Origin of the sequence: Streptomyces sp. NPDC005794, assembly GCF_042871445.1 — a bacterium.
Lineage (GTDB): Bacteria > Actinomycetota > Actinomycetes > Streptomycetales > Streptomycetaceae > Streptomyces.
The window spans coordinates 110,312-219,687 of the sequence record NZ_JBIAIN010000002.1; the positions used below are offsets into that span (position 1 = coordinate 110,312).

The 109,376-nt window shown below is 70.6% G+C and carries 107 protein-coding genes, 9 pseudogenes and 1 riboswitch (2 of these 117 running past the window's edge); of the genes and pseudogenes, 51 read left to right on the plus strand and 65 right to left on the minus strand.

Going from position 1 to position 109,376, the window contains the following annotated elements:
- Positions 1-130: the 3' end of an exonuclease SbcCD subunit D gene (locus ACFYQ5_RS03100; RefSeq protein ID WP_389192273.1), read on the plus strand. Its footprint begins 1,037 nt before the window's first position; 130 of the gene's 1,167 nt are visible here — the last part of the coding sequence; its start codon lies beyond the left edge, outside the window; its stop codon occupies positions 128-130.
- The gene (locus tag ACFYQ5_RS03105) at positions 127-3,180 is read left to right on the plus strand and encodes an AAA family ATPase (RefSeq protein ID WP_389192276.1); all 3,054 of its coding nucleotides are present in this window, start codon (positions 127-129) and stop codon (positions 3,178-3,180) included. The genes ACFYQ5_RS03100 and ACFYQ5_RS03105 overlap by 4 nt, the downstream gene beginning before the upstream one ends.
- 11 nt (positions 3,181-3,191) lie before the next feature.
- Here ACFYQ5_RS03105 and ACFYQ5_RS03110 read toward each other — a convergent pair.
- The 4 genes and pseudogenes from ACFYQ5_RS03110 to ACFYQ5_RS03125 form a co-directional block, all read right to left on the minus strand.
- Positions 3,192-3,449, minus strand: a pseudogene (locus tag ACFYQ5_RS03110) (Lrp/AsnC family transcriptional regulator); the annotation flags it as partial.
- Positions 3,450-3,473: 24 nt separating this feature from the next.
- A complete protein-coding gene (locus ACFYQ5_RS03115) occupies positions 3,474-4,343 on the minus strand; it encodes an ATP-grasp domain-containing protein (protein ID WP_389192279.1) in 870 nt (289 codons plus the stop codon).
- A gap of 85 nt (positions 4,344-4,428) precedes the next feature.
- On the minus strand, positions 4,429-6,114 hold the full coding sequence (locus ACFYQ5_RS03120; RefSeq protein WP_389192282.1) for a DUF885 domain-containing protein: 1,686 nt from the start codon (positions 6,112-6,114) through the stop codon (positions 4,429-4,431).
- A 69-nt stretch (positions 6,115-6,183) separates the two neighbouring features.
- On the minus strand, positions 6,184-6,714 hold the full coding sequence (locus tag ACFYQ5_RS03125) for an Lrp/AsnC family transcriptional regulator (protein ID WP_389192285.1): 531 nt from the start codon (positions 6,712-6,714) through the stop codon (positions 6,184-6,186).
- Positions 6,715-6,773: 59 nt separating this feature from the next.
- On the opposite strand from ACFYQ5_RS03125, the gene ACFYQ5_RS03130 reads away from it, so the two are divergent.
- Positions 6,774-8,039, plus strand: a complete 1,266-nt coding sequence (locus tag ACFYQ5_RS03130) for a trans-sulfuration enzyme family protein (protein WP_389192288.1) — start codon at positions 6,774-6,776, stop codon at positions 8,037-8,039.
- Here the strand turns inward: ACFYQ5_RS03130 and ACFYQ5_RS03135 are convergent.
- Together ACFYQ5_RS03135 and ACFYQ5_RS03140 are read right to left on the minus strand one after the other, a co-directional pair.
- Positions 7,924-9,357 (minus strand): GNAT family N-acetyltransferase, encoded by a 1,434-nt coding sequence (locus tag ACFYQ5_RS03135; RefSeq protein WP_389193081.1) that lies wholly within the window; start codon positions 9,355-9,357, stop codon positions 7,924-7,926. The two genes, ACFYQ5_RS03130 and ACFYQ5_RS03135, sit on opposite strands and share 116 nt — an antisense overlap.
- A 106-nt stretch (positions 9,358-9,463) precedes the next feature.
- Positions 9,464-11,044: an alkaline phosphatase D family protein gene (locus tag ACFYQ5_RS03140; RefSeq protein ID WP_389192290.1), complete on the minus strand. Its 1,581-nt coding sequence runs from the start codon at positions 11,042-11,044 to the stop codon at positions 9,464-9,466.
- A 91-nt stretch (positions 11,045-11,135) separates the two neighbouring features.
- Here ACFYQ5_RS03140 and ACFYQ5_RS03145 point away from each other — a divergent pair, with 91 nt between their 5' ends.
- Positions 11,136-11,309: a hypothetical protein gene (locus ACFYQ5_RS03145; RefSeq protein WP_389192293.1), complete on the plus strand. Its 174-nt coding sequence runs from the start codon at positions 11,136-11,138 to the stop codon at positions 11,307-11,309.
- A gap of 138 nt (positions 11,310-11,447) precedes the next feature.
- Here ACFYQ5_RS03145 and ACFYQ5_RS03150 read toward each other — a convergent pair whose 3' ends face one another.
- Entirely contained in the window at positions 11,448-12,278 is an 831-nt protein-coding gene (locus ACFYQ5_RS03150; RefSeq protein ID WP_389192295.1) for an alpha/beta fold hydrolase, read from the minus strand.
- 145 nt (positions 12,279-12,423) lie between these two features.
- Between ACFYQ5_RS03150 and sigJ the strand changes: the two genes are divergently transcribed.
- A complete protein-coding gene (gene sigJ, locus ACFYQ5_RS03155) occupies positions 12,424-13,308 on the plus strand; it encodes an RNA polymerase sigma factor SigJ (protein ID WP_389192298.1) in 885 nt (294 codons plus the stop codon).
- Positions 13,309-13,470: 162 nt separating this feature from the next.
- Here sigJ and ACFYQ5_RS03160 read toward each other — a convergent pair whose 3' ends face one another.
- On the minus strand, positions 13,471-14,205 hold the full coding sequence (locus ACFYQ5_RS03160; RefSeq protein WP_389192301.1) for a MerR family transcriptional regulator: 735 nt from the start codon (positions 14,203-14,205) through the stop codon (positions 13,471-13,473).
- A gap of 88 nt (positions 14,206-14,293) precedes the next feature.
- Between ACFYQ5_RS03160 and ACFYQ5_RS03165 the strand changes: the two genes are divergently transcribed.
- The 3 genes from ACFYQ5_RS03165 (at position 14,294) to ACFYQ5_RS03175 (ending at position 16,528) form a co-directional block, all read left to right on the plus strand.
- Positions 14,294-14,908, plus strand: a complete 615-nt coding sequence (locus tag ACFYQ5_RS03165) for a putative immunity protein (protein WP_389192303.1) — start codon at positions 14,294-14,296, stop codon at positions 14,906-14,908.
- Positions 14,905-15,420, plus strand: coding sequence for a putative immunity protein (locus tag ACFYQ5_RS03170; RefSeq protein ID WP_389192306.1), 516 nt, complete (start codon positions 14,905-14,907; stop codon positions 15,418-15,420). The genes ACFYQ5_RS03165 and ACFYQ5_RS03170 overlap by 4 nt, the downstream gene beginning before the upstream one ends.
- 340 nt (positions 15,421-15,760) lie before the next feature.
- Complete coding sequence (locus ACFYQ5_RS03175; protein WP_389192309.1) at positions 15,761-16,528, plus strand: GntR family transcriptional regulator; 768 nt, start codon at positions 15,761-15,763, stop codon at positions 16,526-16,528.
- A gap of 111 nt (positions 16,529-16,639) precedes the next feature.
- Here the strand turns inward: ACFYQ5_RS03175 and ACFYQ5_RS03180 are convergent, their stop codons facing one another.
- Together ACFYQ5_RS03180 and ACFYQ5_RS03185 are read right to left on the minus strand one after the other, a co-directional pair.
- Positions 16,640-17,797 carry an ROK family protein gene (locus ACFYQ5_RS03180; protein WP_389192312.1) on the minus strand — a complete coding sequence of 386 codons (1,158 nt, stop codon included), beginning with the start codon at positions 17,795-17,797 and terminating at the stop codon, positions 16,640-16,642.
- 134 nt (positions 17,798-17,931) lie between these two features.
- A pseudogene (locus ACFYQ5_RS03185) lies at positions 17,932-18,141 on the minus strand (response regulator transcription factor); the annotation flags it as partial.
- Positions 18,142-18,223: 82 nt separating this feature from the next.
- Here ACFYQ5_RS03185 and ACFYQ5_RS03190 point away from each other — a divergent pair.
- Entirely contained in the window at positions 18,224-18,661 is a 438-nt protein-coding gene (locus ACFYQ5_RS03190) for a hypothetical protein (RefSeq protein WP_389192315.1), read from the plus strand.
- 229 nt (positions 18,662-18,890) lie between these two features.
- On the plus strand, positions 18,891-19,130 hold the full coding sequence (locus ACFYQ5_RS03195) for a hypothetical protein (protein ID WP_389192318.1): 240 nt from the start codon (positions 18,891-18,893) through the stop codon (positions 19,128-19,130).
- 335 nt (positions 19,131-19,465) lie between these two features.
- On the opposite strand, the gene mug is transcribed toward ACFYQ5_RS03195, so the two are convergent.
- The 7 genes from mug to ACFYQ5_RS03230 all read right to left on the minus strand — a co-directional run bounded on the left by mug (position 19,466) and on the right by ACFYQ5_RS03230 (position 26,518).
- Positions 19,466-20,017: a G/U mismatch-specific DNA glycosylase gene (gene mug, locus ACFYQ5_RS03200; protein WP_389192322.1), complete on the minus strand. Its 552-nt coding sequence runs from the start codon at positions 20,015-20,017 to the stop codon at positions 19,466-19,468.
- 29 nt (positions 20,018-20,046) lie between these two features.
- The gene (gene purB, locus ACFYQ5_RS03205; protein ID WP_389192325.1) at positions 20,047-21,489 is read right to left on the minus strand and encodes an adenylosuccinate lyase; all 1,443 of its coding nucleotides are present in this window, start codon (positions 21,487-21,489) and stop codon (positions 20,047-20,049) included.
- Between the two features lie 166 nt (positions 21,490-21,655).
- Positions 21,656-22,456, minus strand: coding sequence for an SAM-dependent methyltransferase (locus ACFYQ5_RS03210; RefSeq protein WP_389192328.1), 801 nt, complete (start codon positions 22,454-22,456; stop codon positions 21,656-21,658).
- A 129-nt stretch (positions 22,457-22,585) separates the two neighbouring features.
- Complete coding sequence (locus ACFYQ5_RS03215; RefSeq protein WP_389192331.1) at positions 22,586-23,422, minus strand: SGNH/GDSL hydrolase family protein; 837 nt, start codon at positions 23,420-23,422, stop codon at positions 22,586-22,588.
- Between the two features lie 112 nt (positions 23,423-23,534).
- Positions 23,535-24,554 carry a hemolysin family protein gene (locus ACFYQ5_RS03220; protein WP_389192333.1) on the minus strand — a complete coding sequence of 340 codons (1,020 nt, stop codon included), beginning with the start codon at positions 24,552-24,554 and terminating at the stop codon, positions 23,535-23,537.
- A complete protein-coding gene (locus ACFYQ5_RS03225) occupies positions 24,551-25,888 on the minus strand; it encodes a hemolysin family protein (protein WP_389192336.1) in 1,338 nt (445 codons plus the stop codon). The genes ACFYQ5_RS03220 and ACFYQ5_RS03225 overlap by 4 nt, the downstream gene beginning before the upstream one ends.
- Positions 25,889-26,098: 210 nt before the next feature.
- The gene (locus tag ACFYQ5_RS03230) at positions 26,099-26,518 is read right to left on the minus strand and encodes a GNAT family N-acetyltransferase (RefSeq protein WP_389192339.1); all 420 of its coding nucleotides are present in this window, start codon (positions 26,516-26,518) and stop codon (positions 26,099-26,101) included.
- Positions 26,519-26,604: 86 nt separating this feature from the next.
- On the opposite strand from ACFYQ5_RS03230, the gene ACFYQ5_RS03235 reads away from it, so the two are divergent.
- Both ACFYQ5_RS03235 and ACFYQ5_RS03240 read left to right on the plus strand, forming a co-directional pair.
- Complete coding sequence (locus ACFYQ5_RS03235; RefSeq protein WP_030921856.1) at positions 26,605-26,832, plus strand: hypothetical protein; 228 nt, start codon at positions 26,605-26,607, stop codon at positions 26,830-26,832.
- Complete coding sequence (locus ACFYQ5_RS03240) at positions 26,829-27,200, plus strand: fic family toxin-antitoxin system, toxin component (RefSeq protein WP_389192342.1); 372 nt, start codon at positions 26,829-26,831, stop codon at positions 27,198-27,200. The genes ACFYQ5_RS03235 and ACFYQ5_RS03240 overlap by 4 nt, the downstream gene beginning before the upstream one ends.
- A 10-nt stretch (positions 27,201-27,210) precedes the next feature.
- Here ACFYQ5_RS03240 and ACFYQ5_RS03245 read toward each other — a convergent pair whose 3' ends face one another.
- The 4 genes from ACFYQ5_RS03245 to bioB all read right to left on the minus strand — a co-directional run bounded on the left by ACFYQ5_RS03245 (position 27,211) and on the right by bioB (position 31,131).
- On the minus strand, positions 27,211-27,906 hold the full coding sequence (locus ACFYQ5_RS03245) for a class I SAM-dependent methyltransferase (protein WP_389192345.1): 696 nt from the start codon (positions 27,904-27,906) through the stop codon (positions 27,211-27,213).
- Positions 27,907-27,982: 76 nt separating this feature from the next.
- On the minus strand, positions 27,983-28,669 hold the full coding sequence (gene bioD, locus ACFYQ5_RS03250) for a dethiobiotin synthase (RefSeq protein ID WP_389192348.1): 687 nt from the start codon (positions 28,667-28,669) through the stop codon (positions 27,983-27,985).
- 1 nt (position 28,670) lies between these two features.
- Positions 28,671-29,975: an adenosylmethionine--8-amino-7-oxononanoate transaminase gene (locus ACFYQ5_RS03255; RefSeq protein WP_389192351.1), complete on the minus strand. Its 1,305-nt coding sequence runs from the start codon at positions 29,973-29,975 to the stop codon at positions 28,671-28,673.
- Positions 29,968-31,131 carry a biotin synthase BioB gene (bioB, locus tag ACFYQ5_RS03260; protein WP_389193084.1) on the minus strand — a complete coding sequence of 388 codons (1,164 nt, stop codon included), beginning with the start codon at positions 31,129-31,131 and terminating at the stop codon, positions 29,968-29,970. Before bioB ends, ACFYQ5_RS03255 begins: the two co-directional genes overlap by 8 nt.
- Positions 31,132-31,275: 144 nt before the next feature.
- Between bioB and ACFYQ5_RS03265 the strand changes: the two genes are divergently transcribed.
- Together ACFYQ5_RS03265 and ACFYQ5_RS03270 are read left to right on the plus strand one after the other, a co-directional pair.
- Positions 31,276-32,424 carry an 8-amino-7-oxononanoate synthase gene (locus tag ACFYQ5_RS03265; protein WP_389192354.1) on the plus strand — a complete coding sequence of 383 codons (1,149 nt, stop codon included), beginning with the start codon at positions 31,276-31,278 and terminating at the stop codon, positions 32,422-32,424.
- A 5-nt stretch (positions 32,425-32,429) separates the two neighbouring features.
- Positions 32,430-32,723 (plus strand): annotated as a pseudogene (locus tag ACFYQ5_RS03270) (LysE family translocator); the annotation flags it as partial.
- 19 nt (positions 32,724-32,742) lie between these two features.
- Here ACFYQ5_RS03270 and ACFYQ5_RS03275 read toward each other — a convergent pair.
- From ACFYQ5_RS03275 to ACFYQ5_RS03285, 3 genes are all read right to left on the minus strand, one after another.
- The gene (locus ACFYQ5_RS03275; protein ID WP_389192357.1) at positions 32,743-33,213 is read right to left on the minus strand and encodes a C40 family peptidase; all 471 of its coding nucleotides are present in this window, start codon (positions 33,211-33,213) and stop codon (positions 32,743-32,745) included.
- A gap of 3 nt (positions 33,214-33,216) precedes the next feature.
- Positions 33,217-33,413, minus strand: a riboswitch (cyclic di-AMP (ydaO/yuaA leader).
- 341 nt (positions 33,414-33,754) lie between these two features.
- On the minus strand, positions 33,755-34,063 hold the full coding sequence (locus tag ACFYQ5_RS03280; RefSeq protein WP_389192359.1) for a hypothetical protein: 309 nt from the start codon (positions 34,061-34,063) through the stop codon (positions 33,755-33,757).
- Positions 34,064-34,070: 7 nt separating this feature from the next.
- Positions 34,071-34,706 (minus strand): ATP-dependent Clp protease proteolytic subunit, encoded by a 636-nt coding sequence (locus tag ACFYQ5_RS03285; RefSeq protein ID WP_389192361.1) that lies wholly within the window; start codon positions 34,704-34,706, stop codon positions 34,071-34,073.
- A gap of 79 nt (positions 34,707-34,785) precedes the next feature.
- On the opposite strand from ACFYQ5_RS03285, the gene ACFYQ5_RS03290 reads away from it, so the two are divergent.
- Positions 34,786-35,085, plus strand: a complete 300-nt coding sequence (locus tag ACFYQ5_RS03290) for a type II toxin-antitoxin system Phd/YefM family antitoxin (RefSeq protein WP_389192363.1) — start codon at positions 34,786-34,788, stop codon at positions 35,083-35,085.
- 97 nt (positions 35,086-35,182) lie between these two features.
- On the opposite strand, the gene ACFYQ5_RS03295 is transcribed toward ACFYQ5_RS03290, so the two are convergent.
- Complete coding sequence (locus ACFYQ5_RS03295) at positions 35,183-36,178, minus strand: ABC transporter permease (RefSeq protein ID WP_389192365.1); 996 nt, start codon at positions 36,176-36,178, stop codon at positions 35,183-35,185.
- A gap of 106 nt (positions 36,179-36,284) precedes the next feature.
- Between ACFYQ5_RS03295 and ACFYQ5_RS03300 the strand changes: the two genes are divergently transcribed.
- The 8 genes from ACFYQ5_RS03300 to ACFYQ5_RS03335 all read left to right on the plus strand — a co-directional run bounded on the left by ACFYQ5_RS03300 (position 36,285) and on the right by ACFYQ5_RS03335 (position 43,292).
- On the plus strand, positions 36,285-36,905 hold the full coding sequence (locus tag ACFYQ5_RS03300; protein WP_389192368.1) for a TetR/AcrR family transcriptional regulator: 621 nt from the start codon (positions 36,285-36,287) through the stop codon (positions 36,903-36,905).
- A gap of 139 nt (positions 36,906-37,044) precedes the next feature.
- The gene (locus ACFYQ5_RS03305) at positions 37,045-37,347 is read left to right on the plus strand and encodes an urease subunit gamma (protein WP_389192371.1); all 303 of its coding nucleotides are present in this window, start codon (positions 37,045-37,047) and stop codon (positions 37,345-37,347) included.
- 14 nt (positions 37,348-37,361) lie between these two features.
- Entirely contained in the window at positions 37,362-37,673 is a 312-nt protein-coding gene (locus tag ACFYQ5_RS03310; protein ID WP_389192374.1) for an urease subunit beta, read from the plus strand.
- Positions 37,666-39,387, plus strand: a complete 1,722-nt coding sequence (locus tag ACFYQ5_RS03315) for an urease subunit alpha (RefSeq protein ID WP_389192377.1) — start codon at positions 37,666-37,668, stop codon at positions 39,385-39,387. The genes ACFYQ5_RS03310 and ACFYQ5_RS03315 overlap by 8 nt, the downstream gene beginning before the upstream one ends.
- Positions 39,388-39,404: 17 nt before the next feature.
- Positions 39,405-40,070 carry an urease accessory protein UreF gene (locus ACFYQ5_RS03320; protein WP_389192380.1) on the plus strand — a complete coding sequence of 222 codons (666 nt, stop codon included), beginning with the start codon at positions 39,405-39,407 and terminating at the stop codon, positions 40,068-40,070.
- A 31-nt stretch (positions 40,071-40,101) separates the two neighbouring features.
- Complete coding sequence (gene ureG / locus ACFYQ5_RS03325; protein ID WP_389192382.1) at positions 40,102-40,779, plus strand: urease accessory protein UreG; 678 nt, start codon at positions 40,102-40,104, stop codon at positions 40,777-40,779.
- Positions 40,776-41,561 (plus strand): urease accessory protein UreD, encoded by a 786-nt coding sequence (locus ACFYQ5_RS03330; protein ID WP_389192385.1) that lies wholly within the window; start codon positions 40,776-40,778, stop codon positions 41,559-41,561. The genes ureG and ACFYQ5_RS03330 overlap by 4 nt, the downstream gene beginning before the upstream one ends.
- 168 nt (positions 41,562-41,729) lie before the next feature.
- The gene (locus tag ACFYQ5_RS03335; protein ID WP_389193086.1) at positions 41,730-43,292 is read left to right on the plus strand and encodes an alpha/beta hydrolase; all 1,563 of its coding nucleotides are present in this window, start codon (positions 41,730-41,732) and stop codon (positions 43,290-43,292) included.
- Between the two features lie 101 nt (positions 43,293-43,393).
- Here the strand turns inward: ACFYQ5_RS03335 and ACFYQ5_RS03340 are convergent, their stop codons facing one another.
- Both ACFYQ5_RS03340 and ACFYQ5_RS03345 read right to left on the minus strand, forming a co-directional pair.
- Positions 43,394-44,443, minus strand: a complete 1,050-nt coding sequence (locus tag ACFYQ5_RS03340) for an NAD-dependent epimerase/dehydratase family protein (protein WP_389192388.1) — start codon at positions 44,441-44,443, stop codon at positions 43,394-43,396.
- A gap of 65 nt (positions 44,444-44,508) precedes the next feature.
- Positions 44,509-45,219 (minus strand): lysophospholipid acyltransferase family protein, encoded by a 711-nt coding sequence (locus ACFYQ5_RS03345; RefSeq protein WP_389192390.1) that lies wholly within the window; start codon positions 45,217-45,219, stop codon positions 44,509-44,511.
- Positions 45,220-45,601: 382 nt separating this feature from the next.
- Between ACFYQ5_RS03345 and ACFYQ5_RS03350 the strand changes: the two genes are divergently transcribed.
- Positions 45,602-46,279 (plus strand): hypothetical protein, encoded by a 678-nt coding sequence (locus tag ACFYQ5_RS03350; RefSeq protein ID WP_389192393.1) that lies wholly within the window; start codon positions 45,602-45,604, stop codon positions 46,277-46,279.
- Positions 46,280-46,419: 140 nt separating this feature from the next.
- Here the strand turns inward: ACFYQ5_RS03350 and ACFYQ5_RS03355 are convergent, their stop codons facing one another.
- Positions 46,420-46,890 (minus strand): SRPBCC domain-containing protein, encoded by a 471-nt coding sequence (locus ACFYQ5_RS03355; RefSeq protein ID WP_389192396.1) that lies wholly within the window; start codon positions 46,888-46,890, stop codon positions 46,420-46,422.
- 202 nt (positions 46,891-47,092) lie between these two features.
- Here ACFYQ5_RS03355 and ACFYQ5_RS03360 point away from each other — a divergent pair, with 202 nt between their 5' ends.
- Positions 47,093-47,686 carry a hypothetical protein gene (locus ACFYQ5_RS03360; protein ID WP_389192399.1) on the plus strand — a complete coding sequence of 198 codons (594 nt, stop codon included), beginning with the start codon at positions 47,093-47,095 and terminating at the stop codon, positions 47,684-47,686.
- Between the two features lie 42 nt (positions 47,687-47,728).
- Here the strand turns inward: ACFYQ5_RS03360 and ACFYQ5_RS03365 are convergent, their stop codons facing one another.
- Positions 47,729-48,073, minus strand: coding sequence for a hypothetical protein (locus ACFYQ5_RS03365; RefSeq protein ID WP_389192402.1), 345 nt, complete (start codon positions 48,071-48,073; stop codon positions 47,729-47,731).
- Positions 48,074-48,594: 521 nt separating this feature from the next.
- Here ACFYQ5_RS03365 and ACFYQ5_RS03370 point away from each other — a divergent pair.
- From ACFYQ5_RS03370 to ACFYQ5_RS03380, 3 genes are read left to right on the plus strand one after another with little or no spacing between them, the layout of a single operon-like run.
- Positions 48,595-49,278 carry a response regulator gene (locus tag ACFYQ5_RS03370; RefSeq protein ID WP_389192405.1) on the plus strand — a complete coding sequence of 228 codons (684 nt, stop codon included), beginning with the start codon at positions 48,595-48,597 and terminating at the stop codon, positions 49,276-49,278.
- Positions 49,275-50,801, plus strand: coding sequence for an ATP-binding protein (locus ACFYQ5_RS03375; RefSeq protein WP_389192408.1), 1,527 nt, complete (start codon positions 49,275-49,277; stop codon positions 50,799-50,801). Before ACFYQ5_RS03370 ends, ACFYQ5_RS03375 begins: the two co-directional genes overlap by 4 nt.
- Positions 50,795-51,457 (plus strand): hypothetical protein, encoded by a 663-nt coding sequence (locus tag ACFYQ5_RS03380; protein WP_389192411.1) that lies wholly within the window; start codon positions 50,795-50,797, stop codon positions 51,455-51,457. Before ACFYQ5_RS03375 ends, ACFYQ5_RS03380 begins: the two co-directional genes overlap by 7 nt.
- A gap of 184 nt (positions 51,458-51,641) precedes the next feature.
- Here the strand turns inward: ACFYQ5_RS03380 and ACFYQ5_RS03385 are convergent, their stop codons facing one another.
- From ACFYQ5_RS03385 to ACFYQ5_RS03415, 7 genes are all read right to left on the minus strand, one after another.
- Positions 51,642-54,986, minus strand: a complete 3,345-nt coding sequence (locus ACFYQ5_RS03385) for a S8 family serine peptidase (RefSeq protein ID WP_389192414.1) — start codon at positions 54,984-54,986, stop codon at positions 51,642-51,644.
- 114 nt (positions 54,987-55,100) lie between these two features.
- Positions 55,101-55,319 carry a hypothetical protein gene (locus ACFYQ5_RS03390; protein ID WP_389192417.1) on the minus strand — a complete coding sequence of 73 codons (219 nt, stop codon included), beginning with the start codon at positions 55,317-55,319 and terminating at the stop codon, positions 55,101-55,103.
- Positions 55,320-55,333: 14 nt separating this feature from the next.
- Positions 55,334-55,492 (minus strand): hypothetical protein, encoded by a 159-nt coding sequence (locus tag ACFYQ5_RS03395; RefSeq protein WP_389192420.1) that lies wholly within the window; start codon positions 55,490-55,492, stop codon positions 55,334-55,336.
- A 67-nt stretch (positions 55,493-55,559) separates the two neighbouring features.
- Positions 55,560-56,510, minus strand: a complete 951-nt coding sequence (locus ACFYQ5_RS03400; RefSeq protein WP_389192422.1) for a cytochrome c oxidase assembly protein — start codon at positions 56,508-56,510, stop codon at positions 55,560-55,562.
- 111 nt (positions 56,511-56,621) lie between these two features.
- A complete protein-coding gene (locus ACFYQ5_RS03405) occupies positions 56,622-57,647 on the minus strand; it encodes a 6-phosphofructokinase (protein ID WP_389192425.1) in 1,026 nt (341 codons plus the stop codon).
- A gap of 191 nt (positions 57,648-57,838) precedes the next feature.
- Positions 57,839-58,567, minus strand: coding sequence for a type 1 glutamine amidotransferase (locus ACFYQ5_RS03410; RefSeq protein WP_389192428.1), 729 nt, complete (start codon positions 58,565-58,567; stop codon positions 57,839-57,841).
- A 34-nt stretch (positions 58,568-58,601) separates the two neighbouring features.
- A complete protein-coding gene (locus tag ACFYQ5_RS03415) occupies positions 58,602-59,840 on the minus strand; it encodes a MurT ligase domain-containing protein (protein ID WP_360984396.1) in 1,239 nt (412 codons plus the stop codon).
- A gap of 114 nt (positions 59,841-59,954) precedes the next feature.
- Here ACFYQ5_RS03415 and def point away from each other — a divergent pair, with 114 nt between their 5' ends.
- On the plus strand, positions 59,955-60,506 hold the full coding sequence (gene def, locus ACFYQ5_RS03420) for a peptide deformylase (protein WP_389192431.1): 552 nt from the start codon (positions 59,955-59,957) through the stop codon (positions 60,504-60,506).
- A 14-nt stretch (positions 60,507-60,520) separates the two neighbouring features.
- On the opposite strand, the gene ACFYQ5_RS03425 is transcribed toward def, so the two are convergent.
- On the minus strand, positions 60,521-61,171 hold the full coding sequence (locus ACFYQ5_RS03425) for a TetR family transcriptional regulator (protein ID WP_389192434.1): 651 nt from the start codon (positions 61,169-61,171) through the stop codon (positions 60,521-60,523).
- A 173-nt stretch (positions 61,172-61,344) separates the two neighbouring features.
- Here ACFYQ5_RS03425 and ACFYQ5_RS03430 point away from each other — a divergent pair, with 173 nt between their 5' ends.
- A complete protein-coding gene (locus ACFYQ5_RS03430; RefSeq protein WP_389192437.1) occupies positions 61,345-62,571 on the plus strand; it encodes an acyl-CoA dehydrogenase family protein in 1,227 nt (408 codons plus the stop codon).
- 54 nt (positions 62,572-62,625) lie between these two features.
- Here the strand turns inward: ACFYQ5_RS03430 and ACFYQ5_RS03435 are convergent, their stop codons facing one another.
- The 3 genes from ACFYQ5_RS03435 to ACFYQ5_RS03445 are packed head-to-tail and all read right to left on the minus strand — an operon-like array spanning position 62,626 to position 64,280.
- On the minus strand, positions 62,626-63,114 hold the full coding sequence (locus tag ACFYQ5_RS03435) for a glutathione peroxidase (RefSeq protein ID WP_389192440.1): 489 nt from the start codon (positions 63,112-63,114) through the stop codon (positions 62,626-62,628).
- 31 nt (positions 63,115-63,145) lie between these two features.
- The gene (locus ACFYQ5_RS03440; RefSeq protein ID WP_389192443.1) at positions 63,146-63,697 is read right to left on the minus strand and encodes a GNAT family N-acetyltransferase; all 552 of its coding nucleotides are present in this window, start codon (positions 63,695-63,697) and stop codon (positions 63,146-63,148) included.
- Between the two features lie 19 nt (positions 63,698-63,716).
- Positions 63,717-64,280 carry a helix-turn-helix domain-containing protein gene (locus tag ACFYQ5_RS03445; protein ID WP_389192446.1) on the minus strand — a complete coding sequence of 188 codons (564 nt, stop codon included), beginning with the start codon at positions 64,278-64,280 and terminating at the stop codon, positions 63,717-63,719.
- A gap of 145 nt (positions 64,281-64,425) precedes the next feature.
- Here ACFYQ5_RS03445 and ACFYQ5_RS03450 point away from each other — a divergent pair, with 145 nt between their 5' ends.
- A complete protein-coding gene (locus tag ACFYQ5_RS03450) occupies positions 64,426-64,857 on the plus strand; it encodes a hypothetical protein (RefSeq protein ID WP_389192449.1) in 432 nt (143 codons plus the stop codon).
- Here the strand turns inward: ACFYQ5_RS03450 and ACFYQ5_RS03455 are convergent.
- From ACFYQ5_RS03455 to ACFYQ5_RS03465, 3 genes are all read right to left on the minus strand, one after another.
- Positions 64,814-66,145 (minus strand): chloride channel protein, encoded by a 1,332-nt coding sequence (locus ACFYQ5_RS03455; protein WP_389192452.1) that lies wholly within the window; start codon positions 66,143-66,145, stop codon positions 64,814-64,816. The two genes, ACFYQ5_RS03450 and ACFYQ5_RS03455, sit on opposite strands and share 44 nt — an antisense overlap.
- A gap of 170 nt (positions 66,146-66,315) precedes the next feature.
- Entirely contained in the window at positions 66,316-67,779 is a 1,464-nt protein-coding gene (locus ACFYQ5_RS03460; RefSeq protein ID WP_389192454.1) for a DUF2252 domain-containing protein, read from the minus strand.
- Between the two features lie 254 nt (positions 67,780-68,033).
- Entirely contained in the window at positions 68,034-68,981 is a 948-nt protein-coding gene (locus ACFYQ5_RS03465; RefSeq protein WP_389192457.1) for a DUF389 domain-containing protein, read from the minus strand.
- A gap of 87 nt (positions 68,982-69,068) precedes the next feature.
- Here ACFYQ5_RS03465 and ACFYQ5_RS03470 point away from each other — a divergent pair, with 87 nt between their 5' ends.
- Together ACFYQ5_RS03470 and ACFYQ5_RS03475 are read left to right on the plus strand one after the other, a co-directional pair.
- Positions 69,069-70,883 carry a glycoside hydrolase family 15 protein gene (locus ACFYQ5_RS03470; protein WP_389192460.1) on the plus strand — a complete coding sequence of 605 codons (1,815 nt, stop codon included), beginning with the start codon at positions 69,069-69,071 and terminating at the stop codon, positions 70,881-70,883.
- A gap of 25 nt (positions 70,884-70,908) precedes the next feature.
- Positions 70,909-71,136, plus strand: coding sequence for a DUF6011 domain-containing protein (locus ACFYQ5_RS03475; protein ID WP_389192463.1), 228 nt, complete (start codon positions 70,909-70,911; stop codon positions 71,134-71,136).
- 57 nt (positions 71,137-71,193) lie between these two features.
- Here ACFYQ5_RS03475 and ACFYQ5_RS03480 read toward each other — a convergent pair whose 3' ends face one another.
- The gene (locus ACFYQ5_RS03480) at positions 71,194-72,069 is read right to left on the minus strand and encodes an acyl-CoA thioesterase (RefSeq protein ID WP_389192466.1); all 876 of its coding nucleotides are present in this window, start codon (positions 72,067-72,069) and stop codon (positions 71,194-71,196) included.
- A 34-nt stretch (positions 72,070-72,103) separates the two neighbouring features.
- Positions 72,104-74,617, minus strand: a complete 2,514-nt coding sequence (locus ACFYQ5_RS03485) for a DEAD/DEAH box helicase (RefSeq protein WP_389192469.1) — start codon at positions 74,615-74,617, stop codon at positions 72,104-72,106.
- A gap of 156 nt (positions 74,618-74,773) precedes the next feature.
- Between ACFYQ5_RS03485 and ACFYQ5_RS03490 the strand changes: the two genes are divergently transcribed.
- Both ACFYQ5_RS03490 and ACFYQ5_RS03495 read left to right on the plus strand, forming a co-directional pair.
- Positions 74,774-75,565 carry a metal-dependent hydrolase gene (locus tag ACFYQ5_RS03490; protein ID WP_389192472.1) on the plus strand — a complete coding sequence of 264 codons (792 nt, stop codon included), beginning with the start codon at positions 74,774-74,776 and terminating at the stop codon, positions 75,563-75,565.
- A 55-nt stretch (positions 75,566-75,620) separates the two neighbouring features.
- Positions 75,621-77,156: an ATP-dependent DNA ligase gene (locus ACFYQ5_RS03495; RefSeq protein ID WP_389192475.1), complete on the plus strand. Its 1,536-nt coding sequence runs from the start codon at positions 75,621-75,623 to the stop codon at positions 77,154-77,156.
- Positions 77,157-77,197: 41 nt separating this feature from the next.
- On the opposite strand, the gene ACFYQ5_RS03500 is transcribed toward ACFYQ5_RS03495, so the two are convergent.
- Positions 77,198-78,559: an NAD(P)/FAD-dependent oxidoreductase gene (locus ACFYQ5_RS03500; RefSeq protein WP_389192477.1), complete on the minus strand. Its 1,362-nt coding sequence runs from the start codon at positions 78,557-78,559 to the stop codon at positions 77,198-77,200.
- Positions 78,560-78,905: 346 nt separating this feature from the next.
- Between ACFYQ5_RS03500 and ACFYQ5_RS03505 the strand changes: the two genes are divergently transcribed.
- Both ACFYQ5_RS03505 and ACFYQ5_RS03510 read left to right on the plus strand, forming a co-directional pair.
- Positions 78,906-80,057, plus strand: coding sequence for an MFS transporter (locus ACFYQ5_RS03505; protein WP_389193089.1), 1,152 nt, complete (start codon positions 78,906-78,908; stop codon positions 80,055-80,057).
- A gap of 106 nt (positions 80,058-80,163) precedes the next feature.
- Positions 80,164-81,228 (plus strand): LacI family DNA-binding transcriptional regulator, encoded by a 1,065-nt coding sequence (locus ACFYQ5_RS03510; protein ID WP_389192480.1) that lies wholly within the window; start codon positions 80,164-80,166, stop codon positions 81,226-81,228.
- 6 nt (positions 81,229-81,234) lie between these two features.
- On the opposite strand, the gene ACFYQ5_RS03515 is transcribed toward ACFYQ5_RS03510, so the two are convergent.
- The 4 genes and pseudogenes from ACFYQ5_RS03515 to ACFYQ5_RS03530 all read right to left on the minus strand — a co-directional run bounded on the left by ACFYQ5_RS03515 (position 81,235) and on the right by ACFYQ5_RS03530 (position 86,150).
- A complete protein-coding gene (locus ACFYQ5_RS03515; RefSeq protein ID WP_389192483.1) occupies positions 81,235-83,016 on the minus strand; it encodes an ABC transporter ATP-binding protein in 1,782 nt (593 codons plus the stop codon).
- On the minus strand, positions 83,013-84,830 hold the full coding sequence (locus tag ACFYQ5_RS03520) for an ABC transporter transmembrane domain-containing protein (RefSeq protein ID WP_389192486.1): 1,818 nt from the start codon (positions 84,828-84,830) through the stop codon (positions 83,013-83,015). Before ACFYQ5_RS03520 ends, ACFYQ5_RS03515 begins: the two co-directional genes overlap by 4 nt.
- Before the next feature lie 393 nt (positions 84,831-85,223).
- A pseudogene (locus ACFYQ5_RS03525) lies at positions 85,224-85,657 on the minus strand (FAD-binding oxidoreductase); the annotation flags it as partial.
- A gap of 46 nt (positions 85,658-85,703) precedes the next feature.
- On the minus strand, positions 85,704-86,150 hold the full coding sequence (locus tag ACFYQ5_RS03530) for a MarR family winged helix-turn-helix transcriptional regulator (RefSeq protein ID WP_389193092.1): 447 nt from the start codon (positions 86,148-86,150) through the stop codon (positions 85,704-85,706).
- Between the two features lie 162 nt (positions 86,151-86,312).
- Between ACFYQ5_RS03530 and ACFYQ5_RS03535 the strand changes: the two genes are divergently transcribed.
- Together ACFYQ5_RS03535 and ACFYQ5_RS03540 are read left to right on the plus strand one after the other, a co-directional pair.
- Positions 86,313-88,118: an ABC transporter ATP-binding protein gene (locus ACFYQ5_RS03535; RefSeq protein ID WP_389192489.1), complete on the plus strand. Its 1,806-nt coding sequence runs from the start codon at positions 86,313-86,315 to the stop codon at positions 88,116-88,118.
- A gap of 97 nt (positions 88,119-88,215) precedes the next feature.
- Positions 88,216-88,851, plus strand: coding sequence for a hypothetical protein (locus tag ACFYQ5_RS03540; RefSeq protein ID WP_389192492.1), 636 nt, complete (start codon positions 88,216-88,218; stop codon positions 88,849-88,851).
- A gap of 327 nt (positions 88,852-89,178) precedes the next feature.
- Here the strand turns inward: ACFYQ5_RS03540 and ACFYQ5_RS03545 are convergent, their stop codons facing one another.
- Positions 89,179-90,255, minus strand: coding sequence for an FAD-dependent oxidoreductase (locus ACFYQ5_RS03545; RefSeq protein ID WP_389192495.1), 1,077 nt, complete (start codon positions 90,253-90,255; stop codon positions 89,179-89,181).
- A 74-nt stretch (positions 90,256-90,329) separates the two neighbouring features.
- On the opposite strand from ACFYQ5_RS03545, the gene ACFYQ5_RS03550 reads away from it, so the two are divergent.
- The gene (locus tag ACFYQ5_RS03550) at positions 90,330-90,752 is read left to right on the plus strand and encodes a YjbQ family protein (RefSeq protein WP_389192497.1); all 423 of its coding nucleotides are present in this window, start codon (positions 90,330-90,332) and stop codon (positions 90,750-90,752) included.
- A 435-nt stretch (positions 90,753-91,187) separates the two neighbouring features.
- Here ACFYQ5_RS03550 and ACFYQ5_RS03555 read toward each other — a convergent pair whose 3' ends face one another.
- Complete coding sequence (locus tag ACFYQ5_RS03555; RefSeq protein WP_389192500.1) at positions 91,188-91,706, minus strand: SMI1/KNR4 family protein; 519 nt, start codon at positions 91,704-91,706, stop codon at positions 91,188-91,190.
- A gap of 817 nt (positions 91,707-92,523) precedes the next feature.
- Between ACFYQ5_RS03555 and ACFYQ5_RS03560 the strand changes: the two genes are divergently transcribed.
- The 4 genes from ACFYQ5_RS03560 to ACFYQ5_RS03575 are packed head-to-tail and all read left to right on the plus strand — an operon-like array spanning position 92,524 to position 96,783.
- A complete protein-coding gene (locus ACFYQ5_RS03560) occupies positions 92,524-93,279 on the plus strand; it encodes a (5-formylfuran-3-yl)methyl phosphate synthase (RefSeq protein WP_389193095.1) in 756 nt (251 codons plus the stop codon).
- 8 nt (positions 93,280-93,287) lie between these two features.
- Positions 93,288-94,697 (plus strand): aldehyde dehydrogenase family protein, encoded by a 1,410-nt coding sequence (locus tag ACFYQ5_RS03565; protein ID WP_389192503.1) that lies wholly within the window; start codon positions 93,288-93,290, stop codon positions 94,695-94,697.
- Positions 94,694-95,800 (plus strand): NAD(P)-dependent alcohol dehydrogenase, encoded by a 1,107-nt coding sequence (locus ACFYQ5_RS03570; protein ID WP_389192506.1) that lies wholly within the window; start codon positions 94,694-94,696, stop codon positions 95,798-95,800. The genes ACFYQ5_RS03565 and ACFYQ5_RS03570 overlap by 4 nt, the downstream gene beginning before the upstream one ends.
- A complete protein-coding gene (locus ACFYQ5_RS03575) occupies positions 95,797-96,783 on the plus strand; it encodes a class I SAM-dependent methyltransferase (RefSeq protein WP_389192510.1) in 987 nt (328 codons plus the stop codon). The genes ACFYQ5_RS03570 and ACFYQ5_RS03575 overlap by 4 nt, the downstream gene beginning before the upstream one ends.
- Before the next feature lie 127 nt (positions 96,784-96,910).
- Here ACFYQ5_RS03575 and ACFYQ5_RS03580 read toward each other — a convergent pair whose 3' ends face one another.
- The 3 genes and pseudogenes from ACFYQ5_RS03580 to ACFYQ5_RS03590 all read right to left on the minus strand — a co-directional run bounded on the left by ACFYQ5_RS03580 (position 96,911) and on the right by ACFYQ5_RS03590 (position 99,491).
- Positions 96,911-97,444 carry an EF-hand domain-containing protein gene (locus ACFYQ5_RS03580; RefSeq protein ID WP_389193098.1) on the minus strand — a complete coding sequence of 178 codons (534 nt, stop codon included), beginning with the start codon at positions 97,442-97,444 and terminating at the stop codon, positions 96,911-96,913.
- A gap of 400 nt (positions 97,445-97,844) precedes the next feature.
- Positions 97,845-98,524: pseudogene (locus ACFYQ5_RS03585) on the minus strand (transposase); the annotation flags it as partial.
- Between the two features lie 52 nt (positions 98,525-98,576).
- Positions 98,577-99,491 carry an alpha/beta fold hydrolase gene (locus ACFYQ5_RS03590; protein WP_389192513.1) on the minus strand — a complete coding sequence of 305 codons (915 nt, stop codon included), beginning with the start codon at positions 99,489-99,491 and terminating at the stop codon, positions 98,577-98,579.
- 83 nt (positions 99,492-99,574) lie between these two features.
- On the opposite strand from ACFYQ5_RS03590, the gene ACFYQ5_RS03595 reads away from it, so the two are divergent.
- Both ACFYQ5_RS03595 and ACFYQ5_RS03600 read left to right on the plus strand, forming a co-directional pair.
- Entirely contained in the window at positions 99,575-100,246 is a 672-nt protein-coding gene (locus ACFYQ5_RS03595; protein ID WP_389192516.1) for a TetR/AcrR family transcriptional regulator C-terminal domain-containing protein, read from the plus strand.
- A 311-nt stretch (positions 100,247-100,557) separates the two neighbouring features.
- Positions 100,558-100,683 carry a hypothetical protein gene (locus ACFYQ5_RS03600; protein ID WP_389192519.1) on the plus strand — a complete coding sequence of 42 codons (126 nt, stop codon included), beginning with the start codon at positions 100,558-100,560 and terminating at the stop codon, positions 100,681-100,683.
- Here the strand turns inward: ACFYQ5_RS03600 and ACFYQ5_RS03605 are convergent.
- From ACFYQ5_RS03605 to ACFYQ5_RS03615, 3 genes and pseudogenes are all read right to left on the minus strand, one after another.
- On the minus strand, positions 100,676-100,816 hold the full coding sequence (locus ACFYQ5_RS03605; RefSeq protein WP_389192522.1) for a hypothetical protein: 141 nt from the start codon (positions 100,814-100,816) through the stop codon (positions 100,676-100,678). The two genes, ACFYQ5_RS03600 and ACFYQ5_RS03605, sit on opposite strands and share 8 nt — an antisense overlap.
- A gap of 37 nt (positions 100,817-100,853) precedes the next feature.
- A complete protein-coding gene (locus tag ACFYQ5_RS03610; RefSeq protein WP_389193101.1) occupies positions 100,854-101,600 on the minus strand; it encodes an AAA domain-containing protein in 747 nt (248 codons plus the stop codon).
- 325 nt (positions 101,601-101,925) lie between these two features.
- A pseudogene (locus ACFYQ5_RS03615) lies at positions 101,926-102,216 on the minus strand (hypothetical protein); the annotation flags it as partial.
- Positions 102,217-102,400: 184 nt separating this feature from the next.
- Between ACFYQ5_RS03615 and ACFYQ5_RS03620 the strand changes: the two are divergent.
- Positions 102,401-103,174, plus strand: coding sequence for a hypothetical protein (locus ACFYQ5_RS03620; protein ID WP_389192525.1), 774 nt, complete (start codon positions 102,401-102,403; stop codon positions 103,172-103,174).
- Between the two features lie 243 nt (positions 103,175-103,417).
- Here ACFYQ5_RS03620 and ACFYQ5_RS03625 read toward each other — a convergent pair.
- From ACFYQ5_RS03625 to ACFYQ5_RS03635, 3 genes and pseudogenes are all read right to left on the minus strand, one after another.
- Positions 103,418-103,810: pseudogene (locus ACFYQ5_RS03625) on the minus strand (DDE-type integrase/transposase/recombinase); the annotation flags it as partial.
- A complete protein-coding gene (locus ACFYQ5_RS03630; RefSeq protein ID WP_389193103.1) occupies positions 103,810-103,929 on the minus strand; it encodes a transposase in 120 nt (39 codons plus the stop codon). The gene ACFYQ5_RS03630 and the pseudogene ACFYQ5_RS03625, both read right to left, overlap by 1 nt.
- A gap of 78 nt (positions 103,930-104,007) precedes the next feature.
- Complete coding sequence (locus tag ACFYQ5_RS03635) at positions 104,008-104,379, minus strand: transposase (protein WP_389192528.1); 372 nt, start codon at positions 104,377-104,379, stop codon at positions 104,008-104,010.
- A 632-nt stretch (positions 104,380-105,011) separates the two neighbouring features.
- On the opposite strand from ACFYQ5_RS03635, the gene ACFYQ5_RS03640 reads away from it, so the two are divergent.
- A complete protein-coding gene (locus tag ACFYQ5_RS03640; RefSeq protein ID WP_389192531.1) occupies positions 105,012-105,620 on the plus strand; it encodes a class I SAM-dependent methyltransferase in 609 nt (202 codons plus the stop codon).
- Positions 105,621-105,977: 357 nt separating this feature from the next.
- Here ACFYQ5_RS03640 and ACFYQ5_RS03645 read toward each other — a convergent pair whose 3' ends face one another.
- Genes ACFYQ5_RS03645 through ACFYQ5_RS03655 form a run of 3 tightly spaced genes read right to left on the minus strand, consistent with a single transcriptional unit; the run spans position 105,978 to position 107,323 of the window.
- Positions 105,978-106,250 carry a hypothetical protein gene (locus ACFYQ5_RS03645; RefSeq protein WP_389192534.1) on the minus strand — a complete coding sequence of 91 codons (273 nt, stop codon included), beginning with the start codon at positions 106,248-106,250 and terminating at the stop codon, positions 105,978-105,980.
- 42 nt (positions 106,251-106,292) lie between these two features.
- Positions 106,293-107,135 (minus strand): SDR family NAD(P)-dependent oxidoreductase, encoded by an 843-nt coding sequence (locus tag ACFYQ5_RS03650; protein ID WP_389192538.1) that lies wholly within the window; start codon positions 107,133-107,135, stop codon positions 106,293-106,295.
- A gap of 53 nt (positions 107,136-107,188) precedes the next feature.
- Positions 107,189-107,323 carry a hypothetical protein gene (locus tag ACFYQ5_RS03655; RefSeq protein WP_389192540.1) on the minus strand — a complete coding sequence of 45 codons (135 nt, stop codon included), beginning with the start codon at positions 107,321-107,323 and terminating at the stop codon, positions 107,189-107,191.
- 117 nt (positions 107,324-107,440) lie between these two features.
- Here ACFYQ5_RS03655 and ACFYQ5_RS03660 point away from each other — a divergent pair.
- Positions 107,441-107,593: pseudogene (locus tag ACFYQ5_RS03660) on the plus strand (transcriptional regulator); the annotation flags it as partial.
- Positions 107,594-107,700: 107 nt separating this feature from the next.
- Positions 107,701-108,470 (plus strand): annotated as a pseudogene (locus ACFYQ5_RS03665) (transposase family protein).
- Between the two features lie 9 nt (positions 108,471-108,479).
- Here the strand turns inward: ACFYQ5_RS03665 and ACFYQ5_RS03670 are convergent.
- Positions 108,480-109,136 carry a TetR/AcrR family transcriptional regulator gene (locus ACFYQ5_RS03670; RefSeq protein ID WP_389192543.1) on the minus strand — a complete coding sequence of 219 codons (657 nt, stop codon included), beginning with the start codon at positions 109,134-109,136 and terminating at the stop codon, positions 108,480-108,482.
- Between the two features lie 114 nt (positions 109,137-109,250).
- On the opposite strand from ACFYQ5_RS03670, the gene ACFYQ5_RS03675 reads away from it, so the two are divergent.
- Positions 109,251-109,376, plus strand: partial view of an SDR family oxidoreductase gene (locus tag ACFYQ5_RS03675; RefSeq protein WP_389192546.1) — the beginning only. It continues 609 nt past the right edge of the window; only the first 126 of its 735 coding nucleotides appear in the window; it begins with the start codon at positions 109,251-109,253; its stop codon lies beyond the right edge, outside the window.

Genomic DNA, 109,376 nt, shown 5'->3' on the forward strand with positions numbered 1-109,376 from the left:
GCAGGTGGCGGAGGATTTCGTGGCCCATGTACGCGGCGGAAGCGGTCCCAGCGCACAGGAGCGGGCGGTGCTGAGCGCGGCCTTCGACGCCGTACGCGTCGCCGACGGGGTCGACGAGGTGTCCCGATGAGGCTGCACAAGCTCACCCTGACCGCGTTCGGACCCTTCGGCGCCGCCCAGGAAGTCGACTTCGACGCGCTGTCCTCGGCCGGGATCTTCCTGCTGCACGGTCCCACCGGCGCGGGCAAGACCTCCGTTCTCGACGCTGTCTGCTACGGGCTGTACGGGGCGGTGCCCGGCGCCCGGCAGAGCCCCGGCACCTCCCTGCGCAGTGACCACGCACCGGTCGACCGGCCGACGGAGGTGTGCCTGGAGCTGACCGTCGGGGGGCGCCGTCTGGAAGTGACCAGGCGGCCCGCCCAGCCCCGCCCCAAGAAGCGGGGCGGCGGCTTCACGACCGAGAAGGCACAGAGCTGGCTCCGCGAGTACGACCCCGAGCAGGGCTGGAAGGCGCTCAGCCGCTCCCACCAGGAGATCGGGGAGGAGATCGGCGGGCTCATCGGAATGAGCCGTGACCAGTTCTGCCAGGTCGTGCTGCTGCCGCAGGGCGACTTCGCGCGATTCCTGCGGGCCGACGCCGAAGCGCGCGGGAAGCTGCTCGGCCGGCTCTTCGACACCCGCCGATTCGCAGCCGTGGAGGAGCGCCTGGCCGAGCTGCGACGGGCCGCCGAAGCCAAGGTCAAGGCGGGGGACGAGCAGATCCTCGCGCTGGCCCAGCGCATCGCGCAGGCGGCCGGTCCCGTGGCGGAGGAGACGGCGCTGCCCGAGGAACGGCCCGGTGAGCCCGGTCTCGCCGAAGGGGTCCTGCAGTGGGCCGCCGTCGCGCGCAGCGGAGCGCGTGAACGGCTCGACATCGCCCGGTGCGTCCTGGCCGGGGCGGAGGGCCGGAGCTCCGCCGCACGCCACGCACTCGAGGCCGAGCGCGAACTCGCCCGGCTCCAGCAGCGGTACGAGGAGACTCTCCGCCGTGCGGCGGGCCTGGAGGACCGCCGCGCGGAACGCGACCGCTGTCACGAACAGCTGGCACGCGCGCGCAAGGCGGATCTGGTCGCCCCGGCGCTCGACCTTCGCGACGAGGCCGAGCGGGCCCACCGCGCGGCTCTCGGCGCTCGCGAGCGGTCCCGCGCGGGGCTGCCTGCCGAGCTGGCCGAAGCGGGCCTCGAGCAGCTGGCCGGCAGGGAACGTGAACTGCGGGCGGGGCTGGGCGCACTCGACGCCGCACGCCGCGCCGAACGCCGGAGCCGGGAGATCGACGCCGAACGGTCCGGCCTGGAAAGGCAGTCCCGCTCCGACGAGGAACTGATCCAGGAGGCGGCGGAGTGGCTGGCCGGCTGGGACACCACCCACCGGACCCTCAGGGAAGCCGTCGAGACGGCGCAGGACGCCGCGACCCGCGCGGAACAGCTGGCCGGCCTGCTCGACCCGGCGCGCAGGAGGCTGGAGGCGGCACGCCGGCGCGACGCGCTCGCAGTGCAGGAGGGAACGACGGCTGCGGCCCTGACCACGGCCCGCGAGCGTGCGGTCGACGCGCACGAGAAGTGGCTGGCGCTGCGGGAACAGCGGCTGCGCGGCATCGCGGCGGAACTGGCGGGTCAGCTCGTCGACGGCGTGGCCTGTACGGTGTGCGGCTCGGCCGAGCACCCGGCGCCGGCCCGCGCGGAGGCCGGCCACGTGGACCGGGCCACGGAGGAGGCGGCGCTCGTCGCCCACCGGCGGGCCGACCGCGCCCGTGCGGACGCGGAGAGCGAGCTCGGGGTCCTGCGCGAACGTCTCGCCGCGGCGCGGGCGGAGGCGACGGCCCCGGAGGACGGAACCGGCGCCACCGGGCCGGCGGACCGCGCCCCCGTATCCGTGGCAGAACTGCGGGCGGTCGTCGACCGCCTGACCCGGGACCACACGGACGCGCACCGTCTGGCGGCGGGAACACACGCGGCCAGGGAAGCACTCGCCGCCGCTGAGCGTGAACACCTCGGCCGGCTCGACGACCGGCAGCGGGCCGAGCGGCGTGCGGCTGCCCGCACCTCGCAGCGCGAAGCACTCGACCGTGAACAGGGAGTGCTGCGAGGTGAGTTGGTGAAGGCCCGTGGCGCGTGCGCCTCCGTGGCCGAGCACGCGGAGCTGTTGGCGCGGCGTGCCGGGATGCTGGCCGACGCAGCCGAGGCCCTCCGTGCCGAACAGGGCGCGGCCGAGCGGCTCAAGGAGGCCGACGGCAGGCTTGCCGACGCCGCTTTCCGGGCCGGGTTCGACACGCCGCAGGCCGCCGCCGCGAAGCTCCTCGGCGACACCGCGCAGCGGGAGCTCCAGCACCGCATCGACGCCTGGCAGACGGAGGCCGCCACGGTCGCCGACCGGCTCGCCGAGGAGGACGCCCGAACCGCCGCCGCCGGACCGCCCGCAACACCGGATGCGGCACAGGCGGCGTACGACCGGGCCTCGAAGGTGCTGCGCGACGGTGCCGCAGCGCACGCCGCCGCGCAGGAGCGCAGTACGGAGCTCGACAGGCTCTCACGCCTTGCCGAGAGCGAGGTGCGTGCCCTGGGGCCACTACGCCAGGAGCACGCAAGGGTGGCCCGTCTCGCCGGGCTGACCGGGGGCACCTCCGTGGACAACGAGCGCAAGATGCGCCTGGAGTCGTACGTACTGGCGGCCCGCCTCGAACAGGTGGCCGCCGCGGCGTCGGCGCGCCTCCAGCGGATGTCGTCGGGCCGCTACACGCTGGTCCACTCCGATGAGCGCAGCGGTGGACGCAGGGCGGGGCTCGGACTGCACGTCGTCGACTCCTGGACGGGCCGGGAGCGCGATACGGCCACCCTGTCCGGCGGAGAGACCTTCTTCGCCTCCCTCGCCCTGGCTCTCGGCCTGGCCGACGTGGTGACGGACGAGGCGGGCGGCGTACGTCTGGACACGCTGTTCATCGACGAGGGCTTCGGCAGCCTCGACGACCAGACGCTGGACGAGGTCCTCGATGTCCTGGACTCGCTGCGCGAACGCGACCGCAGCGTCGGCATCGTCAGCCACGTGGCCGACCTGCGGCGCCGCATCCCCGCCCAGCTCGAGGTCGTGAAGGAACGGCACGGGTCGGCGGTGGTCCACCGGTCGGCCGGCACGCTCAGCGGCTGACCGGCCGGTGGGGTCACCTTCAGGATGAAGCAGTCGCCCCCGGTCACATGGTGCGCCTCGATGATTTCGGGCGTCGTGTCGGTCAGATCGTGGAACGGCTTGTAGTTGCCGTTCGGATAGCGCAGCCGTACGAGGGCGAGGATCGGGAGGCCCGGTCGCTCCGGGTCCCCCACGGCGGAGTACCCGCTGATCACCCCCCTCTCCCCGAGACGGCGCACCCGCTCGGTGACGGCGCTCGGTGACGGCGCTCGGGGGTGCGCGAGGACTGCGGCTGCTGAACCGGCGCGGGCGGCTCACGTGCCGGGGAGCGCGGTGAACAGGCGGTGCCCGTCGTCGTCGGTGGGCAGGCCGCTGACCTGGCCGTCACCGACCTCCACGACCCGCCACGTCCCGTCCTCCCGCAGCGCCATGTCGGTGGTCACCCACCGGCAGCCGAGCGCGCGCACGGCGTCGCCCACGGCGTCGAGGCCGGGTGCGGGCACCTGGCCGGGCGTGTCCGGGTGGGCCGTCACCAGCACGGGCTCACCGTCCACCCACCAGACCCGCGCCTCACCGCCCGGCACGAACGGCTCGTAGGCGCGCAGCACCACGCCGCCGGCCAGGAAGTCCCCCTGCAGTTCGACGAATCGGCCGACGACGTGGGCGAGCCGGGCCGTGTCCCTCAGCTCCGGGACGAAGCATGCCTCGAGCCATTCGTGCTTGCGGGACTTCACGAAGTCCTTGACGATGCCGGGGCCGGGGCCGAGATCCCCGGCGAGGTCCGACCACACGGAGGGATCGGGCACGACCTCTCCGGCGGACAGGGAACGCCAGACGCTGCGCGGCGTGAGTTCGGTGAACACCTCGTACCAGCCCGGGAGTTCATGGGCGGTGCGGTACGCGGAGGCGTCGGTGAGCAGCGAGCAGCCACGGGCGGCGAGAGCGCTCTCCAGTTCCGCGTAGCGGGCGGGCGGAACCATCCACCCCCGGTACCAGTACGACCCGGAGTCCCGGCGTACCCGGCCGACGGCGGTCTCCGCGTCTCCGGCGAGCAGCGCGTCGTGATCGACCAGAGCGGTCTGCGCACCGGTGCGCCGTGCCGCAGCGGCCTCCCGGACGAACTGGAGGTCGGGGTGCCGTGGCCGGAGCGGGTCGCAGCAGAACAGGAAACCGGGCGGAGTCATGCGGAAGCGTCCTTCGGGCCGTCGGCGGGGGAGAGGGAGGGCCGGGGGCGGGTGATCGTGCACCGGCCCCCGGCCCCGGCCTGGATCAGAGCCTGGACAGCTCGTCCAGCAGGTCGTCCAGGCCGAGTGACCCCTGCGACAGGGCCGCCATGTGCCAGGCCTTGAGGTCGAACGCGTCGCCGTGGGCCTTCCGGGCGTTCTCCCGGCCCAGCAGCCAGGCACGCTCACCCAGCTTGTAGCCGATCGCCTGCCCCGGCATGGACAGGTAGCGGGTCAGCTCGCTCTCCACGAAGTCGGCGGGCCGGCCGCTGTGGCTGCCGAAGAACTCCTGGGCCAGAGCCGGCGTCCACCGCTCACCCGGACGGAACGGTGAGTCCGCCGGGATCTCCAGCTCCAGGTGCATGCCGATGTCGATGATCACCCGGCAGGCACGCATCATCTGCGCGTCCAGATAGCCGAGGCGGCGCTCCGCGTCGGGCAGGAAGCCCAGTTCGTCCATGAGCCGCTCGGCGTACAGGGCCCAGCCCTCTGCGTTGGCGCTGACCTGGCCGACCGACGCCTGGTAGCGCGAGAGACTCTCGGCGACATGCGTCCACTGCGCGATCTGAAGGTGGTGGCCGGGCACGCCCTCGTGGTACCAGGTGGACACCAGGTCGTAGACGGGGAAGCGGGTCTCACCCATGGTGGGGAGCCAGGTGCGGCCGGGCCGCGAGAAGTCCTCCGAGGGCCCGGTGTAGTACGGAGCGGCGGCGCCCCCCGCGGGAGCGATCCGGGACTCCACCTTGCGTACACGCTCGGCGAGTTCGAAGTGTGTGCCGTCGAGCGCCTCGATGGCCTCGTCCATCAGGCTCTGCAGCCAGACCCGGACCTCGTCCACGCCCTCGATGTGCTTGCCGTGCACGTCGAGATGGGCGAGCGCCTCCCAAGGGCCCGCACCCGGGAGGACCTTGTCCGCCTCGGTCTTCATCTCGGCCAGCAGCCGGTGGTATTCCGACCAGCCGTACGCGTACGCCTCGTCGAGATCCAGATCCGTGCCGTTGAACTGGCGCGACCAGCGGGCGTAGCGCTCCCGGCCGACGGTGTCGGGGGCGCCCTCGACGGCGGGGGCGTACACCTCCCTCATCCAGTCCCGCAGTGCGACCAGGGCAGCGGCAGCCTGCCCGGCCGCCTCGTCCAGCTCCGAGCGCAGCGATCCGGGGCCCTCGGCCACGAAGTCCTGGAAGAATCCAGGGCCGTCCTCCCCCGCCCAGGTCCCCAGCTGGCCGATGAACGTCGCGGTCGGGCGCGGGCCGCCGTACAGCTTGCGCTCCAGACCGAGCGCGAGCGAGGCGCGATAACCCTCCAGCGAGGCCGGTACCGCGCGCAGGCGGTCCACGACCGCGGCCCAGTCCTCGTCCGTCGCGGTCGGTGTCGCCGTGAACACATCACGGAGGCTGTGAGCCGGTGAGTGGATGTTGGAAACGGCCCGGAGCCCCTCCTCGGCCTCATGGATGGCGAGTTCGGCCGTCAGGCGTTCCCGCAGCAGCCGCGCGCAACGCCTTTCCTCGTCGCTGTCCGCGCCCGGCACCTGCTCCGCCGCGTCGAGCTTCACGAGTGTGGCGCGTACGAGTTCGGCCATCGCGGCCTGACCGGCGGGCGAGAAATCAGGCAGCCGGCGGGAGCTTTCCGCGACACCGAGATAGGTACCGGTGATCGGGTCGAGTTCGATGTATGCGTCGACGTAGGCGTCGGCGACCTGGCGCGGCAGCGCGCTGCTCGATGTGTCTGACATGTGGACATCTTCGTACGTCGACGGCCCTCACGTCACGGGGGTCAGGACTTCGGCCGGAGGAAGATCCTTTCACGGCGCGGAGGAGCCGGGGCGCGCCTCCGGGGCGTCGGCCGGATTTCGCGCACCTGCCGTCGGCGGCATCAACGGGCCGCAATCCCACTGCTGGAAGATCAGCCGGGTCTCCACGCGTGCCACCTCACGGCGTGAGGTGAACTCGTCCAGCACCAGGCGCTGCAGATCCGTCGGGTCGGCGACGGCCACGTGTACCAGGTAGTCGTCCGGTCCGGTGAGGTGGAAGAACGCCCGGGACTCCGGGAGCGCCCTGATCCGTTCGACGAACGGACCGATGAGCTCCCTGCGGTGCGGCCGGACCTGTACCAGCAGGAGCGCCTCCAGGCCGCGGCCGAGCCGCGCCGGATCGAGCCGCAGCCGGTGTCCGAGGATCACACCGGACCGGCGCAGCCGTGCCACCCGGTCCAGACAGGTGGACGGCGCCACCCCGACCTCGGCGGCCAGCTCCCGGTACGTGGTCCGCGCATCGTTCTGCAGGAGGCGCAGAATGTGCAGATCAACCGGATCGAGAGCGACAGATTCGGGCATCCGGCGAACGTAGCACGGCAGTCAGGCACGATCAGCCGGTTGCTGTTCAGGCTGGTGTCATGGACACCGAAGCCTCCTTGCTGACATCCCAGCCCCCCTTCCGGTCCAGGGCGCTCGCCACCGAAGCCGTGCACGCCGGACGCGACGATCTCGCCTCTCTCGGCCTGCACGCCCCGCCGATCGATCTGTCGACCACCTATCCCTCGTACGACTCCCGAGGTGAGGCCGAGCGCATCGACGCCTTCGCCACCACCGGAGCGAGGCCCGACGGGCCACCCGTGTACGCACGGCTGGACAACCCGACGACGGCACGCTTCGAAACCGCGCTGGCCCGGCTGGAAGGCGCCGAGAGCGCCGTCGCCTTCGCCAGCGGAATGGCGGCGCTCACCGCCGTCCTGCTGGCCCGAGCGAGCCGCGGGCTGCGCCATGTGGTCGCGGTGCGTCCGCTCTACGGCTGCAGCGACCACCTCCTGGGCGCCGGGCTGCTGGGCACCGAGGTGACCTGGACGGACCCGGCGGGCATCGCCGAAGCGATCCGTCCGGACACCGGACTGGTGATGGTCGAGACGCCCGCCAACCCGACACTGGCCGAGATCGACATCCGGGCGGTGGCGCACTCCTGCGGCGCCGTGCCGCTCCTGGTCGACAACACCTTCGCGACACCCGTGCTGCAGCGGCCGCTCGAACACGGTGCCCGGTTCGTGCTGCACAGTGCCACCAAGTACCTGGGCGGTCACGGCGATGTGATGGGCGGTGTCGTCGCCTGCGACGAGGAGTTCGCCGCCACCCTGCGGCAGGTGCGGTTCGCCACCGGGGGCGTGCTGCATCCGATGGCCGGCTATCTGCTGCTGCGCGGGCTGTCCACGCTGCCGGTACGGGTCCGGGCCGCGTCCGCCGCCGCGGCGGAACTGGCCCGCAGGCTCTCGGCGGACCCCCGCGTCGCGCGGGTGCACTACCCGGAGGTGGGCGGCGCGATGGTGTCCTTCGAGGTGTTCGGAGACCCGCACGGAATCATCGCGGGAGTCCGCCTGATCACGCCCGCCGTGAGCCTCGGCAGCGTGGACACGCTCATCCAGCACCCGGCCTCCATCAGCCACCGCATCGTGGGTGAGGGAGACCGGAGGGCCGCGGGTGTCGGCGACCGTCTGCTGCGCATGTCGGTCGGACTCGAGGACGTGGAGGACCTCTGGGCGGATCTCTGTCAGGCGCTCAGCGCTGCTCCGCCTGCTCGGCCCGGGAAAGCGGCCGAGGCGATGACGGCACTCCTGAGCGGGTCACCGGTTCCGTCACCGGCCGGGCGGGAGCCTCGGCCAGTCGAGCGGTGATGACCAGGGTGCCTTCCTCGATCTGGTAGTCGAGAGGCAGCGAGAGTGCCCGCATGGCGGCCACCATCCCCGTGTTGTGCGCCTGCGTCACCGCGTACACGCTCTCGCAGCCCGCCTCGACGGCCAGGGCCACCAGTCGGCCGAGGAGCTCGGAGCCGATACCGCGGCGCTGCCAGTCGTCCTCGACGAGGAGGGCCACCTCGGTCTCGTCCCCGTCCCAGAGCAGATGGCCCAGCGCCACCAGCCGGCCGGAGGCCGTCTGCACGGCGAGTGTGCGGCCGAAGCGCGGGCTCAGCAGATGGTCCAGATACCGGTCGGCGTCACGGACCGGGCCGTGGTAACGCAGGCCGAGGGTCTGCTCGGAGCAGCGGCCGTGCATGGCGAGAGCCGCGTCGAGGTCACCCTGGTCCGCACGGCGCACGGTGATCTCGTCGCCCTCGCGCAGGGTGAGGACGTCCTCGCTGCGCGGTACGCGCGGACCGAGCCGTGCGTCGAGCTCCACCAGAGCCCGCGCACGGGCGAACTCGGTCGGGGTGAAAGGGAGATAGGGGCGCTCGACGGTGATGACACCGCCCGACGGATCGCGCAGCCGCATCACGGCGTCCTCCAGGACGCCTTCCACCGGTGCGCTCTCACCGGTGGGGTGGCCCGTGACCGACAGGGCGGGCAGCGAGTGGATGGTGCACCGGCCCAGGAGCTGGCGCAGGGCCAGCGGGAGCTCGGCCGCGTCCAGCGCCGTGCGGGTGGCGAGGCCGAGGACCCGGGTGGGCGTGTCCACCAGGTCGTGGGCATCCGCGCGTTCGATCCAGGTGGCGGAACCGCCGGCGGCGGCGACCTCCCGGGTGAGCTGCTGGGCGGGCAGCGCCGCGGGCGCACGCAGCAGGAACTCGTCGACGGTGCCGTCGGCCAGCGGGTGGGTCTGCAGGGTCAGGATGTCGATCCGGTGACGGGCGAGGGCGATGCAGAGGGCCGCGAGGGTGCCGGGGGCGTCCCGCACGGTCGTCCGCATCCGCCACAGCACCGTGGCGCCGACGTCGACGGCGCCCGCCCCGCCCGCCTCGTCGGCGCCCGGCGACGGGGCGCCGGTATCCGTGTCCGGGGGCGGTGCGTGGCTGTGCCGCCGTGCCCACCAGGTGTGGAAGGCGGCCGTGGCGACCAGGGCCACGGCCGAGGCGATGAGCAGATAGGGGCCGTCGGGCTGGTGCCCGATCAGGTTGGCGATCGCGTCTGCCACGGCGACCGCGGTGAAGAGCGCGGCCAGTTCGATCAGGTCCCGCCGCCAGTGGTGCGGACGGCGGGCACTCTTCGCGGATGTCACATCAGTCATGCCCCTACTGTGACCGAACGGTGTTGCCTGATCACGAACGCATTGTGACTGATGGGTTACGTGTGGATCTGGTCGCCTTCAGTATGTTTTTCATGGGTCACTGTCCGGTGCGTCCCGGCTGCAGCACCTTGCTGAACAGGACCGTGCCGCCCTGGGCCCGGAGGCGCACGGTCAGCTCCCCGCTCCCGCCGTCGATGTCGACCTCTCCGAAGAACTGCGGCGACTCCATGGGGGACACGTTCGCCCGGTCCGGCGCCCGGACGAAGACCCGATCCGGGCCGAACGTGCCGTCGAGCGCGTTGGCGGGGAAGCCGCCTGCGGCCAGCGGGCCCGAGACGAACTCCCAGAACGGCGAGAAGTCCTTGAAGGCCGCGCGCTCCGGGGCGTAATGCTGAGCCGAGGTGTAATGCACGTCGGCCGTCAGCCAGACGGTGCCGGTGATCCGCCGGTGCTTGATGTGGCGCAGCAACTCGGCGATCTGCAGCTCCCGCCCCAGCGGTGCGCCCGGGTCGCCCTGCGCGATCGCTTCGAAGTCCGTGGCTCCGTCGGGGACGACCAGCCCCAGCGGCATGTCGGCGGCGATCACCTTCCACACCGCACGTGACTGCGACAGCTCGCGCTTGAGCCAGCTCAGCTGCTCGGCGCCGAGGATGCCCGTGGTGTCGTCGGACTGCCGGCCGGGGGAGTTGGCGTTGCGGAAGGACCGCATGTCCAGCACGAACACATCGAGCAGAGGACCGTGCCGCACGACACGGTGCATGCGCCGCTCGTTCGGCGAGCTCTGCAGTGCCGGAACCGGGAAGTACTCGCGGAACGCCCGCATCGAACGCGCCGCGAGCCGGTCCACGTTCTTCTCGGTGTAACGGACGTCGTCGAGGATCTGCCCCGGATACCAGTTGTTGCGTACCTCGTGGTCGTCCCACTGGATGATGGACGGAACCTGCGCGTTGAACGCCCGCAGGTTGTCGTCGAGCAGGTTGTAGCGGAAGTTCCCACGGTACTCGTCCAGGGTCTCGGCGACCTTCGACTTCTCCAGGGTCGTGATGTTGCGCCAGATCCGTCCGTCGGGCAGCGTCACGCTGGGCTCGAGCACCCCGTCCGCGTAGATGTTGTCACCGCTGCACAGGAAGAAGTCCGGGTCCAGGCGGCGCATCTCGTCGTACACCCGGTAGCCGCCGATGTCGGGGTTGATTCCCCAGCCCTGCCCCGCGATGTCGCCGGACCAGAGGAACCGCACCCCGTCGCGGCGGCGGGCCGGAGCCGTGCGGAAGGTTCCGTACACCGGCTTGCCGGCCCGGCGGGGGTCGTGCGGGTCCGCGAGGGTCACCCGGTAGTGCACCTGCTCGCCGGCGGGCAGTCCGTGCAGCGGGGTGGTGCCGGTGAAGTCCGTACCGGCGCCGATCAGCGGGCCGTGCCACGTGCGGGCGCGGCGGAAGGACTCCGTCGCGGACGTCTCCACCACCATTCGGGCGGGACGGTCCGAACGTACCCACACCAGGGCGGACGACGCCGTCACATCACCTACCTGTACGCCCCACGACGCGCTCGGCCGCCCCGACAGTGCGAACGCGGGCGCGGTGGTGATCGCCGCGGGCACGGCGACCGCGGCCGAGGCCAGGAGCGAGCCGCGCAGTACGGTGCGGCGGCCCGGGGCCGGGACGGGGGGACGGTTCGACATCGATGCGCCTCCATGGGCGAGAGGGCTGCGGGAACAGCGCGGCGGTACAGGCTGATTACAGACCCATACCTAGTCCCCGGCAGCGGCGGGCATGCCAACCGCAGATGAACAACCGGTCGGCCTGCCGGTGCTGCGTCCCCTCGGGCCGGAGCTGCTGTCGGCGGTGGTGTGCGCCGTCGCGGCCGTGGAATCCGTGCTGCTCGGCCTCCTGCTCGAGGGTCAGGGTTTCTGCGGGGCGAGCGCGCCACACTCTTCTCCGGGCTGATTCCCGTATCGGCCGCGCTCACCGCACCGCTGGTCGGCACGGGGACGTGCGGCGCGGGTCAGGCGTAGGGAGCCTGCTGGTGGGCCCGGGGGGGGTGTGCTGGGTTCGGGCGTACGGGGACAGGGCCGCACCGGCCCGTCAGCGGCTCGTGTCGAGGATCACCCGCGCCACGGCAGCCGGGTCGTCGTTCATCGGGACGTGGCCGCACGCGGGAAGCCGGACGAGCCGTGCGCCGGGGATCACGTGCTTGGCCCTGACGCCCTGCCGGCGCAGGAGAAGACGGTCCTTGCTGCCCCAGGCGATACTGACCGGCACGTCTGGTACGTCGTCGGTGAACGCGACGGTCAGGCCGGCCTCGAGAGTCTGACGGAAGCCGGTGGCCTCACGCAGGGCGACGGTCTCCGACACGACCGCACCGGGTGAACGGCGGCCGGGGCGCGCGTAGATGGTGCTGGTCAGCGCGGTGCGGCCGAGCGAGCTCTGCGAAAGCCGCTCGATCAGCGGCATCGGCATCGAGAGGGCTGCTCCGCGCATCGCCCGCAGCACCCCGAAGGCGTAACGGCGCTCGCTCCGTGTCCAGAACCCGGCGGGGGACAGCGCCGTCACCGAACGCACGCGTTCCTCCCGGCCGAGCTCCAGCGCGAGCAGGCCTCCCAGGGAGTTCCCGGCGACATGCGGCCGGGTCAGGCCCAGGGTGTCGAAGAACGAACCGAGCACCGGGACCATGGTCCGCAGGTCGTGGGCGAGCCCGTGCGGCAGCGCCGGTGAGGCGCCGAAACCGGGCAGGTCCACGGCGATGACGTCCCGCTCGGCCGCCAGGACACGCAGGACCGGGTCCCACGCCTGACGGTGATGGCCGATGCCGTGCAGCAGGACCAACGGCTCACCCGAACCGGTCCGTTCATACGCCACGTCGACCGTACGAGGGCCGTCGGGGGTGTCGACTGCGAACGAGACCGTGTGGGCCACGCTTCTCCTCAGGACGGACGTGCCGGGCTGCGGAGGCGGAACGAGACGCCTCGTCAACAAATGATTACCGCCGAGTAGCTGGTAGTTCAGGGGGCGCGTGCGATTCCCGCTGGACACCCCGAGGCGTGTCGGCTGGGATGGAAAAGTGACTGCCGACACCGTGACCGATCGCTTCGAAGAACACCGGCCCTTCCTCACCGGGGTCGCCTACCGCATGCTCGGCCGCGTCGCCGACGCGGAGGACGTGGTGCAGGAGGCGTGGCTGCGATGGTCGTCGGCCGGGCGTGAGGACGTGCGGGAGCCGAGGGCCTTTCTCGTGCGGATCACCACGCGTCTGGCCATCGACCGGCTGCGTCACCTGCGGTCCCGGCGTGAGGCGTACGTGGGGCCCTGGCTGCCCGAACCGGTGGTCACCGAATTCGGCCCGGCCGTCCCCGATTCCGCGGAGCGTGCGGTACTCGCCGACTCCGTGTCCGTCGCCGTACTCGTCGTCCTCGAGACCCTCTCCCCGCTGGAGCGTGCGGTCTTCGTCCTGCGCGAGGCCTTCGGTTTCCCGTATGCGGAGATCGGTGTCGCCCTCGACCGCTCCGAGGCGGCCGTACGGCAGCTCGCGGGCCGCGCCAAGCGCCATGTGGACGAGCGTAAGCCGCGGTACGACGTGGATCCGGAGGTGCGGCGCGATCTCACCGAGCGCTTCCTCGCCGCCGCTTCCGGCGGGGACCTGGAACCGCTGCTCGCCCTGCTGGCTCCCGATGTGCGCCTCGTCAGCGACAGCGGAGGCAAGGCGAAGGCGCCGCGGCGGATCATCGAGAGCGCGGACAAGGTCGGACGCTTCCTCATCGCGGTGGGGCAGGACTGGCCCACCGGCACGGGGGTCCGGGTCCTGGAGCTCAATGGCGGCCCCGCTCTGGTGTTCAGCGCGGACGGGGTGGTGGACACGGTGTTCCAGGCCGACATCAGCGGTGGGGTCATCCGGTGTGTCTATGTCCTCCGCAACCCGGACAAACTGGCCGGGGTGCCGGTGGGCTAGCGGCGCGGGCGGAAATCTGCGCCCGCGAGCCATGTGGTCTCCATGAGGCCCACGTGCCCCACGAGCTCGGCCGATGGTGTTCTCGGCGAGCCGTGGGGCTTCGTGTTGTCCGGGCTCGATGTCGTCCGACATGGATATGTCAGCGGTCCCGGCGTCGGAACGTCAGTGGGGTCCGTGCTCCGGGGCTGAGCCGGTTCTCGCCGATCCGTCCAAGGAGTCGAGGTAGGCGGAGAGCTGACCGGCGGCGTACAGCTGGGCCGTTCCGCGGGACGTGAGGTCGCGCCGCCATCCTTCCAGGGTCCTGGCCAGCGCATCGAGGCTGCCGGCGTCGCGGAGTTCTCCGAGGACGGTAGCGATGGTGCCCAGGGGCTGGCCTCCCCGGCGCAGCAGGTGCGCCAGTTCGGCGTCGCGCACGTCCTGCGCGAGGTACTGGCGGTGCCCGCGTGGGTCACGTCGTGGGGTGAGAACTCCAGCGTGTTCCCAGGCGCGCAGGGTGGCCGGGTTGAGCGCGAGGTGGCGGGCGAGTTCACCGATGCTGTACGGCGTCCGAGTGCTGGCCGCTGCCTCTGGGGTGGACGCGCCGAGGTGTGAGAGCGCCGCTTCGACGGTCCGCAGCGTGCTGCGGTCGCGAGCCAGGAGCGAGTGCCCGTCGTCGATGTGCTCCAGTGCTTCGTCGAGCCGGCCGCCGGTGGCGGCGTGCATGATGCGTCGGCTCGTCGAGTAGCCGAAGGCGGGGACGAGCGCCAGGTAGGCCGCGAGGCCGGCGGCGTGAGCGGCGGTGTAGTCCCGGTACCCCGTCCGGCTGCGGTGGGCCGGCGGGATGATGCCGGCGTCCTCGTAGTTGCGGACCGCCTGTGTGGAGACGCGATGGCGACGGGCCAGGTCCACGGGCCGCATGTGACCTCCGATTGAGGGTTCGGACGCAGGTGAGCGGAGTATTCGTGGCAAAGTCTCCACCGAGCGTTCAAGGATACGATTCAGGGCCATGGCGCAGAGAACGCACACCGTGTCCGGAGACTTCGATCTGACGATGGGCGAGCTGCGCGTCGTGGCGCGTTACGTGGTCCGGCACGCCGAGGACGTCCTGTCGGTCTTCGAGCAGGCTGTTCCTGATGATCCGCGCCCCCGTGCGGCGATCGACGCGGCCTGGGCGTTCATCAACGGTGCCGACAGGACGAAAGTGCAGCGCGCCACTTCCCTCGACGCTCACCGGGCCGCCCGGTCCGCGCCCTCCGAAGCCGCGCGACTGGCCGCGCGATCCGCCGGTGACGCCGCGTCGGCCGCATACGTGCACCCCATCGCCCAGGTCGCCCAGGTCGGCCACCTCCTGCGGGCCTGCGCGAGCGCGGCGCGCGTCGGGGAGATGGAGGCAGGCGGTGATCCCACGATCGGGGACGCCCTGCTGGAACGGTCGCGGCAGCGTGCGACACCGGTGCTCATCGATGTGCTCTGCCGCTATCCGCCCGTGACAGGCGGCAGCAGTCGTGTCGCCCGGCTGATGCGCACTCTGGATCATTCCCTGCGCCAGGCGGCCGACCGGCCGTCAGGGCACACCGCGGCGAGCGGCGCCGATGCGCGCCGGAGGGAGTGCCCGTCATGATCCTTCCGAAGATCCGCGACCCTCGTTTCGTGACGATCCGCCGTGGTGGGACTCTCACTGATGCGGATCACCGTCTCCTCGCCCTATGGGCTGCCGCCTGTGCAGAGCACGTCCTCGGCCTCTTCGAGTCGGCCCGGCCTGGGGACCCGCGACCGCGTCAGGCGATCGAGCATGCCCGGGCCTGGGTGCGTGGCGAGGTCAAGATGATGCAGGCTCGCGCGGCGGGCGGCCACGCGATGGGCGCAGCCGGAGACCTGCGTGGGGCAGCACGGCATGCCGCGTACGCCGCCGGCCAGGCCGGGGCCGTCGCCCACGTCGCCGCGCACGAGCTCGGCGCGGCCGCCTACGCGATCAAGGGCGCACGCGCAGCGGCACCGGAAGGCGAGAGCGGGGCCGCAGGACGACTCGAGTGCCAGTGGCAGCGCAGTCAGCTCCCGGAGGCGATCCGCGAGCTCGTACTCGATGACCAGCGGCTGCGCAACGACATCTGCTGGTCGGTGTTCGTCTGCTGAAGCCGAACCGTGCACGGCCTCTCACGGCCGGGTCAGCGGGGTCACCAGGCACCGCCGTCCAGTGGTGTGGGAACGCGGGAGACGCTTCCTCGGGCCCGTGCGGCCGCGTCGCAACCACTGACATCAGCTGTCGGAACCCACGGCCACCCTTTCGCCCGACACCCGACGCCGGACGAACGTCCCGTGAACGCTCTGCGGCAGTGGGCCGTTTCGCTGTGTCACGGCGCGAGGATTGGTCTTGACCAAGGTGGTTCGCCGTCCTAAGGTCTGAACGATAGGCAGGAACCTTTAATAAATAACGTCGCGGAAAACAGGCCACCGGGCGGATGCGGAGGACAGGGTGGGGACCACGCAGCTGGAAGCGGTGCAGGAGCCGAAGTACTGGCACCTCAAGACCGTGCTCAGTGAAGCGCTCGACTCGGACTTCGCGGTGGGGGAGGTTCTGCCCAACGAGCGGGATCTCGCGGCCCGCTTCGGTGTCGCCAGGGCGACGCTGCGTCAGGCACTGGAGCAGCTCGAGCTCGAAGGCAGGCTGCAGCGACGCCGCGGAGTGGGCACGACCGTCGCCCCGCCCCGGGTCGGAGTCGCCGTCGCCACCGCGCAGCACGGCTGGGCGGGTGGCGACAATGACGAGGCATGGCAGGCGATCGAGTGCACGAAGGCGACCGCTCCCGCCGCGGTAGCCGCCATGCTCGACACGGACGCCGGAGAGCCCGTGCACGTGGTGCGACGTATCCGTGCCGCCCACGGGCAGGCCGTCGCGGCGGAGCTTCTGTACGTCCCGATGTCGTCCGTGCCCGAACTCTCCGCCATCGAGGCGCCCTCCGGGTCCGCCCGGGCCCGAAGCGTCCTGAGGGAACTGCACCGCCTCGACCTCGACGGCCAGGACCGCTCGGTCGAACTCGGGTCGGCCCGCGCGGACGACGCGAAGGAACTCGACCGGCTCCCGGGCGCTCCGGTCCTCGTGGTCACCACTCGGTATCTCGCCGCGGCCGGCACAGCGGCTGTCTCCGTCGCCACATACCGGGCGGACACCTGTCGGCTCACCTTCGGGGATTCCGGCGCGCTGGAGATCAGCCACGACGAGCAGGAGCGTAAAGCCTCCTGACGTCATCGGGTGGCCCGTCGGCCTCCTGGGTTTCCGTCCGAAGGGTCCTGCCCCGGGCACTGCGGCGCGATCGCCGCCTTCCGATCGACGCATCTGTGCGGCCCGTCGCTCTCAGCGGCGGGCCGTCACCGTTTTCTCCACGTCGAAGAGCTGCTCCTCCACGTGGTCGAGTGCCAGCCGCAGCGCGCCGGTGGCGACGGCCGCCTCCCCGAGGAGTGAGAGGGCCACCCGAGGCGGGCGCAGACAGTAGCGGGCGAGCTCGTCGCGGAGCGGATCGAGCACACCGTCCAGGCCGGCGGCCCACCCGCCGATCACCACGAGCTCCGGATCGAGTGCCAGCACCAGAGCCGCGACATCGTGCACCAGCCGCTGTATGAACCGTGCGACGGCGGCCTGTGCGCCGGCGTCCCCGTCCCTGGCCTTGGCGAACACAGCGGCGACAGCCTGCTCGTCCAGAGGATCCAGCGGGGTGTCCGTCGTGGAAAGCAGGTGTTCCGGGGTGACATCGCGGCCCAGCAGATGCAGTGCGCCGATCTCCCCGGCTGCACCGCCGAAGCCGCGATGCAGCCGGCCACCGATCAGCGAACCCGCACCCGGGCTCAACCCTGCCAGGACGAAGACGATGTCGTCGGACTCGGTTGCCGCGCCCTTCCAGTGTTCCGCCACCGCAGCGGTATTGGCGTCGTTCTCCACCAGGACGGGGCAGCGGAAGGAACGCCGCAGCCTCTCGCCGAGCGCGAGTCCGGTCCAGTCCGGCAACGCCGTGCCCAGCCGTACGGTGCCGTCGGCCTCCACGATGCCCGGGCTGCCCACACCAACCGCACGCAAGCTGCTCCGCTGCACCCCGGCGCGCCGCAGCACATCCGCGATCATGCCTCTGACCTGGTCGAGTCGGTCATCCGCGCGCGCCGTCTCGGAGACGTCCCGTGAGCCGGCGCCGACGATCCGGCCGTCCAGCCCGGACAGCAGGGCGGAGACCCGGTGCGGGCCGATCTCGATACCCAGCAGATACCCGGCCTCGGCCCGGAACCTGAACCGCCTGGCGGGGCGGCCCTGGCGCCTGGCTCCGCTGTTGTCCGGCAGCGCCTCCACCACCAGGCCTGCGGCGAAGAGCCCCTCGACGACTCCCTCGACCGTGGGACGTGACAGACCTGTGATCAGGGTGAGATCCGTGAGCGTGGGTGAATCCGCCCCTCGCAGGGCGTGCAGCACCACCGCGGAATTGATCCTCCGCAACAGAGACGGGTCCCCACCGGTCAGCCGGCCCACCGTGCGTCCTCCCAGGTCGTGCGCATGTCTGCCGGATCGTACTCGCTGGCCCGGACTGCGGCGAGCAGCACCCGGAGAGAGGTATCCGGAACCCGTCGGAGCGGGCCACCGGCCGAGCGCGGCGTCGGTCGGTTCGGAGCCACGAAGCCCGACCCGTAGGCGGCGGTCACCGCTTGCGTGCGGTCCCTGGCGCCCAACTTGGCGAGCACCGCGCTGACATGTGCTTTAACCGTCTCCACGCCCACGATGAGCTCGGCGGCGATTTCCGCGTCGGACAGGCCCCGGGCCATGAGGCGAAGCACTGCCGCTTCACGGTCGGTGAGCGCCGCCCGCTCCATCACGGAGATCAGCAGCCACACGCCGGCCACGCGTGAGGTACTGACTGGTGGGGAGCCATGTGTCAGTGCAGGACGGTTTACTGACGGTATGACCACCGCACATCACCTCCGCCTCATCGACGGGATGCGCACCAGGGAGTTCCCCTTGGAGCGCGTTGCGTCGGGCTCGGGAATCAGCGGGCCTGGCTACCACACGGCGCTTCTCATCGGTGAGGACGGCCACGAGCACGGAGACGGGGCAGACCGCGTGGAACACCGGGTGCGATGCCTGGCTGAACACGACGCGCTGCTCACGCTGCTCGCGCTGCGCTGGGGCGAACCACAGGTCGTCAGTCTGTGGAGCGCCCAGGAACGGATGATGGCCGGGGAGGTGATAGCCGAACCCTGGGCCGAACCAGTCGCGGTCTGCGAGTATCTCCAGCTCTGGCATACGGAAGGCCGGTGGATCGCAGTGGTGCTCTACCAGGAGGACGACGGGCCGGGCTGCGAGTTGGGTGTCCTGGTGACCGTGGTCGACCCACCCTGAGCGGGCGTCCGGCCCGTCACGTACGGCCCGATACGCCAGATACGCCCGGTCCGCAGTAGTCCTGCAGCGGATCCCGTGCAGCTTCTGCCGGAGTCGGGGAGCGGGGTGTGGCGGTGGGGGCTCCTCCCCTGCCGTTCAGGCTGTGGGGAGCATCGCGAGGCGGCGGGGAACTGAGTCGGGGATTCGTCGTTGGTCGGGTACGAGCCGTCCGGGCCCGAAGCTTCCGCCGATGTCGGTGACTGACGCCCAGCGGGCTGTTCTGGAGGACCGGGCGCGTCGTCGTTCGACGGCCCAGGCACTGGACCAGCGCTCGCAGATCGTGCTGGTGTGCGCGGAGGCGCACTCGATCCTGGAGGTGTCCCGTCGGCTGAACGCAGCTGCGGACACGGTCCGTACCGGGCGGCGTCGGTTCATCGAACGCGGCCTGGACGGCCTGTCCGACGAGGGCCACGCGAGCCCCTCGCCGTAAGAAACCAGAAGGGTTTCGATGACCGAGGCTTGGCCGTCGGGCGTGTAGAACTCCGCGGGCCTCGCGGGCAGCCAGCGCGCATACGCCTGCTTGTCCCGGGAGAGCAGGCCGGCGAGCGCAGGGCCGTCGGAGTGCTCGATCAAGCGGATCAACGTGGAGCTCACGGGTGTTCTGCCGTCTTGTCAGCCACGCCGGCCGACTGGTTGCGTGGGAGTCATACGGAGGTCGCGCCCGATGATACGCCGACGTCAGCCCGGTCGCTTCGGCCAAGTAGGGACGTCGATGCCGGAGTCGGCGAAGACCTCTGGTGACCAACACTGAACCTCCAGCTCAGGTCACCGGCTGGAGGCGTCCGGGCCGACCGCCGTCAGCAGGCGGGCGTACTCGTCGGCCATGGTGCTCACCGTCCAGTGTGCGTTCAGGCCGCTCGGGTTGGGTAGTGCCCAGACACGGGCGCCGCCGATGTCCCGCTCCTGCGGGCCGATCCGGGCGCGGCGATCGCCGAAGGCCGTGCGATACGCGGTGACACCGACGACGGCCAGCCACAGTGGACCCAGCTCTTCCACCTTGGCCGACAGCCTTTTCCCGCCCTCACGGAACTCCTCCGGGCTCAGCTCATCCGCCCGTGCGGTGGGCCTGGCCACGACATTGGTGATGCCCAGGCCGTATCCAAGAAGCTGACCCTGTTCCGACGGCTTCAGTTGCCGAGGTGTGAAGCCCGACTGATGCAGCACCGGCCAGAACCGATTGCCCGGATGGGCGAAGTGGTGCCCCGTGGCGGCGGTCATGAGGCTCGGGTTGATCCCGCAGAACAGCACACGCAAACCGCCCGCGACCACGTCGGGTACGACGCGGTCGCGGGCAGCCAGGAGTTCCTCGGGTGTCATCCGTCAGAAGGCGCGGAGCGGGCCGGCCGTCAGAGGATGGAGCCGGGGGTGTACGCGGCGGCTTCCGGGTGCTGCTCGGTGATCTCCTCGATCCTGGACACCAGAGCGGCGACCTGATCGCCCGCCGCACCGGTGAACGACAGCTTGTCCGCCATCAGGGCATCGAGCTCACCGCGGTCGAGCGGGATCCGCTCGTCGGCGGCCAGCTTGTCCAGCAGCTCGTTGCGCTCCGCCCCCTGCTCCCGCATGGCAAGCGCCGAGGCGACCGCGTTCTCCTTGATGGCCTCGTGCGCGATCTCGCGGCCGACCCCGGCCCGTACCGCGCCCATCAGCACCTTGGTGGTGGCGAGGAAGGGAAGGTAGCGGTCCAGCTCACGCGCCACGACCGCAGGGAACGCGCCGAACTCGTCGAGGACCGTGAGGAAGGTTTCCAGCAGGCCGTCGAACGCGAAGAAGGCATCGGGCAGCGCGACCCGGCGGACCACGGAGCAGGACACGTCGCCCTCGTTCCACTGGTCGCCCGCAAGCTCGCCCGTCATCGACGCGTAGCCGCGCAGGATCACCATCAGGCCGTTGACGCGCTCGCAGGAGCGGGTGTTCATCTTGTGCGGCATCGCCGACGAGCCGACCTGGCCCGGCTTGAAGCCTTCGGTCACCAGCTCGTGTCCGGCCATCAGGCGGATGGTCTTGGCGACCGACGAGGGCGCGGCGGCCAGCTGTACCAGCGCGGTGACCACGTCGTAGTCGAGGGAACGGGGGTAGACCTGGCCCACGGAGGTGAAGGCGTGGGCGAAGCCGAGGTGCCCGGCGATGCGCTGCTCGAGGTCCGCGAGCTTGCCCGCGTCGCCACCGAGCAGGTCCAGCATGTCCTGCGCGGTGCCGACGGGTCCCTTGATGCCGCGCAGAGGGTAACGGCCCAGCAGGTCCTCCAGCCGCCCGTACGCAACCAGCAGCTCGTCCGCTGCGGTCGCGAAGCGCTTGCCGAGCGTCGTCGCCTGCGCGGCGACGTTGTGCGAACGGCCCGTGATGACCAGCTCGCTGTACTCCGCCGAGAGCTTGCCCAGCCGCGCCAGGACCGCCACCGTACGGTCGCGCATCAGCTCCAGCGAGAGCCGGATCTGCAACTGCTCGACATTCTCGGTGAGGTCCCGGGAGGTCATGCCCTTGTGGACCTGCTCATGGCCGGCGAGAGCGTTGAACTCCTCGATCCGGGCCTTCACGTCGTGCCTGGTGACCTTCTCGCGCTCGGCGATCGAGACGAGGTCGACCTGGTCGATCACACGCTCGTAGTCGGCCGGCGCGGCGTCGGGCACCTCGATCCCGAGGTCCTTCTGAGCACGCAGCACCGCCAGCCACAGCTGACGTTCCAGCTTCACCTTCTGCTCGGGGGACCAGAGGACGGCCAGCTCCGTAGAGGCATAGCGGCCGGCCAGGACATTGGGGATGCGAGGCTTCGCAGACACAGCAGTCACGTGTCCGGATTCTACTGGCGCTTTCTGCAGGTCCGCGCCGCGGGCCGGTTTGTGGCTTCCTATGAACCCTCTGCCCGGGCTCCGGGCAGAGGGTTCAGGCCCCCGCCTCCGGCCTGGCCTCCGCTCCCGCCTCCGCCTTCGTGCTCCGGCCTCCGGCCCGCCGCTCCTACGCCTTCGCCGCCACGAAGCCCCACTGGTCGACCGGCGCACCGGCCACGGGCTCCTCGGGGCGCCACAGGCTGATCGAGCCGAAACCGGGTTCGACGAGATCGAGCCCGTCCGCGAAGGAGCACACGATCTCCTTGGGGCGCGAGATGTACGGCATGGCGCCACCACTGGCGTACTCGTCGGACGCAGCCCGGGTCTCCTCGGTCTCGATGGTGTCGCACAGCATCAGGAAGCTTCCGGCGGGTACCGCGTTGAGATAGTCGCGCAGAAGGGTGGCGGCCTCACCCGCGTCAGCGATGTGCCCCAGGGTGGAGAGCACCATCAGTGCCACCGGCCGCTGAAGATCCAGGGTTCGGGCGGCTTCCCGAAGCACGGTCCCGGTGTCCCGCAGATCCGCGTGCACATAGTTCGTGGCGCCCTCGGGGCTGCTGGTCAGCAGGGCGCGGGCGTGGGCCAGCACGATCGGGTCGTGGTCCACGTACACCACGCGCGCCGAGGGGGCGACGGCCTGGGCGACCTCATGGGTCGCGTTCGCGGTCGGCAGACCGGTGCCGAGATCGAGGAACTGCCGAATCCCCGCCTCCCCGGCCAGATAGCGCACCGCCCGGGCCTGGAAGCGACGAGAGGCGCGGGCGATATCGATGATCTGCGGGTAGAGCTCCTCCATCGTCGCGCCCAGCTGACGGTCGACCTCGTAGTTGTCCTTGCCGCCCAGCCAGTAGTTCCAGATCCGCGCCGAGTGGGGCGTGCCGGAGTCGATCCTGTCCGCCGGTTCCTGGTTGTCCGGTACGCCGCTCATGGCACTCCCCGCTCCGGTGCCCAGGGTGTTCCTGCGCGCTCAGCACCCATGCTGCCCCACCAGTCACATGCGTAACAGGGACAACTGCGCCAACTCGGCGGAAGCGTGCAGCAGATCCGGCAAGGGCGGTCAGCCGTCCAGCCGGCGCCAGCCTGTCACCGGTCCGGGCGCGGACACGTCCTCGGGAGTGATCCAGAAGGCCTGCCCCAGACCCGCGTCGAACTGCGCTCCGGCCCGGCCGTCACCGGAAGAGCGCCCGGTCAGGCGCCGTCCGATCCACGGCATCAGATGCTGCCGGGCGAAGCGGACGTCGTCGATCCGGCGCTGCGCCCACCGTGCGGGCGCGGCGGCGGGCATCGGGATCCGCCAGTCGCTCTCCGCGGGCAGCCCCAGTGTCTGCCATACCGCTTCCGCGACCCTGCGGTGGCCCTCGGCCGTCAGATGCAGCCGGTCGACGTCCCACATCCGCGGATCGCCGAGCGACTCCGCGCCGTACAGGTCCGCCACCAGTGCTCCATGGCGCTCGGCCAGGTCGCCGACCAGCGAGAACAGCTCCTCCATGCGCGGCCGGAATCGTTCCATCACCGGACCGTTCCGCCCGGGGCTGCGCATCAGCACCAGGGTCTTGCACGACGGCGCGAGACGCTCCACCGCCTCCTCCAGCCGACCACGGACCATGCCCATGTCGCACTTCGGCCGCAGAGTGTCGTTGAGCCCGCCGACAAGGGTGATCACGTCCGGCTGCAGGGCTGCGGCGACCGGGACCTGCTCGTCCACGATCTGGCCGATGAGTTTTCCCCGTACGGCGAGATTGGCATACCGGAAGCCGGGTGTGCGGGCCGCGAGGCGGGCGGCGAGGACGTCGGCCCAGCCGCGGTAGGAACCGTCGGGCAGCAGATCCGACATGCCCTCGGTGAACGAGTCGCCGACCGCGACGAGACTGGTGTAGGAGGCATTCAATTCCATGGCGCTGCCGATCGTACCGCGACAGCGGGCCGCCGAAGAGGGCTGCCGGAACGCGGAGGAGGGGCACGGCCTCGGCCGTGCCCCTTCCCGTGCCCGTCACCGGGAGCCGTCGTCAGCGGGCCTGGGGCCTGCCCACCAGCTCACGCAGGACGTCCTCCATCGTGATCATGCCGGCCAGCCGGCCGTCCTCGTCGAGTACGGCGGCCAGATGTGTACGGCTCCTCCGCAGAGCGGTGAGCACGTCGTCCAGCGGTGTCGCCGCACGCACCCGGGCGATCGGCCGCAGAGCCGTCACCGGGAACGGCACGTCGCGCGGCGTGGCGTCCAGGGCGTCCTTCACATGGAGGTACCCGATGATGCGCTGCTCGCTGTCCATCACCGGGAAGCGTGAGAAGCCGGACTCGTGCGAGAGCCGCTCCAGCTCCTCCGGGGTCGTGCCGACCCTGGTGTAGAGCACCCGGTCGACCGGAAGGAGCACGTCCTGGACCGGGCGGCGGCCCAGTTCCAGGGCGTGGCGCAGACGGTCCGCCGAGCGGTCGTCGACGAGCCCGGAATCCTCCGCGTCCTTGACGAGGCGTGCCAGTTCGTCGTCGGAGAAGGTCGCTGAGACCTCGTCCTTGGTCTCCACCCGCAGTAGCTTGAGCAGCGAGTTCGCGAAGGCGTTGATCGCGAAGATCACCGGCTTCAGCGCCCTGGCAAGGGCCACCAGCGGCGGTCCGAGCAGCAGCGCGGTGCGGACGGGCTCGGCCAGCGCGATGTTCTTCGGCACCATCTCGCCGAGCAGCATGTGCAGATACGTCGCCACGGTCAGCGCGATGACGAACGAGATCGGGTGTACCAGTCCGTGCGGCACCCCCACCGCGTCGAAGGCGGGCTCCAGCAGATGCGCGATGGCGGGCTCGGCGACGATACCCAGCACCAGTGTGCAGAGTGTGATGCCCAGTTGTGCCGCCGCGAGAAGCGCAGACACGTGCTCGAGGCCCCAGACGACACTGCGGGCCCGCCGGTTCCCGGCTTCCGCCTCGGGCTCGATCTGACTGCGGCGTACGGAGATCAGCGCGAACTCCGCGCCGACGAAGAAGGCGTTGACGACCAGGGTCAGCAAGCCGATGAAGAGCTGGACGGCGATCATCGTTCGTCCTCCGCCGACTCGTCGCTACCGGGCAGCGGCGCGTGCAGCAGCGCACGCGCGGCGCGATGCCCCGAAGCGTCCACCACGTCGATCCGCCAGCCCGTGAGCTCGACGGTGTCGCCGACCACCGGAATGCGGCCGACCTCCGTGGCGATGAGCCCGGCCAGAGTCTCGTAGGGTCCGTCCGGTACGCGGAGCCCGATGGTGCGGAGCTGGTCCGTACGGGCCGCTCCGTCGGCGGACCACAGCGTGCGTCCGTCCGCGTCCTCGCCCGCGGCCGCCAGATCGGGGGTCTCGTGCGGGTCGTGTTCGTCCCGCACCTCGCCGACGACTTCCTCCACGATGTCCTCCAGCGTCACGACGCCCGCCGTGCCGCCGTACTCGTCGATGACGACGGCCATGGCCAGCTTTCCGGAGAGCCGGTCGAGCAAGCGGTCCACGGTGAGTGTCTCCGGCACCAGCAGTGGTTCGCGCAGCATGTCCGACACCCGCTTACGGGGCCGCTGATCTGCGGGAATGGCCAGTACGTCCTTGATGTGCGCGACGCCGACGACCGCGTCCAGACTGCCCCGGTAGACGGGGAACCGGGAGAGGCCGGTCGCCCGGGTGGCGTTGGCGACGTCCTCGGCGGTCGCCTGTACCTCGAGGGCGGTGACCTGGACGCGGGGGGTCATCACGTTCTCCGCGGTCAGTTCGGACAGGTTGAGGGTGCGTACGAACAGCTCGGCGGTGTCCGCCTCGAGCGCGCCCGCCTTCGCGGAGTGGCGCGCCAGGGCCACCAGCTCCTGCGGACTCCGCGCGGAGGCCAGCTCCTCGGCCGGCTCGAGGCCGAAGCGCCTCAGGATCCGGTTGGCGGTGTTGTTGAGATGGCTGATGAAAGGCCGGAAGACCGCCGTGAAGGCGCGCTGCGGTGTCGCGACGGCCCGGGCTACGGCCAGCGGGGACGAGATCGCCCAGTTCTTGGGGACGAGCTCACCGACCACCATCAGGACCACGGTGGACAGCGCGGTGCCGATCACGAGTGCCAGTGAGGAGGACACGTCGGGTGACAGTCCCGTCGCTTCGACCGGCCCCTGGATCAGCTTGGAGATGGACGGCTCGGAGAGCATGCCCACGATCAGGTTGGTGACCGTGATGCCGAGCTGTGCGCCGGAGAGCTGGTAGGTGAGGCTGCGTACGGCCTTCAGCGCTCCTGCCGCACCACGGTCCCCTCGTTCGACGGCCCGTTCCAGCTCGCCGCGCTCCACGGTGGTCAGAGAGAACTCGGCCGCCACGAACGCGCCGCAGGCGAGGGAGAGCAGGAGCGCCACGAGGAGCAGAAGCACTTCGGTCATCGGTTCACCTCCGTCCCATGATCGGGCAGGGGCAGAAGGTTCGCGCGATGTCGGCGGTATCGACTACTGGGGGGCTCGCCCATGGGCGGACGCTCACACCTTTCGAAAAGAATCGGACGATCGAGGATCCATAGTAAAGGATCGGCAAAATACCCTGTCCGGAGCTTGTTCGCAGCGGTGGGTCCGAGGCCTCCGGCGGCCTGGCGGTGGTCACAGTGACTTGACCCAGCGCCGCCATCGGTCCTCGCGATGGTAGCCAGCCGCGCCCCATGTGTGATGTGCCTGCTCGTTGGACTCCAGGACCATGGCGTCGATCCGTCGCCCGCCCAGGGCGAGGAACCGGCGTTCGGCGGCCTCCATCAGTGCGGTGGCGACGCCTTGCCGTCGGCAGTCGGGGTGCACGGCTAGCCGGTACGCGGAGCATCGCCACCCGTCGAAGCCGGCTATGACGGTTCCGGTGATCCGGCCGTCCCGTTCCGCGAGGATCAGGGCTTCGGGGTCCCGCGCGATCAGCCGGATGACTCCGTCCTGGTCGTCGGTGATGCTCGTGCCTTCCGCGGCCTCGCGCCAGAAGCGCAGTACGGCGTCCGTGTCCGAGAGGGTCGCGCAGCGGATGTCAAGATCGGTCATGGTCCGAGCCAACCAGAGAGCCTGGGGCGACGGGCGCGTGCCCGCTCCCCTTGCGGGTGCTAGCGCACACACGCTAGCGTGAGGGCGTGCCCAAGACTCAGCTGAACGTTCGAGTGGACGAGGCCACCGCCGAGGCAGCGCGGCAGCGCGCCCTGCAGCGGGGGATGAGCGTGAACCGCTACATAGAGGAGCTCGTCAAACAGGATGCGGGCGAGGTGGGACACACCTTCGTCGAGGCGGCGGCCGACTTCATGAAGCAGTACGAGTCGGTGTTCGCCGAGGAGTTCGGCCCGGAGCGCAAAGGCACCCGTTGAACCTGCAGATCGACCTTTCCTGGCTGCTCATGGTCGCCGAGCACAAGACGCCCGGCGATCCACAGGTCGTCGACTGGGGTGCACTCGTCGCCGCCGTCAGCCGGCACGAGGCGGAGATCTTCGGCAGCCCCGTCTACAGCGACCCGCACTCCCGCGCGGCCGCCATGCTGCAGTTGCTCCTCCATGTGCCCGCGCTCGAGCACTCCAACGCGATGTTCGCCTCTGCCGTCGCCTACGGCTATCTCGTCGCTTCCGGGCTGAAGGTCATCACCTCGCCCGAGCAGGTACGCGATCTGGCACGACTGGTGAAGGAGGGCAAGGCCGACGTCCGGACCATCGCCGACGAGCTGCGCCGGTGGAGCCTGTGACCGGGGCTCCTCAGCCCGCCTCCGCCGACTGGTCCACCACGGCGGAGCGGCGGGCCACGCCCAGCACGCATGGGGAGCTCGGCACCTGCAGACCCTTCTCCGGGATACGGAAGCTGCGGTACACCCCCAGCTCGAACCCGGCCTCCTCGATCGCCGCGACCGTGTCCCGCGCCGTGTGGCAGCCCCCGAAGAGCAGCGGCCAGAACGTGCGGTCCGCTGCCCGCTGCGCCGTCGCCAGTGCCCGGCCAGGGGCCAGGGTGTGCTCGAAGAACCGCAGCTCACCCCCTGGCCTCAGCACCCGCTTGAGCTCCGCCAGTGCGCGCGGCAGGTCCCGCACGGTGCACAGGACCAGTGAGGCCACTGCCGCGTCGAACGCCTCGCTCCTGACCGGCAGTGCCTCGGCCGTGCCCGGAACCACATCGACCGGCACCTCCGCGCGCAGCGCCGCACCGGCCGCCAGCTGCCGCAGGTTGCGCTCCGGCTCGATCGCCACCACTTCGGACACCGCCCCCGGGTAGTGCGCGAAGTTGAGACCGTTACCCGCCCCGATCTCGATGACACGGCCGGAGAGACCGGCGAGCAGCTCGTCGCGATGGCCCGCCACACCCCCCTTGACGTCGGCGACCACGCTCATCCGGGCGTAGAAGCGGGCGAATACCGGGTGGTGCACGGCGTCCCGGGGGACAGGTGTGCTGCGCCGTCGCATGATCGGGCCTCCTCGGAGGGCACGTGGATACGGCTCCCCTTGAATTCTCCCCCGTACGGACCTGCTCAGCCCCTCATCAGGCAGGACGATTCCCGCCCAGCTCAGGTGCCAGCCAACTCGCCGCCCGCGCCCGGAAGTCTGCCGGTTCCAGGGCCCCCGCCCCGGCCGGCACCGCGCCGAGCAGGGGGGCGCCCGCCGCGACCGGCAGGTCGTCGATGTTGCACCGCGACGCCAGATCAGGTTCGCCGGGCATGCTCCCCACCACCACTCCCGGGCACGCGAGTCCTCGCGTCCGCAGCGCCTCCGTCGTCAGCGCGGTGACGTTGAGGGTCCCCAGGCCCGCGGGCGCCACCACCAGCACGGGCGCCGCGATCAGCCGCGCGGCGTCCGCGAGCGTGGCCCCCTGCTCGTCGTAACGGACGAGCAGCCCGCCGGCGCCCTCGACCAGGACCAGGTCGTGCTCCGTCGCCAGCTTCTGGGCGGCCTCGGCGATCTCGTACGGACGTACGGGCGCGAGACCGGCGCGGCGTGCCGCTGTCTCGGGCGCCAGCGGTTCCGGGAAACGGGCCAGTTCGACCGCTGTCACATGGGCGCCGGCCAGTCGCGCCACCTCGGCGGCGTCCCCCGGTTCACCCGGGGCGAGACCCGTCTGGGCGGGCTTGAGGACCGCGACGCGGAGGTCACGGAAGGCGGCCGCCACCGCCGCGGTCACGATCGTCTTGCCGATCTCGGTGCCCGTACCGGTCACCACGAGGATCGTCATCTCAGCCCTCCCTCGCCGCGGCGCACACGGCCCGGCAGATCCGTGCCACATCGTCGTCACCGGTCACATAGGGCGGCATCGTGTACACGAGATCGCGGAACGGACGCAGCCACACGCCCTCGCGGACCGCGGCCCGGGTGGCGGCCGCCATGTCCACCTCGTGATCGAGCTGCACGACGCCGATCGCGCCCAGCACCCGGACGTCCCGTACGCCCGGCACACCGGCGGCCTCGGTCAGCCCCTGTCGCAGCCCCGTACCGATCCGCTCGACCTCCAGCGCCCAGTCCTGGCCCAGCAGCAGATCGACGGACGCGCAGGCCACCGCCGAGGCGAGCGGATTGCCCATGAACGTCGGCCCGTGCGCCAGTACCGGCACGTCCCCGCTCGAGATGCCCTGCGCCACCTCCGAGGTGCACAGCGTCGCAGCCAGCGTCAGATAGCCGCCGGTCAGCGCCTTGCCGACGCACATGACATCCGGTGACACCCCGGCGTGCCCTGCCGCGAACAACTGCCCGGTACGGCCGAACCCCGTCGCGATCTCGTCGAACACCAGCAGCACGTCGTTGGCGTCGCACGCCTCGCGGAGCACCCGCAGATACGCGGGGGAGTGGAAGCGCATCCCGCCCGCCCCCTGCACCACGGGCTCCACGATCACCGCTGCCAACTCGTCGGCATGGGCGGCTATCAGCTCGCGCAGATGCCTGGCGTAGCCCTCGTCCGGCTCGGCGTCGAAGCCGTCCGGAGGGGCGTCCGCGAAGATCTGCCGAGGGAGGGAACCCGACCACAGCTCGTGCATCCCGCCCTCGGGGTCGCACACCGACATCGGCTGCCAGGTGTCCCCGTGGTAGCCGCCGCGCCAGGTCAGCAGCCGGTGCTTGGCCGGCCGCCCCGCCGAACGCCAGTACTGCAGGCACATCTTCACCGCGACCTCGACGGAGACCGACCCCGAATCCGCGAGAAAGACGTGCTGCAGCGGACCGGGAGTGATCTCCACCAGCCGGGTCGCCAGCCGGACGGCGGGCTCGTGCGTGAGCCCGCCGAACATCACGTGGCTCATCCGGTCCAGCTGGCCGCGAGCGGCCTCGTTGAGCACCGGATGGTTGTAGCCGTGGACCGCCGACCACCAGGAGGACATTCCGTCCACCAACTCGCGCTGACCCTGAGCGGGTTCGGCGAGCCGGAGACGCACCCCCGACGCGGACTCGACGACCAGCGGCTCCTGCCGGCCCGGCATCGGGCCGTAGGGGTGCCAGACGTGGGCCCGGTCCAGGGCGCGGAGTTCTGCGGGGCGGAGCGGATCAGGCATTGGGCGCGAGATCCGTCCCGGCGCCGCGACGGCGTACCGCCACCAGATCCGTACGCGCTGTCAGCGCGCCGGCCGGCTCCGGCGCGGCCTCGGCGGTGTCGCCGCACGGAGCGCAGCCGCCCTCGTGCGAGCCGCAGCCGCCGGCCGCCGGCGCACGGTGCTCGGGGAGCGTCGTCGTGGCGGCTCCCTCCACCTCGAAACCCGCGTCGGCGATCATGTCGAGGTCGGTCTGTCCGGACTGGCCCTCACTGGTCAGATAGTCACCCAGGAAGATGGAGTTGACGAGGTTCAGGGCGAGCGGCTGCATCGAACGCAGATGGACCTCACGGCCGCCCGCGAGCCGGACCTCGACATCCGGGCACACGAACCTGACCATCGCCAGGATGCGCAGGCACCGCTGCGGCGTGAGGTGCCAGTCCTTCGCGAGCGGGGTCCCCTCCATGGGAATCAGGAAGTTCACCGGCACCGAGTCCGGATCCAGCTCGCGCAGCGAGAAGACCACGTCCACCAGGTCGGCGTCGGTCTCGCCCATGCCCGCGATCAGACCGGAGCACGCCGAGAGCCCGGCGGCCTGGGCCTGCTGCACGGTGTCCACCCGGTCTGCGTACGTGTGCGTGGTCGTGATGTCCCCGTACGTCCCCTCCGAGGTGTTGAGGTTGTGGTTGTACGCGTCGGCGCCCGCCGACCTCAGACGGTCGGCCTGGCCCTCCGAGAGCAGACCGAGGCAGGCACACACCTCGACGTCCTCGTGCTGCTCCTTGATGGCCTCGATCGTCTGCGACACCCGGTCGACGTCGCGGTCGGTCGGTCCCCGGCCGCTGGCCACCAGACACACCCGCTTGGCACCGCCGGCCACCCCCGCGGCGGCGGCCTTCTTCGCCTCGTCCGGTTTCAGCCAGGTGTACTTGAGGATCTCCGCCTTGGAGCCGAGCCGCTGCGAGCAGTACGAGCAGTCCTCGGGGCAGAGACCCGACTTCAGGTTCACCAGATAGTTGAGCTTGACGCGCCGGCCGAACCACTGGCGGCGCACCTTTCCGGCCGCGGCCACCACATCGAGCAGTTCGTCGTCGGAGGTCGCCAGCACGGCGAGCGCTTCGTCACGGGTCGGCAGTTCGCGCCGCAGCCCCTTTTCCACCAGCGTGTTCAGCAGGTCCATGGCCTTGATCCTGACGTACGGCACCGTCATCGGCCAAGGAGGAACCGGACAGCAGAGTCGGTCGATGCTGTGTGTATTGCCACACCCTGGCCTGTTGCGCGCCCGGTTAGGGTCTGTGAGCTGCCTACAAAAAGGGACCCGCCCATGTCCTACGCCCCGTTCGACTGGATCGACGACGAGGCCCGGCGCCGTACCGACGCCGGACTCGTCCGGACGCTGCGCTCCCGGCCCGCCGCGACGGAACTGCTGGACCTCGCGAGCAACGACTACCTGGGGCTGAGCCGCAACCCGGAGGTCACCGCAGCCGCGGCCGAGGCGGCACGGACATGGGGCGCGGGGGCCACCGGCTCGCGGCTCGTCACCGGATCCACCGCACTGCACGCGGAACTCGAACGCGAACTCGCCGCTTTCTGTGGTTTCGAAGCCGCCCTGGTGTTCTCCTCCGGCTACGCGGCCAACCTCGCCGCACTCACGGCGCTCACCGGACACGACTCGCTGATCGTGTCCGACGCCGGCAACCACGCCTCGATCGTCGACGGCTGCAGGCTCTCCCGGGCCGCCGTCACCGTCGCGCCGCACGCGGATCCCGAGGCCGTGTGCAAGGTGCTCCACACGCACGACGGACGGGCGCTTGCCGTGACCGACTCCGTCTTCTCGGTGGACGGCGACGCCGCCCCGCTGGCCGCACTCGCCGACGTCTGCCGCGACGCGGGCGCAGCCCTCCTCGTGGACGACGCCCATGGGCTGGGCGTCCTGGGCACGGGCGGACGCGGCGCGCTCGAGGCCGCAGGACTCGCGGGCGGCGAAGGCGTCGTCGCCACCCTCACCCTCTCCAAGTCGCTCGGCAGTCAGGGCGGAGCGGTGCTTGGCCCCGCCCGGGTCATCAGCCACCTGGTCAACACGGCCCGTACGTTCATCTTCGACACCGGTCTCGCCCCGGCCGCCGTCGGTGCGGCCCTGGGGGCCCTGCGTCTGCTGCGCCGCGAACCCGGACGCGCGGCGAGGGCCGGGGCCGTCGCCGTGGAACTGCACGGCCGGCTGACGGCGGCCGGACTGACCGCGGTACGGCCGGACGCCGCCGTCGTGTCGGTCCGCGCGCCCTCGGCGGAGTCGGCGGTGCGCTGGGCCGCCGACTGCCGTGCGGCGGGTCTCGCCGTGGGGTGCTTCCGGCCGCCGTCGGTGCCGGACGGGATCTCCAGGCTGCGACTGACCGCCCGGGCGGACCTGACGCAGGAGCAGATCTCCACAGCTGTGCGTACGGTCCTCGCGACGGCGCCCCTGCCGGTCAGCTGACCTGCTCACTGCGCCAGGGCTTCCTCACCAACGCCCTCAACCCCAAGGCGCCCGTGCTCTTCCTCAGCCTGCTGCCCCAGTTCGTCCCCGACGGCAGGCCGCCTCTGCCCAGGACGCTGCTGCTGGCGTCGCTGGTCGTCCTGCTCGCCCTCGTCTGGTTCCCGGCCGTGGCCCTGCTGGTGGACCGCCTGGGCCGGTGGCTGCGCCGGCCGCGTACCGCCCGTGCGATCGAGGGCGGCAGCGGCACGGCGCTCACCGCGCTGGGACTCCTCCTGGTGACCGGGCCCCTCCTGCACTGAGATCAGGCGACGAAGGCTGTCAGCGGACCCTCCCGTACCAGACGCTGCCGGACCAGATCTTCTCCAGCCGGACCACGGCGCCGGTCTTCGGTGAGTGCCAGACCTTCCCACTGCCGGCGTAGATGCCGACGTGGTACACACTGCGGCCCGCGTGGAAAAAGACCAGGTCGCCGCGTTGCCGCTGCGACCTGGAGATATGGCGGGTCGTGTTGTACTGCTGCTGAGCCGTGCGGGGGAGTTTCTTGCCGGCCTTCTTGAACGCGTAGAGCGTGAGCCCGGAGCAGTCGAACCGATGGGGGCCGGTGGCGCCCCAGCTGTAGGGAGCGCCCTTCTTCGAGGCTGCGATCTTGAGGGCCTTCGTCGAATGGACGGCGGCCTCGGCGTCGTTCACGAACCCCGGGGCCAGCATGGTGGTTCCTACGGCGAATGTCAGAACCGAGGCCGTGCCGGCCCGGGCGAACAGTGAGCGGACATGAACCTGCGCAGTCATGCGCAACCCTTCGTCAGCCGCCTGTGAAGGATGACCTGTCGGGTTCGGGCTGGCGAAGTTGCCCGGCCGCGCGAAGCGGCTTCACCCCGAGGGCCGCCCGGATATCCGGTCGGCCCGTTGTGCTCGGGTCCTCCACTCCTGCCGATCCATTCCTGTCGACCAGGCATCCGGGCAGCGGCAGGACTCGGCGTCCGCCCGGACCGCCCCGCCGTGGTGGCGGGGGCTTGTCGTCCCAGGGATCTTTACTCACGACCTGCCGGATTTCCTCGCTGACGTAGGCATATGTGAGAGTCGTCACGACTGATCCGATCGGGTGGACGCGGCCGGCTCCGAGCCGTGACGGCTGCACCGGACCAGCCGTGTACCAGGGGCGGAACGATGCATTCCGTTCAGTGTCCGCGCTCGGTGCGCAAGTTGGGCTGTCCCTCGACAGGGGGAGCTTCTACGCCGAACGAGCGAGGAAAACTCATCGGCCTGTCGGGCGTGTCGTGAAGGGGCGTCGAAAACCGCACCGGCAGCCCGAGTCGGGCAGTGGACGCGCTCAACTCGACGGTGCGGGAGGCACGGCGACCCGCCCGGCGCGACGCTCTCCGTCCAGCAGTCGAAGTGCCCTGGCCAGGGTGTCCGCGTGGATCTGCGACTCACCCCGCTCGTGCATCAACACGAGCGCGTCGCGGAGTGCGACGGCCCGGGACGCGAGAGCCTGGGCCGCCCGGAGTGCCCCGTACGTGTCGCTGCCGCGTGCGGGGTTGATGCGGCCGAGCTGGTCGAGTGCCTCCAGGTAGCGGTCGATGAACTCGGCCTCGGCGCGGGTCAGCGCGGGAAGTGGCGGGAACTGGGGCGAGAGCATGGGGCGTTCACCTCGCGGGATGCGGTGGCTGGGACGGCGTGCGGTTCTCCACGACATGGTCCACCAGCCCGAACGCCAGGGCGGCCGGGGCGTCGAGGATGGTGTCCCGTTCGATGTCGGCGCTGATCTCCCGCGTGGAGCGCCCCGTGTGACGGGCCAGCATGGCCGTGAGCAGCTCGCGCTCGCGCTCCAACTCACGGGCCTGGATCTCGAGATCGGAGGGCTGCCCCTGCACCGGCTCGTCCAGAGCGGGTTGCTGAATGACTACCCGGGCGCCCGGCAGGGCATGTCGGCGTCCGGGCGCGCCGGCCGCGAGCAGTACCGCGGCACTGGAACCCGCCTGACCGAGACAGAAGGTCTCCACCTCGCAGGCGAGGAAGTGCATGGTGTCGTAGATCGCCGTCATGGCGTTGAAGGAGCCACCGGGTGAGTTGATGTAGAGCGACAGCGGCCGGTCGGGGTCCGCGTGCTCCAGGTACATGAACTGTGCGATCAAGTCGGTCGCCGCGGTGTCGTCGACGGGTGTGCCGAGGAAGACGATCCGCTCCGACAGCAGCTTCGAGTACGGGTCCATGCTCCGCGACCCGTAAGCGGTGCGCTCGGTGAATTCGGGCAGTACATAGCGGGCGGCGGGACGGAACATGACGATGCCTCTCCTCGGACCACGGCGAATCGAAGTACGTAAAAAATGTACAGGACGTACAGGAGGTTAAGATGGGGGTATGGCCTACGAGATTCCGGTGACGCAAGCCCGGGCGGAGCTCGCCGAACTGATCAACCGCGTCGTCTACGGGGGCGAACGCGTGGTGGTGACGCGGCACGGGAAGCCGTTGATCGCCCTGGTGTCGGCGGCTGACCTGCAGCGACTCGAGAACGAGGAGGCTGCGGCGGACGAGGCGGCAGGCCAGGAGCAGGTGATCAGCTCGGTGTCCTCGATCCGCTCCGCGTCGTCTGCTACGGGCGAACGGCGCCGCTTCGGTATCGCGGCGGAGCACCGCGGCCACGAGGGCCGGGACCGCTGACGCGGGTGCGGGCACCCGGCGGTCATGGAACCGCGAAGAGTCGCGCCCCCTGCCCGTCCAGGCGGGGGGCGCGGCTCGGCGGGCGGGTGGTGAGCCGTCAGCTCGTGCGGGCCGGTTCGTGACGGTGGTCGGGGAGCTGCGTCGCGCTGTCCGCCTCCGGCTTCCGGCGCCCGCCGATCAGTACGGCGGTCAGGCCCAGTACGGCCCACGCCGTCAGGATCAGCACGGCCCCGCCCGTGGCGGCCCCGTCGAAGAACGCGACCGACCTCAGCAATGAGCCGCCCGCGCCCGGCGGGAGCCACTGGCCGATTTCGCCGACCGGTTCGGGAAGCAGTTCGGGTGCGCTGGTGACGCCCGAGAAGGAATTGCCGAGCAGCACCATCAGCAGTGCGCCCACACTGAGGCCCTTGGTACCGAGCAGCGCTGCGAGCCCGCCGACGCCCGAGGCGACGGCCAGCACCGTGAGCCCGATGACACCCGCATCCGCCCACCAGTCACCCGTGATCACGCCCAGCCAGCTGTGGGCGACCGCCGTGGCCGCGGCACCCACCAGTCCCGCCGCACCGACAAGGGTCAGGGCCGCTCGGGCGCCCCGCAGTCTCATGACGGTGACCAGGGCCCCGGCGGCGACCCCGGCGAGGGCCAGCGGCAGGATGCTCGCGCCGAGCGCGGCGCCGCGCGGATCCGCGGCGGGTGCCGCGACGACATCGGTGACCGGGACGGTGGTCCCCGCGGGTGCCGCGCCCTTGGCCGCCTCGGTCAGCAGCTGCGAGACGACGGGGCCTGCCGCCGAGGCGGTGAGGAGCTGCGGACCCTTCTCGGTGACGACGACGGCGCCGTATACGGCCCGGTCCTCGATCGCGGCACGGGCGGCGTCCGCGTCGTCGTAACGGTGGATCTCGAAGGCGCCCTCGCGTTGCTCGAACCGCTTCTGCAGCTGATCGGCCGCAGGTGCGGCACCCGCGATGCCCACGGGCAGCTCGCGTGGGGCGATCCGTGCGGCGGGCCACGAGAACGCCCAGAGGCTGAGCGTCACGATCAGGGGGACGAGGAGGATGACCGCGAGCGCGCGGCGATTCGGCTCAGCAGGCATGGCGGTTGCCCTCAATTCAAAGAGAAGGATCGTTCGTTTTACAGTTCCCACTGTCTCCACGGCTTCGGTGCTTGTCAAGAGGGAATGTTCGTTTTAGGTTGGGCTCATGGCACGCGTATCCCAGGAGCACCTCGACGCCCGCCGTCGGCAGATCCTCGCCGGGGCGGCGCGCTGCTTCGCCCGCAACGGCTTCCACGGCACCTCGATGCAGGACGTGCTGAAAGAGGTCGGGCTGTCCGCAGGGGCCGTCTACCGCTACTTCGCGGGTAAGGAGGACCTGATCGCGGCCATCGCCGACGAGGCGTTCCGCAGCATCCGGCGGGCCTTCGAGGAGGCTGCGGAGCTCACCCCGCCACCCACTCCCGACGTGCTGCTCGGCAGGGTGCTGCGCGGGGTCTTCGAAGGTCAGGTGTACGGGATGGAGCGCCGCACGTGTGCCGCGCTCATCGTCCAGGTGTGGGCCGAGACCCTGCGCAACGACCGGCTGGCGAAGGCTCTCGCCGACGGGTACACCGGCATGCGCGCGGCCTGGGCGAAGTTGGTGGACGCCTACCGGGCAGCCGGTCTCATGCACTCCGATGTTCCGGCCGACGATGTGGCCCGCACCATGATCGCCACCGCTCAGGGGTTCATGGCGCAGGAGGCGCTGTTCGGTGGGGCCGAACCCGACGTCCTGGAGCGCGGGTTGCGCGGGCTGATGTCCATGGATGCGCAAAAGGTCAGTTAACGCGCCGGAAAAACTTCCGCCTTAACGTGCAATACCTGGTCGCGGAACCCTCTTCATCGTTCAACAGAGTGTTGAAGGCGGGATAGGGTCCCGCTGCGTCCGGGGCAGGTACCGGGCGGAAGACGAAGAGGGTGGAAGCGTGCAACTGACTCCGCACGAACAGGAACGCCTGCTCATCCATGTGGCGGCCGATGTCGCAGAGAAGCGCAGGGCGCGCGGACTGCGGCTGAATCACCCCGAGGCGATCGCGCTGATCACGTCCCACCTCCTGGAGGGCGCCCGCGACGGCCGGACCGTGGCCGAGCTGATGGCCTCCGGCAGGAAGATCCTCACCCGGGACGACGTCATGGACGGCATACCGGAGATGATCCACGACGTACAGGTCGAGGCCACCTTCCCGGACGGCACCAAGCTCGTCACCGTCCACGACCCGATCGTCTGACGGGGGAGCGGCCGATGATTCCAGGGGAGATCCTGTACGCGCAGGACCCGGTGCCGCTCAACGAGGGCCGCCCGGTCACCCGTCTCACCGTTCTCAACGCCGCGGACCGGCCCGTCCAGGTCGGCTCGCACTACCACTTCGCCGAGGCCAACACCGGCCTGGACTTCGATCGCCGCGCCGCCCACGGGCTGCGGCTGAACATCGCCGCCGGGACCGCCGTGCGCTTCGAGCCCGGTGTCCCCGTCGATGTCGAACTCGTCCCGCTCGCAGGTCTGCGCATCGTCCCAGGACTGCGCGGCGACACCGGAGGTTCCCTCGATGCCTGAGCTCAGCCGCCCCGTGTACGCCGACCTGTTCGGGCCCACCACCGGCGACCGCATCCGGCTCGCCGACACCGATCTCGTCGTCGAGATCGAGGAGGACCGGTCGGGCGGGCCCGGGCGGGCCGGTGACGAAGCCGTGTTCGGCGGCGGCAAGGTCATCCGTGAATCGATGGGCCAGGCGCGGACCACCCGCGCCGAAGGCGCCCCCGACACCGTCGTCACGGGTGCCGTCATCATCGACCACTGGGGCGTCGTCAAGGCCGACATAGGTATCCGCGACGGCCGGATCACGGGGATCGGCAAGGCCGGGAACCCGGACACGATGGACGGCGTCCACCCCGATCTGGTCATCGGGCCCGAGACCGAGATCATCGCGGGCAACGGCAGGTTCATCACCGCCGGCGCCATCGACGCGCACGTCCACTTCATCTCGCCGACCCTTGTCGGCCAGGCACTCTCGTCCGGGATCACCACACTCGTCGGCGGAGGCACGGGCCCGGCCGAGGGGACCAAGGCCACGACGATCACTCCGGGGCCCTGGCACCTTGCCCGGATGTTCGAGGCGCTCGAGGGCTACCCGGTCAACATAGGCCTGCTCGGCAAGGGCAACACGATGTCCCGCGAAGCCATGCACTCGCAACTGCGCGCCGGAGCGCTGGGATTCAAGATCCATGAGGACTGGGGAGCCACCCCCGCCGTCATCGACGCCTGCCTGAGCGTGTGCGAGGAGACCGGCGCCCAGCTCGCCATCCACACCGACACGCTCAACGAGGCCGGGTTCGTCGCCGACACGCTGGCCGCCATCGCGGGGCGTTCCCTCCACGCTTACCACACCGAGGGCGCGGGCGGCGGGCATGCTCCCGACATCATCAGCGTGGTCTCGGAGCCGTACGTCCTGCCCAGCTCCACCAATCCGACCCGGCCGCACACCGTCAACACGATCGAGGAGCACCTCGACATGCTGATGGTCTGCCACCACCTCAACCCCACGGTGCCGGAGGACCTGGCCTTCGCCGAGTCCCGGATCCGGCCCTCGACCATCGCGGCCGAGGACATCCTCCATGACCTCGGAGCCATCTCGATCATCTCCTCCGACTCCCAGGCGATGGGCCGCATCGGCGAGGTGATCCTGCGTACCTGGCAGACCGCCCATGTGATGAAACGGCGACGCGGCGCTCTGCCGGGTGACGGCCCCGCCGACAATCACCGGGCACGTCGCTACGTCGCCAAATACACCATCAACCCGGCGGTGGCCCAAGGTCTTGACCGGGAGATCGGTTCCGTCGAGACCGGCAAGCTCGCCGACCTCGTGCTCTGGGACCCGGCCTTCTTCGGCGTCAAGCCGCAGACCGTGATCAAGGGTGGCCAGATCGCGTACGCGCAGATGGGCGACGCCAACGCCTCGATCCCCACTCCGCAGCCGGTCATGCCCCGCCCGATGTTCGGTGCCATGGGCCGGGCTCCCGCATCCAACTCCCTCAACTTCGTGTCCTCCGCCGCCATCGAGGCGGGGCTGCCGGAGCGCCTTGGGCTCGGCAAGGCGTTCGTGCCGATCACCAGCACCCGCGGCGTCACCAAGGCGGACATGCGGGAGAACGACGCCCTGCCTCAGGTTCACGTCGACCCCGACAGCTTCGCCGTCACCATCGACGGTGATCCGGTCGAACCGGCCCCGGCCGCCGAACTCCCCATGGCTCAGCGCTACTTCCTCTTCTGAGGGCGGGACAGCACCTCATGACGACACGCGCAGCCCTGCTCGTCCTCGCCGACGGCCGGTTCCCCGCCGGTGGCCACGCCCACTCCGGTGGTGCCGAGCCGGCCGTCAAGGCAGGACACATCCGGAACGCCCAGGGCCTGGCGGACTTCTGTCTGGGCCGACTGCACACCACCGGACTCACCTCCGCCGCGCTGGCCGCCGCGGCGGCCCACGGCCTCGACCCGCTCGCCCTCGACGAGGCCGCCGACGCCCGGACGCCCTCGCCCGCCCTCAGGAACGTCGCACGCAAGCTCGGCCGGCAGCTGATGAGGGCGGCGCGAGCCACCTGGCCCAGCCCCGAACTGGCCGCGCTCGCCGAAGCCCGGCCCCGCGGCGCCCACCAGCCCGTCGTCCTCGGCCTCACGGCACGCGCCGCAGGCCTGGGGCCCGCCGACGCCGCACACTGCGTGGCCTACGAAACGGTCAGCGGGCCGGCGACCGCGGTGGTCCGCCTGCTGTCCCTCGACCCCTTCGAGGCCACCGCGGTCCTCGCCCGGCTCACGCCCGCTCTCGACCAGGTGGCCGAACAGGCCGCCGAGGCCGCACGGCACGGCATCGACGCCCTGCCGGCCGCTTCCGCCCCGATGCTCGACATCTCGGCCGAGGCCCACGCGGCCTGGCCGGTCCGCCTGTTCGCCTCCTGACCCCCGGAACCACAGACCTGGAGCCGCACCCATGCATCTCGACCACGCTCACAACGGCCCCACGGCCGTCAGCGCCGACGCCGCCCGCCCCGACGGAACCCGTCGCGCCCTGCGGATCGGCCTCGGCGGCCCGGTCGGCTCGGGCAAGACAGCCACCGTCGCCGCCCTCTGCCGGGCCCTGCGCGACCGCGTCTCCATCGCCGTCGTCACCAACGACATCTACACCCGCGAGGACGCCGCCTTCCTGCTCCGCAACGCGGTACTGCCGCCCGAGCGCATCCAGGCCGTCGAGACCGGCGCCTGCCCGCACACCGCCATCCGCGACGACATCTCCGCCAACCTCGAAGCCGTCGAGGACCTGGAGGACTCCGTGGGGCCCCTCGATCTGATCCTCGTCGAATCGGGCGGCGACAACCTCACCGCCACCTTCTCCAAGGGGCTCGTCGACGCCCAGGTCTTCGTGATCGATGTCGCGGGGGGCGACGACATCCCGCGTAAGGGCGGCCCCGGTGTCACGACCGCCGACCTGCTCGTCATCAACAAGACCGACCTCGCCCCCTACGTCGGCTCCGACCTGGACCGGATGGCCCGCGACGCCGCCGCCCAGCGCGGCGCACTCCCCGTGGTGTTCACCTCCCTGACCGGGGACGACGGTGTCGCCCCCGTCGCGGACTGGGTGCGGGCGCGGCTCGCGGACTGGGCGGCATGAGCGTCGCGGCCACCGCCCGGATCACGGCCGTCGCAGACGGGCGGGGGTCCACCGCCCTTCCGGTGCTGGAGAGCGCCGGGCCGCTCGCCCTGCGCCGGACCAGATCGCCGGACACCACGTACGCGCGGGTCACCGTGGTCGGTGCGATGAGCGCACCCCTCGGCGGCGACCGGCTCGCGATCGAGGCCCGGGCCGAGGACGGTGCCCGGGTGACGGTGGACTCCGCCGCCGCCACCGTGGCGCTGCCGGGGCCGGGCCCGGACGCGGGCCCCGCCTCGTACGACGTACGGCTGAGCGTGGGGGAGGGGGCGGAACTCCACTGGCTCCCCGAACAACTCGTCTCCGCCCACGGCAGCGCGCTCGACATGACCACCCGGGCCGAACTCTCCGGCACCGCACGCCTGGTACTCCGGGAGGAACAGATCCTGGGCCGCCACGGAGAACGCACCGGCCGGCTCTCGACCCGTCTGACGGTACGCAGAGCCGGACGGCCACTGCTCGACCAGCAGCTGGCGTACGGTCCGGGGACGCCCGGAGGCTGGGACGGTCCGGCCGTCCTGGGCGGCCACCGGGCCGTCGGACAACTGCTCCTCGTCGACCCCGCGTTCGGCGGCGCCCTCCCCGCGCCACGCCTGCTCGGCCCCACCGCCGCGCTCACCCCGCTGGCCGGTCCCGCTGTCCTGGTGACCGCGCTCGCCGCCGACGCACGGCTGCTGCGCGCGGTGCTGGACGAGGCGCTGGAGGAGCTGCTGAAGGGGCCCGCAGCCCTCCGGAAGCCCTGAGTTCGCTCAGCGGGACAGCGGGCACCGGTTATTGGTTCGGTAAAGAAACATGCGTACGCCCTGTTCTCGGCAACGTCACAGACGAAAGGATCTGCCTGGACACATGAACGAACGCGCCGCCACGGCGACGCATCACGCAGGGGGAGGTTCGACTTGAGACGCACAGCGATGCTCGGTTCGGCCGGCACACTGATCGCGGGCACGCTCATAGCGGGGGCGATAGCCGCACCGGCCGCCGGTGCCGACAGCCGGCACCACGGTGACCAGGAGGCGCGCGGGGCACAGACCGCCGCCGCTCGAGCCGCGAAGGCGGGTATCGACTGGACGGACTGCCCGGCCGACTGGGCGATCGCCGCACCCATCCAGTGCGGCTGGGTGAGCGTTCCGCTCGACTACAGCAAGCCGAACGGCAAGCAGATCAAGCTCGCGGTCGACCGGCACGTCAGCACGGGCACGAAGGACGAGCGCCAGGGCGCACTCGTCTACAACCCCGGAGGCCCCGGCGGCTCCGGTATGGCCTTCCCGAAGCGCGTCGTCACCAAGAACCCGCTCTGGACGAAGACGGCGAAGGCATACGACTTCGTCGGCTTCGACCCGCGCGGCGTCGGACACTCGGCGCCGATCTCCTGCATCGATCCGCAGGAGTTCGTGAAGGCCCCGAAGGCCGACCCGGTACCGGACAGCGAGGCCGACAAGCGGGCCCAGCGCAAGCTCGCGGCCGAGTACGCCGACGGCTGCGCCGAGCGCAGCGGCGAGATGCTGCCGCACATGACCACGCCCAACACCGCACGTGACCTGGACGTCATCCGCGCCGCGCTCGGTGAGAAGAAGCTCAACTTCCTGGGCGTCTCCTACGGCACCTACCTGGGCGCGGTGTACGGCACGCTCTTCCCGTCGCACGTGCGCCGCATGGTCGTCGACAGCGTGGTCAACCCGGCGAAGGACAACATCTGGTACGAGGCCAACCTCAACCAGGACATCGCCTTCCAGACGCGCTGGAACGACTGGAAGGAGTGGGTCGCGGAGAACGACGCGGCCTACCACATCGGTGACACGCCCGAGAAGGTCGAGCAGGCGTGGCTGACGCTGCGCGCGGCGGCCAAGAAGAACCCGATCGGTGGCGTCGTCGGACCCGCCGAGCTCATCGGATTCTTCCAGGGCGCGCCGTACTACGACTCCGCCTGGGCGCCCACCGCCCAGATCTGGAGCGACTATCTGGGCGGCGACACCCAGGCGCTGATCGACGCCGCGGCACCCGACCTGTCGGACACCGCGGGCAACATCAGCTCGGAGAACGGCAACGCCGTCTACACGGCGGTCGAGTGCGCGGACGCCAAGTGGCCCACCAGCTGGAAGAAGTGGGACCGCGACAACACCAGGCTCCACCAGGACCACCCGTTCATGACCTGGGCCAACGCCTGGATGAACCTGCCCTGCGCGACCTGGCCGTCCACGCAGCAGACGCCGTTGGACGTCCGTACGGGCAAGGGCCTGCCGCCGGTGCTGATCGTGCAGTCCACGCGCGATGCCGCCACCCCGTACGAGGGTGCCGTCGAGCTGCACAAGCGCTTCAAGGGCTCCCGCCTCATCACCGAGGAGGGTGCCGGCTCGCACGGAGTCACCGGACTGGTCAACCCCTGCGTCAACGAGCGGGTGGACACCTACCTGCTCACCGGGAAGACCGACCGGCGCGATGTGACGTGCGCCCCGCACGCCACACCGAAGCCGTGAGCACCACCTGAACGTGGGCGGGCGGCCGATGTCTTCCGGCGGCCGCCCGCTCACCCCCGGCCGTGCCACCCCGCCGACATCCCCCGGCCGGCGGGGCGTGTTCACGCCCTCCGGTCGTGCCGATCCAGCCAGGCGTCCTCGGCCGCGTAGTCGAAGAGCGCCTCGCCGTAGGCGCGCGCCATCTTCGGGAAGGCCTGCGTCCAGTCGCGCCCGTCGAGCTGCGCGGCGAGCCATTCGACGGTCTGCGGCAGCGACGGGGCATAGCCCGTCACCGGGCGGTAGCCCAGCTCCCGTTCGGCGGCCGACATGTCGTACACGACGGGATGCGCGCCGCTCCACGGCGTCTCCCCGATACCGCCTTCGGGCGGCGCACCGGCCACCAGGACCGTCTCGGTCTCCAGACCGAGCACGTCATCCACGGCCGCGCCGATCTCGGCGACGGTCGGTGCCTGCGGGTCCCCCGCGTTGAGCACCCGGGAGGCCGGTCGCAGAGCGGCGAGCCGTATCAGCTCGGCGACGTTGGACACATGGACCGGATGGAAGCGGCTCGCCCCGCCGTACGCGAGGACCCGCCGCCGGCGTCCGTCCAGCAGACGCTTGACGAAGTACAGCTCGCGCGGCGTCCTGCAGTGCTCCCCGTGCACCGCGCCCGCCCGCAGCAGTGTCACGGGCAACGCTTCGCCGACCGCCAGCAGTTGCTCCTCGAGCGCCACCTTCCGTGTCCCGTACGTGGCGTCCCCGGGCGCCACCGTGCGCTGCGTCTCCGGGATCGGCACCGGATATTCCGGGAATCCGTCCGGCTCACCCTGGGTGTCGAAACTGCGGCCCCGGTCGTCCTCGTACACCGCGCCGCTGGACATGACGACCGCGGACCCGGCCAGGTCCGCGAGCCCCGCCAGCTGCGCCGCGTGATCCCGGCCGAAGGCGACCACGTCGACCAGGACATCGCACCCGTCGCCGAGCGCCGATGCCGGCGCCCCCGCCTCCTCGCGGTCGAGTGCGACGGTGCGGACCCCGTCGTCCCAGGTGCCGTCCCGGCCACCACCGCGGGAGGCCGCGGTCACCTCCCAGCCGTCCTCGGCCAGAGCCCGCACCGCGGCCCGGCCGATCTGTCCCGTCGCGCCCAGTACGAACGCTCGTCCTCTGCTCATACGGAGAACGCTACGGCTGCCTCATCGGCCCGGACAGGTAAATCGGCCCGCAGCAGATTCCCCGCTCAGCGTGTCCGCCGCGGGAACTTCTTGGACTCCTCGGCCTGCGCCGCCTTCGCCTTGACGGCGTACTGGTCGACGTACTCCTGTCCGGAGAGCCCGAGGATGGCGTACATGATCTCGTCCGTGACCGCCCGGACAGCCGCCTTCTGGTCCTCCAGGCCGGCGTAGCGGGAGAAGTCCAGCGGTTCCCCGAAGCGGATCGTGACCCGCTTGATCTTGGGCACCTTCTGCCCGGGGGGCTGGATCTCGAACGTGCCGACCATCGCGCAGGGGATGACCGGGACCCCTGCCTTGATCGCCATCACCGCGACCCCGACCTTGCCCTTGTACAGCCGTCCGTCGTGCGAGCGGGTGCCTTCCGGATAGATGCCCAGCAGTTCACCCTTGCTCAGCACCCCCAGCCCTTCGCGGATGGCCGCCTGCCCCGCTTCCTTGCCGGACCGGTCCACGGGGATCTGCCCGATGCTGTGGAAGAACGCCGCGGTCAGCTTGCCCTTGATGCCCGGGCCGGTGAAGTACTCGGCCTTCGCGAGGAACGTGATGCGGCGCTTGAGGATCGCGGGCATCAGGAAGTGGTCGGAGAAGGAGAGATGGTTGCCCGCGACGATGGCGGCACCGTCGTCCGGGATGTGTTCGAGCCCTTCGATGCGGGGCCGGAACGTCAGGCGGAGCAAGGGGCCCAGCACGACGTACTTCAGGACGTAATAGAACACAGCATCTCTCCTAGCCTTCTGGACCGGGCTGTTGGCCGCGTTCTGCCAGGTCACATACGGTCGACGGTCCGTACGAGCTCGTCGCTGCTCTCCGGCGATCGATCGTAGCCCTCTTCCGGGCCTCTCCGGGAAGCCGCGGACCGAGGGAGACCTGCGGCGACCCGGACAACGGTGAACGCCGCGACGGCCCGCAGACCATGCGCGAGGACGGCGGCCAGGCCAACCTCCCGGTCAACGCCCGTTACTGACGGGCCTCGAGCTTGCTCCGGGCCCGCCGCCGAGGTGGTCTCCCGTTCTTCCGCCACACTGGGGCGTAGAGCCGACGCCGCGACGAGCCGCCGGCTGGATGACCACGAGCCAGAACGGGAGCCTCAGGAATCCGATGGCCGACATGACCGCCCTCACCCAGCTCTGCCCGCCTCCGGACCAGGCCATGAACATCCACTGGGAGACAGTCGAAGCGAACCTCGGCATGCCGCTGCCACAGGACTACAGACAACTGGCGGACCGCTACGGGCCCGGCGTGTTCAACGACTATCTCCACGTCTACCACCCGCACGGCGTGACCGAGTACGTCAACCTCACGGGCCCCATGCCCGGCCGGATCCGGGCACAGTTGCGCAAGGACTACGAACAGGGGACGCATCCCGTTCCGTACGATCCCGAAACGCTCTTCGCCTGCGCCGGAACCGACAACGGCGAGTACCTCTTCTGGATCACGGATCCCGCAGCGGACCCCGACCGCTGGCGCATCGCGGTCAACCAGGCCCGTGGCCCCGGCTGGTTCACGTACGACGGGACCCTGACCGCCTTCCTCACCGCCGTCCTCGGCGGTCAGATCCAGGTCCCCCTGTTCCCGGCCGGCATCGTCGAGGCGTCCGCCCGTTTCGAACCCGCACGCCCCCAGCTCTGGAAACCTGGGCCCTTTCCCGTCACCCGGCCCGTCGACACCAGGTCGATCCGTTCGTGGGCACGGGCCCACGGCTACGACGTGCCGTCCCGGGGACGGGTCCCCCTGGAGGCCCGGGAAGCCTGGGAACGCAGGAAACCGAAGGACTGACGCCCACAGGGCAGGTTGCCGGTCCCTGTGCTCCATGCCGCCTGCCCCCGCGACCTCTCCCGTCCCGCCTGCACCGCGGCCTGGCACCGTGCCGGGCCGGCCGAGGCGCTCGCTGTTCGAGCAGTGCGCTTGACGTGGCCTCAGCAGCGGTCGGGACCGACGTAGACGGCCAGGTTCGCCAGAGAGGACGTGAAGCCTGCGGCGTGGTCCTCTGCGGAGATGCCGTCCGGGACGTCTTCGGCAACGATGTCGACGCGCGTCTCCCCTCCGACAGGGGTGACCCTCCAGGTCATGATCATCGTGCCGGCGTAGGCAGGATCGTCGGAGACGAAGTCCACCGCCTGCACGACCCGCACACCGGCGACGACGTCGACGAAGCGACCCTCGACGACGTCCGAATCCGCGGTCGCTTTACCGGGGGCGCCGGATGCGTCGGAATAGGTCAGCACCAACCGGTACGACCCACCCGGCCGGGCATCGTACTGCTCGAACCTGCCGGTCATCCCGGCTGGAGGAAGCCAAGCGGCGACCGCCTCACGGTCGACGAGCGCGGCCCAGACGCGATCGGATGGTGCGGCGATGACCCGCGACGCCCTGTCCGTACGTGGCATGGCGCGACCTTAGCACCGCCCCTCGCGCTCACCCGGCGCACGGACACCGAGGTGGAGATATTCGAATCGGGGGCGGGCCAGGCGCTCGGTGACGACCAGCGCGACGTGTCCATTCCCGGGTACCCGGACGAACCCGAGCCGCTGTGCTTCCCACGAGCTCGGCATCGGAGCTGCGCGGTTTTACGTCGTCCAGAATCAGGGCATGGATGTTTCCCAACTGCTCGAAGCCGCCGCCCTGCTGACGCCCGAGGAGAACGCGACGGCGAACGACATCACGGTCGACGACGTCTGGGAGTACCTCACCCACGACGAGTGGGAAGTGGCTCTCGGCCTGCTGGAGGAACTCGGTGACGTCCAGCCGCTTCCGCCCGGCTTCTGGGAGACCCTGGCCGCTGCCGCCGAACAGATGCAGCTCGAGACCAGTGCGGCGTGGTGCCACTGGCGCTGCTACGAGGCCCGGAACGGTGTGATCCGGGCCGACCTCACCCTCCGCCCGGCTGCCGAAGCACGACGGCAGACACCCATAACCGGTGCCGGGGTCCTGCGCCCGATGTGGGACATCGGACACCGGGCCCCGAGCGGCGAGCCGGCGTTGGACATCGCGCGCCTCTGGGTGGAATGCACGCCGTTCCTGGAGCCCGGTGGACGAGCTCCGGTACGGCTCGCCCCTCTCGACGCCTCGCAGTGGCGTCACCTTCGGCAGGGTCAGGTGATCACCATGCACGAGGACCGGTCCGTAGCCGGAACCGCGGTCGTCCTGGAGCTTCGACGTCCAGCGACCCCGCCCGCACCGTGAAGCCGTCCGGCCCCGCCGAGGAGCGGGGCGCGGGCGGCGGGCTCAGTCCCTGCCGGACCTCGGCCGCTGGGCGCGCCACACCAGGGCTCCGCCCGTGGCGCCGTATGCCAGGAGCAGGGCGCCGTTCCGGGCGTCCTGGCGCCGCTCCAGGGACTGGACCCGCTGTTGCTGCTCGTAGGTGCGTGTCGCGACATGGACGCTTCCGTCGAGCACCGCGCACCGGGTGTCCCCGCGCCGCATGGGCCCTGGGTGCTCCTCGCCGTCCTGGCCCACGTTCGCCCCGGGACAGACGATCTCCGTCGAGGCCGTCAGCGCGCCTCCGAGGCTTACTGCTCCCCATACCCCCGGGACGAGGAAAAGGCCCACGAGGGCGCCCCCGTACTTCATCGAACCCCTTCGCACATGGCCGGTACCGGACGTTCCGTGCGACCCGCCTGAGGCCCGGGATGCGCGGCCCCACGGTACGCCTGTGCCACTCGGTCCCGGAAGGGAACCGTGCCGGGCGCGTGGACAGGGGCTGCCCGGACCGCATCGGTGACTCGGCTCCCTCTCCCTACGTGACGAACCCGGGCACGTCCAGCACGTATGACTGCCTGTCACCACCCCCGCGTACGCCTGGGAGTATGAGGAGTCACCGCTGCCTCACCTCCTGGAGTACGACCATGACCCGTCGACACCTCATGCCCCGGCCGGAGGGACCTCCCCGTCCGGCGCATCGGGTGGGGCTCCGCGAGGCGCGGTACCGGGACGGCGCCGGGCGGTTCGGCACGGCGCCGTTCCACGGGACGCCGGCTGACCGGTGACGCGCGGGCAGATCACGGACACGGCATCCGAACTCCCGGTTCAGTCCCCGCCGCTCGCCGAACCCTTCACGACTCCCCCTTCCCCACGACCCCGGAGATCCCGCCATGCCACGCGTCCTCCTCGTCGAAGACGATCCCTCCGTGCGCGAGGGCGTCGAGCTCGGGCTGCTCCGGCGCGGGCACGAGGTCCTCGCCACCGCGACCGGCGAGGCCGGTCTGGAGGCACTGCGTGCCTTTCGCCCCGATCTCCTGCTGCTGGACCTGATGCTGCCCGCCATGAGCGGCGTCCAGGTGTGCTGCCGGGTACGCGAGACGAGCCAGTTGCCGATCATCATGCTGACCGCGCGCGGCGACGACATCGACATCGTCGTCGGCCTGGAGGCGGGTGCGGACGACTACATCGTCAAGCCCGCCCGTACCGAGGTCATCGAGGCCCGCATACGTGCCGTGCTGCGCCGCATCGAAAGCCCGACCGACGCGAGGCCCGCCGTCGAGCACCACGGTGGACTCGACATCGACCGCGTCGGATACACCGTCTCCATGGCGGGCGACCAGGTCGCCCTCGCGCCCTCCGAACTGAAGCTTCTGCTGCGCCTGTCGGCGGTGCCGGAACAGGTCTTCAGCCGGCAGCAGCTCCTGGAAGACGTCTGGGAGCACGAATACCACTGCGACGTCCGGCTGGTGGACGCCTGCGTGCGCCGGCTGCGCGTCAAGATCGAGGATCCCTCCCGCAGTCCTCGGTACATTCAGACCGTACGGGGCTTCGGCTACCGCTTCGGTCCGCTGTGAGGATGCCCGGAGCGACCGCCGCGTTCGGGCTGCGCACCCGGCTGGTGATCGGATTCCTGCTGGTGGCCGCGGTCAGCGCCGCCACGACCGCCGCGTTGACCTACCGGGAGGCGCGCAGCGCTGTCCTCGCGCGTGCGCAGGACACGGCCGTCACCTCCTTCCGCGAGGAGGTCGAGCAGTTCGTCCCCACCCTTCCCCTGGATCCGGATTCGCTGCGGTGGTACCTCTACGACATCGCGGCGCGCGCCAAACCCCATCCGTGGATCGTCTTCGCCGAGTACGGCTCGTTGCGCGCCTCCTCAGGTGACCGGCCGGTCTCCGGTGTTCTGACCGCGGAGCTGCGCCGCACCGCGCTCACTTCGCCGCACGGCAGTTTCGAGCGGGTCGTCAAGGACGGGACCGCGTATCTGACGATCGGGATGCCGGTGATGACCCGGGTCGTCGCCGGCGGCGACGCGGTGCCGAGCGGCCTCGTTCTCTTCGCCGTGATGCCCATGACGAACGAGGAGGCGGACATCGACGCGCTGGTGACCGCGGCCCGCGACGGCGCGCTGCCGGGTCTGGCCGTGGCCCTGGTGCCCGCACTGCTCGCGGCGCGCAGCGTGCTACGCCCCGTCCGTGCACTGCGGCGTGCCGCACACTCCATGGGCGGCGGGCGGCTCGACACGCGTATCCCCGTACACGGCAGGGACGAAATGGCCGACCTGGCCAGGACGTTCAACGAGTCGGCAGCCCGCCTCGAAGGCTCCGTGCAGGAGTTGCGGGACGCCGGGACGCGGGCCCGACGCTTCGCCTCGGACGTCTCCCACGAGTTGCGCACCCCACTCGCCGGCATGCTCGCCGTCACGGACGTGGTGGACGAGGACGCCGAGACGCTCGACCCGGACACCGCTCGGGCGGTGCGCCTGATCAGTACCGAGACCGGCAGACTGGCCGTACTGGTGGAGGATCTGATGGAGATCTCCCGCTTCGACGCCCGCGCGGCGGAGCTCAACGCCGACGAGGTGGATGCGGCGGAGGCCGTGCGCAGCACCCTGTCCGGCAGGCAGTGGCTCGGCCGGGTCCGCGCGGAGCTGCCCGAGGGCTTCCGTATCCGCCTCGACCCGCGCCGCTTCGACGTCATCGTGGCCAACCTGGTCGGCAACGCCCTGCGCCATGGTGCCGAACCGGTCACTGTGCGGCTGTCGGCACGCGGGGGCGCGCTGATCACCGAGGTGCACGACAGCGGCCCCGGGATCGCGCCGGACGCGCTGCCGCACATCTTCGACCGTTTCTACAAGGCGGACGCCGCACGATCCCGTTCATCGGGCAGCGGCCTCGGTCTCGCGATCACCGAGGAGAACGTACACCTGCACGGCGGCACGATCCGCGCGGAGAACGCGCCCGGCGGCGGCGCCCTGTTCACGGTGGAACTGCCCTTCGGCGGGCCCGCGTCCGGTCGCGGCGCGGACGGTCCGGCGTCTGCGCACGGTGGCACGGGACCGGGGGACAGCCGCGAGCGGACGGAGGCCGCCGCGTGGTGAAGCCGGCGTTCCCTGCCCGCCGGGCGGTCCGGCTCGCCGCGCTGCTGGTGCTCGCCGTGGGCCCGCTCGTGGGCTGCGGTATCCAGGAGACGGCCGTGATCGAGGCCGGCAGCCCGGCTGTCGCCGATCTGCTTCCCCCGCGCGAGGGACGTGTGCTGCTGTTCTTCTTCTCCCCCGACAACGAACTGCTGCCCGTGCCGAGGACTGTCGACGCACCGTGGCGGAGCGGCGTCGAGGGCTCCGTCGGGCCGGATGACTCCTCGGCCCGCCCGGACGGGGCGCACAGGCCGGACGGCCTCGGCGGTTCGCCACCGGCGGGTGAGGAGACGAGCGGGCCCCTCTCGCCACGCGCGGCCGTCACCGCCCTGCTCGCCGGGCCGGACAAGGCCGAACGGCGGGCCGGGTTCCGCAACGCTCCCTCGCTGCCCCGTGCGGCATCCGCCGTGGGCCGGATCGTGAGGGGCGACCTCACCGTCGAGGTCGAGCTGCGCCTGCGGGTGACACGGCTGACCGCCCCCGCCCGCGACCAGCTCGTCTGCACGGCCGCGTACGCGGCGGATGCGCAGGGGACCGTGTCCGTGAGCCTGGTCGGCGAGGAAGGACGCCTCGCCCCGGCCGACTGCCCCGTTCGCCCCGTCCCGGTGCCGGCACGCTGAGCCGTGACAGAACGGCTGGGCACCGGTCGAGGCTTCCCGGCGGCCCCGCACGGGAAGGCAGCGGCCCGCCGGAACCTCCCTGGGTTCCGGCGGGCCGCTCTCCTCAACTCACCCGGGGCTGTGTCCCGTCCGTCGGAGTCTCACCCGATCGCGCGAGTCCCGCAGGTTCCGGTTCGGTGTCGCCTCACCTGCCGAAGAAGGCGTTGTGGATCGTGACCGTCGACCGGTTGTCATTCCTGTCGGTGACGACGGCCTTCAGCGAAATCGCCTTGCCCTTCTCCGGGGCGCGTACCGTGATCTTGTCCGCCTCGACCGGGGCGGACAGCCACTTCGTGTTGTCGTACGACACCAGGACGCGCAGGCTCTTCAGGTTGGCGCCGGCCGCCGCGCCCTGCACCTCGACGGGGACGGTCTGCATGTCGCCCGCCGGAACGGTGGAGTCCAACGCGAGCTGCGGCAGGAAACGGACCGTGGAGACCGGGAGCGTCGTCGGGCTCTCGGTGCGGGCCGAGCTGAAGGTCCACGAGGCGTCGATCCGCGTCCCGGTGCGGTTGAACGTCGGGTTCCGGTGGATCGTGGTTGCCACCGTGTACGCGGCGGCTTCCGACGGCAGTGTGAAGGGCTCCTGGTCGATGGCAGCGTCCTTCTGCGTGTACAGCTCGCCGTTGCGGTGGACGGTGGTGCTCGCACCTGAGTACTGGGCGAACCCGGAATGGCCCGCCCCGTCACTGACCAGCGGCAACGCGCCGTAGATGTCGTCGCCGTCGCGCACGAGCCCGTCGTCCGCCTTCAACCGCGGCCCCAGTACACCGACATTGAAGGTCTCGGTGTACGTCGCCCCCGCCGTGAACCGCTGCGGCCCGTCGAGTTCATACGCCGAGTCGAAGCTCCGGTAGCCCGCCGCGTCCGCCTCGCCCAGTACACCCGCGACGATGTTCCAAGCGGCCCCGTCGGCCGTGGACAGATACACATGGCGCGTTCCCGGTGCCGACTGCACGGAGTAGAGGGCTTCGACGCCGCCTCCGTGGTCCAGCATGCCGTGCGCCGCGAGGGCGCCGTCGAGACCGGGTACGGACGATCCGATCCTTGCCTTCACCAGGGCCATGTCCTTGGGGGTGTACGTCTTGCTGTAGCCGGTGGCCAGCTCCTGGACCGGGCCGCCGGTGAGGACGTTGTATTCGGTGGTGCCCCGCTCCCATTGCGCGGACCACTGCTGGGTGAGGGAGCCGTCGTCCATCTCGGGCCCCTGGTAGGCGGTGCGCAGGTTGTCGAAGCTGCTGAACTCGCCCCCCTCGATGAGGAAGGTCTCGGGTGTGTTCAGGGTGTACATCATTCCGGCACGCGTGGGGCGTGCGGCAGCGTCCGGCACCTTGACGGTCACGGGCCGGGTGGTCCGGGCGTCGAGGGTGACAGTCGTGGGACCGGTCACCGACAGCTGCGGATTGCTGATCAGATCGGCGCCCTTGTCCGGGGCCGCGGGGTCGACCAGCATGTCGGCGGCGAGGCTGTAGGTACCGCGCGGCAGCCGGACCGTGGCGGAGCCCGATGACAGATCCGGGAAGAACCGCTGGCCCTCGGCGGACTCGCGGTAGCCCTTCAGATCGGCCTGCCAGGCAGTGCTGGCTTCACCGTCGCGTCCGATCGTCTTGAAGGTGACGTCGTACGATTCGCTCTCACGCTCCACCGCTGCCGCGGTGCGCACGGTCCGGCCACCTCCGGACGCGACGACCGTGGCCGAGTACGAGCCGTCGACCGTGCCGCCGAGCCGGGTGTCGGCCGTCAGATCCACGGTGGCGTCGCCGCCCGCCGGAACCGTGATCCGCTGGGTCCCGAGGGTGAAGAACCCGGCAGGCGCGGGCTGTCCGTCTCCGCCGGTGGGCGCCGCCAGCGACAGGTCCAGCGTCACGTCGGCGGTGCCGTTGTTCCGGTACGTCATCTGCTCGGTGACGGGTGTGTCGTCGGTGTGGGGCCACTTCTGGGTGCCCAGGCTGATCGAGCCCGGTTCGGAGAAGACCGTCTGGTCGATCGCCTTGTCGACGGCGAGCCGGCCCGCGCCCTGCTGGAAGACCGAGTGGGAGCCGTCCTTGGCCGAGCCCGTCAGGACAGCCTTGATCTGTGCGCCCGTCCAGGCGGGGTTCTTCTGCTTGAGGACGGCCGCGGCGCCCGCGACGTGCGGGGTCGCCATCGACGTGCCGCTCTGGCTGATGTATCCGGGAGGGTTCTGTCCCGAGGTGCCGGCCGCCGCGGCCGCCGTGATCTCCACGCCCGGCGCGGTGATGTCGGGCTTGACGGCGCCGTCCCCGGCGCGGGGCCCGACGCTGGAGAAGTCGGCGATCTGGTCGTCGTCGTCGACGGCGCCGACGGTGAGGGCCGCGTCGGCGCTGCCCGGCGATGCGACCGTGCCCCGCCCCGGCCCGCTGTTGCCCGCGGCTATCGCGAACAGGATGTCCTTCTCCGCGGAAACCTTGTTGACCTGGGCTTCCAGCGGGTCGATCCCGACGGTGTCGGGGCTGCCCAGGCTCATGTTGATGATGTCGGCACCCTGGGCGACGGCCCAGTCGACCCCCGCGAGGATGCCGGAGTCTTCACCGACGCCCCGGTCGTCCAGCACCTTGGCGTTGATCAACTGGGCTGCGGGTGCCACGCCTTTGAACCGGGAGTCCTTCGCCCCCGTACCGGCCGCGATGGAGGCCACATGCGTGCCGTGTCCGACACGGTCCCGGGCGTCAGGGGAGCCGCTGAAGTTCTGCTCCGCCACCACCCGGCCCGTCAGGTCCGGGTGGGTGGCGTCGATCCCGGTGTCCACGACGGCGATCTTCACACCGGCGCCGTCGTACGAGCGGGCCCAGGCCGCCGGGGCGGCGATCTGGCCGGTGCTGCGGTCGAGCGACGCCTTCCGCACGCCGTCCAGCCAGATCCGTGCGATGCCGGAGGTCCTGGCCGCCGAACCGTCGTCCTGCTGACGGGTCAGGGCGTCCCACAGCGAGCCCGTGCTGTCGGTGGCGCCGGCGTCGGTGACGGCATCGGCGTCGAGGGCCGACAGAATCCGGCGGACGGTGGTGCCGTCGGAGGACCGCACCTCGGCGCGGGCGGACTCGGCCGCCGATCCCCGGTAGCCGACGATGACCTTCAGCCCCGCCCGGTGGGCCTTGCGGCTCGCCGGTTCGGAGAGTCCGGTGATGTCGAACAGCCGCTGGTCCAGCGTGCCGTCGGCGATCAGCCGCCGGGCGTCACGCGGCACCACATGGGTACGACCGTTGTGGGTCTGGGTGAAGAACGGTATGTCCTCCCGGCCCTTCGCCCGCTGGATACCGCCGACCCGGCCACGGGAGTCCACGAGGACCCGGTCACCAGTGATCAAGGTGACGGTGTGCACGGTCCTGCCGGCTGCTCCTAAGCCCTTGGTGGTGACCGGGGATGCCGTGTCCGGTGCGCCGGTCCTCGCCGATGCCGGGCCGGTCATGCCCGCCGTCAGGACGACGGCGGCCGCAGCGACGACGGCGTACGCCTTCTTTGATCGTTTACGCAAGATTGTCCCTGCTCAGGAGTGAATCGGGCGGGCGAAGGCCCGGCCCGCACGGGGACGTGTTCGGATACGTACGGCCCCGGGGCCCTGAAGTATTCCGGGGTCGCTCGGACGCACTCAATGATCGTTGTGTAACAGCCGTTCGGAGTGATCGGGCTTACTCGGGAGGGCGTACGGCCCCGGATCCATCGCGTTGCGCGGCACCTCGTCGGTGGTCGGCCGCCGCCGCTCGGGCACCGTGAAGCAGGCGCGTCCGGCCGTCGCGTACTCCTGGAGGGCCTCCTCGGCGGCCCTGGCCGCCGAGGCGACGCTCACCTGGTCGGGACCACCGCCCACCACACCGTCCCGCCTCAGGTGTCGCGGGTGGCGGCCATCCCCAGCGTGGCGAGCCCCAGGATCACCCAGCCGAACCAGAGCCAGCCGTTGCTCCCCAGTGCCACCGTGTACGCCGTCACCGCGACCAGCGCGCCGACGGTGAGCACTCCCATGGTCTTCGTGGATCCAGGCATGAGCACACGCTCCTCACCCGGCCGCACGGCCGTTGCAGCCATGGTCACCCCTCCGGGGCCTGCACCGCTACTGTCCGCGGGTCTGCAGCGACGCGAGATAGGCGTTGTACGCCTTCAGCTCCTGATCGCCGTCCCGGTCGGCGGCACGGTCGGAACGCTTGGCCGTCCGCTGCTCGGAGCGGTACCACTGGAAGACCAGCGCGATCAGTACCAGCACGGACGGGATCTCGCTGAACGCCCAGGCGATGCCGCCGGCCGCGGACTGGTCGCTCAGGGCGTCGACGGCGAGTGAGACCGGGGGATTCTCATACGCCTTCACCATCGGCTGGCTCGCCATCATCAGCGCGATCCCGAAGAACGCGTGGAACGGCATGCCCGCGAAGAGCTCCAGCATGCGCATCACGTAACCGGGCCGGTGCGGACCGGGGTCGACGCCCATGATCGGCCAGAAGAACACCAGGCCGACCGCCAGGAAGTGCACCATCATCACGATGTGGCCCGTCGTCGACCCCATCAGGAAGTCGAACAGCGGCGTGAAGTACAGCCCGTACAGGCTCGCGATGAAGAGCGGGATGGTGAACACCGGGTGCGTGATGATCTTCATGTAGCGGCTGTGGAGCAGCTTGAGCAGCAGCTCGCGCGGACCCGTACGGCCCCGCCCCGCAACCGGGAGCGCCCGCAGCGCCAGCGTCACCGGGGCGCCCAGCAGCAGCAGGATCGGCGACACCATGCTGATCACCATGTGCTGCACCATGTGCACGCTGAACATGACCATGCCGTAGTCGTTGAGCCCGGTGCACATCACCAGGGCGATCGACAGGATGCCGAGGACGAAGAACACGATCCGGTTCACCGGCCAGCCATCACCCCGGCCGCGCAGCCGCACGACCCCGTAGCCGTACAGGGCGAGTGCGGCGAGGCAGCCGATGAGGAAGAACGGGTCCGCGGAGAATTCGAGCCCACGTCCCAGCGTGAACGGCGGCAGATCCATGTTCATGCCGTGCCCGCTGTGATCCATCTGTTCACTCCCGCTGGGGACGTCCCCGTTTCGTGCCGGTTGTCCGGTCCAGACTAGAACCGCCCCCGGCCGCGGGTGCGGCCGGGGGCGGTTCACGGAGGGGCGTGACCGTCAGAGCACGACCTGTGCCTCGGCGTAGCGCTCGGCCGGGACCGTCTTCAGGGTCTCCACGGCCGCCGCCAGCGGAACCATCGTGATGTCCGTGCCGCGCAGCGCCGTCATCATGCCGAACTCGCCGCGGTGAGCGGCCTCCACCGCGTGCCAGCCGAAGCGGGTGGCCAGGACGCGGTCGTACGCGGTCGGGGTGCCGCCGCGCTGCACATGGCCGAGTATCACCGGGCGGGCCTCCTTGCCGAGGCGCTGCTCCAGCTCACCGGAGAGCTGCGTCGCCACACCGGCGAAACGCTCGTGGCCGTAGATGTCCTTCTTGCCCTGGTCGAACTCCATGGAGCCCTCCCGCGGCTTGGCGCCCTCCGCCACGACGACGATCGCGAACTTCTTGCCGTCCGAGAAGCGCCGGCCCACCAGCGCGGTCAGCTCCTCGATGTCGAAAGGCCGCTCGGGTACGACGATGGCGTGCGCACCGGCGGCCATGCCCGAGTGCAGCGCGATCCAGCCGGTGTGCCGCCCCATGACCTCGACGATCAGCACCCGCTGGTGCGACTCGGCCGTCGTCTTCAGCCGGTCCAGCGCCTCGGTCGCGACCCCGACCGCCGTGTCGAAACCGAAGGTCACGTCGGTGGAGGCGATGTCGTTGTCGATGGTCTTGGGCACACCGACGATGGGCAGGCCCGCCTCGGACAGCAGATTGGCGGCCTTCAGCGTGCCCTCGCCGCCGATCGGGATGATCGCGTCCAGGCCGAGATCGGCGACATGGCCCTTCGCGCGCTCCACGCCGTCACGCAGGTGTGCGGGCTGGACGCGGGAGGAGCCGAGGATCGTGCCGCCACGGGCGAGGATGCCCCCGACCGCGTCGAGGTCGAGCTTGCGGTAGTCGCACTCGAGGAGGCCCCTCCATCCGTCGTGGAAGCCGATGACCTCGTCGCCGTGATCGGCAACGGCGCGGTGCACGACGGAACGGATGACGGCGTTGAGGCCGGGGCAGTCGCCGCCGGAGGTGAGCACACCAATTCGCATTGCCCGGGAAACCTTTGCAACGTGGGCCGACCCCGGACCACGTCGTCCGGTTGGATCCTCGCCACCCTACCGGCGCGGGGTGGCCGTGCCGAACCCGCTGTCCGACTGCTGGACGTCCACCGGATGTACACCGGCCGCTCACGCACGGACCGGCCCTCCGCGAAGGACCGGTCCGTGCCGGGCGGAATACGTCAGGTGGGCTGGGTCGCCGAGGCGATCCGCTCGGCGCGCAGCGCCTCGTACCACCGGTCGTCGCACGGCGGCAGCGCGTTCACGTCCAGGGCCAGCTTCAGCAGCAGGTCCGCGATCAGCGGGTTCCGTGCCAGGACCGGCCCGTGCATGTAGGTGCCGAAGACGGTGTCGTTGTACGCGCCCTCCGTACCGTCACCCGTGCCGTTGCCCCCGCCCAGCCGCACCCGCGCGAACGGGCGCGCCGCAGGGCCGAGATGGGTGATGCCCTGATGGTTCTCGAAGCCCGTCAGCGGCGGCAGGCCCAGGTTCGGATCGATGTCCCCGAGTACGTCGCCGACGCACCGGGCACCCTCGCCCCGGGTCGAGACGACGTCGAGCAGCCCGAGGCCGGGCTCGCGCTCGCCGAGGTCGTTGATGAACTCGTGACCGAGGATCTGGTAGCCCGCGCAGACCGAGAAGATGATCGCGCCGTTCGACGCCGCCCTGCTCAGTCCGCCGTCGCGGCGCAGCCGCTCGGCGGCGAGCCGCTGCGGCCGGTCCTCACCGCCACCGATCAGATAGATGTCGCCCGACGTCGGGATGGGCTGGTCGCTGCGCACGTCCACGCGCGACACGTCGAGACCGCGCTGGCGTGCCCGGCGCTCCACCACCAGGGCGTTGCCCTGGTCGCCGTAGGTGCTGAGGAGGTCGGGGTAGACCCACACCAGCCGCAGACCGTTGTTGCTCATGCTTCGTCCTCTCCGGGGGTTGCCCGCGCGGGGGTCAGTTGCCGACACGACGGCGCAGATCCTGGAAGGCGGTGTAGTTCGCGATGACCTCGATACGGCCGGGCGGAGCCATCTGGACGGCCTCGTCCAGGGTCTCGCAGACCCGGAAGTCGAGTCCGGCCACCTCGAGCCGGACCGCGAGGTCCAGCTTGCGGTCGCCGAGCACGAAGATCGGGTGACCGTAGAGCTGGGTGTAGTCGACGTCCCACAGCCAGGAGGTGTCCGTGCCGTCGGCGCCGCGGGCGTTCACCGAGAGGATCACCGGAGTGGGCGGGGGATCGATCAGGGAAAACGTTTCGAGCCAGCCCGCCGGGTTCTTCGCCAGCAGGAGCCGGAGCTCACGGCCGAGGAAGCTGACGACGTCGTAGCGGCCCGCCACGGCCTGCACCTGGTACATGCGCTCCAGGGCGACCTGCGGCGGCACGCCGAAGACCGCGGCCACGGCAGCCGAGCTCGTGGCGTTGGCCTTGTTGGCCCGGCCCGGAAGCTGGAGGTGGATCGGCCACGCTGAACCGTGCGGGTCCAGGACGTAGTCGCCGTTCAGCGCCCAGCTCGGAGCGGGGCGGCGGAAACCGCACTCGCCGCAGAACCAGTCGTCCCCGGGGCGCTGCATCACACCGCCGCAGGACGGGCACGACCAGGCGTCGTCCTTCCACGCCTGCCCCGCCGCGACCCACACCACATTGGGGGAGGAGGAGGCGGCCCAGACGATCAGCGGGTCGTCGGCGTTGGCCACGATCACGGCCTTGGAGCCCGACAGGCCCTCACGCCACTGCTCCGCCAGCATCCGGGTCTCCGCGGCGCGGTCCAGCTGGTCGCGCGAGAGGTTGAGTAGCGCGATCACCTTCGGAGTCGTGTCGCGCGCGACACCCGCGAGGTACTTCTCGTCGACCTCGATCACGCCGTACTTCGCGTCCGAGCCGCCGGCCAGCGCGGAGGTGATCCCCGCGGGCATGTTGGCGCCGAGCGCGTTCGACACGACGGGCCCAGCGGCCCGGAGTGCCTCGGCGATCAGCCGGGTGGTGGTCGTCTTGCCGTTCGTCGCGGACACGAGGATCACGTCCAGGTGTTGCGCCAGCCGCCCGAGCAGGTCGGGGTCGAGCTTGAGCGCCACCCGGCCGCCGATCACCGATCCGCTGCCGCGCCCCGCAGCGCGCGACACCGCCGCCGCGGCCTTGCCCGCCGTCACGGCGAGCTTGGCCCGCGGCGACAACGGCTCCGTGTTGCCTGCCATCGTCCTAGATCCTCCTTGCGTAAGTCCGCGCCCAGCCTATCGATGTCCGGCGCGACGACCGCACCTCGGCACCACGGGGAACGTGGAGGTCACGTGGAACGTACGCTTCTCCCCATGCGAAACCGCCCGATCCCCGGTAGTTCCGGACGCGTTCGTGCCTTGAGCCTGTTCGGTGACCCGGCACTCCACGGCCCCTGCGACGACGTCACCGACTTCGGGCCGTCGCTCGCCCGCCTGGTCGAGGACATGTTCGCCACCATGTACGCCGCGAACGGCGTCGGGCTCGCCGCGAACCAGATCGGCGTGCCACTCAAGGTGTTCGTCTACGACTGCCCGGACGACGACGAGGTCCGGCACCTCGGTCATCTCGTCAACCCCGTACTCGTCGAGGCCGACGGGATCACCGTACGCGGACCGGAGGGCTGCCTTTCACTTCCGGGTCTGGAAGCCGGCACCCCGCGCTTCGACCGTGCGGTGGTCGAGGGCCGGACCATGGCCGGGGAGCCGGTGCGGATCACCGGCACCGGCTGGTTCGCCCGATGTCTGCAGCACGAGTGCGACCACCTCGACGGTCTGACCTACACGGACCGGCTCACGGGGCTGCGCCGCGCCAGGGCGCTGCGCGCGGCCCGGCGGGCGCCGTGGGGACGTACGGCCGTCGGCTGAGCCGGACGGGCGCCTCAGAACCCCGAGCCGCCCGGCAGGTCACCCGCCTCGGCCAGCCTGCCCCACAGCAGGTCGGCGAGGCTGCGTACCAGCTGCTCGCGCGAACACGGGCGGTCACCGAGCCACCAGTCGCCCGCCGCGTGCATCATGCCGACGATGCCGTGTCCCCAGATGCGGGCCATCTGTTCGCTGTCCGGGCCGAGATCGACCCGCTCCACGATCACCTCGCCCAGCTCCTCGCCGAGGCGGCGCAGCAGCGGGGCCGAATGACGGCCGACGTCGAAGCCCTGCTCGGGCGCGGGCGCCGTGTCGTCGGACGGGTGCATCAGGAAGCGGTAGACCTGCGGACGCGCCTCGATCGCCGCGAGGTAGGTGTCCAGGGTCGCCTCGACCCGTTCGCGCCGCTCGGAGGGTGCGTCGAGCGCGGCCCGCAGGGCGCTCAGCAGGGCATCGGTGTGACGCTTGGCGAGCGCGCGGTAGAGGCCGCCCTTGTCGCCGAAGTGCCGGTAGAGGATGGGCTTGGTGATCCCGGCCTCCGAGGCGATCGCGTTCATCGATGCCTTGGGGCCGTCCCTGAGCACCACTCGGTCCGCGGCTTCCAGCAGCTCCCGACGGCGGCGTTCGGCCGCTGTGCGCTGCCGTTCGGCCCCTCGTGTGGTCTCCATGTCGTTCTCTCCCACCCCACCCAGCTGTCCTGCGATCTCGTCAGCCCGGGCAACGTAACACCCTGCTCCGGGACACGCGGATCCGTAGGTGACCGGTTGACAGAAGCTACTTGCTGGTAACAGACTGTTGTTACCGCTAGTAACGGGTTATCCGGAAGTGCATGGAGGGAACCATGGCCGAGTTCACGCTCGAGCTCAACGACGACCAGAAGCAGGTCCGTGACTGGCTGCACGGATTCGCCGCCGAGGTGATCCGGCCGGCCGCTTCGGAGTGGGACGAGCGTGAGGAGACGCCCTGGCCCGTCATCCAGGAGGCGGCGAAGGTAGGCATCTACTCCCTCGACTTCTACGCCCAGCAGTTCTTCGACCCTACGGGCCTCGGCATCCCCATGGCCATGGAGGAGCTCTTCTGGGGCGACGCGGGGATCGCCCTGTCGATCGTCGGTACGGGCCTGGCGGCCGTCGGCGTCCTCGCCAACGGCACCGAGGAGCAGATCGGCACCTGGATCCCCCAGATGTACGGCGACGCGTCCGACGTGAAGGTCGCCGCCTTCTGCTCCTCCGAGCCGGACGCCGGCTCGGACGTGGCCTCGATGCGTACGCGTGCGGTGTACGACGAGGCCAAGGACGAGTGGGTGCTCAACGGCACCAAGACCTGGGCGACCAACGGCGGTATCGCCAACGTCCACGTGGTCGTCGCCGTCGTCGACCCGGAGCTGGGCTCGAAGGGCCACGCCTCCTTCATCGTCCCGCCGGCCACGCCCGGCCTCTCGCAGGGGCAGAAGTTCAAGAAGCACGGCATCCGCGCCTCGCACACCGCCGAGGTCGTCCTCGAGGACGTCCGCATCCCCGGCCACTGCCTGCTCGGCGGCAAGGAGAAGCTCGACGAGCGCCTGGCCCGGGCCCGTGAGCGTGCCAAGTCCGGTGGCGAGCGCGTCAAGAACGCGGCGATGGCGACCTTCGAGGCGTCGCGCCCGGCCGTCGGCGCGATGGCGGTCGGCACCGCCCGCGCCGCCTACGAGGTCGCGCTCGACTACGCGAAGACGCGGACCCAGTTCGGCCGCCCGATCATCGACAACCAGGGCATCGCCTTCCAACTGGCCGACATGCGTACGCAGATAGACGCCGCACGGCTGCTCGTCTGGCGTGCCTCTTGGATGGCGAGCGCCGGCAAGCCGTTCACGGCGGCCGAGGGGTCGATGTCCAAGCTGTACGCGAGCGAGACGGCCAAGAAGGTCACCGCCCAGGCCGTCCAGATCCTCGGTGGCAACGGCTTCACCCGTGAGTACCCGGTCGAGCGCATGCACCGGGACGCCGCGATCTACACCATCTTCGAGGGCACGAGCGAGATCCAGCGCCTGGTGATCGCCCGCACCCTGTCGGGCATGCCGATCCGTTAGCGACGCCGCGGGGCCGGACCGTACACGGTCCGGCCCCGCAGGCTGTCCCTCGTACTACCGAGGCAGCTGCGCCTCGATGAGCGCCACGACCTCGGGCGCCTCCGGCTCGGTGCGGGGGCGGATCCGGGCCACCGGCTCACCGGCCGGGGAGATCAGGAACTTCTCGAAGTTCCACTGGACGTCCCCGGCGGCGCCCTCGGCGTCGTCGAGCTTCGTCAGCTCCGTGTACAGCGGGTGCCGGTTCTCGCCGTTGACGTCGATCTTCTCCAGCAGCGGGAAGCTGACCCCGTACGTCGTCGAGCAGAACGTCTGGATCTCCTCGGCGGTGCCCGGTTCCTGCCCGGCGAACTGGTTGCAGGGCACCCCGAGAACGGTGAAACCTCGGTCCCCGTACTCCTTCTGAAGCCTTTCCAGTCCGGCGTACTGCGGAGTGAGCCCACACTTGGAGGCGACGTTCACCAGCAGGACGGCTGAGCCCTCGTAGGCTCCCAGCGTGGTGGGTTCGCCGGTGAGAGTGCGGAGCGGGATGTCGTGCAGCGTCATGAGAGAACTCCTCGGTAGCGTGGCGTCGCCCTCATTGTGCCGCCCCCTCCGGGGAGGGCTCCTGGGGGGTGAGCGCCTTGTAGTAGAGCGTGGTCGCCTTCAGGGTGCCGAAGGGGTTCGCGGCGTAGTCAGGGATGGAGCCGCACGGGGTCCATCCCGCCGAGCGGTAGAGCCGCTCGGCGTCGCTTCCCGTCTCGGTGTCCAGGACCAGCAGCGTGAGCCCCTCCGCGGCCGCCGACCGCTCGACGGCCGTCAGCAGCGCACGGCCGACTCCCCGGCCGCGTGCCGACGGCCTGACGATGAGCTTGGCCACCTCCGCGCGGTGGCGGGCGTTGGGCAGAGGCGCCTTGACGAGGGCGATCGTCCCCGCCACCCGTTCGTCGTCCCGGGCGATCCAGACCTGCTGGCTCCCCGCCTCGACGGCGGCGGCCCGCTCCCGCCACCAGACGGCGGCCGCGTCCCGGTCCAGCGAGGCGAGGAATCCCACCGAGGCCCCTCCCTCCACGCTCTCGATCAGCAGGGCGCCGAGCTCATCGGCGTACGTGACCAGTTCTGGGCCGGACACGGGGACGATCTCGGTCATGAAGCGGGTCCTTTCACGTTCACGGCAGGACGATCATCAGTGCGTACCGGACCCGTTGCGGGCCCGGGCAGTGGAAGTGCGACGGGCCGCGCAGCCTGAAACGCAGACAGTCGCCCTCGTCCACGGTGTGCGTGGTCCCGTCGACGGTGATCTCGACCGTGCCTTCGAGTACCCAGATGTGCTGCTCCACACCGGGCACCGGCGCGTCCTCGTAGGAGAGAGCCGCACCGGCGTCGAGTGTCCCCTCGATGACCTCGGCGCGCAGGCCGGGGTGCGGCGGGGAGACGGAGCGGCGCACGAATCCGGACCGCTCGTCCCGCCACACCGGCTGCCGCGCCGCAGGGACCAGCCGGGGCGGTTCGGTCTCCACCTCCATCAGCAGCCGCGACATCGTCCGCCCGTACACCGTGCACAGCTGTCCGAGCACGGAGGTGGTGGGGCTCAGCTCGCCGCGCTCCAGCCGCGACAGGGTGGACCGGCTCACGCCGGTGCGGCGGGACAGCTCGTCCAACGACCAGCCGTGTTCGGTGCGGAGCAGCCCGAGCCGCGCGGCGAGCCGCGCGTCGACGGAATTGTCTCTCATATCCGGGAGCATATCTCTGATGGGAGACATCCTGAAGGCGCTGCGTATGCCGAACGGATGATGGCGTGTCAGGCTGATAAGGACTACATAAGCCGTATATCCGGCATGGGCGTGCCGGGGTGACTGCGCGATCGAGGAGGCCGACATGGCTGGAAGTGCGAGCACGACACGAACGGATCATGACACCGGCGGAGGGCGTAAGGCTGCGGTATCCGGCTGGACCGTCTTCGCGGCAGTCATGATGATCTTCGGTGGGGCCATGGCCATCTTCGAGGGCATCGCCGCCATCGCCAAGGACGACCTGTTCGTCACCACGCGCAACTACGTCTTCCAGTTCAGCCTGACCGGCTGGGGCTGGGTGCACCTCATCCTGGGCATCGTCGTCGTACTCGCCGGCATCGCCCTCTTCAGCGGGGCCCTGTGGGCGCGCGCCGTCGGAGTCGTCCTCGCCGGGCTTCTGGTCCTGGCCAACTTCCTGTGGCTCCCGTACTACCCGTTCTGGTCGATCGTCCTGATCGCGGTCAACATCTTCGTCATCTGGGCGCTGTGCTCGCCGCAGAAGGGCGCTCGAGCCTGAGGACGAGGACGTAGGAGACCACGACGGAGACGATCACGAGCGGCATGACCGTGACGCCCTCGGCCCCCAGTAGCAGCGTGGCCAGCAGCACCGATGTCATCGGCAGCCTGAGCATGGCCACGCACATGGCCCCGATACCCATCGCGAAGCCCGAGGTGTCGTTCAGGCCGGGCAGGTGCGACAGCGCCAGTCCGCCCGCGCCCCCCAGGAACATCGACGGGAAGATGGGGCCGCCCCGGAAGGAGCTCAGGGACGCCGCGTAGGCGAGCGCCTTGCAGACCATCAGCACGAGGAGTGTTCCGACCGCGTACGTGGCGTCCTCGGCGAGCAGGCCACCGAGGGCGTCCTGGCCGGAATACAGCACCTCGGAGGCGTTCCTGCCCGTGCTCTCGGCGTAGAGCAGCGCCAGGGCGCCGACGGTGAGGCCCATCACCACGGTCGGGGTCACCCTCCGCTGTTCGACACGCTCCTGCAGTGCCAGGGCGAGCCGCTTGACGCCGGTGCCCACGAGCGCCGCGGCGGCTCCGAGGGCGAGCGCCCAGCCGAACTCGGCGACCGTGGGCTGGGGGGCGTGCGGCACATGGGGGAGGGTCAGGGAGTACGTCCCCAGGCCCGTCCACGACCCCAGGCCGATGAAGATGAGCGACCCGATGCCGGAGGCGAGCAGTCCCGGCACGAGGACGAGGCCGAGCATCATCCCGGCGAGGCCGGACGCCTCCATCAGCAGGAACGCGCCGAGGAGCGGCGAGCCCAGCAGGGCGCTGACGGCGGCGAAGCTCCCCGCCGCGGCCACCATGGCGCTCGCACTCGGTGCGATGCCCGGCTTCAGCAGGCGTACCGCGTACACCGCCAGTCCGCCGCCGAGCGCGATGAGAGGAGCCTCGGGGCCCAGGACCGCCCCGAGCCCGAGGGAGGCGAGGGCGGCGAGCGCGACCCCGGGCAGCTCCGAGGCCGCGGGCGCCCCGGTGTTCACGAACCCCTCGGCGGGCTTGTGCCCGCCCGTCCCCGGCAGATGACGGATGGCCAGCCCGGTCAGCAGCCCCGCCAGCGCGAGCAGCGGCACGGGCCACCACGAGGGGGTGCTCCCGAAGCCCAGTGCGTGCGGGAGGTCGTCGTACGTCAGGTCCTCCAGCTCGTGGACGAGTGCCAGGAAGCCGAAGGCCGCGGCGGAGATGGGGACGCCGAGTGCCGCCACGATGACCAGAAGCACCGCGTACTCCCGGGTGCGGATCACCGCGAGCGGATCCGGGGCCTCCGTGCCGGGCGCCCCGGCCGGTTCGGCCGACATGGTCATGGTCTCCTCGGTGTCGGGTCCCGGCCGGGTCCAGCCGGCCCGCCGGGGTCCACACGGTGATACCACGATGTCCGGTTATGTCGGTGAAGTACCCGCTGTCGGCGAGGCGGTGAATCAGGGGCATCCGCTCGTTTCCCGAGCCGGGGCCGTCCGCCCGCTCCAGATCAGGGCCGTCCGCGCCTTCCCGATCGGGGCTGACCGCCCGCTCCCTCCCCGGCCGTGGGGAGACGGCCTGCGGACACCGCGTCGACCAGCGCCCGGTGGTCCCGTTCGTTCTGGTCGGCGTACAGCTCGGCGAACCGCTCCAGGGCCCGGTCGAACACGTCACCGCTCCCCAGGTACGCCGCGACGGCGATCCGGTCACCGGAGCGTGCGTGGGCGCGGGCCAGCGTCGTCCCGCACATCTCGCCGAAGGCGGTCATGCCGCGCGGGACCATGAGCTCCGGTTCGGCGATGCCCTTCCAGTCGCGCAGCTGGCGCACGTAGAAGTCCCGGCGCCGCCCGTCGATCCCGTCCACCCGCTCCCAGCCGAGGAAGATGTCGCCGGCCGCCTGCATCAGGCGCTGGCCGGCCACCACACGCTCGCCCTGGTTCCGGTGGACGCTCGCGCCCGCGAACGGCGCGAGGACCGACGTGCCCGCCTCCTTGGCCTGGAGGAGCAGCGGATCACCGCCGTCCCGGCCGAGCAGCAGGATGATCCAGCAACGGGTCCCCACGCTGCCCACCCCCACGACCTTGCGGGCCATGTCCACCGGCCGGAAGTCGGCGAGCAGGGCCCGCCGGTCCGACGGCAGGCTGCGGCCGTACCCCCGTACGAGCCGCCGGAGCTGCCGCTCGGTGGCGTCCCGCTCGGTGCCGTCCACCAGGTCCGCGAGCGGGACGAGCAGGGGCGGGTCCGCCGCCAGCCGGACCCGCCCGCCGGACACCTCGGTGAGCTTGTCGAACGCGTGCAGACTGTCCCTGGTCCGGGCCTTCTCCGTTGCCCTGGCCAGACGTTCGCGGCCGCGGGGGGCCAGTCTGTCGGCGGCCAGCGCACGGAGACTGCCCTCATCGATCCGCGTGTACCAGACATCGAGATTGCGCATCCCCGCGAAGCGGATCATCGACTCCCGGTACGAGCGCACCGTGGCCCTCACCACGCGCTTCCGCTCACGGTCCGTGAAGCCGTTGGCCCGCCCCGCGATGACGAGACTGGCCGCCAGGCGCTTGACGTCCCACTCCCAGGGGCCGGGCAGCGTCTCGTCGAAGTCGTTGATGTCGAACAGCAGATGGCGCTCGGGCGAGGCCAGCAGCCGGAAGTTCAGCAGATGGGCGTCACCGCACAGCTGCGCCCTGATCCCGGAGTCCGGCGTCCCGGCGAGATCGGAGGCCATAAGGGCGGCGGCGCCCCGGTAGAAGCGGAACGGAGACTCCGTCATCCGTGCGTAGCGGATGGGTACGAGCTCGGGGACCCGGTCCGCCGACTGCGCCTCCAGCACCGACAGCGGGTCGGGCCGGTCCGTGGGCGGTTCGTAGGCGGCGTGGCTCGAACGGGGAGCCCGCTGACGGGTCGCCTTGCCGAGGGCGGCCCGCTCCTCGGGCGTGGCCCTCGGGACGGCGCGGAGCGGTGAAACGGATTGCCGGGGCATGTCGGCCCTCCTGCCTGCGCGCGGGGCCTCGCGGCCCCGTCCCCTCCATCATCCCGGGCCGCGGGAGATCCGGCCGCTCAGGACGGCCTGCGGCGGGCCCCCACGGCGGGCCCCCACGGCGGGCCCCCACGGCGGGCCCCCACGGCGGGCCCCCACGGCGGGCCCCCACGGCGGGTCCCCACGGTGGGTCCTCCCGTGGGGGCATCCCGAGGGGTCCATGCGGCCCCGTGCCCAGGGCGCGGCGCCCGTGCGGCTCACGCCTGTGCGCCGTCCCCGCGGGCCACCCTCCGCCAGATCGCCCGCTGCCATCGGAGCGCCGCCGCGCCCACCGCGATCAGCACCGTGATGTTGACCAGGAGCTGGATGAGGGAGCCCCGCGCCTCGGACCAGCTACCGAAGGCCGTGGAGACGCTGATGGCCGAGGCGGCCGGGATCGTCGTGACGGAGATGAACACCCCGAGCAGGGCGCTCGTACGGGCCTCGGTGAGCGACACGATGCCGACGATCCCGGCCAGCGCCGCCACGGCGAAGGAGAAGAAGTTCGGGGAGTTGATCAGGTCGGAGACCGGCCGCAGTCCCCGGTCGAAGGCATGTGACTGCAGGCCGAATCCGCGGATGAGCAGGGCGAACAGAAGAGTGACCGCGATCGTCAGCAGGAGGCCCGCGCACAGGGCGGTGAGCCCCGACCGGATCATCCTCCGGTCCCCCCGGTCGAAGCCCAGCGCCACGGCGACGATCGCGCCGTACTCGGGGCCGACGACCATGGCCCCGACGATGAGGATCTGCGAGTTGGTCACGATGCCGACCGCGCCGATCAGCCCCGCGATCACCAGGTACAGGTAGAAGCTCGGTGCGTACCTCCCCTCGGAGCGGATACGTGCCTCGACCTGCTCCCAGACCGGTGCGTTGGCCAGCGTGCCGAGCCGGCGCGACGCACCCTCCGACGCCCGACCCGAGAACGCCATGTCGACCGGCTCGATCACGACGGAGCCCCGCACGTCGATCTGCAGGTCCCGCAGACCGCGCAGCACCTCGTTCGCGGCCCCCGTCAGCACATCGCACGCGACGGAGTCACCGTCGGGATTGCGCGCGGCGCCCCGCTGAACGATCAGGTTGAGGACGTACGGACTCCCGCCCAGGAGCGCCTCGGCCCGTCCGGTCAGGTCAGGTGGGCAGACGGCACGGACATGGATCATGTCCACGCGGCACCTCGACCCGACCGGGAGGGCGGCCCGTCCGCCTTTGGCGGATAGTGGCAGACATGGGGGTATGGCGGAGATTGGACGGTCATGGACCGATACCCTCCCATAGCCGAGCACGGTCTGGTGGGCGACCTGCAGACCGGCGCGCTGGTCTCCTCGCAGGGGGTGGTCGACTGGTTCGCCGCCCCGCGCTTCGACTCCCCGAGCATCTTCGCCGCGCTGCTCGACCACGACCGCGGAGGCTACTTCCGGCTCTCGCCCGAGGACGCGGACAGCTCGGTCAAGCAGCTCTATTACCCGGACACCGCCGTGCTCGTCACCCGCTTCCTGTCACCGGACGGGGTCGGCGAGGTCCTCGACTGGATGGACCCGGTCACCACCGGGGCGCCCACCGGCCGGCACACCCTGCTCCGCTCCGTGCGCGCGGTGCGCGGCACGGTGCGCTTCTCGATGGAGTGCCGTCCCCGGTTCGACTACGGCCGGGCACCCCATGACCTGGAGATCCATCCGGGAGGAGCGTCGTTCCGCTCCGCCGAGGCCGTCGGCCACCTGTGGGCCACCTTCCCCCTGGAGCGCGACGGACGGGACGTACGGGGGACGGTGACGCTGCGGGCGGGGGAGTCGGGGGCAGCCGTGTTCACCGCCTGCGGAGCGGACGGACCCGCGCCCCCGGCCCCCACCGCGGGCCGGACGGCCGAACTGCTCCGCGGAGCGGTCGACTTCTGGCAGCGCTGGCTGCGCACGTCCTGCTACCGGGGTCGCTGGTCCGACATGGTCAACCGGTCCGCCATCACCCTCAAGCTGCTCACCTACCACCCCACCGGAGCCCCCGTGGCCGCCGCGACCATGGGACTGCCCGAGCAGCTGGGAGGAGAGCGCAACTGGGACTACCGCTACACCTGGGTCAGGGACGGCGCCCTCTCGGTGCGGGCGCTGCTGGACCTCGGTTTCGTCGAGGAGGCCACCGCCTTCACCCACTGGCTCGGCGCCCGTCTGGGCGACGAGGACATCGACGGCGAAGCGCTCCAGATCATGTACCGCGTCGACGGCGAGCCCCTCCTCTCGGAGGAGATCCTCGGCCATCTCGAGGGCTACCACGGATCGCACCCCGTGCGCCTCGGCAACGCGGCCGCCGGCCAGCTCCAGCTCGACATCTACGGGGAGGCCCTCTACGCCCTGTCCGAAGGACGCGAGGTCGGTGTCCAGGCCGGCTACCGGGGATGGAAGAAGGTCTCCCGCGTGCTCGACTGGCTGGCCGACTCCTGGGACCGCCCCGACGAGGGGATCTGGGAGACCCGCGGCGGGCGCAAGGAGTTCACCTACAGCCGTGTGATGTGCTGGGCCGCCTTCGACTGCGGACTGAGCCTGGCGGACGCCTTCCGCAGGCCCGCCGACACCGCCCGGTGGACCCGGGCCAGGGACACCGTGCTCGAACAGGTCATGGAGCGTGGCTGGAGCGAGCGGAAACAGGCCTACGTCCAGCACTACGGCGGCGACGTCCTCGACGCGTCCCTGCTGCTGATGCCCCGGGTGGGCTTCCTCGCCCCCAAGGACCCCAGCTGGCTCTCCACCCTGGACGCCATGGAGGAGTCCCTCGTCTCCGACAGCCTCGTCCACCGCTACGACCCGGCCGCCTCCCCCGACGGCCTGCGGGGATCGGAGGGCACCTTCAGCCTGTGCACCTTCCTCTACGTGGAGGCGCTGGCCCGCGCCGGACGTCTGCCGGCGGCCCGCTACATGTTCGAGAAGATGCTCACCTACGCCAACCACGTCGGCCTCTTCGCCGAGGAGATCGGCCCCCGCGGCGAGCAACTGGGCAACTTCCCACAGGCGTTCACCCATCTGTCACTCATCACGGCGGCCCGCACCCTCGACGAGGCACTCGACCGGCAGCGGGGCTGACAGACCGGTCTGCGAGGATCCTCCCGTGGAGCTCCCCGAACCCTTCCCCGGCTTCCCCGAACCGCCGGCCGAGCCGGCCGGTCCGGCGGTCCGCCGCCCCGTGCGCTGCGCGCTGTGCGGACGTCCCCTCACCGGCGCGGAATCGCGCCGTACCGGACTCGGACCCGCCTGCGACGCCAAGCTGCACCCGGCGGGCCCGGACATCCGGACCCGCCGTCACGAGGTGGACCAGGACCCGCTGCCCGGCACCTGACCGGCTCGGTCAGCCGGGTCCGCCCGGACTACGCGCAGTCGAGCCGTGCCGCCCTGCCTACGCGCCGTCGAGCCGGCGGAACAGCCCCTCCTGCACCACGGACACCAGAAGCTGCCCCTGGCGGTCGTAGATCCGCCCCCGGGCGAGCCCGCGGCCGCCGGTGGCGATCGGCGACTCCTGGTCGTACAGGAACCACTCGTCCGCGCGGAACGGCCGGTGGAACCACATGGCGTGGTCCAGCGAGGCCATGTCGAAGCCGCGCGGCCCCCACAGCGGCTCGACCGGGATGCGTACCGCGTCCAGCAGCGTCATGTCGCTCGCGTACGTCAGTGCGCAGGTGTGCACGAGCGGGTCGTCGCCCAGCGGGCCGACCGCGCGCATCCAGACCGCGCTGCGCGGGTCCGCGTCCTTGATCTCCTCATGCGTCCAGCGCAGCCGGTCGACGTAGCGGATGTCGAAGGGCTGGCGCCGGGCCATCCGCTCCAGGGCCTCCGGCAGGCCGCCCAGGTGCTCGCGCACCTCGTCGGTGACCGTCGGCAACTCGTCCGGGTCCGGTACGACGCGGGCCGGCGGCAGCTGGTGCTCGAAGCCGGCCTCCTCCGGGCGGTGGAAGGACGCCGTCAGGTTGAAGATCGTCCGGCCCTGCTGCACGGCCGTGACCCGGCGCGTGGTGAAGGAACGGCCGTCCCTCACCCGCTCCACGTCGTACACGATCGGGACGCCGGGGCGCCCGGGCCGCAGGAAGTACGCGTGCAGCGAGTGCACCGGACGGTCGCCGTCCGTGGTGCGCCCGGCCGCGACCAGCGCCTGGCCCGCGACCTGCCCGCCGAAGACCCGTTGCAGGGACTCCTCGGGGCTGCGGCCACGGAAGATGTTGACCTCGATCCGCTCCAGGTCGAGCAGATCGACCAGGCTGTCGGCGGGGTTCGTCATGCGGTTCTTCTCCACTCTCCTGGCCGGCGCGCCGTCACAGCTGGCCCACGGCCGTGACCCGGACGACCGCCCGGCCCTCCTCGTCGGAGGCCGCGAGATCGACCTCCGCACGAATTCCCCAGTCGTGGTCCCCGGCCGGGTCGGCGAAGGCCTGCCACACCCGCCACAGGCCGTGCTCCGGGTCCTCGTCGATCTTCAGCAGCTTCGGGCCGCGCGCGTCCGGGCCCGTCCCCAGGTCCTCGTGCGCGTCCCAGTAGCCGTCCATCGCCTCGCCCCAGGCGTCCTCGTCCCAGCCCGCGTCGCCGTCCAGTTCACCCAGGTCGCGGACCCGGTCCAGCGCGGCCAGCTCCACCCGGCGGAACATCGCGTTGCGCACCAGGACCCGGAAGGCACGGGCGTTGGCCGTGACCGGCTTGACCTCGTCGGCCCGCTCCTGGGCCTGCTCGGCGGTCTCCACCTCGGGGTTGGCCAACTGCTCCCACTCGTCCAGCAGGCTGGAGTCCACCTGACGCACCATCTCGCCGAGCCAGGCGATCAGATCCTCCAGGTCCTCGGACTTCAGATCGTCCGGGATGGTGTGCTCGAGCGCCTTGTACGCGCTCGCCAGATAGCGCAGCACGATGCCCTCGGTGCGGGCCAGCTCGTAGTTCGACGTGAACTCCGTGAAGGTCATGGCCCGTTCGTACATGTCCCTGATCACCGACTTCGGCGACACGGGGTGGTCACCGACCCACGGGTGGCTCGTGCGGTACACGTCGTAGGCATGCCAGAGCAGCTCGCTCAGCGGCTTGGGGTACGTGACCTCCTGGAGCCGCTCCATCCGCTCCTCGTACTCGACCCCGTCCGCCTTCATCTGCCCGACGGCCTCACCCCGCGCCTTGTTCTGCTGGGCGGCCAGGATCTGCCGCGGGTCGTCGAGCGTCGACTCGACGACCGAGACCATGTCCAGGGCGTACGAAGGGGATTCGGCGTCCAGCAGGTCGAAGGCGGCCAGCGCGAACGTGGACAGCGGCTGGTTGAGCGCGAAGTCCTGCTGGAGGTCGACGGTGAGCCGTACGATCCGTCCCTCGGCGTCGGGCGTGGCGAGCTGTTCCACGACACCGCCGTCGAGCAGTGAGCGGTAGATCGCGATGGCCCGGCGGATGTGCCGGAGCTGGGCCCGTCGCGGCTCGTGGTTGTCCTCGAGCAGATGCCGCATCGCCGCGAAGGCGTTGCCCGGGCGGGCGATCACCGAAAGCAGCATGGTGTGTGTGACCCGGAAACGGGAGGTCAGCGGCTCGGGTTCGGACTGGATCAGCTTGTCGAAGGTCGTCTCCGACCAGGCGACGAAGCCCTCGGGGGCCTTCTTGCGGACCACCTTGCGCTTCTTCTTCGGGTCGTCGCCCGCCTTCTTGACGGCCTTCTCGTTCTCGATGACGTGCTCGGGGGCCTGCGCGACGACGAAGCCCGCCGTGTCGAACCCCGCACGGCCCGCGCGGCCCGCGATCTGGTGGAACTCGCGGGCGCGCAGCGTGCGCACGCGGGTCCCGTCGTACTTGGTCAGGGCGGTGAACAGCACCGTACGGATGGGCACGTTGACGCCGACGCCCAGCGTGTCCGTGCCGCAGATGACCTTCAGCAGGCCTGCCTGCGCGAGCTTCTCGACGAGCCGGCGGTACTTGGGGAGCATGCCCGCGTGGTGCACCCCGATCCCGTGCCGTACGTAGCGGGAGAGGTTCTGGCCGAACTTGGTGGTGAAGCGGAAGTTGCCGATCAGGTCGGCGATCTTCTCCTTCTCCTCCTTCGTGCACATGTTGATGCTCATCAGCGACTGCGCCCGCTCCACGGCCGCGGCCTGCGTGAAGTGCACGATGTAGACGGGCGACTGCCGGGTGTCCAGGAGCTCGGTGAGCGTCTCCGTGATCGGCGTCAGCCGGTACTCGTAGCTGAGCGGGACCGGACGCGTCGCCGAGCGCACCACGGAGGTGGGGCGGCCGGTGCGGCGGGTCAGGTCCTCCTCGAACATCTTGACGTCGCCGAGGGTGGCCGACATCAGTACGAACTGGGCCTGCGGAAGCTCCAGGATCGGGATCTGCCAGGCCCAGCCTCGGTCCTGCTCCGCGTAGAAGTGGAACTCGTCCATCACGACCTGGCCGATGTCGGCGTACTTGCCGTCACGCAGTGCGATGGAGGCGAGCACCTCGGCGGTGCAGCAGATGACCGGGGCGTCGGCGTTCACCGAGGCGTCGCCGGTCAGCATGCCGACGTTCTCCGTGCCGAAGAGCTTGCACAGGTCGAAGAACTTCTCCGAGACCAGCGCCTTGATCGGAGCGGTGTAGAAGGTGACCTTGTCCTGGGCCAGTGCCGTGAAGTGCGCACCCGCCGCGACCAGGCTCTTTCCGGAGCCGGTCGGGGTGGAAAGGACCACGTTCGCCCCGGAGACCACCTCGATCAGCGCCTCCTCCTGAGCCGGATAGAGGGTGATGCCCTGCGATTCGGTCCATGACGAGAAGGCCTCGAAGAGGGCGTCCGGGTCGGCGGTCGGGGGCAGCTGATCGATAAGGGTCACGCCCCCATCTTGCCTGTCTCCTGCCCGGATGAGGGAACCGGACGATCCGGAGAAGATCACGGACGATACGCTGCCCACTCAACTCGGCTGCCTCGCACAGGCAATGGCGGCCCGGCCTGAAGGCACGGCCGAATCACGATGGGGGCGGGAAAAGCCATGATGGGACCGGCACACTCTCTGTCAGGGGCGGCAGCCTGGCTGGGGGTGGGTGCCGCGGCCGCTGCCGCGGGCCACACGATGCCCTGGCCCGTCCTCGTCGTAGGGGCCCTGATCTGCGCGGGCGCCGCGCTCGCCCCGGACCTCGACCACAAGTCCGCCACCATCTCGCGTGCCTTCGGCCCGGTCTCCAAGCGTCTCTGCGAGATAGTCGACAAACTCTCGTACGCCGTCTACAAGGCGACCAAGGGACCCGGCGACCCGCGCAGGACGGGGGGACACCGCACCCTCACCCACACCTGGCTGTGGGCCGTGCTGATCGGCGGCGGAGCCTCGGTCGCGGCGATCACCGGCGGCCGTTGGGCGGTCTTGGCGATCCTCTTCGTCCACCTCGTGCTCGCCGTCGAAGGCCTGCTGTGGCGGGCGGCGCGCATGTCCAGCGACGTCCTCGTCTGGCTGCTCGGCGCGACCAGCGCGTGGATCCTGGCCGGCGTGCTCGACCAGCCGGGCAACGGCTCCGGCTGGCTGTTCACCGAACCGGGCCAGGAGTACCTGTGGCTGGGGTTGCCCATCGTCCTCGGGGCCCTCGTCCACTGCATCGGCGACGCGCTCACCGTCTCGGGCTGCCCGATCCTGTGGCCGATCCCGCTCGGCCGCAAGCGCTGGTACCCGCTCGGACCGCCGAAGTTCATGCGCTTCCGGGCCGGCAGCTGGGTGGAGATCAAGGTGCTGATGCCCGCGTTCATGGTGCTCGGGGGAGTGGGCGCGGCCGCGGCGCTCAACTTCATCTGACCGCCACGCGCCCGTTCCGGGGGCGGTGCGCCCCGAGCCGTAGCACCATGACCCCATGCTGCTCGCCCGGCTCGCCCACGTGTCCCTGGAGGTCGCCGCGACGTCGGCACGGACCGGGAAGATCGCCCTCCTGGCCGGCCTGTTCCGGGAGACCGGTCCGGAAGACGTCCCGGTCGTCATCCCCTACCTCGCCGGCCGCCTCCCGCAGGGGCGGCTCGGCATCGGGTGGCGCGCCCTGGCCGACCCGGTGGCACCCGCGGACGCGCCGACGCTGACGGTGTCCGGTGTCGACGCGGAGCTGACGGCGATCGGAGCGCTCTCCGGCCCCGGCTCGCAGGCCGCCCGCAAGGAGCGCCTCCAGCGGCTGCTCGGCGCGGCCACCGCCGACGAACAGCACTTCCTGCGCGCACTGCTCACCGGCGAGGTGCGGCAGGGGGCCCTGGACGCCGTCGCGGTCGATGCCCTGGCCGGCGCCACCGACGCGCAGCCCGCCGACGTACGGCGTGCCGTCATGCTCGCCGGATCGCTGCAGGCCGTCGCCCGGACACTGCTGGCCGACGGCCCCGGGGCGCTCGCGGACTTCCGCCTCACCGTCGGCCGGCCGGTCCTGCCGATGCTGGCGCACACCGCGGGCTCGGTCACCGAGGCCGTGGACAAGCTGGGGCCGTGCGCCGTCGAGGAGAAGCTCGACGGCATCCGCGTACAGGTGCACCGCGACGGCCCGCGGGTGCGGGCATTCACACGCACGCTCGACGACATCACCGACCGGCTGCCCGAACTGGTCGCGGCGGTGGCCGGCTTCCCGGGCGACCGGTTCGTCCTCGACGGCGAGGTGATCGCGCTCGGGGCCGACGGGAGGCCCCGGCCGTTCCAGGAGACCGCAGGACGGGTGGGGTCCCGGCGCGATGTCGTCACCGCGTCCGGTGCCGTTCCCGTGGTCCCCGTCTTCTTCGACGTGCTGTCCGTCGACGGACGTGACCTCCTCGACCTCCCCTACGCCGATCGCCACCGGGAGCTGGCCGAGCTGGTGCCCGAGCCGATGCGCGTACGGCGCGTCGTCGTCCAGGACCCCACGGACGAGTCGCAGCGCGAGGCAGCGGTGGCGTTCTCCGAGGCCACGCTTGCCCGCGGGCACGAGGGCGTCGTGGTCAAGGGAGGTACGGCGGCGTACAGCGCGGGCCGCCGGGGTGCCTCCTGGCTGAAGGTGAAGCCCGTGCACACCCTGGACCTCGTGGTGCTGGCCGCCGAATGGGGCCACGGCAGACGCACCGGGAAGCTCTCCAACCTGCATCTGGGGGCACGCAGGGAGGACGGCACGTTCGCGATGCTGGGCAAGACCTTCAAGGGGCTCACCGACGCCACCCTCACCTGGCAGACCGAACGCCTGCGGGAGCTGGCCACCGGAGACGACGGACACGTGGTGACGGTACGCCCGGAACTCGTCGTGGAGATCGCCTACGACGGACTCCAGAGCTCCACCCGCTACCCGGCCGGTGTCACGCTGCGGTTCGCCCGTGTCCTGCGCTACCGCGAGGACAAGCGGGCCCAGGAGGCGGACACTGTCGAGACGGTGCTCTCCCGCCGGACATGACTCCGGCCCCCGCCCGTGTGGCGGGGGCCGGGAAAGCCGGATCAGCCTCGGGTTCCCGTCCCGGCGGTGTGTGCGCGGATCTCGTCCGGTGTGAGATAGGCGTCGGTGTACTCGAAGTCGCGGAGGGTGGCCGCCTTGCGGGCCTGGAAGCCCGTGCGCACGAAGTCGTCACCGGCGATCGCGTTGAGCAGCCAGTTGGTCATGACCCTGGTCTTGGCGACGTTCGTCCGAAGCGCCGCCCAGTGGTAGCCGCGTGCCGCTGCCTGGGCCGGCATGCCCCGCAGCTCGATGCCCAGCGGCTTGGACACCGCGTCCCGCCCACCGAGGTCCACCACCAGGCCGAGGTCCTTGTGGACGTACGGCTGCAGCGGGCGGCCGCGCAGGGACGCGATGATGTTGTCGGCGAGCTTGCGGCCCTGGCGCATGGCGTGCTGGGCGGTGGGCGGGCAGATCGCTCCGTCGCCCTTGGCCAGGTCCGGCACCGCCGCCGCGTCACCCAGCGCGAACACACCGTCGGCGCCGGGCAGCTTCATCTCCGGCGTCACGGCGAGCCGGCCGCGCACCGTCTCGGCGTCGAGGGTGGCGATGAGCGGACTCGCCGCGACCCCGGCGGTCCAGATCAGGGTGCGGCAGGGCAGCACCCGGCCGTCCGTGAAGGTCACCTTGTCCGGCCCCGCCTCGGCCACGGAGACACCGAGCGAGACCTCGATGCCGCGCTTGCGCAGGATCTCGAGGGCGCTGAGACCGAGCTTGTCGCCGAGCTCCGGCATGAGCTTGGGCGCGATGTCGATCAAGTGCCACTTGATCAGCTTGGGGTCCAGCCGGGGGTAGTGCTTGACGGCGTTGCTGGTGAGCAACTGCAGACACGCGGCGGTCTCCGTACCGGCGTACCCGCCGCCCACCACCACGAACTGCAGCCGGGACGCCCGCTCCTCCTCGTCGTGACTGGCATCGGCCAGATCGAGCTGGGAGATGACGTGGTCCCGGATGTAGGCGGCCTCGGCCAGGGTCTTCATGCCCCGGGCGTTGTCGACCAGCCCGGGGATGTCGAAGGTCCTGGTGACACTGCCGGCGGCCATCACGATGTAGTCGTACGGCTCGTTCACGATCTCGTCCGTGATCTTGCGGACCACACAGACCTTCGCCTTCGTATCCACCCCGATGGCTCCGCCCGGCACGATCCGGGTGCGGTGACGCCGGCTCCGGCGCAGGGAGACGGCGACCGACTGGGGGGTGAGCACCCCGGACGCCACCTGAGGGAGCAACGGCAGATAGAGCTGGTACGAGAACGGGGTGACGAGCGCGATGTCCGCCTCGCCGGGCGCGAGGCTGCGCTCCAGCCGGCGCACGCACTCGACCCCGGCAAAGCCGGCGCCGACAACGAGAATCCTGGGTCGTGCCACGGTGTGCGTCCCTTCTCGGGCTTACGCGGTCATCGCTCGCCTGCCCCGTATCCGGGGCCAGTCACTTCTCATCCTCACCTCGGCGGGAGGACTTCGCCTCCTGTGCGGCGCATGCCGCCACCGGGCGGCGGAGCGTTCCGGGGGTGTCCGCCAGAAGCGTTGACACCCATTGTGTTACCGGTAACATCTCGTGGTCGGCAGTCGGACTTCACGCAACAACCAGGCACGGCCTTCCTTTTTCGGAGTCAGCGTGAGCGAGCAAGTGGAACAACGAGCCCCCCAGGGACCGACGGCCTCCGCCGAGGCGACGGCCTCCGCCGGGACTCCGGTCTTCAGCGGCGCCGCCGTGGTGGCCTCCTGCGTGGGATTCGTGCTCATCGGCGCCCTGCAGGCGTTGTACGGACCCGCCATCCCTGCGTTCCGGGAGGAGTTCGGACTCTCTCCGTCGGCCGCCGGTCTCGGGCTGTCCGCCCACTTCATCGGCGGGGTCGCCGGAGTGCTCCTCTTCGACCGGCTCATCGGGCGTATCAGCAACCGGCAGATCCTCGGCAGCTCCTACCTCCTCATGGCGGTCGGCGCGGCCGGCTTCGCGCTCGCCCCCAACTGGCCGGCAGGTCTGGCCATGGCGCTGCTCGCGGGTCTCGGCTTCGGCGGCATCGACTACGGCCTCAACCAGCTCTTCGCGATCGGCTTCGGCCGCCGCTCCACCGCCATGCTCAACATCCTCAACGCCCACTTCGGTATCGGGGCCATCCTCGGCCCGGCCCTGATCGGCGCGGTCGGCGCCGAGCACTACCCGGCCGTCTTCCTCGCCTTCGCCGTTGCCAACCTGCCGCTGTTGCTCTGCCTGCGCGGCGTGCGCGACACACCCCCGCCGTCCGACGTCGGCGCCCCGGCCGAGGCGGCGACCCGTTCAGCGGTACGCAACCGCAGCCTGCTGACCGTCCTCGCCGTCTTCGTCGCGCTCTACGTCCTGCATGTCGCCATCGAGGCAGGCGTCGGCGGCTGGGAACCCACGCACCTGGAGACCGTCGGCTACAGCGCGGGAACCGCCGCCACCGCCACCTCCGTCTACTGGCTGATGATGACCGTCGGCCGCTTCCTGGTCGCGCCGATCGCGCTGCGCTTCTCACCCCAGGCCATCATCACCGTCTCCTGCGCGGGCATGACGGTCTGTCTGCTCCTCGCCGCCGTGCCCGGCCTCGCCCCGTACGCGTACGCCGGTGTCGGCCTCTTCATCGCCCCGATCTTCCCGACCGGGCTGCCCTGGCTCTTCCGGGCGGCCCCGAGCGCCCGGCGGGCCGGTGCCGTGGTCATCGCCGCGTCCATGGTCGGCGGGGTCGCCGCCGGGCCCGCGCTCGGCAGGGCCATCGAAGGGGCCGGCGTCCGCGCGGTCCCGCTGCTGCTCTGCGGCGTCTCGGCGCTGTGCCTGGTCGCCACACTCTGGCTGATGCGTGCCACCCGGCCGACGGAGAACCGCGTGCCGGCTGAGGGATGACGGCAAGGAGGCGGGGCGGTCACCCGCCCCGCCTGCTGCCTATTCTTGGGCGGAGCCGGCCCCGCCCCGGGGCACGTGACCGCCGGAACGCCGAAGGATCCCGCCCATGACCGAAGGCAGCGCCGACGGCACCCCCCGGCGCACCCGCAGCCGCCGCAGCTTCGCGGGCTTCCGCCCGGTCATGGGCGATGTCGCCCGACGCGCGGGCGTGTCCAAGCAGACCGTCTCCCGGGTACTCAACGACCACCCCTCCGTCCGCCCGGAAACCCGCGAACGCGTCCTCGCCGCCATGCGCGAACTCGGCTACCGCCCCAGCCAGAGCGCCCGTTCGCTGGCCAGCGGCCGGACCCGGATGCTCGGAGTGATCTCCTTCGACGCCGCGCAGTACGGTCCCGCCGCCGCCCTCGCCGCGATCAACTCCGCCGCCCGGGAAGTCGGCCACCTGGTGAGTTCGATCGCGCTGGCCACAGCCGACCCGGCTACCGTCGTGCACGCCGTCGACCGGCTCTCGGCCGAGGGCGCGGACGGCGTGATCGCCATCGCACCCCAGGCGGGGCTGGGCAGGAGCATGGCGGAGGCCGGCATCGAAACCCCTCTGGTCATGCTGGAGAACGACCTCGGCGACGGCACCCCGTTCGTCACCGCCGATGCCATGACCGGTGCGCGGCTGGCCACCGGACATCTCCTCGGGCTCGGCCACCCGACGGTCCGGCACATCGCGGGCCCCCTGGGCTGGACCGTCGCCGAACAGCGCGCGGCCGGCTGGGGCGCCGCCCTCCGTGCGGCGGGCGCCGAGGTGCCCGAGCCGCTGTACGGGGACTGGAGCGCCGAATCCGGATACGTACTGGGACGCCGCCTCGCAGCCCGGCCGGAGGTCTCGGCGGTGTTCGCCGCCAACGACCAGATGGCACTGGGCGCACTCCGGGCCTTCCACGAGGCCGGCCGCCGCGTACCGCAGGACGTCAGTGTCGTCGGATACGACGACATCCCGGAGGCCGCCTACCTGCTGCCCCCGTTGACCACCGTCCGTACCGACTACGCCGAGATCGGCCGACGCTGCGTACAACTGCTGCTGCCGCGGCTCGACGGCGTACGCCAACCTCAGCAGCACCCCTCGGTCGTCCCCATCGACCTGGTCATCCGCAGCAGTACCGGACCCGCGCCCGCCTGAACCCGCTCAGCCGTGCCAGGAGCGCCACAGCGCCGCGTACGCGCCGTCCGCGGCCACCAGCTCGTCGTGGCTGCCCAGTTCACTGATCCGGCCGTCCTCGACCACGGCGATCACATCCGCGTCGTGCGCGGTGTGCAGCCGGTGCGCGATCGCGATCACCGTACGGCCGTCCAGCACCCGGGCCAGCGAACGCTCCAGATGACGCGCCGCCCGCGGGTCGAGCAGCGACGTCGCCTCGTCCAGCACCAGCGTGTGCGGGTCCGCCAGGACGAGCCGGGCCAGCGCGATCTGCTGCGCCTGAGCCGGAGTCAGGGCCATGCCACCTGAGCCGACCTCCGCGTCCAGCCCTTCCTCGAGGGCCTTCGCCCAGCCGTCCGCGTCCACCGCGGCGAGCGAGGCCCACAGCTCCGCGTCCTCGGCGTCCGTACGGGCGAGCAGGAGGTTGTCCCGGAGCGAGCCCACGAACACGTGGTGCTCCTGGTTGACGAGAGCGACATGGGTCCGAACCCGCTCCGCCGTCATCCGGGACAGCTCGGCACCGCCCAGCGAAACCGAACCCGCGCGGGGCCCGTAGATCCCCGCCAGCAGCCTCCCCAGCGTGGACTTGCCCGCACCGGACGGTCCGACCAGCGCCAGCCGCGTACCGGGGGCCACGTCCAGCGACACCTCGTGCAGGACGTCGACGCCCGCGCGGTAGCCGAAGTGCACCTCCTCGGCCCTCACCTCCCGGCCGTCGGGACCGACGAGGTCGTCACCCGCGTCGGGCTCGATCTCCCGTACGCCGACGAGCCTGGCCAGCGACACCTGGGCGACCTGCAACTCGTCGTACCAGCGCAGGACCAGGCCGATCGGGTCCACCATCATCTGCGCCAGGAGCGCCCCCGTCGTCAGCTGCCCGACGGTGATCCAGTCCTCCATCACGAACCAGCCGCCGAGCAGCAGCACCGCGCCGAGAATCGTCACGTACGTGGTGTTGATGACCGGGAAGAGCACCGAACGCAGGAACAGGGTGTACCGCTCCCAGGCCGTCCACTCCGCGACCCGCCGGTCCGACAGCGCGATCCTGCGGGCCCCCAGCCGGTGGGACTCCACGGTCCGTCCGGCGTCCACGGTCTCGGCGAGCACGGCGGCGACCGCCGCGTAACCGGCCGCCTCCGAGCGGTAGGCGGAGGGCGCCCGCCGGAAGTACCAGCGGCAGCCGACGATCAGCACCGGAAGCGCGATCAGCACGGCGAGTGCCAGGGGTGGGGCGGTGACGGTCAGCGCGCCGAGGAGCAGCCCGGCCCAGACCACGCCGATCGCCAGCTGGGGCACGGCCTCACGCATCGCGTTGGCCAGCCGGTCGATGTCCGTCGTGATCCTGGACAGGAGGTCCCCGGTACCGGCCCGCTCCAGGACACCGGGCGGCAGTTTGACCGACCGTACGAGGAAGTCCTCGCGCAGATCGGCGAGCATCTCCTCACCGAGCATCGCCCCGCGCAGCCGCATCGTCCGCGTGAACACGGTCTGCACGATCAGCGCCAGCGCGAACACCGCGGCGGTGCGCTCCAGATGGAGGTCGGTGACCCCGTCGGAGAGGTCCTCGACCAGCCCGCCCAGCAGGTACGGGCCGGTGATCGACGCGATCACCGCCACGGCGTTGACCGTGATCAGGACCACGAACGGCTTGCGGTGGCGCCGCAGCAGGGCGCGCACATAGTTCCGTACGGTCGTCGGTGTACCGACCGGCAGGGTCGTCGCCGACTGCGGTGCTGCCGGGTCGTACTCCGGTGGTGCCAGGCCGATCATGCGCTCTCCTCGATTTCCTCGACCAGGGCCGGCCGGAGGCCGTCGATCGCGTCCGGTGTCGCGGTCCCGTCATCGGTCTCACGGGTCACGACGGCCCGGTACCGGGGTTCGTCCCGCAGCAGTTCGCGGTGCGTTCCCGCCGCCACGAGCGTGCCCTCGTGGAGGAGCACGACGCGGTCGGCGAGATCGAGCAGCAGCGGGGACGAGGCGAACGCCACCGTCGTACGGCCTCGGCGCAGTCGCTCGATACCGGCGGCCACCCTCGCCTCCGTGTGCGAGTCGACGGCGGACGTCGGCTCGTCGAGCACGAGCGCCTCCGGGTCGGTGACCAGCGAACGGGCCAGGGCCAACCGTTGCCGCTGACCACCGGACAGCGACCTGCCGCGCTCGGTGATCCGGGTGTTCATCGGGTCGCCGTCCGCGTCGACGGACGCCTGGGCGAGCGCGTCCAGCACGTCACCGCACCGGGCGGCGCCGAGCGCGTCCTCGGCCGTCACGGAACCCGAGGACGGGACGTCCAGCAGCTCCCGCAGGGTTCCGGACAGCAGCACCGGGTCCTTGTCCTGCACCAGCACGGCGGCCCGGGCGGAGTCGAGCGGCAGCTCGTCCAGCGGCACACCGCCGAGCAGCACCGAGGGGACCGGTCCGGCCGAGTCGTCCGGCTCGGCGTGGCCGCCGAGGCGTTCCGCCAGCCGCCCCGCCTCGTCGGGATCACCGCAGACCACAGCGGTGAACAGGCCCTGAGGCGCCATCAGCCCGGTCACCGGGTCGTACAGATCACCCCGTGGCGACGCGGCGTCCGACGTCGGGGGACGGGTGCTGCGGCGCAGGGACAGCACCCGGACCGCGCGCTGCGCCGACGGCCGCGAGAAGGAGTACGCCATCGCGATCTCCTCCACGTTGCGCAGCGGAAAGAGCATCAGGGCCGCCGCGCTGTACACGGTGACCAGCTGGCCGACGTCGATCCGCCCGTCCCGGGCCAGCGTCGCGCCGTACCAGACCAGCGAGATCAGCAGGACTCCCGGCAGGAACACCTGGATCGCCGAGATGAGCGCCCACATCCGCGCACTGCGCACAGCGGCCTTGCGGACCTCCTGGGACGCACGCCGGTAGCGCTCGAGGAACAGCTCCTCGCCGCCGATGCCGCGCAGCACCCGCAGCCCGGCGACCGTGTCGGAGGCCAGCTCCGTGGCCCGGCCCGCCTTCTCGCGCTGCAGATCCGCCCGGCGGGTGGCCCGGGGGAGCAGGGGCAGTACGGCCAACGCCAGGACCGGGGTGGCGATCGCGACCAGCACACCGAGCGAGGGCAGATAGAGGACCAGCCCGACGCAGATCAGCACGAGGGCGGTCGCGGCGGCCAGGAAGCGCGACAGCGCCTCGACGAACCATCCGATCTTCTCGACGTCGCCTGTGGACACCGCCACCACTTCACCCGCCGCCACCCTCCGGGTCAGCGCCGAGCCCAGCTCGGCCGTCCTGCGCGCCAGCAGCTGCTGCACCCGGGCCGCGGCGGTGATCCAGTTGGTGACCGCCGTCCGGTGGAGCATGGTGTCGCCCACGGCGATGAGGACGCCGAGGACGACGAGGAGGACCCCGGCCACCGCGAGACCCCGGCCGGAGCGGTCGATCACGGCCTGGACCGCCAGGCCGACGGCGAGCGGGAGGCCCGCGATCGCGCAGTGGTGGAGCAGCCCCCAGGAAAGAGATGTGAGCTGGCCGGTGAGCTGACTTCTCCCGAGCCAGAACAGGAAACGGGGGCCTGACCGGACATCGGGATCGCCGGGATCCGAGTACGGAAGATCGCGAATCTGCATGACGTCCCAAGGATCGGAAGCGGAGATCCGTGACGGACCTCGTGGAACAGTGGGGGACCAAACCGTGCAAGGTTCGCTTCCTGACCCTGTCCGGGGCAACCGATTATTTCGGCGTGAGGGACCGGGGGTCCGGTGCCGGGGCTCGATCCGCCCTACTCGGCGGGATGTTCACACAAGCCGGGTAGTAGACGGCACTCGCTCCCGCCCGGGAGGTGGGTGGCAGAGCGCGGCGGGCGGCCCCGGGGATCTCGCAGCCATTCCGGCACCAGATCCGGGTCCACGGCCCTGCGCGCGAGCCGGGTCACGGCCGCGAGCAGTCGGTCGCCGGCATGGCGGGTGACCGCGTCGGCCACACCGAGGGCGACCCGAGCCGATGCCTCGACGACCTTGAAGTGCCCGCATGACGGTGGTCCCGGGCCGGATCCGGGCCCGGGCGCCGTCGTCCAGCACCTCGATCCCCGTCCAGTGGCGGCGTACGTCGACGAGGATGTCCTCACCCTGCGCCTGGCCGTTGAGGCTGGTGCCTGCGGCCCGGAAGACGACGCCGCGGCCGTTGCCGTGCGCGTAGGAGAGGATCGCCGAGACGTCGTCGAGGTCCTCGGGGACCAGCACGACCTGCGGCAGGAAGCGGTACGGGCCTGGCGTCGGAGGCGTACCGCACCAGGTCGGAGACCTTCCAGCACCTTCTCCGGACCGAGCAGGGCGGTCAGGCCGGCCCGCAGCTCCGCCGGGGTCCCGGACGCCTTCCAGCCCGGCACCCGGTCGGGGGACGGTGCGCGCGCCTTCCGGGGGCGCAGGGCTTCCGGCTTCGGCTCCAGCAGCGGCATGTCAGGATCCCCTCGACGCTGCGGTGCGGTGGCCGCACCGCATGCCTCAGCAGCGGCGGCGCTCCGGCATCCCGTCGACCAGAGCGGTGAGCAGCCCGCCGAGCACCTCGCGCTGATCGGCGGTCAACGGAGCCAGGATCTCCTCCGCGGCGGCCTTCCGCGCGGCGCGCATCGAACGGAGCACCCCGCGGCCCTCCTCGGTGATCTCGACACGGACCACCCGGCGGTTGGTCGGATCCGGGGCACGCCGCACCCGGCCGCTCGCCTCCAGGCCGTCGACCAGTGTGGTCACCGCCCGTGGGACGACGTCCAGGCGTTCGGCGAGATCGGCCATCCGGGGCGGGCCGTCGTAGTGCGCGGTCGTGCGCAGCAGGCGGAACTGCGCCGGGGTGATACCGATCGGCTCCAGCTGCCGGCTCTGGATGCGCTGGAGACGGCGCGTGAGCCGCAGCAACTGCTCGGCGAGCATGCCGTCGGAATCGGGGGAGTCCATGGGGGAGTCCATGAGGGAACAATATCAGGACCTGGTTCATTGTGAATAGAGGTAACAATGAGCTAGGCTCTCAAAGGTCCGCTCTCCCGTCAGCTCTTCCCGGCCCCCGAGGTCGGCTGCCGGAAGCCCGGCCCCCACCCGTCGCACGCTCTCGAGGAGCCCATGAAACCCGACGAGCCCACCTGGACGCCTCCTGCCGCAGACGCCGGGCAGCCGCCCGCCGAGCTGCGCCGCATCTTCCGGCTCTTCCGCCCCTACCGCGGCCGACTCGCCGTGGTCGGGCTGCTGGTCGGTGCCTCCTCGCTGGTGTCGGTCGCCTCCCCGTTCCTGCTCCGCGAGATCCTGGACACCGCGATCCCCCAGGGGCGCACGGGGCTGCTCACGCTGCTCGCGCTCGGCATGATCCTCACCGCGGTGATGAACAGCGTCTTCGGCGTCCTGCAGACCCTGATCTCCACGACGGTCGGCCAGCGCGTCATGCACGACCTGCGCACCGCCGTCTACACCCAGCTGCAGCGGATGCCGCTCGCCTTCTTCACCCGGACCCGCACGGGCGAGGTCCAGTCCCGCATCGCCAACGACATCGGCGGCATGCAGGCGACGGTCACCTCCACCGCCACCTCCCTGGTCTCCAACCTCACCTCCGTCATCGCCACCGTGGTGGCCATGCTCGCGCTGGACTGGCGGCTCACCGTCGTCTCGCTGCTCCTGCTGCCCGTCTTCGTCTGGATCAGCCGGCGGGTCGGCCGGGAGCGCAAGAAGATCACCACCCAGCGCCAGAAGCAGATGGCCACGATGGCGGCCACGGTCACCGAATCGCTCTCGGTCAGCGGCATCCTGCTCGGCCGCACCATGGGCCGCTCGGACTCCCTCACCAAGGCCTTCTCCGAGGAGTCGGAGCTCCTGGTCGACCTCGAAGTGCGCTCCAACATGGCAGGGCGCTGGAGGATGTCGACGATCGGCATCGTGATGGCCGCCATGCCCGCGGTCATCTACTGGGCGGCGGGGCTCACCCTCCAGTCGGGTGCCACGGCCGTGTCCATCGGCACCCTGGTCGCCTTCGTCTCGCTCCAGCAGGGCCTGTTCCGGCCCGCCGTGAGCCTGCTCTCCACCGGTGTGCAGATGCAGACGTCCCTCGCCCTGTTCGCGCGCATCTTCGAGTACCTCGATCTCGACGTGGACATCACCGAGCCCGAGAAGCCCGTCCGGCTGGAGAAGATCCGCGGCGAGATCGCCTTCGAGGACGTCACCTTCAGCTACGACGCGAAGAGCGGCCCGACCCTGAGCGGCATCGACGTGACCGTCCCCGCGGGGAACAGCCTCGCCGTCGTCGGCCCCACCGGATCCGGCAAGTCCACGCTCAGCTACCTGGTGCCGAGGCTGTACGACGTCACGGCGGGCCGGGTCACGATCGACGGCGTCGACGTGCGCGACCTGGACTTCGACACCCTCGCCCGGGCAGTCGGCGTGGTCTCCCAGGAGACCTACCTCTTCCACGCCTCGGTCGCGGAGAACCTCCGCTTCGCCAAACCGGACGCCACCGACGAGGAGATCGAGGCCGCCGCCCGCGCCGCGCAGATCCACGACCACATCGCCGGGCTGCCCGACGGCTACGACACCCTCGTCGGCGAACGCGGGTACCGGTTCTCGGGTGGTGAGAAGCAGCGGCTGGCGATCGCCCGCACGATCCTCCGGGACCCGCCCGTGCTGATCCTCGACGAGGCGACCAGCGCCCTCGACACCCGTACGGAACACGCAGTGCAGCAGGCCATCGACGCCTTGTCGAAGGGCCGTACCACGCTCACCATCGCGCACCGGCTCTCCACCGTCCGGGACGCGGACCAGATCGTGGTCCTGGACGACGGCCGTACGGCCGAGCGCGGCACGCACGAGGATCTGCTCGCCCAGGACGGACGCTATGCCGCCCTGATCCGCCGGGACAGCCGGCCGGCCCCGGCTGCCACGTGAGGCACCGGGCCGGCTGCTGACGTACCGGCTGCCGACGTAGTGCTTGCTGCTCTGCCCGGCCGCGGACCCGCCCGCAAGTGCGGCATGATCGCCACCCATGAGAGCACTGCTCGGGGTGGAACTCCCCGGATACCGGCCCCTGGACAACAACGGCGGCGCCCAGGGCGACGCCTGGATGAACGACCACGGCGATGTGCTGTCCGTGCACTACTTCGCCCTCCCGCCCGACCTTCCGGCCGGCCTGGACGACGGTCCCGCTCTGCGGACCGCCCTCACCCACTGGACGGCACAGGCGGGCGGCGGACTCATCGAAGCATCGGTGAAACGGCTGGCTGAACTGCCCGCACTGCGGCAGATACTCAAGGTTCCGCTGCCCCAGCAGCCCAGCGGGCAGGTGTTCATCGGCAGCTTCACGGTGCCCCGCCAGGAGTGCAGCACGGTGGTGAAGATCCAGGCGCCCGAGCGTGGGATGACAGGGATGCGGGAAGCCGTCGTGATGGCCGAGATCGGCCCCGACGCCTACTTCCGCCCACACCCCTACGCCCCCGACGTGCAGGGCGGCCTTCCCTTCCATATGGCGGACCATGCCCGGTGGGACGCACAGTTCCCGGACCACCCCCTCACCCGGGTACGCCGTACGCTCGACGCGCTCACCGAGGCGGTCACGGTGGATCCGGCTTTCGCGGCTCTCCCGCCGTTCACCGGACCTGCCGTCAGGGATTCCCGGGCCTGAGGGGCGGGGTGGTACACGGCAGCGCCGCCGCTCCCGTGGGACGGGGAGCGGCGGCGCTGTTGTGCCGGGGACGATCAGACGAGCCAACCCACGAAGTGGACGACGTCGGCAACCAGGTTGGTCAGGAAGTTCATTCGGTGATTCTCCTTGTGCGTGGTGCATCTGTGGGACATGCGCGGTAGCGGTCTGCAGCCCGCCGTGTGCGTGAGGTAATCATCAGCTGTCGCACGGTAGTTGAGGAACCGAAGCCGGAACGACCACGCGTTCGGGCGAACATCCGATCCCGTGTTCGTGTGTTCTGGTGTCGAGGGTGCCACCGGTGCCGCGTCAGGCAGGCACGCTGTCCAGCAGCCGAGTGACCGAACGGACCGCCGCCCGGCCCGCCCGGTTGGCGCCGATGGTGCTCGCGGACGGGCCGTAGCCGACGAGATGGACGCGCGCGTCCCGCACCGCCCGGGTGTCTTCCACACGGATGCCGCCGCCCGGCTCGCGGAGTTTCAGCGGTGCCAGATGATCGACGGCGGCCCGGAAGCCGGTCGCCCAGAGGATCACATCGGCCTCGACCGTACGGCCGTCGGCCCACGCCACCCCGTCCGGCGTGATCCGCTCGAACATGGGGAGCCGGTCGAGGATTCCCTGCTCACGGGCGCGGCGGACTGCGTCGTTGAGCGGCAGCCCGGTCACGCTGACCACACTCTGCGGCGGGAGCCCGCCGCGTACGAGCTCCTCCACCATGGCCACTGCGGCCCGCCCCTCGTCCTCGCCGAACGGCCCCTCCCGGAACACCGGGGGGCGCCGCGTCACCCAGTACGTCTCCGCCGCGACCTCGGCGATCTCCATTAGATGCTGGGTGCCCGACGCGCCGCCGCCGACCACGACCACCCGCAGGCCGGTGAACCCCTCCGGCCCCGGATAGGTCGCGGTGTGCAACTGCTGCCCGCGGAAGGTCTCCTGGCCCGGATAGTGCGGCCAGAACGGGCGGTCCCAGGTTCCGGTGGCGTTGATCAGCGCGCGCGTGGCGTACGTACCCTCGGAGGTTTCGACGAGCAGTCGGCCGTCTGCGCCCGCGCGGACCGCGCTCACCTCGACCGGCCGGCGCACCCGCAGACCGAAGCGGAGCTCGTATGCTTCGAAATACGCGGCTATCACCTCGGAGGAGGGCCTGCTGTCATCGGCACCCGTCAGCTCCATGCCGGGCAGGGAGTGCATGCCGTGCACCTTGCCGTAAGTGAGCGAGGGCCAGCGGAACTGCCAGGCGCCGCCGGGCCGGGGAGCATGATCCAGTACGACGAAATCCCGGCCGGGGCCGAGGCCGGCGCGACGCAGATGATAGGCGGCGGACAGCCCTGCCTGCCCGGCGCCGATGACGACCACGTCCAGCTCACGCGTCCCGAAGTTGTTCACGTTTCTACCAACCCTGCCCATGCCCCGGATCTTCCCGCTGGGCGTGCCCGCCCCGGCGACGAGAGAATGGGGCCATGTCAGACACCTTCGCCACACACCTGCTGAGCGTCACCACGGGACGGACCGAAACGGTCGTGGACCTGACGGAGGACTGTGCGCAGTTCCTGGCCCGCACCGCTCACGGCAGAGACGGCCTGCTCAACGTCTTCGTACCCCATGCCACGGCCGGCGTCGCCGTCCTGGAGACCGGCGCCGGCAGCGACGACGACCTGCTCGCCGCCCTGCGGACCCTGCTCCCCGCCGACGACCGCTGGCGCCATCGCCACGGGAGCCCCGGCCACGGCCGCGACCACGTACTCCCGGCACTGGTGCCGCCGCACGCCACCTTGCCGGTGATCGGGGGGCGGCTGGAGCTGGGGACGTGGCAGTCCGTCTGCCTGGTCGACACCAACGTCGACAATGCGGACCGTCAGGTGCGGTTGAGTTTCCTCAGCTAGTCCGTCGCTCAGGTTGGGACTGTAGAGGGGATGTCCGGCCGCACCAAGTGAGGGGGCGCGCGGTCGCCACATGACTGTGTGGCGCCTGATGCAGGCACAACGCCCGCTGGCCGCGAACCGCCAGCCTCGCGTCGACCCGTTGGGATGCAGGCGTACTGGGACCGGCAGTCCTGTTGGAGCACTGGGGAGATGCGTCGATTACCGGCACCGGGGACCACGTGACGCAGCTCGGTCCCCGGAGCCGGAGTACCGAGGAGCTCAGCGGCGTATCTCCGTGGCTGCTCGCCCAACCGTCTCTGCGAGTGTTGAGCCGGGCCGTGCCCACACCGTGACTGGCTGGCCGCTTTTGCTCGTTACTCCCGGGAAGGGCGCCGTGGCAGCATTCGACAGGTGTTCGACAAGGAGGATGACATAACAGAGCCACCTGCCCAGCGTTCAAGGATCGCCGACTTGGCCGACTGGCCGACGGCCGAGGCGCCGTCCGTACCGCGACGCCGGATGATGGTCTGGCGGCCGCGCAGCACGAGTTCGCTTGAAGGTGTACCAGGGCGCGCGCAGCGCCTGGTTGACCGCGACGTCCCACGCGTCTGGCTTGTCCGAGGGCTGGGTGACCCAGAAGAGGTAGTCACCGTTCCCGGTGACCCCCATGGCGAAGAGTTGCTCCGGGGGGTGGGGCAGTGGCCAGGGCTGTCGGGCGTTGTTCCTGACTTCTTCGATCTGCTGTCGAAGCCGGGCGGGCATAGGCCCGGTGAGATCTGCCGCTTCGCGGGGGGCGCGCGGATAGTACAGAGAGAGGAAATTGCAGAACTCCCCAGGACCATATGTGGCCATGAGTTGCTTGTAGTCCTCGGGAAGCCGGGTCCCGAGCTCGGTCTCGACTTGGCTCCAGTCGGGGGTTGAGGGAGGTGAGGCAGGGGGCGGGCAGACATTGGTCAGGGCGGTCAGGGTGGTCATGGTGACTCCGGGGGAGTGTCAGGGGCGAGGTTCGTCGTGAGCTGGGTTGGAGCGGATGTCTTCCTGGCGGAACCGGAGCTTCTGGTCCCTTCCGGTGGCCGAAGGCCTCGAGATGAATCGTCTTCGGCGGTGAGTCCGGGGCATCGTTCACGTATTCCAGGTAGACGTTGCATGTGACGCTGCCTGCCACCGTGTCGAAGACGACGACGTCAACTCCCGCCCCTGGAACCGGTGGGCCGTGCCGACCTCCGCGAGTGGGCGCCCCGCGCCTTCGACGTCGCGCAGCGCCTCCAGGGTGGCCTCGGCCTGGACGCGTACCGCGTGACGATGCCGGCCTCTTCGCTCTGTTCGCGGTGGAGTTCCACCAGTGCCCGCGCGATGAGCGACCCGGCGGGCCACCATCCTTTGCGGCTGCCGGCCAGGTGGGCGCGAGCCAGCTCGTTCAGACCATCGGTGTGATGAGGACGATCTCGGGGTCGTTGTCCGGCCTCTCTCGCAGCACCTGGAGGCCGCCTGTGAGGCCACTCCCGTACATGCGGTCGTTGCCCAGGCGCATGACGGCCGGGCCGAAACGGTGCTGTGCGGTGCGCGTGACGCACGACGGGTGCGCCTCGGCGTTACGGCGCGGTTCAACAGGCTCTGGTTCGCGCCGGTGCACACGGAGTCGTACGTGTGCGTACACGCGCCGCCCGGGGAACCCCGCACGCCCTACCGGTGCGCGTGGGCAATAGAAATGATGAGCACACCGCACATGAACCACGTGATCCGCAGTTCCCCGTCCCCCGGCCGGGCGGACTCGCGGCGGAAGGAGTTCACGGTGTTGCTTCTCATCTCCCCTGACGGCGTCGAGGAAGCGCTCGCCTGCGCCAAGGCGGCGGAGCACCTCGACATCGTCGACGTCAAGAAGCCCGATGAGGGCTCTCTCGGCGCCAACTTCCCTTGGGTCATCCGGGAGATCCGCGACGCGGTACCGGCGGACAAACCGGTGTCCGCCACGGTGGGCGACGTCCCGTACAAGCCCGGCACCGTGGCGCAGGCCGCGCTCGGGGCGGCCGTTTCCGGCGCCACGTACATCAAGGTGGGCCTGTACGGATGCACGACTCCCGAGCAGGGTGTCGAGGTCATGCGGGCGGTTGTCCGGGCGGTGAAGGACCACCGCCCGGACGCGCTGGTCGTCGCCTCGGGCTACGCCGACGCCCATCGCGTCGGTTGCGTGAATCCGCTTGCCCTGCCCGACATCGCAGCCCGCGCCGGTGCCGACGCGGCCATGCTGGACACCGCGATCAAGGACGGGACGCGGTTGTTCGACCACGTTCCGCCGGACGTCTGCGCCGAGTTCGTCCGCCGCGCCCACGCGTCCGGTCTGCTCGCCGCCCTCGCGGGCAGCGTCAAGCAGGCCGACCTCGGTCCGCTGACCCGTATCGGCACGGACATCGTGGGCGTGCGGGGAGCGGTCTGCTCGGGCGGTGACCGGAATGCCGGAAGGATCCAGCCACACCTGGTCGCTGCCTTCCGGGCGGAGATGGACCGGCAGGCCCGGGAGCACGCCGCCGACGTCCCGGCCCTGAACTGACCGCCGGGATGCCGAGACCGGAAGCCGGTAGCGCCCCCGGACACCGCGCCCCAGGCCTCCCTGTCCTCGACCCGGCCTCCGGGGAGACCTTCGACGAAACTCCCGACCAGCAGCCGCACGAGCTGGACGACGCGATCGACCGGGCCCGGCGCGCCTGGACCGGATGGCGCGCCGACCCGGCCGCTCGCACTGCCCGGCTGACCGCCGCCGCCGACGCCGTGGATGCTGCCGGAGACGACCTCGCTCCGTTGCTCACCAGGGAACAGGGCAAGCCCCTGGCCGAGTCGTACGCCGAGGTCGCCCGTACGGCAACCCGGCTGCGATACTTCGCCGCTCTGGTTCCCCGCACCCGCCGGATCGACGACGGCCGACCCGTACACAGCGAGATCCGCTGGCAGTCTCTCGGGCCCGTTGCCGCGATCGTGCCGTGGAACTTCCCCCTCCAGCTCGCGTCGGCGAAGTTCGCTCCCGCACTGGCCGCCGGTAACACCGTGGTCCTCAAACCGTCCCCGCACACCCCCCTTGCCACCCGACTGCTCGGTGCCGTCCTCGCCACAGCCCTGCCCGAGGACGTCCTGACCGTCATCACCGGCCGGGAACCCCTCGGTGCCCACCTCGCCGCCCACCCGGGTATCCGCCACGTCACCTTCACCGGCTCGGTGCCGACCGGGCGGGCCGTCGCCGCAGCTGCGGCGGCCTCCCTCGCCCGTGTCACCCTGGAACTGGGCGGCAACGACGCGGCCGTCCTCCTGGACGACGTCGACGTGGACCGGGTTGCGGACCAGCTGTTCTGGGCCGCCTTCCGCAACTGCGGGCAGGTCTGCATGGCGGTCAAACGCGTCTACGCACCGGCCCGGCTCCACGCCGAGGTCGTCGAGGCCCTCGCACACCGCGCGAAGACCGTCGTCGTCGGATCCGGCCTGGACTCGGAGACCCGGCTCGGGCCGGTCAACAACGCCCCCCAGCTGGCCCGCGTCGAGCGGGTCACGCAACGGGCCATGGCGGCCGGCGCCCGGGCGGCGGCCGGTGGTCACCGGCTCGACGGACCGGGCTACTTCTTCGCTCCCACGATCCTCACGGACGTCCCTCCCGACGACCCGGTGGTGACCAAGGAACAGTTCGGGCCGGTCCTGCCGGTGCTGCCGTACCGAAACCTCGACGAAGCCGTCGAAGCGGCCAACGACACCGGCTTCGGGCTGGGCGGTTCGGTGTGGGGCACCGACCTCGACCGGGCGGCGGCGACAGCCGAGCGGCTCGAATGCGGCACGGCCTGGATCAATCACCACGCCGAACTCTCCCTTGCCCAGCCCTTCGCAGGCGTCAAGGACAGCGGGGTCGGTGTCGCGGGCGGGCCGTGGGGCCTCTACGGCAACCTGCGTCCGTTCGTCGTGCACCGGCCGAGGGAGGAAGGGCGATGAGGTACCGAGCCGCCGTGCTGCGCTCTTACGAGACCCCGTTCGCGGTCGAGGAGGTCGTCCTGAGCACCGGCCCGGCCGCCGGTGAGATCCTCGTCGAGATCGCGGGATGCGGAATGTGCCGGACCGATCTCGCGGTCCGGCGATCAGCCGGCCGCACCCCGCTGCCGGCGGTCCTCGGCCACGAGGGGAGCGGAGTCGTGGTGGCGTCCGGCGATGGCCCGGACAGCGCGATCAGCGTCGGTGACCACGTCGTACTGAGCTTCGATTCGTGCGGAGACTGCCGGAACTGCCGCAGCGCTGCCCCTGCCTACTGCGACTCCTTCGCCTCACTCAACCTCTTCGGGGGACGCGAGGAGGACGCGTCACGGCTCACCGACGCCGTCGGGGGAGCGCTGGCCCCCCGTTGGTTCGGCCAGTCCTCCTTCGCCGAATACGCACTCGTCCCGGCGCGCAACGCCGTCAGGGTCGACGCCGCCCTGCCGCTCGAACTGCTCGGTCCGCTCGGCTGCGGCACCCTCACCGGTGCCGGAGCCGTGCTGAACACCTTCCGTGCCGGCCCCGGTGACACCCTCGTCGTACTCGGCGCGGGAGCGGTGGGCCTGGCCTCAGTCATGGCGGCCACCGCCGCCGGCGTACGGACCGTGGCCGTCGACCGGCATCCGGGGCGCCTGGACCTGGCCGAACGGTTCGGCGCGGTCCCGCTGCCCGCCGTGACGGCCGGACTGGCCGAGCGCATCCGTCGGCACACCGACGGCGGCGCGCAGTACGCCCTGGACACCACGGCCTCCGCCCCGCTGATCAACGACGCGCTCCGCGCGCTGCGCCCCACCGGCACCCTCGGTCTCGTGGCACGCCTCCACACCGCACTGCCGCTCGAACCGGGCACGCTCGACGGGGGCCGCAGCATCCGGCACATCTGCGAGGGGGACGCCGTACCCGAACTGCTGATACCCCGGCTGATCGGTCTGTGGCAGGCCGGCCGCTTCCCCTTCGACCAACTGATCCACACCTATCCCTTGGCCGACATCAACGAGGCCGAACGAGACTGTGACGCCGGACGCGTGATCAAGCCCGTCCTGCTGCCGGAAAGAAGAGACCGATGAGTGAAACCTCCACCACCGGAGACCCTCGCCATCCCACCAGCGACCCTTCCGTGTTCTTCGCTCCCGCCGAAGGGGACACGACCACCACGGCGACGCGGCGGACCGGCGCCGAAGGCGTGGACGCAGGCGTGGGACTGACCGCCCTGCTGGTCGCCGCCGCACGGGCGATCGAGACCCACCGCCACGACAGCCTGGCCCGGGACGTCTACGCGGAGCACTTCGTCCGTGCAGCCCCCGCCTGCGCGGACTGGCCGGTGAGCATCCAACAGGTCCCGGAAGGAGACGACAACCCGTTGTGGGGGAGGTTCGCCCGCTACTTCGGTCTGCGGACCAGAGTCCTCGACGACTTCCTCCACCGGTCGGTCGGTACGGGCGTACGCCAAGTGGTCCTGCTGGGGGCTGGGTTGGACACCCGCGCCTTCCGACTGGACCTGCCGTCCGACTGCGTCGTCTTCGAGATCGACAGGGCGGGCGTGCTGGCCTTCAAGGAACAGGTGCTTACGGACCTGTCGGCCGCCCCGAAGGCGAAGCGGATCCCGGTACCGGTCGACCTGCGCGCCGACTGGGTCACCGCCCTGACCTCTGTCGGCTTCGACCCGGCCGCTCCAAGCGTCTGGCTGGCCGAAGGACTGCTCTTCTACCTACCGGCCCCCGCCGAGACGTACCTCATCGACACGGTGGACCGGCTCACCACCGGGGGCAGCGCCCTGGCCTTCGAGGCCAAGCTGGAGAAGGACCTGCTCGCGTACCGCGACAGCCCGATCTACACGGCGACGCGAGAGCAGATCGGCATCGATCTGCTCGACCTCTTCGACAGGGGGCCGCGCCCCGACTCCGCGGGTGCCCTGGCGGCCAAGGGCTGGTCCACCTCGGTGCACACGCCCTTCGACTTCACCCGTCAGAGGGGACGTGGTCCCCTCCCCGAGCCGAACGACGCGCTGGAGGGGAACCGGTGGGTCTTCGCGCACAAGACGCGATCCTGACGTCCGCTCACGAAGACGTCCGCACGGGCTCGGCACCGCCTTGACCTCACGGGGCCGATCTGAGGGCCCGACCGGCGGCGTCCCGGGACGGCCCGCGCCGCCACGGAACGCTCATGTCCGGGCCGTGTCAGACGGCCCGGACAGCCACCAGTTGGTCAGCCGGAATTCCACCCATGTCCGGCGCGTAGTAGTCCTCGATGCCCCTGGCCCACGTGGTCACGGTGATGCGGTCCTCGGCGTCCGGGCCGAAGGCGTCGAAAAGCGCATGGATGTTCGCCTCCGCGAAGCCGATCGCCCTCATCAGCGATACGAAGAGCGGGCGCTCGATCAGGCCGTCGCCGTCGGGGTCGCCGAGTACGGCGAGTGCCTCGGCGAACTCGGTGATCGTGGGACCGAAGCGCTCGGGGTCGAGCACGAACGGACGGAACTCGTCGACGGAGATCACACCATCGCCGTTGGCGTCCAGCTCCGTGGCCAGTGTGGTCCAGTAGCGGCGGAACGCGGCCCGAATGGCCTCCCTGGCGCCGTCGTCCGACGCGACCGCCACCTCCAGAACACGTCCCGTCATGAGGTCGAAGTCCTCGGAGTCGAGGACCCCGTTGCCGTTGGCGTCGAAGAGGGAGAAGACCAGCTCGGCCCTCTCGGTGGCCTCGTTTCGCATGTCCATCACTTCTCTCTTGTGGTCCTTCGATCCCGGACTCGGCTCAATGAGTGCTCCTATGTAACCGCGTGGGGGGAGGAACGTGACGGTGAGGAGACCTCAGCTACCAGAAGGAGTGAGTGCGCCGACAACCAGTTCGTACGGTCGGGGGCTTGCGGCGTGCAGGGCGCAGAATACGGGGACCACACCAGTTCGACAGGAGCTCGATGATCAGCTGTGATCTTCCGGCGGCACCGAGTGCCCGGTCAGCTCCAGCGCCTCGGTGGCACGGCGGTCGCGCTCGGCGGACGCCGCGCCCCATACCTCGAGGCCGTAGCCGCTACGACGGGACTCCTGATCGGGCAGTCGGCAGGACGCTGTGGTTCTGGCGCGCGGACCAGCCAGCCGTAGATCGTGATCTTCATGTCTGATTCGCGGCTTGTCGGCGGTAATGGCTGGCCTGGACTCGGGCCTGATGGCGGCGTCGCGAGGCTGACCAGCGGAGCCGGTGGGCCACGTCGTGCACGGGCCGGGCGACGAGCGTCGTGAACCGGCGCTGGATTTCGTTGCAGGTGAGCGGGAGCAGCCCGTGGAGGGTCGAGATGGCGGGCGTGTTCGTTGGCGCGCACGACGGCGAGGAAGGCGTGGGCAAGAAGCAGCGGTAGTAGACCAGTTCACCGGTGGTGCGGTTGCGGCGGGCCAGCGGTCAGTGACTGCCGGGCCCGGGCTCGGCCAGGTCGATGACGGCCCAGTCGTAGAAGCGGTGCCCCTTGGCGCCGGCCCGGCCGGCAGCTTCTGCGAGGCCCGCTTGGGCACCTTCGCGGCCAGGGCGTCCGCGCGGAACTTCCCCGCGCCGGTGGCGACTTCGGCTGAGCAGGCCACCGCGAACACGTGGCCGACCTTGCGCTTCTCCAGCGCGGTCCGCAGCTTCGGGTTGCCGCCGTAGACCTCGTCGCCCGCGACCCGGCCCACACGGTGCCCGGCGTCCAGGAACCGGCCCATCATGCGGGCGGTCAGCTCCGGCTTGGTCGCGAAGGCGGTGTCGTCGCCGAGCCCGGCTGCCTGGCAGCGGTCCGGGGCGCACGTCCACGAGCGCGGAACGTCCTGCCAGCGGACAGGATCGACGCTGTGCCCCGCGGCCACCGCATGATCTTCAGTCTTCACAGACAGCGGACGGCTGGTCGTCGACGCGGTCGGCGAGCGCGCGCAGTTCGTCGGCGTAAGTAGCCCAGACGTCGCCGATGAGGAAGTGTCCGATGCCTGGCAGGGTGCGCAGGCGGGCGCCGGGGACGGCAGCGGCGATGTCGCGTGCAGCCGACACGCGCAGCAGCGGATCCCGCTCTCCGTGCAGCACCAGGGTAGGTGCGGTGATCCTGGCGAGCGGGCCGCCGTGCCACTTCGCACCGATCTGACGGCTCTGTGCCTTCAGGTCGCGGAAGCTGACGACCTGGTGCGCGGCCTCTTTGTCCACGAACTCACGCACGTCGTACTCGTCGATGCGCTGGCCGGGTGCGGCCAGGATGCGGGCGACGGCCAGGGCCAGGGCCATGTTGCCCTGCGGGGTCTGGGGGTGATGCAACCTGGCGAAGCGGGCCAGGGGCGCCAAGCGCAGATAGCGCAGGACACTCAGTCCCTTCGCGTCGCTGGGGACAGCCGAGGAGGTGGTGAGAGTGTGCACGCGTTGTGGATGGCGGACCGCGATGCGCTGCGCCACGAGCCCGCCCATGGAATGGCCGAAGAGGTGGGCACGCTCCCAGCCGAGCGCGTCGAGGACGGTGACCGCGTCGTCGACCAGGTCCTCGGCGCTGTAGGCCGGGGGCGCGTGGCGCAGGAGGGCTGCGATCGGAGGGCCCACGCGCCGGTCGGGCAGGTGGGTGGACTGACCGGCGTCGCGGTGGTCGTAGGCCACGACGTGGAAGCCGTGGTGCACCAATTCGTTCACCAGTCCGTCCGGCCACCAGAACCGCGAGGTCCCCAGTCCCATCACCAGCAGCAGCGGGTCGCCGCCTGCCCCTCCGAGGTGTTCGAAGGCGATCTGGACTCCGTCGTTGTACGTGAAGCGCGGCATGGCGACTCCCTCAATAGTTCGCAAACGTCGTTCGCGAACACCGTACTCGGAAAGGTAGAGTGGCGACAACACAGGAGGTGGCAGTGACAGGACAGCGAGAACCGGTGATCTGGCTGCGTCCGGAGCAGGCACCTGTCGGACGCCCGGCCGAGCGCAGCCGCGCCGAAATCACCGCCGCCGCAGTGGAACTGGCCGACCGAGAGGGCCTGGACGCCCTGTCCATGCGCCGCCTCGCCGCGGCCCTGGGCACCGGTGCCGCCTCGCTCTACCGCTATGTGGCCACCCGCGACGACCTGCTCGACCTGATGATCGACAGCACTGCCGGCGAATACCGCCTACCCGCCCCAAGTGGCGACTGGCAGGCGGACCTTCTGGATATCGCCCACCAGGCCCGACAGATCATGCGGCGCCACCCCTGGCTGCCGATCCTGGTCGTCACGCGTCCCATCCTCGGCCCGCACGGGACCGACCTGCTCGAGCACCTACTCGACGTACTCGCCGACCATCCGGCCGAGGCCGCCCACAAACTCGAGGCATTCGCCGTACTGAACGCTCTGACCGCGCTCTTCGTCCAGAATGAACTGGCTGCCGCAGACCCCGACGCCCAACGCCAGTCCTCCTTCCTGAGCCACGTGGCCACCGCCGGCACCCACCCCCGTATCTCCGCCTTGCTCGCCGACACCCAGCCCGAACGCAACTCCCGCGACCGCTTCGCCACCGTACTCACCCGCGCTCTCACCGGAGTGCTGGGCTGACTCCGCCACAGCCCCAGCGCACACCCGGGCACCGGCCCCCGACCGCCCCGGCCTGTCTCGAAGCAGCGAGATCGGAAGAAACGGGACACCGCTCAACCTTGCCCAGGACATGGTGCCGCCTCCGCTTCTGCCCAGCCGTAGATCGTTTTGGCGAGTGAAGTGTTGCTTCGCGGCGTCGGTAGTGGCTGGTGCGGGCTCATGTTGGTGGCATCGGCGCCAGGTGGACCAGGCCTCGGGGCAGGCCAAGATGCGGGCAGGTGTCAGGACTCAGGCTGGTGAGCAGCCGTTGAACTTCGTTGCAGCCGCCCCGCATGAACTGCTGGGGCATCGCCGAACACGCCGGTGACACCGACCCGCATGGCATGCAGTACCTCCTCGGGCGCGCCAGCTGGGACACCGACGGAGTCCGGGATGACCTGTATGACTACGTCACCTGATCTCGCCGGACTTGTCGACCAGCTCGGTGGGCGTTCCTACGAGGTCGGTGACTATGGCGTAGAAGCGGCGGTCGATTTCCTCCTGACGGCTGTCCGGGGTGAGGAGGCACTCCGTCTGGGACGGCGGCACCAAGCCGCGATGGTCCCAGATGAAAAATCACCCCCGCTGCTCATCGGTGTCGTACAACCAACCTCCAGGCTGGCCAACGAGCGGCTTCGACTTCGCCGTCACCACTGCCCAGCAGGTTCCGGCGGTGCAGCATGAGCCGCAGGTGGCGTGCCGCGTCGGTGCCCTCTTCCACTCCTCGGTCGAGTAGTACGGCCTTGGGGGCGGTGCTGTCGAAACCGCGCACCAGAGCGTCCGCCGGATGCCCGTGTACGTTCTCGCCCAGCGTGACGGTGGCTCCCGGCCGGCGGGAGAGGACCTGGTACAGGCGTTTGAGTGGCACGTCTTCGCCGCCGTCACGCGAGTGCGCGCCGTCGCGCTCCGCAGCCTCCAGCAGCGCGGCGGCCACGCCTCCCCGCTTCCGCCAGCGCTCCTTGTCCCCCACCATGATGAGGTGACCGCGTGCTCGGGTGACGGCGACGTTCCAGAGGTTCAGTTGCTCGCCGACCCACTCGACGGCACCGGGGTGCATGCCTTCGCCAGCGACGAGGGAGAACACCATGACATCGCGTTCACCGCCCTGGAAGGTGTGCACCGTACCGACCCGCAGACGCTCCTCGTCGTACGGTCTCAACCGCTTCCGCAGCGCTTCTGCCTGAGCCGTGAAGGGCGTGACGACGCCGAGGGTGGTCTCGGGCGGCAGCTGCCCCAGCAGGTAGTTGACGCTGTCGTGCGCTTTTCGAATCTCGTCCTCGTTGACCCGGAGCCACCGAACCGGGGGCGGGCCGCCCGTCCGGGTACGTCTGTCCAGATGACGGCGGACGCGCCGGGGCTGGGCGGCCGCGGGTGTCGGTGAGGACGGTCAGTCCGCCGTCGTAGAAGAGGTCGTTGGAGATCGCGGCGATGTGTGGGTGGCAGCGAAAATGCTCGTCGAGAAGCAACGTGCCGCCCGCGGAGCGTTCGGCCGCGTGGAAGGCAGAGTGGGGTCGGTAGGCAAGGCGGTGTTTCTCCAGCCAATCAGACCGCAGCCCGTTCCCACGCCGGAGGAGAGCCTCGCGGTCCGGGCTGGTCTTCGTGAGGTGCGTGAGCTGCATGGGGTCGCCGATGACGAGGGCGCGCCGCGCTCGGAAGAGCAGCGGCAGGACGTGCGGGATCGCGCACTGGCTGGCCTCGTCGATGATGACGAGATCGAACAGGACCAGACCCAGAGGGAAACGCCGGGCGGAGCGGCTGGTGACGGCCCATCCGGCCACTGCGGGCGCATCTGTCTGAGCGGCCCAGGACCCTCCGCATCTGCGGCCAGTCGCTGCGACTGCCGTCCTGAGCGGCCAGCAGATCGAGAATGCGACGGCGTCCGGCCCAGGCGGCAGCTTGGGCCGTGGTGGCGAGGAGTGTGCGTGAAGCGCCTTGAACGCCGTTCTCGGCATCGCGCAATGCGCGAGCGAGCGCTGAGAAGCGGCGTCCCGTGATCATGACAGGAGTGTCATGACACCGTAACCGCGCTTCCGCAGGGGGGCGTGCACCGTTCAGGATGGTGATCGACAAGGCAGAGGCCAGCCGGAGTGACCAGTCCGGCCCGGCCACTTCACGATCAGCAGGGGGAGCCCCACTATGCTTCGCACGCACCGCCGCAAGTCCGTCCTCGCCGCCGCGGCTCTGGTGGCCACGACGATGTTGCTGACCGCCTGTCAGGGGGAGGACGCGGTGGACGGCGGCAAGTCGGCCGGGGCCACGGTCTCTGACTCGGCTGCCAAGGAAAAGTCCGACGACGGCGGGAGCAGCACCGGTGCCGGCAGCGAGGCACCGTCGGGTGAGAGGGGCTCGAAGAGCGGCACGGTGTCGGGCAAGTGGGTCGGCACGGTCTCCTACCTCGCCCCCGGCAAGTACACCGTCACGGACGCGAACGGCGCGGAGCAGGCGTTCTTCACCTCGGAGGACACCGACATCGAGGGCGCGGGCAAGATCTGTGGTGACGCGGACGGCCAGGCCGCCACGCCGTGCACCGAGGAGGAGCTCGAAGCCGCGGCCAAGAAGGGGTTCGGAGCGACGGTCGACGTCAAGGACGGAGTGGCTGTCAGCATCATCGAGGACCACGCTGACAGCGGCGCCGGTATGGGCGAGGGCGAGAGGTCGGGGCTCTTCTCCGGCACGCTCGGGTACATGGCGCCGGGCAAGTACTCCCTCAGCCGCGACGGTAACGAGCGTGCGTTCTTCACCGCCACCGGCACCGTCATCAACGGCGCCGGCTGGATCTGCGGTGACGCGGAGACCGTCACGCCCTGCACCGAGGAGGACCTCGAAGCCGCGGCCAAGAAGGGCAGCGTCGCTGTCGTCGTCCAGGTCGAGGACGGGGTCGCCGTCACCATCGACGAGGAGCACAACTGATCGCGGACCCGAGCGGGGCAACGGGGCGACGTGCTCTCCACGACGCTCCGCGACGGCACCTTCCACGGACTCCGGATTTCCACGTCCCGCCCGACGGGAACGCGGCCCGTCCTTCCCGTTCACGGATCCGGTGCCGTCCCTTATCCCTTCGGCTCTTCTTCGCTGAGCGTTTTCAGAGTGCCCACCGATGGGGTGACGGCTGGGTGGGCGCAACGCACGAGGCACCCGTGCCGTGCGGCCGACCGGCAGTCGGGCCCCGAACTGGGCGGCCGGGGTGGTGAGTTGCTGGCTCGTGTATGGGCAGCCGCGATCCGAGTGAAGGATCACGGGGCGGGTGGGGTGACGCTGCCGGCAAGCAGATGCCAGTGCGTCGGCCACCAGATCGGTTCGCAGGTGATCGGCGGTTGCCCAGCCGACCACACGCCGGGAGGCGATGTCGATGACTGTGGCCAGATAGAGCCAGACCTCGTCGGTCGGGATGTATGTGATGTCGCCGCACCAGCGGGTGTCGAGCCGGGTGCGGTCGGGTTGGAAGTCCCGCGCGATGAGGTCGGGGCGCAGAGCAGCCCCGGGATCAGGGGTCGTGGTCACCTGCCGTCGTCTGCGGTGCCGGCCCTGCAGTCCCGCGGCCTGCATCAGTCGTGCGACGCGACGCCGGCCGCACCCGCGCCCTCGCGTGTGAGCGCGGCATGCACGCGCGGGGCCCCGTAGGTCCCGCGCGATCGGGCATGAACCTCGGTGATCTGTTCGGTCAGCTCGGCATCCGCATCGCAATGGGGCCGGGCAGGCCGGAGCGACGGGCATGGAAGGCGGTCCGGGAGACCTACATCAGGTCATACGCCCGTTTGACGCTGTGACCTGCACGCTTCTCCGCCTCGATGAACGGGTGCACCGTCACCGGGTCTCCTTCGCGAAGAGAGCTGTGGCCCGCTTGAGGACGTCGACATCCTCGGGCAGCCGACGATTCTCCCGCCGCAACGCGGCAAGCTCCTCGCGTCGCCGCTGGTCAGTGCGTTGCGCTCGCCCGCGTCGACCTCGGCTTGCTTCACCCAGTCCCGCCCCGCGGTCTCGGTCAGTTCGAAGTCCCTGGCGACCTGGCCGACCGAGCGGTCACCCCGTCGGCACAGCCCGACGATCTCGGCCTCGAACTCCGACGTGAACGAACGGCGAGGGCGGCGAGGCTTCTTCTTCCCCATGCTCTCCATGATGGACTTCCTCCCGGGGCTGAACCCCTGATCTCGAATGTCCGTCAAAGCGGATCAAGCTCAAACCGGCCTGTGTCGGCCCGCATGGTCACCGTCCATGAGCCGGTTCTTCTTCCGGAAGGTTGGGATGTTCGGGGCCAAGACAGTCTTCACCATCAACCGCAGCGCGGCCCCGCCCGCGACAGCTCATAGCCGGTTCACCATGTGGGCGAAGGCAGGTCTGAGGCACCGGCTGCACTGCGCGGTCCTGGACACGCTCGCGCGCGGGCGAGCCGCTGGAACTTCGGTGCTTGTCGATGCGGCACGTGTGAGGACGTAGAAGGCAGCTCGTCGATCGCTGCAAGAAGGGCAGCAGACTGCACGCACTTCCCGAGGGATCCTCTTGCTGTCGCGGTGTCCGCTGCGACGGCGAACTATGGGACAAGCGAGGATGCCGTGTCGATGATCGACGTGTCGCTGAAGCTGGTGGACGACTGGTGGGTGAAGTGGCAGGCCGGAGGCCAGTAAGGTGGCCACCGCCTTCTTCGCGCAGGGCGTCGACGGCTCGTCCTTGCCCGCGCCTGCCTTCGGTGCTGCGAGGCCGGCCCGATTCTTCGCGTAGCCACAAACGGGCGCACCCTATAGTTGGGCTTATGAATCGCTGGACGGAATTGGCCGGGAAGGCGTCCGGGGAGGACTACGCCGCACGATTCGAGACCCTGGCCCGTAGTGGCAAGAATGTCCACGGTGAGGCGCGGTTCTGTGCAGCTCTCGTGCCTGTCGGAGCGCGGGTGCTGGACGCCGGGTGCGGTACCGGGCGCGTCATGATCCGGCTCGCGGATCTCGGGTACGACTGTGTCGGGGTGGATCTAGACGCGTCGATGCTGGCAGTGGCGCGGAAGCAGTCGCCTGAACTGCCCTGGTTCCAGCTCGATCTGGCCGAGTTCGATCCGGCCCTGCTCGGCATTGAGGGAAGCTTCGACCTTGTCGTTGCGGCGGGCAATATCTTCCCGCTGCTCGCCCCCGGCACTGAGACCACAGTGGTTGAGCATCTGTCCGCGGCACTGCGCGTGGGCGGCCTGCTGGTCGCCGGCTTCGGCCTGGACGAAGCCCACCTGCCGGTGCTGCCCACCCTCACACTGTCGGACTACGACGACTGCTGCGCCGCGGCCGGCCTCACCCTTGTCGACCGCTTCGCCACCTGGGATGCCGACCCTTACGACGACGGTGGCGGCTATGCCGTCAGCGTCCACCGTCGGTGAGGGCGCGTACCGGAGGTCTTGATTGCCGCGTCCACCAGGCAGGCCGGGGACGGCTCCGCACAGTCCGAGGGCGGCTCCCTTGCGGCGACCAGCTTCAGTGGCGGTCATTCCTCAATTGTGTGGGGTATGCGGCGGCTACCCTGGCGGTCGTCTCAACGGAGGTTGGTGGACACCAACATCTCGAATGACAACCGTCAGGTGCGGCTGTCGTTCCTCGGGTAGCTTCGGGGCAGCAACGACTGTAGGGACGATGTGAACCGTTCCGGGTTCGGTAGAGGTCTCAGATTATGGTTGTGGCCTGGGGTTTCGTGATCGTGAGGTAGTAGTTGGTCTCGTGTTCGATGGGCGGGATGTGCCTTATTTCACCGTGGAGTCGGCGGTGGCAGTGCCAGGCCACTCCGCGGTGGTCAACTCGGCCTGGGAGAAAGTCCTCCAGGGCCGTCCCGGTTCGATCAGCTCGGTCTTGAACAGGCCGATCGCGGACGCCATGAGGGCGTTGTCGTAGGCATCGCCGACCGAGCCGATTGACACCACGATGGCGGCGCTGGCCAGGTGCTTGACGAGCTGAGAGCTCGTGTACTGCGAGGGACGCGTGGCTTCATCGGCCCAGTTGTCGGGAGCCCAAGTCAAGCGCCAAGTCCCCGCCGGGCTTCGCCACCTGAGACACCCTCCTCAGGCGTGCTGGGGGAAGTCCGCGCTGCGAGAGGCCACTTCGAAAGCGCTTAGTTCTGCCGCCATGTCCGTCAGCTGTTTTTGGACGGCCGCATAGCCGTCGGCGCCCAGGACGATACGGCGGGGCGGGGTGGCGCTATTCATGGCGTCTACGACAGCGCGCACTCCGCGGTGGGGGTCGCCGGGCTGCTGACCGTCCTGTTCGAGCATGGAGGAGCGAACGGAGTGGATCAACGGCAGGTAGGCGTCGACCGTCTCGCTCACGACTTCGTCGGTGAATGACGCGTAGGCGTGTGTGCGAAAGGCGCCCGGCTCCACGGCCAGGACCTTGATACCGAACGGGGCGACTTCGTGGCGCAGCGCGTCGATGAGCCCCTCGATGGCGTGCTTGGCGGCGCTGTAGTAGCCGAAGCCCGGGACGCTGCGCAGTCCGGCGACGGAGGACATGTTGATGATCCATCCGCTACCGCGCTCTCGCATGCCCGGCAGGACAGCGCGGAGCATCTGTGTGACGGAAAAGAAGTTCAGCTCGAAGGAGGCTCTGAGCTCGCTGTCGGGCGTGCCCTCGATGGAGCCGTACCAGCCCCGGCCGGCGTTGTTGACCAGGATGTCGATGTGGCCGAAACGGTCTTCGGCGGCTCGGACGGCTATGTGGGTCTGCGGTGCGTCGGTGACGTCCAGGGGGTGGACGAGCACCCGGTCACCGTGGCGGGCGGCCCAGTCGTCGAGCAGGTGGGGGCGACGGGCGGTGAGGACGACGTTGTCTCCCAGTTCCAGGGCGGCGTCGGCGTAGGCCATACCGAATCCGCCGGGGGTGCCGCCGGTGATGAACCAGGTCTTCATGCTGTTCGTGCTCCTGCCGGGAATCGGGTGTGCAAGGGGCGGCGGGCGGCCGGTCAGGGGGCGATGCTCAGTTCGCTGATCAGTCCGTGGGTCAGGACGAAGCGGCAGTGCAGGTCGACCTTCCCACCGGGGAAGTTTCCTTCGAGGTGCTGGTGGACGGTGTACCGGTCGGGTGCGTCGCGTTCCACACCGGCGAGTGTGGTCGTGTAGGTGTACTCGGTGTCGGTCTGCCCGAGCCACCGGGTGATGGCCTCGGTTCCCTCGTAGGTGTGTCCGTCGTCGGTGACAGTGGCGCGTGGCGCGAAGTGGACGCCGCCAGCGGCGAGGAGGTCGAGCCGGTCCTGGTCGACGCCCGTACAGGAAGACGCCTCGATGACAGTGAGGCGTTCGTCTTCGCCGCCGGTCCGGCCGCGAGCACCGCAATGCGCTCGCGGTACACGGAGCTGCGGAGTCAGTGAGCTCTTTCCAACCTGACGGGTTGGAGGGCGAGTTGGGCTGACAAACAGGTGAAGCCCCTGGTAGATGGGTTCTCGACCAAGAAATCCGTCTCCACCAGAGGCTTCGCGTGCTTGTCCACCCGTCGGGCGTCGGCGTGTCCAGTTCTGTCCTGCGCTTCCTGTCCGCCAAGCTCCGTCAGCGCCACCAAGAGCTCGGCAGCCGCTGGTGGCGCCTGAGTGTCGGCCGACAGGCCCTGCTCACTCCTGCCCATCTCCGCGAGGGCCATCCGTATGCACGGCTCGCGGCCGGGTTCGGTGTTCGGGACCACCACCGCGCACCAGTACATCACCGAGGCCATCGAGGTCCGCGCCGCCCTCGCGCCGACCTCACGGAGGCGGTCCGGACAGCATCGTCGAAGACATTCGTGCTGCTGGACGGAACCCTGCTGCCGATCGACCGGATCGTCGCGGACCGGCCCTACTACTCGGGGAAGCACAAGAGGCACGGGATGAACGTGCAGGTCCTCGCCGACCCCTTCGGTCGACTGCTGTGGGCCTCACCGGCCCTGCCCGGAGCTGTCCACGACATCCGCGCGGCTCGCGAACACGGCGACGTCGACGCCCTCGCCCAGGCCAACATCACATGCTGAGCCGACAGGGGCTATCGCGGTGCCGGCGGCACGGTCCGCACCCCGTGCTGGGGGCGGTGGGAGACGACCCTGTCCATCGGTCAGCAGGCGGTAAACCGGTCCCACGCCAAGATCCGAGTCCTCGTTGAGCAGGCCATGGCCGCCCTCAAGTCCTGGCAACTCCTCCGCAAGCTCCGATGCTCGACCCCCGGATCACCAGCCTCGTCCAGGCCATCCGCACCCTGCATCTGGCCAGCTCGGACCGGTGATGAAGAGCGTCAGTGCCCCTGTGCTTTCGGGACGGTCATCGCCCGGTTCAAAAGCTCCAGGTCCCACGCAGGCTCCCGCAGGTCGAGCCGGTTCGACGCCCGGAAGCCATCCATCGCCAGGTGCAGGTGCCGACGCCACATCGACGGTGCGACGTGCTGCGTGGTCTCGGAGACACGGTCGCTCGCCCACAACAACACGAGCAGGTCGGCGCCGGTGACGTCGGGACGCACGATGCCCGCCCTCTGCGCGCGCAGCAGAACGTGTTGTGCATGTGCACAGATCTCATTGTGTGTGGCCGTGGTGCGGTCGTCGCCGGGGGACCTCCGCGCCAGGAAGTCACCGAATGCCCGATCTCCGGCCTGGGCCGAACACAGAACTTCCAGCAGGCCGCGAAGCGCCTCCCACGGGTCCTCCTGGTCGAGTGAGGCCGCCACCTCGTCGGTCACGCGGCGCAACTTCGGTTCGAGCACAGCGCACAGAAGGTCCAGGCGCGTGGGGAAGTGCCGGTAGAGGGTGCCGACCACCAGGCCCGCCTCCCGGGCGATGCCGTCGAGAGCGGCTTCCACGCCTCGTTCGGCAAACGCGCGCCGGGCGCACTCGAGAAGCCGCTGACGGTTGCGGTGGGCATCCCTGCGCACGGGCGGTGGGTTCTCTCGGGAAGGCATGAGATCACGGTAGCAAAAGTGCGACATGCCTCCACTTTGAGCCCTGCCTCATCTTTGCTACGGTCGTGAAGCATCAAAAAATGATGGTTCACTCATTTTATGAAGGGAGACGGCATGGCGAAGCTCAGCGGGAAGGTCGCGGTGATCACCGGCGCGACCTCGGGACTGGCACTGGCGACCGCCAAGTTGTTCGTCGCGGAGGGCGCGCACGTGGTCATCACCGGCCGGCGACAAGAGCAG

Excerpts from the sequence above, each read along its gene's own strand:
- ACFYQ5_RS03620 (WP_389192525.1), top strand. The coding sequence starts at position 102,401 with ATGCTTCGCACGCACCGCCGCAAGTCCGTCCTCGCCGCCGCGGCTCTG.
- ACFYQ5_RS03215 (WP_389192331.1), bottom strand. The coding sequence starts at position 23,422 with ATGGAATTGAATGCCTCCTACACCAGTCTCGTCGCGGTCGGCGACTCG.
- ACFYQ5_RS03430 (WP_389192437.1), top strand. The coding sequence starts at position 61,345 with ATGGCCGAGTTCACGCTCGAGCTCAACGACGACCAGAAGCAGGTCCGT.
- ACFYQ5_RS03580 (WP_389193098.1), bottom strand. The coding sequence starts at position 97,444 with ATGCGAAACGAGGCCACCGAGAGGGCCGAGCTGGTCTTCTCCCTCTTC.
- ACFYQ5_RS03165 (WP_389192303.1), top strand. The coding sequence starts at position 14,294 with ATGGCGCAGAGAACGCACACCGTGTCCGGAGACTTCGATCTGACGATG.
- ACFYQ5_RS03160 (WP_389192301.1), bottom strand. The coding sequence starts at position 14,205 with ATGCGGCCCGTGGACCTGGCCCGTCGCCATCGCGTCTCCACACAGGCG.
- ACFYQ5_RS03365 (WP_389192402.1), bottom strand. The coding sequence starts at position 48,073 with ATGAAGTACGGGGGCGCCCTCGTGGGCCTTTTCCTCGTCCCGGGGGTA.
- ACFYQ5_RS03395 (WP_389192420.1), bottom strand. The coding sequence starts at position 55,492 with ATGCCTGGATCCACGAAGACCATGGGAGTGCTCACCGTCGGCGCGCTG.
- ACFYQ5_RS03495 (WP_389192475.1), top strand. The coding sequence starts at position 75,621 with ATGCTGCTCGCCCGGCTCGCCCACGTGTCCCTGGAGGTCGCCGCGACG.
- ACFYQ5_RS03565 (WP_389192503.1), top strand. The coding sequence starts at position 93,288 with ATGCCGAGACCGGAAGCCGGTAGCGCCCCCGGACACCGCGCCCCAGGC.
- ACFYQ5_RS03245 (WP_389192345.1), bottom strand. The coding sequence starts at position 27,906 with ATGCGACGGCGCAGCACACCTGTCCCCCGGGACGCCGTGCACCACCCG.
- ACFYQ5_RS03195 (WP_389192318.1), top strand. The coding sequence starts at position 18,891 with ATGTCGGTGACTGACGCCCAGCGGGCTGTTCTGGAGGACCGGGCGCGT.
- ACFYQ5_RS03230 (WP_389192339.1), bottom strand. The coding sequence starts at position 26,518 with ATGACCGATCTTGACATCCGCTGCGCGACCCTCTCGGACACGGACGCC.
- ACFYQ5_RS03355 (WP_389192396.1), bottom strand. The coding sequence starts at position 46,890 with ATGCCACGTACGGACAGGGCGTCGCGGGTCATCGCCGCACCATCCGAT.
- ACFYQ5_RS03115 (WP_389192279.1), bottom strand. The coding sequence starts at position 4,343 with ATGACTCCGCCCGGTTTCCTGTTCTGCTGCGACCCGCTCCGGCCACGG.
- ACFYQ5_RS03140 (WP_389192290.1), bottom strand. The coding sequence starts at position 11,044 with ATGTCGAACCGTCCCCCCGTCCCGGCCCCGGGCCGCCGCACCGTACTG.
- ACFYQ5_RS03540 (WP_389192492.1), top strand. The coding sequence starts at position 88,216 with ATGAGAGCACTGCTCGGGGTGGAACTCCCCGGATACCGGCCCCTGGAC.
- ACFYQ5_RS03120 (WP_389192282.1), bottom strand. The coding sequence starts at position 6,114 with ATGTCAGACACATCGAGCAGCGCGCTGCCGCGCCAGGTCGCCGACGCC.
- ACFYQ5_RS03670 (WP_389192543.1), bottom strand. The coding sequence starts at position 109,136 with ATGCCTTCCCGAGAGAACCCACCGCCCGTGCGCAGGGATGCCCACCGC.
- ACFYQ5_RS03530 (WP_389193092.1), bottom strand. The coding sequence starts at position 86,150 with ATGGACTCCCCCGATTCCGACGGCATGCTCGCCGAGCAGTTGCTGCGG.
- ACFYQ5_RS03320 (WP_389192380.1), top strand. The coding sequence starts at position 39,405 with ATGACGACACGCGCAGCCCTGCTCGTCCTCGCCGACGGCCGGTTCCCC.
- ACFYQ5_RS03330 (WP_389192385.1), top strand. The coding sequence starts at position 40,776 with ATGAGCGTCGCGGCCACCGCCCGGATCACGGCCGTCGCAGACGGGCGG.
- ACFYQ5_RS03415 (WP_360984396.1), bottom strand. The coding sequence starts at position 59,840 with ATGGCAGGCAACACGGAGCCGTTGTCGCCGCGGGCCAAGCTCGCCGTG.
- def (WP_389192431.1), top strand. The coding sequence starts at position 59,955 with ATGCGAAACCGCCCGATCCCCGGTAGTTCCGGACGCGTTCGTGCCTTG.
- ACFYQ5_RS03435 (WP_389192440.1), bottom strand. The coding sequence starts at position 63,114 with ATGACGCTGCACGACATCCCGCTCCGCACTCTCACCGGCGAACCCACC.
- ACFYQ5_RS03170 (WP_389192306.1), top strand. The coding sequence starts at position 14,905 with ATGATCCTTCCGAAGATCCGCGACCCTCGTTTCGTGACGATCCGCCGT.
- ACFYQ5_RS03350 (WP_389192393.1), top strand. The coding sequence starts at position 45,602 with ATGGCCGACATGACCGCCCTCACCCAGCTCTGCCCGCCTCCGGACCAG.
- ACFYQ5_RS03480 (WP_389192466.1), bottom strand. The coding sequence starts at position 72,069 with ATGACGAACCCCGCCGACAGCCTGGTCGATCTGCTCGACCTGGAGCGG.
- ACFYQ5_RS03490 (WP_389192472.1), top strand. The coding sequence starts at position 74,774 with ATGATGGGACCGGCACACTCTCTGTCAGGGGCGGCAGCCTGGCTGGGG.
- ACFYQ5_RS03210 (WP_389192328.1), bottom strand. The coding sequence starts at position 22,456 with ATGAGCGGCGTACCGGACAACCAGGAACCGGCGGACAGGATCGACTCC.
- ACFYQ5_RS03555 (WP_389192500.1), bottom strand. The coding sequence starts at position 91,706 with ATGACCACCCTGACCGCCCTGACCAATGTCTGCCCGCCCCCTGCCTCA.
- ACFYQ5_RS03455 (WP_389192452.1), bottom strand. The coding sequence starts at position 66,145 with ATGTCGGCCGAACCGGCCGGGGCGCCCGGCACGGAGGCCCCGGATCCG.
- ureG (WP_389192382.1), top strand. The coding sequence starts at position 40,102 with ATGCATCTCGACCACGCTCACAACGGCCCCACGGCCGTCAGCGCCGAC.
- ACFYQ5_RS03640 (WP_389192531.1), top strand. The coding sequence starts at position 105,012 with ATGAATCGCTGGACGGAATTGGCCGGGAAGGCGTCCGGGGAGGACTAC.
- ACFYQ5_RS03145 (WP_389192293.1), top strand. The coding sequence starts at position 11,136 with ATGCCAACCGCAGATGAACAACCGGTCGGCCTGCCGGTGCTGCGTCCC.
- ACFYQ5_RS03280 (WP_389192359.1), bottom strand. The coding sequence starts at position 34,063 with ATGCTCTCGCCCCAGTTCCCGCCACTTCCCGCGCTGACCCGCGCCGAG.
- ACFYQ5_RS03550 (WP_389192497.1), top strand. The coding sequence starts at position 90,330 with ATGTCAGACACCTTCGCCACACACCTGCTGAGCGTCACCACGGGACGG.
- ACFYQ5_RS03315 (WP_389192377.1), top strand. The coding sequence starts at position 37,666 with ATGCCTGAGCTCAGCCGCCCCGTGTACGCCGACCTGTTCGGGCCCACC.
- ACFYQ5_RS03600 (WP_389192519.1), top strand. The coding sequence starts at position 100,558 with ATGAACTGCTGGGGCATCGCCGAACACGCCGGTGACACCGACCCGCAT.
- ACFYQ5_RS03470 (WP_389192460.1), top strand. The coding sequence starts at position 69,069 with ATGGACCGATACCCTCCCATAGCCGAGCACGGTCTGGTGGGCGACCTG.
- ACFYQ5_RS03335 (WP_389193086.1), top strand. The coding sequence starts at position 41,730 with ATGCTCGGTTCGGCCGGCACACTGATCGCGGGCACGCTCATAGCGGGG.
- bioB (WP_389193084.1), bottom strand. The coding sequence starts at position 31,131 with ATGGACCTGCTGAACACGCTGGTGGAAAAGGGGCTGCGGCGCGAACTG.
- ACFYQ5_RS03590 (WP_389192513.1), bottom strand. The coding sequence starts at position 99,491 with ATGCCGCGCTTCACGTACAACGACGGAGTCCAGATCGCCTTCGAACAC.
- ACFYQ5_RS03370 (WP_389192405.1), top strand. The coding sequence starts at position 48,595 with ATGCCACGCGTCCTCCTCGTCGAAGACGATCCCTCCGTGCGCGAGGGC.
- ACFYQ5_RS03130 (WP_389192288.1), top strand. The coding sequence starts at position 6,774 with ATGGACACCGAAGCCTCCTTGCTGACATCCCAGCCCCCCTTCCGGTCC.
- ACFYQ5_RS03515 (WP_389192483.1), bottom strand. The coding sequence starts at position 83,016 with ATGATCGGCCTGGCACCACCGGAGTACGACCCGGCAGCACCGCAGTCG.
- ACFYQ5_RS03360 (WP_389192399.1), top strand. The coding sequence starts at position 47,093 with ATGGATGTTTCCCAACTGCTCGAAGCCGCCGCCCTGCTGACGCCCGAG.
- mug (WP_389192322.1), bottom strand. The coding sequence starts at position 20,017 with ATGACACCCGAGGAACTCCTGGCTGCCCGCGACCGCGTCGTACCCGAC.
- ACFYQ5_RS03510 (WP_389192480.1), top strand. The coding sequence starts at position 80,164 with ATGACCGAAGGCAGCGCCGACGGCACCCCCCGGCGCACCCGCAGCCGC.
- ACFYQ5_RS03190 (WP_389192315.1), top strand. The coding sequence starts at position 18,224 with ATGACCACCGCACATCACCTCCGCCTCATCGACGGGATGCGCACCAGG.
- ACFYQ5_RS03400 (WP_389192422.1), bottom strand. The coding sequence starts at position 56,510 with ATGGATCACAGCGGGCACGGCATGAACATGGATCTGCCGCCGTTCACG.
- ACFYQ5_RS03635 (WP_389192528.1), bottom strand. The coding sequence starts at position 104,379 with ATGGAGAGCATGGGGAAGAAGAAGCCTCGCCGCCCTCGCCGTTCGTTC.
- ACFYQ5_RS03405 (WP_389192425.1), bottom strand. The coding sequence starts at position 57,647 with ATGCGAATTGGTGTGCTCACCTCCGGCGGCGACTGCCCCGGCCTCAAC.
- ACFYQ5_RS03220 (WP_389192333.1), bottom strand. The coding sequence starts at position 24,554 with ATGATCGCCGTCCAGCTCTTCATCGGCTTGCTGACCCTGGTCGTCAAC.
- ACFYQ5_RS03425 (WP_389192434.1), bottom strand. The coding sequence starts at position 61,171 with ATGGAGACCACACGAGGGGCCGAACGGCAGCGCACAGCGGCCGAACGC.
- ACFYQ5_RS03310 (WP_389192374.1), top strand. The coding sequence starts at position 37,362 with ATGATTCCAGGGGAGATCCTGTACGCGCAGGACCCGGTGCCGCTCAAC.
- ACFYQ5_RS03295 (WP_389192365.1), bottom strand. The coding sequence starts at position 36,178 with ATGCCTGCTGAGCCGAATCGCCGCGCGCTCGCGGTCATCCTCCTCGTC.
- ACFYQ5_RS03105 (WP_389192276.1), top strand. The coding sequence starts at position 127 with ATGAGGCTGCACAAGCTCACCCTGACCGCGTTCGGACCCTTCGGCGCC.
- ACFYQ5_RS03290 (WP_389192363.1), top strand. The coding sequence starts at position 34,786 with ATGGCCTACGAGATTCCGGTGACGCAAGCCCGGGCGGAGCTCGCCGAA.
- ACFYQ5_RS03460 (WP_389192454.1), bottom strand. The coding sequence starts at position 67,779 with ATGCCCCGGCAATCCGTTTCACCGCTCCGCGCCGTCCCGAGGGCCACG.
- ACFYQ5_RS03225 (WP_389192336.1), bottom strand. The coding sequence starts at position 25,888 with ATGACCGAAGTGCTTCTGCTCCTCGTGGCGCTCCTGCTCTCCCTCGCC.
- ACFYQ5_RS03650 (WP_389192538.1), bottom strand. The coding sequence starts at position 107,135 with ATGAAGACCTGGTTCATCACCGGCGGCACCCCCGGCGGATTCGGTATG.
- ACFYQ5_RS03575 (WP_389192510.1), top strand. The coding sequence starts at position 95,797 with ATGAGTGAAACCTCCACCACCGGAGACCCTCGCCATCCCACCAGCGAC.
- ACFYQ5_RS03265 (WP_389192354.1), top strand. The coding sequence starts at position 31,276 with ATGTCCTACGCCCCGTTCGACTGGATCGACGACGAGGCCCGGCGCCGT.
- ACFYQ5_RS03255 (WP_389192351.1), bottom strand. The coding sequence starts at position 29,975 with ATGCCTGATCCGCTCCGCCCCGCAGAACTCCGCGCCCTGGACCGGGCC.
- bioD (WP_389192348.1), bottom strand. The coding sequence starts at position 28,669 with ATGACGATCCTCGTGGTGACCGGTACGGGCACCGAGATCGGCAAGACG.
- ACFYQ5_RS03125 (WP_389192285.1), bottom strand. The coding sequence starts at position 6,714 with ATGCCCGAATCTGTCGCTCTCGATCCGGTTGATCTGCACATTCTGCGC.
- ACFYQ5_RS03535 (WP_389192489.1), top strand. The coding sequence starts at position 86,313 with ATGAAACCCGACGAGCCCACCTGGACGCCTCCTGCCGCAGACGCCGGG.
- ACFYQ5_RS03570 (WP_389192506.1), top strand. The coding sequence starts at position 94,694 with ATGAGGTACCGAGCCGCCGTGCTGCGCTCTTACGAGACCCCGTTCGCG.
- ACFYQ5_RS03520 (WP_389192486.1), bottom strand. The coding sequence starts at position 84,830 with ATGCAGATTCGCGATCTTCCGTACTCGGATCCCGGCGATCCCGATGTC.
- ACFYQ5_RS03440 (WP_389192443.1), bottom strand. The coding sequence starts at position 63,697 with ATGACCGAGATCGTCCCCGTGTCCGGCCCAGAACTGGTCACGTACGCC.
- ACFYQ5_RS03445 (WP_389192446.1), bottom strand. The coding sequence starts at position 64,280 with ATGAGAGACAATTCCGTCGACGCGCGGCTCGCCGCGCGGCTCGGGCTG.
- ACFYQ5_RS03300 (WP_389192368.1), top strand. The coding sequence starts at position 36,285 with ATGGCACGCGTATCCCAGGAGCACCTCGACGCCCGCCGTCGGCAGATC.
- ACFYQ5_RS03340 (WP_389192388.1), bottom strand. The coding sequence starts at position 44,443 with ATGAGCAGAGGACGAGCGTTCGTACTGGGCGCGACGGGACAGATCGGC.
- ACFYQ5_RS03410 (WP_389192428.1), bottom strand. The coding sequence starts at position 58,567 with ATGAGCAACAACGGTCTGCGGCTGGTGTGGGTCTACCCCGACCTCCTC.
- ACFYQ5_RS03450 (WP_389192449.1), top strand. The coding sequence starts at position 64,426 with ATGGCTGGAAGTGCGAGCACGACACGAACGGATCATGACACCGGCGGA.
- ACFYQ5_RS03285 (WP_389192361.1), bottom strand. The coding sequence starts at position 34,706 with ATGTTCCGTCCCGCCGCCCGCTATGTACTGCCCGAATTCACCGAGCGC.
- ACFYQ5_RS03275 (WP_389192357.1), bottom strand. The coding sequence starts at position 33,213 with ATGACTGCGCAGGTTCATGTCCGCTCACTGTTCGCCCGGGCCGGCACG.